We start from the raw sequence: 115343 nt of genomic DNA, 5'->3' as shown, positions 1-115343 counted from the left end.
CGCACATCCATCCTGGGAGCCCTGCTGCTTTTGCTCGTCGATGCCGGCGCTTTCGTCGCGCAGATCGCGGTCCTGCACATGGACTGGGTCCACACGATCGTCATCGGCGCAGTCATCGCCCTGCTGATCTACCTGCAGCGCCGGACCACTGCCTAAGCTCTACCCGCGCGGCAACTAGACGCCGCGCCGGTTTCCCCAGAGGGTGACGTGCAACTGCGGCAAGACGCGGGCGGCAAACCAGCCGTCCTCGGTCACCCGGTCGATAAGCCACAGCATCCTGTCGGTAATGCCGTCGAGATCGATGACGGCATTTTCCTCGGTTCCCTTCGGAGGCGTATGATTGCCGGGCTGAAGGTAGACCGGCAGATGCGGATGTTGCGCTGCCGCATCCCGGGCATAGGCATAGTCCGCGTCGTCGAAGACAACGAATTTCAGCACCGTCTCAGGCCGACCGCCGGCTGCATCCAGACAGTGCTGCAAGGCATCCCAATCCGTATCCATGCCGCTCGAGGGTGGCTTCGGGCTGAGCACCAGCACGTCGAGATCGCTGAACCAGGGCCTGGCGATCGATCCCTGGGTCTCCAGTGCGAAGCGATAGCCTTCGCCATGTCCACGAACGATCAGCGGCGCCAGCGGCTGGATGGCGGGATTGCCGCCCGACAGCGACACGGTGAGCGGGCGATGTCCGGACAGTCGCGTCACCTCCTGCCAGATTTCATCCACGGACATCGGCGCCCACGTGTCGCGAAAGGCGCTGTCCACCGCATGCAGGCTGTCGCACCACGTACAGCGATAATCGCAGCCGCCGGTGCGCACGAAGACGGTGGGCAGGCCGATCAGCACGCCCTCCCCTTGGATCGTCGGCCCGAAGATCTCGCTGATGCGGATGGGTGTCTCGGTTTCCGGTCTCATGGCCGGTATTCCGCCCAGGTCTTCGGCGTCTCACTCACCCTGACTGCCGATGTTTCCGGCAAGACCGCCCGGCACCAGTCAAAGAAGTGCTTCGCCAGATATTCAGATGTGACCGCGTCATGGCCCAGCACATCGTTGAGATGCCGATGGTCAAAGGTCTCGTCGATGTAGCGCTTGAGCGGGGCCAGTTCATGATAATCGCGCACGAAACCGTCTTCGTTGAGATCGGGCGACGAGAGCTCGACGACGACGATATAGTTGTGGCCATGCAGGCGCGCACATTGGTGATCGGCAGGCAGCCGCGTCAGTTGATGCGATGCCGAGAAATGAAATTCCTTGGTAATGCGAAACACGGCTACACCTCCGTCGCCCGGAAGGAGCCCGTGGCGGCAACCCAGAAGTCTGCATCCTCGTAATCGGTTGGATCGACGACGCCGGCGATGGAAAAGGCTTCGCGCCGCTCGACGCAGGTGCCGCAACGACCGCAATGGCGCTCGCCGCCCTTGTAGCACGACCATGTTTCGACGAACGGCGTGCCATGCTTCACGCCATCTATGACGATATCGGCCTTGGACACCGTGACGTAGGGCGCCAGCAGCGCCACGTCTGCATAGCCGTCGAGCGCCTCCGCCTGCATCCGCTGGAAACTGTCGATGAAGCCCGGCCGGCAATCCGGATAGATGAAGTGATCGCCGCCATGGACGGCGACCGCGACTGCATCGGCCTTGCGGGCTGCGGCGACGCCGAAGGCAATCGCCAGCATGATGGCATTGCGATTGGGAACGATGGTGGATTTCATCGTTTCCTCGGCATAATGGCCGTCCGGCACCGCGATATTGTCGGTGAGAGCCGAGCCAGTGAGGTGGCGGCCGATGCCGCTGATGTCGATGATTTCATGCCAGACGCCGAGGCGCTGGGCGCAGGCGGCGGCAAAATCGAGTTCCTTGCGGTGTCTTTGACCGTAGTCGAAGGATAGCAGTCCGAGGAGCGATCCCTCTGCGGCTGTTCTGTAGGCAAGCGAAACGGAATCCAGTCCGCCGGAGCAGACGACGATGGTTTTCATAACAGGTGTCCTTGTTTTTACCGGGTAGGCTGCGACCGGTTAGTTCAATGGGCGTTCTCTAGGGCAAACATCCGCAGCTGGAAACGGCTTTTTTGCGACCTGCGACAAATCGTTTGTCGCAACTTCGTCGGCAACGGGTGTGCTTCCACCATCGGCTGGGCTATGCTGCCGTGGAACAGGGATGGGAAAAATAATGCTGGGTGGATTTGATATCGTTGTAATTGCGATCGTGGTGCTTGTCGTGCTGGTTCTGTTTGCCGGCATCAAGACGGTGCCGCAGGGCTATCGCTACACCATCGAGCGGTTCGGCCGCTACACGCGCACGCTGGAGCCGGGGTTGAACCTGATCCTGCCGTTTATCGAGCGCATCGGCACCCGGATGAATGTCATGGAGCAGGTGCTGGCCGTACCGACGCAGGAGGTCATCACCAAGGACAATGCCAGCGTCTCAGCCGATGCCGTATGCTTCTACCAGGTGCTGAATGCCGCCCAGGCCGCCTACCAGGTGTCCAACCTCGAAAACGCCATTCTCAACCTGACGATGACCAACATCCGCTCTGTCATGGGCTCGATGGACCTCGACGAACTGCTGTCCAACCGCGAGATCATCAACGACAAGCTGCTGCGCGTCGTCGACGAGGCCGTCGGCCCCTGGGGCATCAAGGTAACCCGCGTCGAGATCAAGGATATCCAGCCACCCCGTGATCTCGTCGACGCCATGGGCCGGCAGATGAAGGCCGAGCGCGAAAAGCGTGCCCAGGTGCTGGAGGCCGAAGGCTCGCGAAACGCCCAGATCCTGCGCGCCGAAGGCGCCAAGCAGGCCGCCATCCTGCAAGCGGAGGGCCAGCGCGAGGCCGCCTATCGCAATGCCGAGGCCCGGGAACGCCTGGCCGAGGCCGAAGCCAAGGCGACGCTTGTCGTCTCGCAGGCGATCGCTGCCGGCGACGTGCAGGCGATCAACTACTTCGTCGCCCAGAAATACACCGAGGCCCTGACGGCAATCGGCTCTGCCTCGAATTCGAAGATCGTGCTGATGCCGATGGAGGCATCCTCCATTCTGGGCTCGCTCGGCGGTATCGGCGCTATCGCCCGCGAAGTGTTCGGCGGCGAAGCACCGAGCAGCCGACCCGCTGTCGAGCAAGCGCCTCGACCGCGCTCCACGCCGGCACGCACCACGCCGCTGGTCAATCCTCTGAACCCGCCGCGGGAGACCTGACGCATGCTGAGCGATCTGGTCGTCCAGCTCGGACCCTGGAGCTGGTGGGTGCTCGGGCTGGCGCTACTGGCGGCGGAGCTTCTCGTTCCCGGCGTGTTTCTCGTCTGGATCGGACTTGCCGCAATCGTTGTCGGCGCCCTGTCGCTTGGCCTGTGGGAGGAGCGCATCTGGAGCTGGCAGCTGCAGATGCTGCTGTTTGCTGCTCTCGCAGTCGGCGCAGCGCTACTCGGACGACGGTATGTCTATCGCAACAGGCATGAAACCGATGAGCCGTTTCTCAACCAGCGCAGCGCCGGTCTTGTCGGCCGCACCACGGTCCTCAACGAACCCATCGTCGAAGGGCGCGGACGCGTTAATCTCGACGATACCTACTGGAAGGTCATCGGCCCCGACCTGCCCGCAGGAACCCGCGTCAAGGTCATCGGCAGCGACGGCCGGCAGTTGACGGTGGAGCCTGCCTGATCAGGCAACCCCGATCCGCAACAGATCGTGGAAATGCACCAGCCCGATAGGCCGGCGGTCTTCGTCGACGACCAGCAATGCCGAGATATTGTTGTTGTTGAGAACTGCCATCGCGCCTGTCGCGAGCGTCGTTGCCCGCACCGTCTTCGGGTCGATGGTCATGATATCATCGACATTGAGCTCGGCGAGGCTCCGGCCCAGATTGCGCGCGATGTCGCCGTCTGTGACGATACCGCAGAGCCGTCCGTCAGCATCGAGAACGCCTACGCAACCGAAGCGCATCTTTGACAGCGTGCTGATCGCCTGGGGCAGCGGCGTACCTTGCGGCACGAGCGGCACACGCTCGCCGGTGTGCATGATATCGGCAACGTGGGTCAGGCTTGCACCCAGCTTGCCACCGGGATGGAAGACGTGAAAGTCGCTGGCGGTAAAGCCCCGCGCTTCCATCAGAGCCACAGCCAGGGCATCGCCTATGGCTAGTTGCAGCAACGTCGATGTCGTCGGCGCCAGGCCATGTGGGCAGGCCTCCTGCTCCTTCGGCAGCAGCAGCACCACATCGGCTTCACGGCCGAGCGAGGACGTGGCGCCGGAGGTGATGGCGATCAACGGCACCGAAAAGCGACGGCAATAGTTGAGGATGCCCTTGAGCTCGGCGGTCTCGCCGCCCCACGACATGGCAATGATCACATCGTCATGGGCAATCATGCCGAGATCGCCGTGATTGGCTTCGGCAGAATGCACAAAAAAGGCCGGTGTCCCCGTCGAGGCCAGCGTCGCCGCCAGCTTGACACCGACATGCCCGCTCTTGCCGACACCGGTAACGATGACACGGCCGGTGATATCGCCGATCAGCGCCACGGCGCGTGAGAACGGCTCCGCCAGTCCATCGGCCAAGGCACGCTCCAGCGCCTCGAGGCCCCGTCTTTCGGTTTCGATCGTCCGCATCGCCGATTGGATTGCGCCGTTCTCGACCGGATTGAAAGCTCGCTTGTTCATGGCTACGGGTTAGCGCTTTTTGCCAAATCTGTCCATGCGAGAAAGCTGGCTAAGACCCGGTGCCGACACCGATGCCGGCCTTTCGCAACGAAGCGTTAACCACATGCCTTTACGGTGGGTTAACGACTTCGAGCTTCCGGGCACGGGATAGCATGGCAATTGGCAAAGACAAGGCGGCTGACCACTCGCGCAGCGTGACGGCATATGCCGTCACGGCGGTGCTCGGTTGCGGCCTGTTGATGGCGCCGATGCAGTCAGCCGCGCAGGCCGTGAACCAGCCTGCCACCGCCACGACGCCGGTTGCTGTCGATCCGAATGCGCCCGTTACCCCAACGACGGATACGGCCGGCACCGCAACAGCAACCGCAACGGCTACGACACCGGACGCCAGGACGACCGACGCCGATGCCCGGCCCAATCCCAGGCTGGTCTTCGACGCTCCCGACATACTCAGGACGGGGTCGATCCTCGACGACGACATCGGCCGCGTGAACATGCGCGGCAGCGACCTGAATAGCCTGCGCTCCAAGGCAAGACCAACCGACGACCAGCAACTCGGCATAAAGCTCGGCACCTTCACGCTCCGACCGTCGGTGAACCAGTCCTACAATGTTGAGACCAACAAGGGCGGCGGCACCAACGATCACCGAACCTACCTGCAGTCGGACTTCGAGAACACGCTGACATCGGACTGGGATCGCCACCAGCTGACGATCACCGGCAACGGCATCTGGCAGCGCAATGTCAGCGGCACCGGCGAGGAGCAGCCAAGCATCAATCTCGGCGCCGACCTGCGCCTCGATCTTGCCGAGCAGACCACGGCCCACCTGACAGGCGGATACAAGTTCTTCCGGGAAGACACTGACGATCCGAACGCACTCAGCGGCGCGACAAAGCAATCCAACGTCAACGAGTACGATCTCGGCGCGTCGATAGAGCGTGATTTCGGCCTGCTGCGCGGCACGACCGCAGTGACCCTCGCCCGCACCGTCTATTCGGATGCTACTCTGGCGGATGGCACGCTGGTGTCGCTCAGCGATCGCAACCAGACGGCTGGCACATGGCGCGGTCGGATCGGCTATGAGCTGTCTCCGGCCCTCATCCCGTTTCTCGAGGTCCAGGTTGGCAAGGCGCTCTATGACGACGAGCGCGACAGCGCCGGCTATGAACGCTCGAACAGCAGCTATGGCGCAAAGGCTGGCGTACAGCTCGATCTTGGCGAAAAGCTGAGGGGCGAACTCGGGATAGGCTACCAGCATACCGGCTTCGACGACGCGCGGCTTGCGTCAATCGATTCGCCGACCGTGGATGGCAACATCGCCTGGTCGCCGCAACGAGGCACGGATGTCAGCCTTGGCTTTGCGACAACGGTGCAGCCTTCGACCACCGCCGGCGAGAGCGGCTATGTCGCCTATCAGCTAACCAGCACGGTAGCCCATCAGATCCGCGACACTGTCACCGGCAAGATTACCGGCGGAACTACGTGGCGCAATTATACGGATGGCAGCACCACCAGGGACCAGCAGGTCTACGATGCCGCCCTGGGCTTGACGTGGGGAATAAATCGCTACCTCGATATGACCAGCAATATCGGCTACGAACTGACGACCCAGAACTCTGGCGACGATACGCGTCAATTCCGCGCGGGCCTGGGTCTGACGGTAAAGCGTTAGAAACGCTCGGAAAAGGGAGCCGCCCGCCCCGAAAGGCGAGCAGCGCTTGGTCGTTACTTCAGGGCTGCGAGCAGCGCCTTGAAACCGTCTTCCACAGTCGGACGGATATCGGCACGCGACAGGGCGAAGGCGACGTTGGCGAGGATGAAGCCATCCTTGGCGCCGCAGTCGTAGGTTTCACCCTTGAAGTGGTAGCCAGCGAAATCCTGCTGCTTGGCAAGCTTCAGCATACCGTCGGTCAGCTGGATCTCGTTGCCGGAGCCGCGCTCCTGATGCTCGAGGATGTGGAAAATCTCAGGCTGGAGGATGTATCGGCCGTTGATGAAGAAGTTCGACGGGGCAGAACCCTGCGGCGGCTTCTCGACCATTTCGGTCACCCGGAAGCCGTTGCCGATGCTTTCGCCGACGCCGACGATGCCGTATTTATGGGTCTGGTCCGGCGCGCATTCCTCGACGCCGATGACGTTGCCGCCGCTCTGCTCGTAGAGTTCGATCATGCTTTTCATGCAGCCGACATCGGATTGCATGACCATGTCAGGCAGCAACAGCGCAAACGGCTCGTCGCCGACGATTTCACGCGCACACCAGACCGCGTGACCGAGGCCGAGCGGCTCCTGCTGGCGGGTAAAGCTGGCCGTGCCGGCAATCGGCAGAAGGTTGTTGAGCAGCGTCAACTCGGCCTTCTTGTTACGCTGGCGCAGCGTCTGCTCGAGTTCGAACTGGATGTCGAAATAGTCTTCAATGACGTGCTTGCTGCGTCCGGTGACGAAGACAAAATGCTCGATGCCGGCTTCCATCGCCTCGTCTACGACGTACTGGATGACCGGCTTGTCGACGACCGTCAGCATTTCCTTCGGTACTGCCTTTGTTGCCGGCAGAAACCGCGTTCCAAGGCCAGCGACCGGAAACACAGCCTTACGTACTTTCTTATGCAGTCCCACACGTACCTCCTGGGCGATCCGCCCGTAGTTGATCAGGCAAACGAAGCCATCGCTAATTTAAAATTGCTACGATTTGGCGAAAGATGACCGCGGCCTCGTTGCATGGTAAAGATTTTGTTGACTTTGTTTGTCTAAACTTAAGCTTGGCCTATGCGGCGCAGTGCCGTTACGAGCCATCATGATGACGGACACGGCTTCTATGACCCAAGCTCGCAAACACTCCTTTTCTAGTCTCTCCCTCGCGGTTGCGCTTGGCGTTTTTGCGGGGCTAGCGCCCCATAACGCCTTTGCAGACACAGGGTTCCGGAAGTGGATTACCGGCTTTTACGACACAGCCGAGAAAAGCGGCATCAGCAAGGCGACCTATCAGAGGGCCTTCGCCGGTGTGAACGACCCGGATCCGACCGTGCTGGAAAAAGCCGGCTCTCAAGCCGAGTTCACGACGCAAATTTGGGACTATATGGACTCCCGCGTCAACCCCTATACCGTTGAGGTCGGTCGAAAAATGGCGTCCAAATACGGGACGACGTTGCGCACGATCGAAAAGCAATATGGCGTAGACCGAAACATTCTCCTCGCCATCTGGTCGATGGAATCCAATTACGGCGCAGTTCTGGAGAAGGATGAGCGGCTGCATTACGTGCCCCGCGCCCTGGCGACCCTTGCCTACGCCGACCGCAAGCGGGCCAAATATGCCCGCACGCAGCTGATTGCCGCGCTGAAGATCCTGCAGAGGGGCGAAGTATCGCCGGATAACCTGACGGGCTCCTGGGCCGGTGCCATGGGTCACACGCAGTTCATTCCGACGAGCTACCTTCTCTACGCCGTCGACGAAGACGGCAACGGCCGCCGAGACATCTGGCATTCCGTCCCCGACGCCCTCGCGACATCGGCAAACCTGCTGATGAAGAATGGCTGGCAGACGGGCAAGACATGGGGCTACGAGGTCGTCGTTCCCAAGGGCGGCAGCGCCCAGGCCGGCAAGACCCATACGCTGAAGGAATGGGCGGCGCTCGGTTTCACAAGGCCGGACGGCAAGGCGTTTCGCCTCGCGACCGATCGTGCCCAGCTGAAAATGCCGGGCGGCGCCAACGGTCCGGGCTTCCTGATGACCAACAACTTCTTCACCATCAAGCGCTACAACGCCGCCGACAGCTACGCCATCGCCGTTGGCATGCTGGCTGACGAGATCGCCGGCTATGGCGGCATGCGCCAATCCTGGCCCCGGCCATCCGGCGCCCTCGACGTCAAGGAGAAGTTCGAACTCCAGACGCGGCTGAAATCGCTCGGTTATTACGATGGTATCGTCGACGGCAATTTCGGTTCCGGTTCGAAGGCAGCCATCGCGGCAGTCCAAGGCCGGCTGGGGCTCGGCGCCGATGGCGAACCGTCGATGGAATTGTTGAAGGCATTGCGCCGATAGCACCCGCCGTGCCGTTCGGCCAATGTCGGCCAATATCCCGGAGACGAGCAGGATGCGATCCCGGATGATTCAATCGCTGAAGACGGCCGGAAAAGCCGCGAGGCTGCTTGTTGCGGCGTTCGCGGCGGGCTGCCTTGTGCTTGTCACGGTTATTCCGGCAGGCGCCCAGCAACGCTATGAGCGCCGTACGCTCATGGATTTGCTCTTTGGCCGGCAAGCTCCGCCAGAACGCCAGCCCCGGTATGACGAGTATCCCTCACCACCCCGCCGCCAGCCTCGGCCGCCGAAAAGGACCGCAGCGCCAGTCACGAAAGCAACGACCGCAAAGCCCGACACACCGCAGCCGACCGCCAAGCTCGACTCCGCAAAGACCGTGCTCGTGGTCGGCGACTTTCTTGCCACGGGCCTCGGCGACGGCCTACGGGACGCATTTTCCGCCTCCCCTGGCGTGGCCATCCAGACACGCGGCAATATCGCCTCCGGCCTGGTGCGTACCGATTACTACGATTGGCAGGCGCAACTGCCCAAGATGCTGGATGCCTTGAAGCCGGCCGTCGTCGTCGTCACCATCGGCGCAAACGATCGCCAGCAGATGATTGCCCCTGGCCTCAACGAGAAATTCGGCAGCGATACCTGGTTGCTGGCCTATGAGGAACGGGTGCAGGCCTTTGCAAAGCTCGTTGCCACGCGGCATATCCCGCTCATCTGGGTTGGCCTGCCACCTTTTGGTTCCGACGACATGACCGCCGATGTCGTCAGGCTTAACCAGATCTACCAGAGCCAGGTGGAAAGCACAGGCGGCGAGTTCGTCGATCTCTGGGGTGGTTTTACCGATGAAGACGGCAAGTTCATCGTCACCGGCTCCGACATCAACGGCCAGCAGGTGCGCCTGCGCACTGCCGATGGCGTCAATATGACCGATGCCGGCCGGCGCAAGATGGCCTTCTACGCCGAAAAGCCGATCCGCAGGCTGCTCGGAGATCAGGCAAGCCCCGATATCGTGCGCCTCGACACCGATACGACGATCAATCCGGCTACGATGCCCGAGAAGGAAACGGCTGCGCCGGAAACCCGCACCCCTCCCATCAGCCTTTCCGATCCCGAGCTCGATGGCGGATCGGTGCTTCTCGGAAATGCGGGCCCGTCCACATCTGGCCCGCCATCGCCCCGCGACCTGCTCGTCGAGAAAGGCGAAATCGCCCCCGCGCCTGCAGGCCGCGTCGACGATTACAGGTTGCCGGACGCGACAAAGCCCTGACTCCGTCGAAGTTTACGTTTTGGAGCGTCCGGCCAGCGCCACGAGACACGCCTCGAAGGCTGTGAGGTCCGAGTAGAGCCGGCCAGCATCGGCTGCATGCACGGCAATGTGTCCCCCGCGACGCTCGATGCCACCATGCAGCATCAGGTTTTCGATCATCTCGAAATCCTCCAGAGACATCCCGTCCGGGCCGCGCTTGCGTCCATCGGCCCCTTCGCTGACGGCACCGCCATAGTAATCGCTGGTTCTGGCAAAGTGGTTGGCGGTCATATTTGTATAGGCGGCAACCAGCTTTCCCTGCGCACACATGTAGCCGAGTTCGAAGGCCGTGCCGACATCGGCGGCAATGCCGCGAAACGGCGTCAGGTTGGCAATCACACCATCCGCACGGTTCATCATGTCCTCGTCGACAGCGCTGATCTTCAGGCCGAATTCATGGCGGGTCGGCGCCGGCTCGATCGAGATATCGCCGGGGCAGATCGGTTCGAAACCGTACGTGCGGGTCATCTCCGCCTTGGCATCGAGGATTTCGCGGGCGTTGGGAAGGAAAACCTCCGGCCCCGCAAGGTAGAGTTTCAAAGCCATGGCCGGGTTTCCGCTAAAGGGCTGACAAAAGAAAAACAGCCCGGCGAACCGGGCTGCCAGGGAGGCGATGTATCAGGCCGGAAGCACCGTGCTTCCCATCAGCGCCTCGTCGATGGCGCGTGCCGCCTGGCGGCCTTCGCGGATGGCCCAGACGACCAGCGACTGGCCGCGGCGCACGTCGCCGGCCGTCCAGAGCTTGTCGACCGAGGTCCGGTAGTCCTTATCGTTGGCAACGACGTTGGTCGATCCGCGACGGTCGGTGTTGACCGTCATCTTGCCTTCCATCTCCTTCAGCACTCCGTCCGCGAACGGACCCCGGAAACCGATGGCGATAAAGGCGAGATCGGCGCGGATCACGAATTCAGTTCCGGCGATCGGCTTACGCTTGTCATCGACTTCGCAGCACTTGACGCCGGTGAGAACACCGTCCTCGCCGATGAATTCCAGTGTCGCCACCTGGAACTCGCGAACCGCACCCTCTGCCTGCGAAGATGACGTACGCATTTTGGTAGCCCAGAACGGCCAGACGGCGAGCTTGTCTTCCTTTTCCGGCGGCTGCGGGCGGATGTCGAGTTGGGTAACGCGGACCGCGCCCTGGCGAAAGGCCGTGCCGACGCAATCCGATGCTGTATCGCCGCCACCGACGACGACGACATGCTTGCCGCCGGCAAGGATCGGATCGGATGGCCAGCCGACGCTGTCGATGTTTTCGCGGCCGATGCGGCGGTTCTGCTGCACCAGATACGGCATGGCATCGTGGACGCCGAACAATTCCGTGCCGGGCACGCCGCTTTCGCGCGGCGTTTCAGAGCCACCACAATAGAGCACGGCATCATGCTCGGCGAGCAACTGCTCGACCGGCAGGTCGACGCCGACATTGGCCCCGTAGTGGAAGGTCACACCTTCGCCGGTCATCTGCTCGACGCGGCGGTCGATGAAGTTCTTCTCCATCTTGAAGTCCGGAATGCCGTAGCGCAGCAGGCCGCCGGCCTTGGATTCCCGCTCATAGACATGGACGTCATGGCCAGCACGACCCAGCTGCTGGGCGGCAGCAAGGCCAGCCGGGCCCGATCCGATGATCGCGACCTTCTTGCCGGTATGGACCGTGGCCGGCTGCGGCCGGATGAAGCCGAGCTCATAGGCTTTGTCGGCAATCGCCTGTTCGACCGTCTTGATGGCGACCGGCGCATCTTCCAGATTGAGCGTGCAGGCTTCCTCGCAAGGCGCGGGGCAGACGCGGCCGGTGAACTCCGGGAAGTTGTTGGTCGAATGCAGGTTGCGGATCGCCTCTTCCCAGTTGTTGTTATAGACGAGGTCGTTCCAGTCGGGGATCTGGTTGTGCACCGGGCAACCGGTCGGGCCGTGGCAATAGGGGATGCCACAGTCCATGCACCGGGCGGCCTGTTTCTGGACCTCGGGATCCGACATCGGGATTGTGAATTCGCGGAAATGACGAATACGATCGGACGCCGGCTGGTACTTGCCAACCTGCCGGTCAATTTCCATAAATCCTGTAACCTTACCCATACCCTAGTCTTCCCTTGCCCTCATGACTGCGTTCAGAGCAGCCAGTTTTCAACCTTTAATCCCGGAACGCGGGAAAATTCTCTTTCGTTGTTCGTCACCAGCACCGCATCTAGCGCCAGGGCGTGGGCCGCGATCCAAAGATCGTTATGCCCGATGTTTTTTCCTTGTCGCAAGGCCAGTCTCACCTCAGCATAGCGCTTGTCGCACGGCATGCTCAGTGACGCGACATAGAGCCGCCGCGTGATCGCAAAGACCGTTTTTGACAGCAGTTCAGAACCGCTTTTTTGTACGCCGTAACAGATCTCACCGTAGCTGATGATACTGATGAGCACGTTCTCCTCGCCCACCTCGATCATCTTTTCCAGCACCTTCCCCCGGGGATCACGTACCATCGCCGAAACGATGTTCGTATCGAGCATGAAGCTTGTCAAAGATCCACCTCTCGCAGCGGTCCCTCATCGTCGTGGCCGATGAGGAAGTCCTCGCCATCCCATGCCTCAGCTTGCTGCAGATAGTTGATCAGCCCAGCCGTAACCGCCGTCCTCATCAGGATGGAACCGTCCGGCTGGCGGACTAATATCGCTCGATCTCCCTCGAACTCAAATTCCTTCGGTATGCGCACAGCGCGACTGCGGCCGTTCTTGAAGATGCTGACCGTGACGCCAACGCCCTCGTCTGGCTCATTTACACGTTCGTTCATGTCAACCTCCATCGCCGCCATATGCCAACAGCATATCACGGCGATGAAGTTCGGTAAATCACTCCGCCGCGACGCCCATCCGGCTGCGCTCCATCTCCTCCAGCGCCCGGCGATATTCGACCGGCATCACCTTGCGGAACTTCGGACGATATTCCGTCCAGTTGTCGAGGATCAGCTTGGCGCGGGTGGAGCCGGTGTAGTGCAGGTGGTTGGAGATCAGCTGATAGAGCCGCTCCTCGTCGTGGCGGGTCATATCGCCGGAGACGTCGACGCGGCCCTTATGCATGAGGTCGCCACCGTGATGGTGCAGCTTCTCCAGCATGTCGTCTTCTTCCGGCACCGGCTCGAGCTCGACCATCGCCATGTTGCAGCGCTTGGCGAAATCGCCGGTCTGGTCGAGCACGTAGGCGACACCGCCCGACATGCCGGCAGCAAAGTTGCGGCCGGTTTCGCCAAGCACGACGACGACGCCGCCGGTCATGTACTCGCAGCCGTGGTCGCCGACGCCTTCGACGACGGCAATCGCGCCTGAGTTACGCACGGCAAAGCGTTCGCCGGCGATGCCGCGGAAGTAGCACTCGCCTTCGGTGGCGCCGTAAAGCACCGTGTTGCCGACGATGATCGATTCCTCGGCGATGATCTGCGAGTTTTCCGGCGGACGGATGATGATGCGACCGCCCGACAGCCCCTTGCCGACATAGTCGTTGCCGTCACCGATGAGGTTGAAGGTCACGCCATGCGCGAGGAACGCGCCGAAGGACTGGCCGGCCGTGCCGCGCAGCGTGACGCTGATCGTGTCGTCCTTGAGCCCCTTGTGGCGATAGCGCTTGGCAACTTCACCGGACAGCATCGCGCCGGCCGAGCGGTCGACGTTCTTGATGCCGACTTCGAAGGCGACAGGCGTCTTCGACGTCAGCGCCGGCATGGCCTGCTCGATCAGCTTGCGGTCGAGGATATCGTCGATCGGGTGCTTCTGCCGGGCTGTCCAGTAGGTGTCCTCCTTCGGCGCGTCGACCTTGTGGAAGATGCGCGAGAAATCGAGACCCTCGGCCTTCCAGTGCGCCAGCATCTGGTTCTTCTCGAGCAACTCCGAAGCGCCGATGATCTCGTCGAGCTTGGAGACGCCAAGCGAGGCGAGGATTTCACGCACTTCTTCGGCCACGAAGAAGAAGTAGTTGATGACATGCTCCGGCGCACCCTTGAAGCGCTTGCGCAGAACCGGGTCCTGCGTGGCGACGCCCACCGGACAGGTGTTGAGATGGCACTTGCGCATCATGATGCAGCCGGCGGCAATCAACGGCGCGGTGGCAAAGCCGAACTCGTCGGCCCCGAGCAACGCACCGACGATGACATCGCGGCCGGTCTTCAGCCCGCCATCGACCTGCAGGGCGATGCGCGAACGCAGGCCGTTCAGCACCAGCGTCTGCTGGGTTTCGGCAAGGCCGATTTCCCATGGCGAACCCGCATGCTTCAGCGAGGTCAGCGGCGACGCACCGGTGCCGCCGTCGAAGCCGGAGATGGTGATGTGGTCGGCGCGCGCCTTGGCAACACCGGCGGCAACCGTGCCGACGCCGACTTCCGAGACCAGCTTGACCGAAACATCGGCTTCCGGGTTGACGTTCTTCAGGTCGTAGATCAACTGCGCCAGATCTTCGATCGAATAGATATCATGGTGCGGCGGCGGCGAGATCAGGCCGACGCCGGGGGTGGAGTGCCGGGTCTTGGCAACCGTTGCATCAACCTTGTGGCCGGGCAACTGGCCGCCCTCGCCGGGCTTGGCGCCCTGCGCTACCTTGATCTGCAGCATGTCGGCATTGACCAGATACTCCGCCGTGACGCCGAAGCGGCCGGAGGCGATCTGCTTGATGGCCGAGCGTTCCGGGTTCGGTGAACCGTCACGCAGCGGGAAGTAGCGATCGGACTCTTCGCCGCCTTCGCCGGTGTTCGACTTTCCGCCGATCCGGTTCATGGCGATGGCAAGCGTCGTATGCGCCTCGCGCGAAATCGAGCCGAACGACATGGCACCGGTCGAGAAACGCTTGACGATATCGATGGCCGGCTCGACCTCGTCGATAGAGATCGGCTCGCGGCCGAGCGCTTCGGCACCCTTGATGGTGAACAGGCCACGGATGGTGTTCATCCTAAGGTCGGACTGGTTGACCATTTCCGCAAACTCGCGGTAGCGATCCTGCGCATTGCCGCGCACAGCGTGCTGCAGCGAGGCAATCGCATCCGGCGACCAGGCATGCGCTTCGCCGCGCATCCGGTAAGCATACTCGCCGCCGATATCCAGCGTCGTGGCGAGGATCGGATCCTTGCCGAAGGCTGCGCGGTGGCGGGAAACGGTTTCCTCGGCGATGGCATCGAGGCCGACGCCCTCGATCATAGTGGCGGTGCCGAAGAAGTACTTATCCACCAGTTCCTGCTGCAGGCCGATGGCATCGAAGATCTGCCCGCCGCAATAGGACTGGTAGGTTGAGATACCCATCTTCGACATGACCTTTAGGATGCCCTTGCCGACAGCCTTGATGAAGCGGGTGACGATTTCGCTGGCGTCGACTTCCTTCGGGAACTCGCCCTTGGCATGCATGTCGAGCAGTGTGTCGAAAGCGAGATAGGGGTTGATCGCCTCGGCGCCGTAGCCGGCGAGCAGGCAGAAGTGATGGATCTCGCGCGGCTCGCCGGTTTCGACGACGAGACCAACCGAGGTGCGCAGACCCTTGCGGATCAGATGATGGTGGACGGCCGCCGTTGCCAGCAGCGCCGGGATAGCGATGCGGTCCGGGCCCATCTGCCGGTCGGAGAGCACGATGATGTTGTAGCCGCCCTTGACCGCAGCTTCGGCCCGTTCGCATAGACGCTCGAGCATCTCCTCCATACCGCCGGCGCCGCGCTCGACGTCATAGGTGAAGTCGAGAGTCTTGGTGTCGAAACGGTCTTCCGTATGCCCGATAGAGCGGATCTTCTCGAGATCGCCATTGGTGAGGATCGGCTGGCGAACTTCCAGCCGCTTCGCCTTGGCAGCACCCTCGTGATCCAGCAAATTCGGACGCGGCCCGATGAAGGAGACGAGGCTCATCACCAGCTCTTCGCGGATCGGATCGATCGGCGGGTTGGTGACCTGGGCGAAGTTCTGCTTGAAATAGGTGTAAAGCAGCTTCGACTTCGACGACATCGCCGAGATAGGCGTGTCCGTGCCCATCGAGCCGATTGCTTCCTGGCCCGTTGTTGCCATCGGCGACATCAGGATCTTGGTGTCTTCCAGCGTGTAGCCGAACGCCTGCTGGCGATCGAGCAGCGAAACGTCGCGGCGCAGCGCACGGGGTTCTACCGTGTTCAACTCCTCGAGGATCAGCTGGGTGCGATCCAGCCACTTGCGATAGGGGTGCTTGGTCGCAAGCTCCGACTTCACTTCGTCGTCGGAGACGATGCGACCCTTGTCCATGTCGATCAGCAGCATCTTGCCCGGCTGCAGGCGCCACTTCTGGATGATGTTTTCTTCCGGCACCGGCAGCACGCCGGCCTCCGACGCCATGATGACACGGTCGTCGTTGGTGACGAGATAGCGTGCCGGACGAAGGCCGTTGCGGTCGAGCGTCGCGCCGATCTGCGTGCCATCGGTGAAGGCAACCGCAGCGGGGCCGTCCCATGGCTCCATCAGGGCGGCATGATATTCGTAGAATGCCTTGCGATCCGGCGCCATCGACTGGTTGCCGGCCCAGGCCTCCGGGATCAGCATCATCACGGCATGGGCCATGGAATAGCCGCCGCGAACGAGGAACTCGAGCGCGTTGTCGAAGCAGGCCGTATCGGACTGGCCCTCATAGGAGATCGGCCACAGCTTGGAGATGTCCTCGCCGAACAGCGGCGACGACACGGACGCCTGGCGGGCGGCCATCCAGTTGACGTTGGAGCGCAGAGTGTTGATCTCGCCGTTATGGGCGACCATGCGATAGGGATGGGCGAGCTTCCACGACGGAAACGTGTTGGTCGAGAAACGCTGGTGTACGAGGGCAACAGCCGATTCGAAACGCGGATCTGTCAGGTCCTTGTAATAGGCACCGACCTGATAGGCGAGGAACATGCCCTTGTAGACGATAGTCTTCGACGACAGCGACACAGGATAGAAGCCGCTCTCCTCGCCGTCATATTCGGCATAGATACGGTTGGAGATGACCTTGCGGAGCGTGAACAGCCGGCGCTCGAACTCGTCATGGCTGGCTGCATCGCGGCCGATGCCGATGAACACCTGCACATGGTGCGGTTCCGTGGCGGCAATATGCTCGGCCTTCGACAGCGAAGAGTTGTCGACCGGCACATCGCGGAAACCGAGCAGCACCTGGCCTTCCTCGGCGATGACATCCTCGACGGTCTTCTTGAAATGGGCGATCAGCATCTCGTCCTGCGGCAGGAAGAAGTGACCGACGCCATAATCGCCGATGGCAGGCAGAGTGACGCCCTGCAGTGCCATTTCCTCGCGGAAGAAGCGATCGGGTATCTGCACGAGAATGCCCGCACCGTCGCCCATCAGCGGATCGGCGCCGACGGCACCGCGATGAGTCAAGTTCTCGAGGATGAACAGGCCGTCCTGGACGATCTGGTGCGACTTCTGCCCCTTCATATGGGCGACGAAGCCGACACCGCAGGCATCGTGTTCGTTACGGGGATCGTAGAGGCCCTGTTTGCGCGGAAGAGCGGACATGGAATGGCGCGCCTTGACCGATGCATCCGTCTCGACGGCTGCGGCCAGGCTCAATGTCGTGGATGGCGTTACGTTCGTCATCGTCTTTCCTCCTGCAAACCCCGCGCCGCGGGCGTCCCTTCGTCCCGCGCGCCCAGTATAGGGGCGACACGCGACAGCGCTGTTGCATGTTTAAAGATCCGGCCGCAGACATCGCGTTGGGGGCGATAGATCGGCTTTCCCACCAGTCACAGTTTCGGATGCGCCATCTGGAAGGACGGGCATCGCAAAAACTATAACGTGAAATCCCAGCTCCGCTAGGATTTTTGGCGGGGTGCGGCGTCAAAGACCAAAATAGGACAGCAGCACTGTCCTAATTCATCAGTTCTATGCCAGAAAGCGGAAAGGTTAGCAAGAGCTGAAAACGAAAATATCGACGTAAGATTGCCGCAGCTTCGAATTTCGCGAAAGATAATTTCCTTTAAAGGTAAGAATTATTGCCTTGATTGCGTAGTGCGCCAGATCCACCGTGCGATGTGGCGCCGCAATTGATCCCCTCAGCCAATCCCCTACTCTGCGACGACACCCTTGCATCCCCTCCCTTCAATACGCGGTAGATCTCACATGTTCTTTGCTTCCGATAACTGGGCCGGCGCCCACCCCTCCATCAACGAACGCCTCTCGAAGGAATCGACCCGTTTTGCCGCTGCCTATGGCACCAGTAAACTCGACAAGGCGATCGAAACCCGTTTCAACGAGGTATTCGAGCGCGAGGTCGCGGTCTTCTTCGTTGCCACGGGCACGGCCGCAAACTCGCTGTCGCTGGCCAGCATCGCCCGTCCCGGCGGCCTGACGTTCTGCCACACGGAAGCCCATGTGATCGAAGACGAATGCGGCGCCCCCGATTTTTTCTCGGGCATGCGCATGGTCGGCGTCGATGGCCCCGAGGGCAAGATGCTGCCGGATAACCTGGTGGAGCGCATTGGCCGGTACCCGCAGGACGCCATCCACCACGGCCGCGCCGCTGCCGTGACCATGACCCAGGCGACCGAGGTCGGCACCATCTACAGCCTCGACGAGATCGATACCATTTCGAAGATCGCCAAGAAAAATGGCCTGCCACTGCACATGGACGGCGCCCGTTTTGCCAATGCCCTGGTATCGCTCGGCTGCTCACCGGCCGAAATGACCTGGAAGCGCGGCGTCGACGTACTCTCCTTCGGCGGCACCAAGAACGGATGCTGGTGCGCCGAGGCGATCGTCTTCTTCGACCCCGATCTCGCCAAGGACTTTGCCTTCCTGCGCAAGCGCACCGCCCAGCTGTTCTCAAAATCCCGCTTCATCGCCGCACAGTTCGAGGCCTACCTGCAGGACGACCTCTGGCTCGACCTTGCCCGCCACGCCAATGCCATGGCGGACAGGATGCGAGCCGGCATCGAGCATACCGACAGCGCAAAGCTCGCCTGGTCGACCACTTCGAACGAGATCTTCGCCGTCGTCAAGAAAACCGCCATCGACAACGCGCGGGACAAGGGCGCCCAGTTCTACGACTGGCCGATCTCCGACAGTGCCAAACACCTCGTCGGCCCCGACGAAGGCCTGATCCGCCTCGTCACCAGCTTCGCCACCAGCGACGCCGACGTCGCCGATTTCCTCGCATGCCTCGGCTGATTGGAAACTACAGGGGAAGGCACCATGCGTGATGAGAAGATCCGGATCGGGCTGGTGCTCTTCCCAAATCTCACTCAGTTGGACCTGACCGGACCCGCCGAGGTGTTTGGCTTCATGCCAGGCGCCGAGGTCGTCTACCTCTGGAAGACGCTTGATCCTGTTTCCGCCGCACGCGGCATGAAGATCATGCCGTCGGAGACGTTCGACGACTGCCAACAGCTCGATGTCATCTGTGTTCCCGGCGGTCCCGGGCAGATCGAATTGATGGACGATGAGGCAACCCTGCAGTTCCTGCGTCGAATTGCACCCGCATGTCGGTTGGTAACCTCGGTCTGCACCGGCTCGCTGGTGCTTGCGGCGGCGGGACTGCTTGAAGGTTACCGCGCAACGTCTCACTGGTCGTCGCTGGACCAACTTGCTCTGCTTGGCGCCGAGCCAGTCGCCGCCCGCGTCGTCCGCGATCGCAACCGCATCACGGGCGCAGGCGTGACGTCGGGCATAGACTTTGCACTCGAGGTCGTGGCCGAGCTCTTTGGCCCTGTCGTCGCGCAGGAAATCCAGTTGCAGATGGAGTACGATCCTGAGCCGCCCTTTCAGTCCGGCTCTCCGCGCTCCGCGCCGCCAGAGGTAGTATCTGCTGTGAAGGCCAGGAACGCGGAGTTCATCGAACGAAGACGACAGGCAACAATGCAGGCCGCTGGCGCGCTGGCAAAATCAAAACTCGCCTCCTGAACATGGCTACCGCCCTCTACCCACCCCGCAAATTCCGAACCTTGGAGAGGATGTCGTCGGATAGTGCCTTGACCAGCATCTGGTCGGCGCCCTTGCGGGGGACGAGCACGAATTCGACATCCTCCAGCACGGGCAACCAGCCCGGCGTGATTTCCGTGAGGCCGGATGGTGCCATGCTGCGCGGCTGGACGAGGACGCCCATGCCGGCCCGGGCCGCCGCCGTCAGGCCGCTGAGGCTGCCGCAGGTGCAGACGATTCGCCACGGTATCTGCTGGCGACGCAGCGCCTCCAGCGCCACGGCCCGGGTGACGCTCGGGGCCGGAAAGGCGATCAGCGGCAGCGGCGCGCTGGACGCCCTGATGCGTTCAGGGTCGCGTGCCAGCCAGATTAGCGGCTCGCGGTAGACCAGCGTCCCGCGCGTGTCGCCAAGGCGGCGCTTGGCAAGCACCAGATCCAGCGCCCCGTTGTCCTGCATTTCGTAGAGCGCGCCGCTGAGCGCCACCGTCAGTTCCAGATCGACGGACGGGTGCAGTCGGACGAACTCCTCCAGCACATCAGGCAACTGGCTTGTGACAAAATCTTCAGACACGCCGAGCCGCAGGCTGCCCCGCAGGCTGTTATCGGCAAACAGCGAGCGCATCTCGCCCTCTATCGACAGCAAGGTGCGGGCATGGCCGATCAGCGCTTCCCCATCCCCGGTCAGCACGACGCGGTGGGTATCGCGGGCAAGGAGCTTTCGCCCGACCGACATCTCGAGCCGCTGGATGTGCTGGCTGACCGTCGATTGCCCGAGCCCCAGCCGCTCGGCGGCAAGCGTAAAGCTGCCCATCTGCCCGACGGTAACGAAACTCTGCAACTGCACCAGATCCAGCATTGCGATCATCCCGATTTACGATAACTGTTATTCCTTGCATCGCATATCGCAATAAGGCAATGCTTGCCCGACATATAATTGCTAGGAAGGGCCCGATGCGCCGCTTTTTGCCAGACACCTTTACCATGCTGCTCGTGTTGACCGTGCTGACGGCATCCGTGTTTCCCGTCCATGGCGCAGCTGCCGGCTATTTCAGCATTGCCACCGATATCGCCATCGCCCTGCTGTTCTTCCTGCACGGAGCCCGCCTGTCGCGCGACGTGGTGATTGCCGGCGCCCTGCACTGGCGGCTGCACTTGGCCATCCTGCTCACCAGCTTCGTCATCTTCCCGGTTCTGGGCCTGCTGATGGGCTTTCTGGTACCGACCATCCTGCCGCAGACGCTTTACATAGGCATCCTCTTCCTCACCGTGCTGCCATCGACAGTGCAGTCGTCGATCGCCTTCACCTCGATTGCCGGCGGTAATGTGCCGGCCGCCATCTGCGCCGCCTCCGCTTCCAATATCTTCGGAATGTTCCTGACACCGCTGCTGGTCGGACTGCTGTTTACAGTCGGTGGCCACGGCGGCGGCGGCTTCTCCTGGACCGTGCTGGAGCAGATCGCCCTACAACTGCTGGCGCCCTTCGTCGTCGGTCAGATCCTGCAGCCATGGATCGGCAACTGGATCCGCGCCAAGAAGAAAATCCTCATGCCGGTCGACCGTGGCTCGATCCTGATGGTCGTCTACTCCGCCTTCAGCGCCGCTGTCATCGAAGGCCTGTGGCACACGTTTTCACTCGGCGACATCATCACCGTCATCATTGCGGACATGCTGCTCCTCGCGGTGGTTATCTGCATCACCATGTTCGGCAGCCGGGCACTCGGCTTCTCGCGCGCCGACGAGATCACCATCACCTTCTGCGGCTCGAAGAAGAGTTTGGCCAGCGGCGTGCCGATGGCCAGCGTCATCTTCGCTGGCTCGCCGATCGGCGCCATCGTCCTGCCACTGATGCTATTCCACCAGATCCAGCTCATGGCCTGCGCCGTGATCGCCCAGAAATATGCCGATGCCGCTAGCCGCGCTACCGCACGCAAGGAAGAAGAGGCGCGGCGCCTGCAGGACACTGCCGACGCAACGACACCAGCCTGATCCGATCAAGCGGCGACAAAACACAGAAAAGGCGGCGCCCACCCGGACGCCGCCTTTGTTGTGTGGATGTGAACTCGTTTAGTTGACGTGTGCCTCGATCGACTTCGGTGCATCGACGGGTTCTGCGGCGATGGCGATCTTACGCGGCTTCATCGCTTCCGGGATGTTGCGCAGAAGATCGATATGCAGCAGGCCGTTCTTCAGCGAAGCCGCCTGGACCTCGACATGGTCGGCAAGCTGGAAGCGGCGCTCGAAGGCGCGCTTGGCGATACCGCGGTAGAGATATTCGCTACCCTCGGCAGCATCATCGCTCTTCTCGCCCTTGACGGTCAGCACATGGGCATGCGCCTCAAGGCTGAGCTCGGTTTCGTCGAAGCCGGCCACCGCCATGGTGATGCGGTAAGTTGCCTCGCCGGTGCGCTCGATGTTGTAGGGCGGGTAGGTTTGTGCCTGATCGGGCTGCGACAAGGTGTCGAGCATGGTGAACAGGCGGTCGAAACCGACGGTAGAGCGATAGAGTGGGGAAAAATCAACGTGACGCATTGGTGTCCTCCTGTGAGCGACGATTGCGGTTCATATGCCCCGGGGGCCCCGTTCTGGCAGCCTTGGGACGGTTTTACAGACCCTCTCGGCGTCCGTGAAAAGGAGATGGGAATGGCCTTTGGCGACTTCAAGAGCCCGCAACGCCCCGCGATAATTTTCCGTGAACCGCCGATGAACAGCCGGTTCGGCTGGGGTTCAGCGCCGCGCTGATACAACTCACACATCGGATGACTGTCCGTGACTGGAGTGTATCGTCCCTTCGTCTTCAGTCAGCTCGGCCGGCCTGCGGCCATCTCGATTCCCGTCAGGCCGGCCTTTTTTCCGCTCGCAGTTATACTTATGCGACAATCCATGCGTTATGTTTGGCGGCTTGAGCGAGGCCCTTTCAGCTGTGACGGAATCAATTCTCTTTTCGACCCCCGACAACCCTGTTCCAGACAACAGGACCGAGGGCTATTTCACCACCCATGACGGCCACAAGCTGCGCTATGCCATTTTCCGCAGCAGTCATGCCGTGGCCAAGGGTACGGTCATCCTGCTGCATGGCCGCAACGAGTTTATCGAGAAATATTTCGAAACCATCCGCGAGCTGACGGATCGCGGCCTTTGGGTCGCAACTTTCGACCTGCGCGGCCAGGGTGGCTCCGGTCGGCTGATAAAGCATCCAAGCCGCGGCCATGTGCGGCGCTTCTCGGATTATGAGCACGACCTTGAGGACTTCATGGAGCACGTGGTGCTTCCGGACACGCGCCTGCCGTTCTATCTCGTCGCCCACTCGACCGGCGCACTGATCGCACTTTCCGCAGCACCGCGACTGACGGGCCGCATCGAGCGCATGGTGCTAAGCGCACCTTTTGTCGGCCTCACCGGCCAGAGCGCATCGCCGCGCGTGATCCGGTTCATGGCGAGCGCCGCCTGCGCGGTCGGCCTCGGCAGCATCCCGCTCAATCGAAAATCCAAGGAAAGGCCCTTTGCCACAAACCTGCTGACATCGGACGAGCAACGTTACGACCGCAACAGCGCCATTGCAGCGGCCCGCCCCGACCTCGTGCTCGGTCCACCCTCCGCACGCTGGCTACAGCAGGCCTTTCAAACGATAGACCGTGTCTCGCAGCCCGAGCACCTGTTCTCTATAGCCATCCCGACTTTGCTGCTGGCACCCACCCGCGACGGCATCATCCCCTATGCCGAACAGGAACGGCTCTCGCGCTCCTTCCGCGCAGCCCAGCTAGTGCCGATCGCAGGCGCAAGGCACGAGGTATTCCAAGAAAAAGATGTCTACCGCGCCGCCGCAATGGCAGCGATCCACGCCTTCATCCCAGGAAGCGACGCCGAAGCTAACACCGACCCGGTTGGCTCGGGGCTTTGAAGTTTGATCAGGGCGCCAGTATCCTCAACGCCTCTTCGTGGACCGCTCGGCTGCCGGCTGCGATGATCGAGCCGCCCTGTTCGGGGCGACCGCCTTCCCAGGTGGTGATGATGCCGCCTGCCTGCTCGATGACGGGAATGATGCCGCCGACGTCGTAGGGCTTGAGGACATTCTCGACCACCAGGTCGACATGGCCGGCCGCCAGCAGCGCATAGGCGTAGCAGTCGGTGCCGTAGCGGAACAGTCGCACCTGCTGCTCGATCTCGCGGTATTTTTCCATCTCGATACCGGCGAAAAGGTGCGGCGAGGTCGTGAACAGGATCGCTTTCGACAGACTGCCGCAATCACGGACCTGCAATTGCCTGTCGCCGCCCGGGCCGGTGTAGCTCGACCGGCTGCCGTCTGCAAAATAACGCTCGCCGGTAAAGGGCTGGTCGACAAGCCCCATGATAGCGCGGCCATTGCGGTAAAGTCCGATCAGCGTTCCCCATACGGGCACACCGGAGATGAAGGCGCGGGTCCCGTCGATGGGATCGATGACCCACACATGCTCGCGGTCGAGGCCGACATTGCCGTATTCCTCGCCGAGAATCCCATGGTCGGGAAACCTGTCCGTGATCAGCGCACGGATCGCCAGTTCGGCTGCTCGGTCGCCTTCGGTTACCGGATCGAATCCGACGGCTTCCTTGTTGACGACATCGATGCCGGCGCGAAAGCGGGGAAGTGTCTCTGCCTTGGCAGCGTCGGCGAGCTCGAAAAAGAAGGCGCGGTCAGGGAGCATGGCAAATATCCGATCGATGCGAGAGGCTTTTCATAGACATTAAATTTGACGATGCAAACGCGTCCCGTCCAACTATCGCCTCGCCTTTAAAATAGGCACTTCAAAATATGCTTGACAATTGTGCATCGCAATATTAGACAGGATCTACAGTCTTCTGACTGTAAATACCCTCCTTGGGTGTTTCCTCCCTAGACTTAGCCGCCTTCGGGCGGTTTTTTTTGACCTGATTGTTAACGAGCGGGACTACTCGGCCGCCAGCGCGCGGTCGTTGCCATATCGTGCAACGTGCTCCGCCATCTGCCTGATGAAGGCCGTGATAGCACCCGTCATCAGGCCGAAATCGCTGCGCTTTTCCAGGGTCATCTCATCGACGTACAGCGCCCGGTTGACCTCGACCTGGAGCGCATGCAGACCACGCGAAGGCCGGCCGTAGTGCTCGGTGATAAACCCGCCGGCGTACGGCTTGTTGCGCACCGCATGAAACCCGAGGCCATCGAGAATATCCATCGCCGCATGGGAGAGATCGGCAGACGCACTCGTTCCGTAGCGATCGCCGATGATGAAATCTGGACGCGCGTGGCTGCCGGCGACACGAATATTGCCGGGCATCGAGTGGCAGTCGACCAGCACACCGAAGCCGAATTCCAGGTGGGTGCGGGCCATCAGGCGGCGCAGGGCCGCGTGGTAAGGCTTGTAGATCGTCTCGATCCGGTGGAGCGCATCGGCCACCGGCACCCGGCTCGCATAGATTTCCATGTTTTCGGCAACGATTCGCGGAATGGTTCCGAGCCCGCCGGCAACCCGAACCGAATTGATATTGGCATAGGACGGCAGCGCACCCTCGAACATGCGCGGGTCGAGCTCGTAAGGTTCGCGATTGACGTCGATATAGGCGCGGGGAAAATTGGCTATCAACAGCGGCGCACCGAGTGCGCTTGCGGCCGAGAAAAGCTCGTCGACATAGTGGTCCTCCGAGCGCCGGATGGCAACACCCTGTAGTCGTGATTGCGCAATGAACTCAGGAGGATAGATGCGACCACTATGGGGCGACGAGTAGACAAAGGGGATGGTCTGCGACACCGGTTCGAGTATCTCGAAAATCTCGAAACTTCCTACGTCTGCGGGCATCCACGTCTTTACCATGTCAAGAACTTTTCGCAGGTGTATGTTGCCAGTTGCGCACCACCAAGTCCATAGTATGTATGAACTTCAATGTGACCGTCGGCGCCGCATTCATCGCTTGTTTACGGACCGCGACTAACGTGAACGGCTTATTAGCCGCGAGAGAAGATAGTGATTGACGGTCCAATAATGACTCAGAAGATTTTGCTTGCCGAAGACGACAACGACATGCGTCGTTTCCTGGTGAAGGCCCTTGAAAAGGCCGGCTACAAGGTATCGTCCTTTGACAATGGCGCCAGCGCCTACGATCGGCTGCGCGAGGAACCATTTTCGTTGCTGCTGACCGATATTGTCATGCCGGAAATGGACGGAATCGAACTGGCGCGCCGCGCCACCGAACTCGATCCGGACCTCAAGGTGATGTTCATCACCGGCTTTGCCGCAGTCGCCCTCAACCCCGATTCGAAAGCGCCAAAGGATGCCAAGGTGCTTTCCAAGCCTTTCCACCTGCGCGAACTGGTGGATGAGGTCAACAAACTGCTTGCCGCATAGGCAATCTCGGCGGCTGGATCAGAAAACTTAAAAAAGGCCATTGACGGCCCCCAGGTTTTTTGATCTATGCGCCGCCATCGGATGGGCGTATAGCTCAGCGGGAGAGCACTACGTTGACATCGTAGGGGTCACAGGTTCAATCCCTGTTACGCCCACCATCCTTTTTCAAGGGCTTAGCGAGAGATCGCTGAGCCCTTTGTCGTTGGGCCATAGGCTGCATGGCCCCTGCCTCCCCGGCCCCCTTCGCCTCGCATCTCCCCGGTTCAGTTTCGCGCGTGGCCTTCTCAAAGCCTGATGCCGCTCGTCATTTATTGAAAAGAGATATGCTTAACAAAACAGCTACTCAGGGATGTATTGCAGATCAGGATCGGAAAAATCATCGCACACTAACCATCTCCAAGTATAAGAATAAACTCTATGCTTTCTCCGAGTTAAGATTGTAATTGACTAATTTCAATTATAGAGATCTAGAGCGAATCAATAGCGCATTTGAAAGTGCTAAAGCCGGGTTATTCCGGCCGTTAAATGAAAATTTACAAGTTCTCCAATACATAGTTGTATATCGCGGCACTGCTAATGAAGAATCAGTGCCTTCGATTGTGTGAAAACAGATTCCGGATTGGCACTGCTGCTATTGCGTAGTGTTTTATTCCGTGGCGTGGGGATCAGAGCTGTAACGGCTTTTGACGCATGATGCTCTCCTAACGTGTTGGCTTATACGAGCCATGTTCTGCGTAACATCTATTTCTCCTGACGAATCCCGATGGCTGATGCTCATGACGGCAATCACGCCTGTTAGACGGTGGGAGAACGATGTCTTGCATTCCGTTAACCCGAGGGGCACGTTTCCATGACTTCCATCATTTCTTCCTTATCAGCCACGCAGATCCAGAATCTTTCCACAGCCACGATAGCGAGCCTGAAAACCGCCGACATCGCAGCGCTGAACTCGACCCAGATCAAGGCCTTGAGCTCCACCCAGCTCGGCGCCATCACCACAGACGACATGCAGGCCTTCAGCTCGACGCAGCTGGGCAGCATTTCGGCAGCTGCCGTCGTCGGCCTTAGCGCCGCCCAGCTCGGCATTCTCTCCTCCGTGCAGGAAGCCGGACTGAGCTCGACCGCGATCGCCGCGCTGACAACCCAGCAGGTCGCCGATCTAACCACCAGCAACGCCGTCGCGCTGACCTACGGGCAGATTGCGGCACTCGGCACGAAGATCTCGGCTCTGACCACCGATGACGTCGCTCTGCTCTCGACCGGCCAGATCAGCGCAATGACGACCGCCCAGGTCGGCGCCCTCACCTCCGACCAGCTTGGTGCCCTGACGACGACCGAAGTCGCCGCGCTGAGCACAAAGCAGATCGCAGCCCTCGAATCGAATGACATCGCAGCACTCTCGTCGGATAACATCCTGGCCCTCTCCAGCGGCGCACTTGCTGCCATCACCACCAAGGCTCTCGCCGGCCTGTCCAGCGCCAATCTCGCCCTGCTCAGCTCCGACAAGATCGGTGCCCTGACGAGCGGCCAGATGGCAGCCCTAAGCACCGACCAGATCGCTGCCCTGACCACCGACCAGACCCCTGGCCTGAAGAGCTCGCAAATCGCCGCTCTCTCCACCAAGCAGATCGTCGCACTCTCCACCGGTGATATCGCTCTCCTCACCACCAGCCAGATCGGCGCGCTCACCACAGCCCAGGTTGGCGCTCTGACCTCCGACCAGCTCGCCGCCCTGACGACAACGGAAGTTTCCGCCCTCAGCAGCAAGCAGATCGCCGCCCTGGACTCCAGCGACATCGCGGCCCTCTCTTCCGACGATATCCTCGCCCTCTCGACTGGCTCTCTCGCTGCTATCACCACCAAGGCCATTGCCGGTCTTGCCAGCGCCAACCTCGCTCTCCTGAGCTCCGACAAGATCGGTGCCCTGACGAGCGGTCAGATGGCGGCCCTCAGCACCGACCAGATCGCAGCGCTGACCACCGACCAGACGCCGGGCCTGAAGAGCTCGCAGATCGCAGCCCTCTCGACCAAGCAGATCGTCGCACTCTCCACCGGTGACATCGCTCTCCTGACAACCAGCCAGATCGGTGCCCTGACATCGGCTCAGGTCGGCGCCCTCACCTCCGACCAGCTTGGTGCCCTGACGACGACAGAAGTCGCCGCCCTAAGCAGCAAACAGGTCGCAGCGCTGGAATCGAACGACGTCGCAGCCCTCTCCTCTGACAACATCCTTGCCCTTTCCAGTGGCGCACTTGCTGCCATCACTACCAAGGCCATTTCCGGTCTTGCCAGCGCCAACCTCGCCCTGCTCAGCTCCGACAAAATCGGTGCCCTGACGAGCGGCCAGATGGCAGCCCTAAGCACCGACCAGATCGCTGCCCTGACCACCGACCAGACCCCTGGCCTGAAGAGCTCGCAAATCGCCGCTCTCTCCACCAAGCAGATCGTCGCACTCTCCACCGGTGATATCGCTCTCCTCACCACCAGCCAGATCGGCGCGCTCACCACAGCCCAGGTTGGCGCCCTGACCTCCGACCAGCTCGCCGCCCTCACGACGACGGAAGTTTCCGCCCTCAGCAGCAAGCAGATCGCCGCCCTGGACTCCAGCGACATCGCGGCCCTCTCCTCGGACGATATCCTCTCCCTGTCGACCGGTGCCCTGGCTTCGATCACCACCAAGGCCATTGCCGGTCTTGCCAGCGCCAACCTCGCCCTGCTCAGCTCCGACAAGATCGGTGCCCTGACGAGCGGTCAGATGGCAGCCCTCAGCACAGACCAGATCGCTGCCCTGACCACCGACCAGACCCCTGGCCTGAAGAGCTCGCAGATCGCAGCCCTCTCGACCAAGCAGATCGTCGCACTTTCCACCGGTGATATCGCTCTCCTCACCACCAGCCAGATCGGTGCCCTGACCTCGGCTCAGGTCGGCGCCCTCACCTCCGACCAGCTTGGTGCCCTGACGACGACAGAAGTCGCCGCCCTCAGCAGCAAACAGGTCGCAGCTCTGGAATCGAACGACGTCGCAGCCCTCTCCTCGGATAACATCCTTGCCCTCTCCAGCGGCGCACTTGCTGCCATCACCACCAAGGCCATTGCCGGTCTTGCCAGCGGCAACCTCGCCCTGCTCAGCTCCGACAAGATCGGTGCCCTGACGAGCGGCCAGATGGCAGCCCTCAGCACCGACCAGATCGCAGCGCTCACCACCGACCAGACCCCTGGCCTGAAGAGCTCGCAGATCGCAGCCCTCTCGACCAAGCAGATCGTCGCACTTTCCACCGGTGATATCGCCCTGCTGACGACCAGCCAGATCGGCGCGCTCACCACAGCCCAGGTTGGCGCTCTGACCTCCGACCAGCTCGCCGCCCTGACAACGACGGAAGTTTCCGCCCTCAGCAGCAAGCAGATCGCCGCCCTGGAATCGAACGACATCGCAGCCCTCTCCTCGGACGATATCCTCTCCCTGTCGACCGGTGCCCTGGCTTCGATCACAACCAAGGCCATTGCTGGCCTTTCCAGCGAGAACCTTGCCCTGCTCAGCTCCGACAAAATCGGTGCCCTGACGAGCGGTCAGATGGCAGCCCTCAGCACCGACCAGATCGCAGCGCTGACCACCGACCAGACGCCGGGCCTGAAGAGCTCGCAGATCGCAGCCCTTTCGACCAAGCAGATCGTTGCCCTTTCCACCGGTGACATCGCTCTCCTCACCACCAGCCAGATCGGTGCCCTGACCTCGGCTCAGGTCGGCGCCCTCACCTCCGACCAGCTTGGTGCCCTGACGACGACAGAAGTCGCCGCCCTCAGCAGCAAACAGGTCGCAGCGCTGGAATCGAACGACGTCGCCGCCCTCTCCTCGGATAACATCCTGGCTCTGACCAGCGGCGCCCTGGCTGCTATCAGCACCAAGGCTATCGCCGGTCTCTCCAGCGGCAATCTCGCCCTCCTCAGCTCCGACAAGATCGGTTCGCTGACGAGCAGCCAGGTCGCTGCCCTCAGCACAGACCAGATCGCAGCGCTGACCACCGACCAAACCCCTGGCCTGAAGAGCACGCAGATCGCCGCTCTCTCGACCAAGCAGATCGTCGCACTTTCTACCGGTGATATCGCTCTTCTGACGACCAGCCAGATCGGCGCGCTCACCACAGCCCAGGTTGGCGCCCTGACCTCCGACCAGCTCGCTGCCCTCACGACGACAGAAGTCGCCGCCCTCAGCAGCAAGCAGATCGCAGCGCTGGAATCGAACGATATCGCAGCCCTCTCCTCGGACGATATCCTCGCCCTCTCGACCGGTTCGCTGGCCGCCATCACCGCTAAGGCGATCACCGGTCTTGCCAGCGAAAATCTTGCCCTCCTCAGCTCCGACAAGATCGGTGCCCTGACGAGTGGCCAGATTGCAGCCCTCGGCACCGACCAGATCGCTGCCTTGACGACAGATCAGACGCTTGGCCTGAAGAGCACGCAGATCGCGGCTTTGACGACCAAGCAGATCGCGGCCCTCTCAACCGCAGACATCGCTCTGCTCAACAGCACTCAGCTCGGCGCCCTGAGCTCCACTCAGATCGCCGCCCTGACAACCGAACAAGTCGAAGCACTGACCTCAACGGAAGTCTCGCAGCTCAGCAGCAAGCAGATCGCGGCCTTCGGCTCTGAAGACATCGCAGTGATGTCGACGGACGACATCGCAGCCCTGACAAGCTCTGGACTGGCGGCCATCAGCACCAAGGCGCTGGCCGGCCTGTCGACGGACGACATCGCGGCGCTGAGCTCCGCCAAGCTGTCCGCCCTCACCACGGCTCAGGTCCAGTCGCTGACCACCACGCAGGTTGACGCGGTCATCGCCGCCTACAACGCAGTGTAATCCAAACGGCGCGGCGCAGGCCGCCCCGACAAGACCAGGACGCCGCGCAAGAAATTGCGCGGCGTCTTCTTTTGTAATGTCGGCTGCAAATTCCCTTCAAGGCTCCGGCAAAGGCGAGCGCCAGCCCGACGCAAGCTAGTCTAGGTAGCAAGACGAAAGCGCCTTGTGCGCCGGCTCAAACGATGGCCGCCAGGCCGCATCTTCGTAGGATCGTCATGACCATCAATGTCGCATCGGCCACGGCTCAGCTCCCCCTGCTCACTAATGCGCTCGAGAAGGCGCGGCAACGACAGCTTGCTCTCGGCGATCTGTTCAACATCGCAACTATCCTTAGCAACGGCGGGCACCAGTCCCAGGCCGTCGAACTCTACAAGGGCTGGATCGCCTATAACGACGGCAATCCGCTGCTGCATCTCGCCTATTTCAACTATGCGGTCGCGGCGAACGTGATGGGCGATCGGGCGGGCGCAATCAATGCCTTTCGCGCCTGCCTCAAGCTCGATCCGCAGTTCGGCCCGGCGCATATCAACCTTGGCCGCGTCCTCGAGGACAGCGGACTGATAAACCCTGCCGTCGAGCAGTGGCGTTCCTACGCCGAGATCACTTCCGATATCACGGCCGACCGTCTCGGCCATCGGCTGATGACCCTCAAGCACATCGGCCGCGTGCTGGAAGGTGCCGGCAGGATGGAGGAAGCGGAAAAGGTTCTGTGGCAGGCCATGGAGCTTCAGCCCGAAAAGACCGACGCAGGCCAGCATTGGACATCGCTACGTCAGCGCCAATGCAAGTGGCCGGTGCTGGTCCCTTCGGAGCATGTCTCGCTTCGCCAGTTGCTGGATGCCGTCTCCCCCCTGACGCTCGGCTGCTACGCCGACGACCCGCTGTTCCAGCTTGCCAAGGCGCATCGCTACAACAAGTCGCTGATCGGGCAGCCCGATCTCGACGAGGCCACTGCCAACACCGTTCCGCGCCACAAAACAGGAACCGGCCAGCGTCTGCGCGTCGGCTATGTCTCGTCGGACCTGCGCGACCACGCAGTCGGCTTTGCCCTCAGAGAAGTGCTGGAGTTGCATGACAAGAGCAGCGTCGAGGTCTTCGCCTACTATTGCGGCGACCGGCGCACCAACGATGCAACGCAGGAGCGCATCAGGAACGCTGTCGATTGCTGGCGCGATATCGCCGAAATGAGCGACGCAGATGCCGCAAAGCTCATCGCCAAGGACAAGATCGACATCTTGATCGACGTCAACGGCTACACCAAGCTCGCACGCACCAAGATTTTCGCCTATCGCCCGGCCCCGGTCGTCGTCAATTTCTGCGGCTATCCCGGCTCGCTGGCCAGCCCGTTCCACCAGTATATCATCGCCGACGAGCACATCATTCCGCCCGCGAACGAGATCTACTATACGGAAAAAGTGCTGCGTATCGCCTGCAACCAGCCTATCGACCGAAAGCGCCAGATCGACGCGCGCCCGACCCGCGCAGAGGCCGGCCTGCCCGAGGATGCCTTCGTCTATGCCTGCTTCAACGGCATGCAGAAGATCACCGCCAACTGTTTCGACCGCTGGATGACGATACTGTCGGAAACGCCCGGCAGCGTGCTTTGGCTGCTTGCCGACGACGACACGGTCAACCAGCGGCTTCGCGAAATAGCCGCGAAAAGAGGCGTCGATGCCGACCGCATCATCTTCGCAGCAAAAGCGCCCAATCCCAAGCACCTCGCGCGTATCGGACTGGCGGACCTGTTCCTCGATACCTTCCCTTACGGTGCCCATTCTACAGCAGCCGATGCCATTACCGTCGGACTGCCGATCCTCACCGTCTCAGGCAAGACATTTGCCTCGCGCTTCTGCGGCAGCATCGTCGCCGCAGCCGGGTTGCCCGAACTGATCTGCGGCGGCCCGGACGAGTATGTCCGCCAGGCGATAGCCTTCGCGCATGATCGGAAAAGCCTGCAGGATGTCAGGGACAGGCTGCAGAGCCAGCGCGAAACGAGCGTGCTGCGCGACATCCCCGGCCTTGCACGCCGTCTCGAGCAATTGTTCTGGGAGATGCAGGACGAAGCCGAACGCGGCGAAACTCCCGTGCCGGATATGCGCAACCTCGAAATCTACTACGAGATCGGCGCCGACATTGTCCTGACCGACGTCGAGTTCGAGGACGAGATCGCCTACCGCAACCGATACCTCGAAAAGCTCGGCCAGTTGAACGCGAACACACCCATTCCGTTCGATCGCCGTTTGTGGACCGAGCCCGCCGAGTAGCAACTATCAGGAGAGGCGCACCGCCGGCCCCCCTCCCTCGACACCTGGCGCCCCGTCATTGAACTACACTCTCGTCCAGAGCGCGTGATCGAGAGGCTTAGAGGAGGCATCGCTCGTGAATTCCGTGATTTTGGCACGATACAACGAATCCCTCGACTGGATTCATCAAATCCCGGATGATTTCGACATCATCATCTACAACAAGGGCGAGAAGATCGTCGCGCCCGAGGTGCTCGATCGCGCCTTCCGCATCATCGATCGACCGAATGTCGGTCGCGAATCGGAGACCTACCTTCATCACATGATGACGCAGGTGGGCAACGACCAGGACTTCACCGTCTATGCGCAGGCGGACCCGCACGCCCATAGCCCCGACTTCATCGAGCTTCTAAAGAACTGGCGCGACTGGGATGATGTGCAGCCCTTGTCGTGGTGCTGGATCGCCGAGAACAATATTCCGCCGATAGCCCTGCTGGACGACTATCAGGCCCAGCTTGGTGGACGGTTGCGCGTACGGCCGGAGCGTTTTTCACTAACGGCCTGGGGCGCTCCCGAATTCGTCGATGCGGGCGCCAATGGCATGGGCATGGTCTATCGCATCCTCCACGGCCTTCCGGACGGCGGCAATATCGCAGCCCACTTCCTCAGGCATTGCAAACTCGATCACATCGCCGAAAAAGCCGACCGCCACTCGCTCGGCGTCTTTTCCTATGGCGCCATCTTCGCTGCCCGGAATGCGCGCGTGGCGGCTATTCCGCCGATCTCGCTGAGACTGGCAATCGATTTCTCAACTGCGGGCGTCGTTGCCCACGGCTACATTCTCGAGCGGATGTGGCTGCATATGCTGGGCGTAGATTTCATCCTGCCGAAAAACCAGCCGTCGAAAATATAATAATCTGGACTGCAAAGTCGGCGCAAAACGCGCCGCCGCCGGCTCTGGCTGGCGACGCGTTTGGAGGTCCGGTTACTCGACAAATGTAACGCATGCGCTTGACGATCGTCACCAGGTCGCCAAATAGCTGTTACATCAGATCGAGGAATAATATGACAGCTGACCTGGACCAGGCCATGACCGAATTCGTCCGCACGGCCGCAATGCACGTGCTTGAGATCGATGCGGAAGATCGGGACGACTATATCAACGGTCTACACGAAAGCTGGGTCAGCATCGGTCTGCAGTCGGGCATGGACGACGCTGCAGCCCATGAAAACGCCGATCTCCTGGCCGACAGCACCCGTGAAATGGTATCCGCGATCGAAAAGAGCGGAGGCGCAGGCGGTGGCACCGCCTGAACCAGGTTGACGTTGTAGCCACTCTCATCGCTTTATCGAGCGGCGCACAGCTTATCTATCGATGAAGTGGTCCAGCCCGAGCGTGATCGGCAGTGCGGAATAGACACCGCGGTCGATGAAATTGTAACGGGCAAGGCAATTCCGCATGGCGACCGTATGGATGTAGCTGTGCACATCGCTGGAGCCGCGGTCGGGCCGGCTGGCTTCAACTGCGCAATAGTCCGACGCCCTGTCGAATTTTGCCGCAAGGGTTGGGGTCTGGTCGACGGGACCGCCAAAATAGTACTGATATTCGCCCGGGCTTGCAGCGGCCGAAACGCAAGCAAGACTTAAGGCAAGTCCCAATCCAAGCATAATCTTCATGATGGCTCTCTCTGTCACGACCGAACGGCACGATTGCCCGGTTCGGAATGCTGACCGCGCTCTTTTGTTCCATTGCAGGCGGCCGGCGCCTGATGTTACTAAGCCGGGGTTAAGGAGTTGTCCATGTCACGCGCCATCGTCTTTTCCGTCATCATCATCATGGCTCTGCTGTCGATCGCCGGCAGCCTCATAGGGTCCGCGCGTCTAATGGGCTGGTTTTAAAACGCCAACCGAGCACCGTTTTCGACGAAATATTTGAAGCCTGTGTGACAACGGAACATCCGCCCGTACCGACGCGTTGCCCTTGCAGTGACTGCCGCTGTCATAATCGAGCCGCGTACGCGAGGAAAGCCAATGCCGGGATTTCGCAAGATGATCGTCGTGACAGCCTTTGACCGCGATGCGGATGGCAGGCTCGAACCAGCCTTCGGCCCGCGACAGATGGAAACGGAAGAATCAGCTGTCTACGCTGCACAGACGCTCATCAACGATCACGCAGGCGTGGTGGCATGGAGCCGCGAGGCAAACCCTGCCGTTGGCGAGGAAGGCCCGACGATCATCCTCTACCAGCATGGCCAGATCCCGGAATTCGATTGAGAGACGCCGCGATGACCACTTTGCCCAAAGATATCGACGAGGCCCTTGCGCGGTATATGGCAGACCATGGGCTAGGTCGTGATGCAGCCGTCTCGAAAATACTCGCTGAATGGCTCGGCGCCCATGATTACATTGGCGACGACGGGACGGCACAACCCGAAGACACGCAGCAAACTGTGCAGTACCCGGAATTTATGGATGACGCGTCAGGCGGCGCAGGCGGCTAGAACCGCAGTCGTGCCAAAACGGCATGCGCGCCTTGGAGCGCACATGCCGGAAAAACATCAATCGAGGCTTGGGCACCCGCGCACGTTGCCGAAAACCATCTCGTCCGGCCCGCGACGGGTGAAGCCATCTACCGTTATCCGACGCGGAGAGACGTCAACGACGTGGGCGTGCCGAAGCCCGTTGCGACTGGCCATGGCGACGGCCTGACGAGGATCGCATCCGCGCCTTCCATAGTCGCGCGGCGGAGGACGATCATAGTCAGGGCGCGGACGATGGTAGCCATATTCCGGCTGCGGAGCATCCTCGTCGTCCTGCTGGTAATCCGGCGGTGGGGGACGGTGGCGTCCGATTTCAAACTGGACGTCCTGCGCTGCGGCCACCGGCGGCAAGGAAACAACTGTGCCCCCCATCAGCATTGCGGCCAAAATGGCCGTCGAAATTCTCGTTTTCATGGTCCCCTCCTCATTGATCCCGACCCGCGGCGAACCGCGTCGAGCGATGATACCCTTTAATCTGAGCGGAATGAACGGGTCTGGAGCAACGCCTTCATTTTCCATTCATGTGCCTGCCTTTAAAGAAACTGCCCTTGCACCATATGGCTGGGCGTATGCATCGTGGTCGGCCTGATGCCGGACGACGCTACAAGTTGAAAATCGGAGACTTTTGAATGCGGACGACAAGCCTGGCACTGGTAACGACCCTGATCGCTCTTACGGCAGGCGCTGCCTCGGCGCAGACCTTTCCCGGCGGGCCCGGCGCCATCGTGCTTAAAGGCAAATGTGCCAAGCTGGTGGTCGGCAAGCTCGACGCTACGAAGAAGTGCAAGAACGAGCTTGCAAGCGTCACCGCCCCTAACGGCACCGTGACCTTCATCTTCACATCCGAGGGCAAGATGCTGGGCTTCGCCGGCGATGGCAAGACGATCAAGGCCGCATCGAACGGCAACGTCCGCCTGGCGCTGAACATGGTCGTTTCCGGCGCCGGCACGACCATGACCGGCCAGGTCAAGGCCGCGGGAACCTGCACCTTCGGAAATCCTTACAGCGGTAAGGAAGTGGCGATCGAATGCTCGGCGGAATCGAAGGACTCGAAGTTCACTGGCAGCTTCCGCACCGGTGGCGACACACCTGCAAAGAAGTAGCTTTCGCGGCGCCAGTTAGCCGGCGCCAGTGGGCCAGTTATCGAGAAACGCTGCTTTAGCCTTGCCGGTCGATCCGCTTCGACATCACGGCACCGCTTATCGTTGCCGGCACGCGGAGATCGTCGCGCGGCGCCGACGACAGGGTGAGGTCCACTTGGTGTGGCGGCAGGACCTGAGCCTTCCGCAAGGCGTTGGGTCGGCCGAATTTTCGTGGCTGCACCGCGTCGAATTTCGTTCCTGTCTGTTGAGTGATATGCTCCATGACTGCCTCCTCCGCAATCCGGTTGCGGGATGCAACCTGAGGTTCAACGTCGACCTGTTGATTTGGTTCCCGCTCCGCTCTTGACCACGACGGCAATCTCCTTACCTATGAGGCTCTGCGGATCAAGGACATCTGCCGCGGATAACACTGGTGCCGGGCCCCTCTGGCGAGAGTTTTTACGGCGCTCTCGTGATGTCGGTACCGCCTGCAGACAAGCCGGCGGATTTATCCCCATGAACAAGCTGACCATGCTTTTCTCGCATGCCGTCGAAGGCACGCGACGTCTACCCGCATTTCGCCTTCCCGCGTCCCCTGCCCCACAGGTGCGCCCATGACGCGCCCAACATCAGGCTCAGGGACTGGCCAGGGATCGGGCATGCCGGTCCTGTCCTATTTCAGATGGGCCATTATCGTTACCGTCGTCGGGTTGATCGGCGGCGGATTTCTCGGCTGGAAAATGACGGGAACGCTGGGTGGCATGGCCACCGTGTTTTTCATCTGCGTCGTGCTTGCCGTCCTGGAAATCTCGCTCTCCTTCGACAATGCCATCGTCAATGCCAACAAGCTGAAACAGATGACGCCTGTCTGGCAGCAGCGGTTCCTGACATGGGGCATCCTGATTGCCGTCTTCGGCATGCGGATCGTCTTCCCGCTGGCGATCGTTGCCGTCGCCGGCGAGATCGGCCCATGGGAAGCGCTGCGCATGGCGGCGGTCGAACCCGAACAATATGCCAGCATCATGAAGACAGCCCATCTGCCGATCGCAGCCTTCGGCGGCAGCTTCCTGATGATGGTCGGACTGACCTATTTCTTCAACAACGAGAAAGACGTCCACTGGATCGCTTTTCTTGAAAAGGCCATGGCGCGGTTTGCCACCATCAAGGGCGTCGAGATCTCGATCGTGCTGATCACGATGCTGGGTTTTGCCGCGCTTCTCGATGGCGACGATGCCACTCGCTTCCTCTACGCAGCCATCTACGGCCTGCTGACATTCCTGCTCGTCGAAGTGCTCGGCGGCCTGCTCGATGCATCGCAGCGGACCATGAGCGAGGCTGCCCGAGGCGGCGTCGGCGCCTTCATCTACCTCGAGGTGCTCGATGCCAGCTTCTCCTTCGACGGCGTCATCGGCGCATTCGCACTGACCCAGAACCTGTTCGTCATCGCCATCGGCCTCGGCATCGGCGCGATGTACGTCCGCTCCATGACCATCATGCTGGTCGAGAAAGGCACACTTGCCGAATACCGGTACCTCGAACACGGTGCCTTCTATGCCATCCTCATCCTGGCGGTCATTATGTTCGTCCAGACGTTGGTTCACATCCCTGAGGTAGTGACCGGCCTCGGCGGCGCGGCCCTGATCGGCCTCTCTTTCTGGTCTTCGGTGCGCTATAACAAGCGTCACGAGAATAGCGCACACTCGACGAGCCTGCGTCCAGACGAAACGCCCTGAGACGGATCGAAGCAAGGTTTTGCGCAGGTCGGACTATGCCGAGATCGCAAACTGCCTTAACCTTGCCTTTGATTTAATGACATATTTCAAAACGAACGGTTGGAGAAACAGAAATACCCGGTAGAATCACGCTGCTTTTGGCGGCTAAAAAGGGCCGCAGAGATTTGCGTTAGACGACCTTGCAGGAGTTTTGCAGGGCGGCCAGGGCGGCCTCGCCTGCAGAAATTCATCGACGACAAGTTTTAAAGAGGATCGAATTCATGGCAGCAAAAATCGTCCCGGTCATCATGGCCGGTGGCAAGGGAACTCGATTGTGGCCGCTGTCGCGCGCCACGGCGCCAAAGCAGTTTATCCAGTTCGTGGGAGACCAGACACTGTTTCAGAACACCCTGTCGCGCGTTTCCGACAGGGACCTTTACGAAGCGGCCATCGTCGTCACCAATGAGGAGTTCCGTTTCCTCGTGGCCGAGCAGGCCCGCGAACTCGGCATCGAACTTGCAGCCGTGTTGCTCGAACCGGTTGCCCGCAACACAGCCCCCGCCGTCGCCGCCGCCGCAACGCTCGCCAACGATCTTTTCGGCAACGACACCATCATCCAGGTTCTGGCCTCCGACCACGAGATCACGGCAGACGCCACCTATTTCGATTGCATCCGCATCGCCCGTGCCACGGCGGCGGAAGGCAAGCTGGTCACCTTCGGCATCACCCCGACCGAGCCTGCCACCGGCTACGGTTATATCGAAGTCGGAAAGTCGCTGGCCTCTGGCGCCCATGCGGTCAAACGCTTCATCGAGAAGCCACCCGCCGACAAGGCCGAAGCGATGCTCGCTGCCGGCGGCTTTTACTGGAATTCCGGCATCTTCGTTTTTCCGGTGACGCCGCTGCTGGCGGAGCTGACCGAATTTGCACCGGCCGTGGTCAAGGCGGCCAAGGAAGCCCTTGCCAAGGGCGTTCGCGATCTCGACTTTACCCGTCTGGACAGCGAGGCCTTTTCCAAGAGCCCCGACATATCCATCGACTATGCCGTCATGGAAAAGACGTCGAACGCCGCCGTTGTCCCCTCGTCCTTCCTGTGGTCGGACCTCGGCAGCTGGGATTCGGTTTGGAAGGTCGGCAAGCAGGACGAGAACGGCAACGTGTCGGCCGGCAACACGACGCTGGTCAACACCAAAAACTCTCTCGTCATGACCCACGGTACTCATCTTGCCGTGCAGGGTCTCGAGAACGTCGCCGTCATCGCATCCGAAGATGCCGTCTATGTCGGACATCTGAAGGACAGCCAGGACGTCGGCAAGCTGGTCAAGCTGCTGGCCGGCCACAAGAAGACCGCGACACTCACCGAAACCCATCCCACGTCCTATCGCCCCTGGGGCGGCTACACGTCGCTGATCAAGAGCGACCGCTTCCAGGTGAAGCGCATCTTCGTGACGCCCGGCAAGAAGCTGTCGCTGCAGAAACACCATCACCGCTCCGAGCACTGGATCGTCGTCAAGGGAACGGCCGAAGTCACCATCGGCGACAAGGTGCAGGTCGTGCGCGAGAACGAGTCCGTCTACATCCCGCTCGGCGAAGTCCACCGCATGGCCAATCCGGGCAAGATCCTGCTGGAGCTCATCGAGGTGCAGACCGGCTCCTATTTCGGCGAGGACGACATCATCCGCCTCAACGACGAATTCGGCCGCACCTGAGGCATACGTCTGCAACGGACCAGCGGCGGGCGACAGCCCGCCGTCAGACTACTGCAAATTCCCGAGTGACCTGTAACCGGTTGCCAAACTCTCCTCCCATCCTCCTCGCCCTCACTCCCCCTCTTCCTCGCCCTTGTGGCGGGGATCCAGTCAGCTCAAGTCCTTGAGCTGAAGGAGTCTTTGACCCGACAGACGTCGTATCTCTGGCCACCCGCCACAAGGGCGAGGATCACGGCGAGTGGGGTATCGCCCTCGTCAAACAAAGCTTCTTGAAGTTTGGCAGCCGTCTGACGGCGGGCAAAGGCCCGCTATTGGCGCTTTAGCGCCAGGATGTGGACACGGTCGGTAAAGCGCCTTGCTTTCTGTCGTTGCATTGCACACTATCCCCTCGGGAATAGCTGGCAAAAGAAAAAAATATGTCCATCAAAGCAAGTATCTACCACCTGACGCACTACAAGTATGACACGCCGGTCCGGCTCGGGCCGCAGATCATAAGGCTGAAACCGGCCTCGCATTCGAAGACCCGCGTCATCAGCCATTCGCTGAAGATTTCGCCGGAAAATCACTTCGTCAACCTGCAGCAGGACCCTTACGGCAACTACCTGGCGCGCTACGTCTTTCCCGATCCTGTTACCGAATTCAAGATCGAGGTCGATCTCGTCGCCGACATGACGGTCTATAATCCGTTCGATTTCTTCGTCGAGGAATCGGCGCAGATGTGGCCCTTCGACTATCCGGAGGATCTGCGCGACGACTTGAAGATCTACATGCAGCCGGAACCCTTGAGCGACGCGTTGGCGGCCTTCATGGCGACCATCGACCGCTCCCCGACCGGCACCACGAATTTCGTCGTCGACCTGAATGCCCGCCTGCAGCGCGACATCAACTACGTGATCCGCATGGAGCCCGGCGTCCAGACGCCGGAGGAAACGCTGCTGGCAGCGCTTGGCTCCTGCCGCGACACCAGCTGGCTGTTGGTCGAAGTGCTGCGCAACCTCGGCTTTGCCGCCCGTTTCGTTTCCGGCTACCTGATCCAGCTGGCTCCTGACCTGAAGGCGCTCGACGGCCCCTCCGGCACGGAAGTCGATTTCACCGACCTGCACGCTTGGTGCGAAGTCTACCTGCCCGGTGCAGGCTGGATCGGCCTCGACCCGACCTCCGGCCTCCTGACCGGCGAAAGCCACATCCCGCTGGCCGCCACCCCGCACTATCGCAATGCCGCGCCGATCTCCGGCGCCATCTTCGGCCAGGCCAACACCGAATTCGATTTCGCCATGAACGTGACCCGCGTCGCCGAGCATCCGCGGATCACCAAGCCGTTTTCAGAGGAGTCCTGGCAAGCGCTGAACGCCCTCGGCGAGGCCGTCGACAAGGTTCTGGTCGACCAAGATGTCCGCCTGACCATGGGCGGCGAACCGACCTTTGTGTCGATAGACGACCTGCAGGGCGAGGAATGGAACACTGCTGCCGTCGGCCCGACGAAGCGCGATCTCGCCGACAAGCTTATCCGCAAGCTGCGCGAACGCTTTGCACCCGGCGGCTTCCTGCATTACGGCCAGGGCAAATGGTATCCGGGCGAAAGCCTGCCGCGCTGGACCTTCTCACTTTATTGGCGCAAGGACGGCAAGCCGATCTGGCAGAACCCCGCCCTCATTGCCGCCGAAGGCGCCGACACCGGCGTCAAGGCCGAGGATGCCGGTAAACTCCTCACCGCCATCGCCAGGGAGCTGGCCATCGAGCCCGACATGGTGCTGCCGGCCTATGAAGATCCGGCCGAATGGATCATCAAGGAAGGCAGCCTGCCCGAAAATGTCGATCCGTCGAATTCGAAGCTCAAGGACCCCGAGGAGCGCAACCGCATCGCTCGCGTTTTCGAGCGCGGCCTGACGGTTGCGACCGGCTACATCCTGCCGGTGCAGGCGTGGAACGCCAAGGCCAGCGGCCAGCGCTGGATCAGCGAAAAATGGAAGACCCGCCGCGGCAAGATCTTCCTCGTGCCCGGCGACAGCCCCGTCGGCTATCGCCTGCCGCTCGGCACCCTGCCCTACGTGCCGCCTTCGAGCTATCCCTACATCCACGAGGCAGATCCCTCGATCCCCCGCGTACCGCTGCCTGATGTCGTGGTGCCGGCCGGCCGCGCCATGCCGGAAGCCTCCTTCCAGACCGACGACAGCGGCCAATCGCGGGTCGAGCAGACCATCGGTGAAATCGGTGGCGCGGTGCGCACGGCCATGTCTGTGGAGCCGCGCGATGGCCGCCTCTGCGTGTTCATGCCGCCGGTCGAGCGCATCGAGGACTACCTCGAGCTGATCGCTGCCGCTGAAAACGCAGCCGCCGAGCTCAACCTTCCGATCCATATCGAAGGCTATCCGCCGCCCCACGACGAGCGCATCAACGTCATCCGCGTCGCGCCCGACCCCGGCGTCATCGAGGTCAACATCCACCCGGCCGCCAGCTGGCAGGAATGTGTCGCCATCACCACGACCGTCTATGAAGAGGCGCGCCAGACCCGTCTCGGCACCGACAAGTTCCTGATCGACGGTCGGCACACCGGCACCGGCGGCGGTAACCACGTCGTCGTCGGCGGCAAAAACCCCGCCGACAGCCCGTTCCTGCGCCGCCCGGATCTACTGAAGAGCCTGGTTCTGCACTGGCAGCGCCATCCCTCGATGTCCTATCTGTTCTCCGGCCTGTTCATCGGCCCGACCAGCCAGGCGCCGCGCTTCGACGAAGCCCGTCACGACAGCCTCTACGAGCTGGAAATAGCCATGGCGCAGGTCCCCGCGCCGGGAATGGGCGAGCCGCCGCTTCCGTGGCTAGTGGACCGGCTGTTCCGCAACGTGCTGATCGACGTCACCGGCAACACCCACCGCTCGGAAATCTGCATCGACAAGCTGTTTTCCCCGGATGGCCCGACGGGCCGCCTCGGCCTCGTCGAATTCCGTGGCTTCGAAATGCCGCCGAATGCCCGCATGAGTCTTGCCCAGCAATTGCTGGTCCGCGCGCTCATCGCACGCTTCTGGAAGGAGCCGATCGACGGCCGTCTTGTCCGCTGGGGAACGTCGCTGCACGACCGCTTCATGCTACCGCACTATATCTGGCAGGATTTCCTCGACGTGCTGGCCGATCTCAAGGCCCACGGCTTTGACCTCAGGCCGGAGTGGTTCCAGGCACAGCTCGAATTCCGTTTCCCGTTCTCGGGCGAAGTCGAATACGAAGGCAACAAGCTGGAACTTCGCCAGGCACTCGAACCATGGCATGTCATGGGCGAGGAAGGGGCAATCGGCGGAACTGTTCGCTTCGTCGATTCATCGGTCGAGAGGCTGCAGGTCCGGCTGGAGAGCAATAACCCGTCTCGCTACACGGTCGCCTGCAACGGTCGCGCCGTGCCGTTGACACCGACCGGCGTCGCCGGCGTCTCGGTGGCCGGCGTGCGTTTCAAGGCCTGGCATCCGGCCTCCGGGCTGCACCCGGTACTGCCCGTCAACACGCCGCTGACCTTCGATATCTACGATACGTGGTCGCAGCGGTCGATCGGCGGCTGCATCTACCATGTTGCGCATCCCGGCGGTCGCAACTATGAGACTTTCCCGGTGAACAACAACGAGGCGGAAGCTCGCCGCCTTGCCCGCTTCGAACCGTGGGGCCACACTGCTGGCGCCTATCCCCTGCGGCCAGAACTGACATCCCCGGAATTTCCGCTGACCCTGGATCTCAGGCGTCCGACCGGAATTTGAACTGAGAACGCGATGTCCAAGAAACCGGCAACTGTAGGCACGGAAAAGGCAACGGCTGACATCGGCATCGATCCGGCCTTTGCCTATGCCGCCATGCCCGGCGTCGCCGACGAGATGGTCGACAAATCCGGCGCCGTGCGTCCCGTCTGGCAGAAGTTTCTGGCGGGCCTCAGCCGCATGCCGGAAAAGGAGCTGCACGAGCGCTTTGCCCGCGCCGACCGTTATCTCCGCGATGCCGGCGTCTTCTACCGCGACTACGGCACCAAGGGTGTCACTGAACGCAACTGGCCGATATCGCATATTCCAGTGCTTATCGACGAGCGTGAATGGCAGACCCTGTCGGAAGGCCTGGTGCAGCGCGCGAACCTGCTGGAAAAGGTCATCGCCGACATCTACGGCGACAACACCCTGGTCAAGGAAGGCTATCTCCCACCGGCTTTAGTGGGCTCCAACCCGGAATTCCTGAGACCGCTGGTCGGCGTGAAACCGGCGGGCGGCCACTATCTGCATTTCCTGGCTTTCGAGATCGGCCGTGGGCCAGATGGCAACTGGTGGGTGCTGGCCGACAGGACGCAGGCCCCGTCAGGAGCGGGCTTCGCGCTTGAAACCCGCGTTGCCACGACCCGTGCCTTTTCCGATCTCTATGCCGATGCCAGCGTGCATCGGCTCGCCTCGTTCTTCGGCGCCTTCCGCGATACGTTGCAGGCCATGAAGCAGGGCGGTGACGGCAGGATCGCGGTTCTCTCGCCCGGCCCCGCAAACGAAACCTATTACGAGCACGCGTACATCGCTCGCTACCTCGGCTTCATGCTGCTCGAGGGCGAAGACCTGACCGTCGTCAATAACCAGGTGATGGTACGCACCGTCGCCGGACTGAAGCCGATCAGCGTCCTCTGGCGTCGCCTGGACTCAAACTATGCCGACCCCCTGGAACTCGCGCAGCACTCCCATATCGGCACGCCCGGCCTTGTCGAGGCGTTGCGCTCGCAATCGGTGACCATCGTCAATGCGCTCGGCTCCGGTGTGCTCGAGACGCGGGCGCTGCTGGCCTTCATGCCAACGATATCGCGCCACCTGCTGGGCGAAGAGCTGAAACTGCCCTCGATCGCCACCTGGTGGTGCGGCCAGAAGGCCGAGCGCGCCCAGGTCGCCCGCAACATCGAGAAGATGGTGATCGGGCCGGCCTATTCCCGACTTCCCTTCTTCGACGACAACGGACAATCCGTGCTCGGCTCGACCCTGCGCGCCACGGCAAAGGAATCGATTGCCGACTGGCTGAAGAGCGACGGTCGCAAGCTGGTCGGACAGGAGGTCGTCACCCTGTCGACCACTCCGGCCTGGATAAACGGCAAGCTGCAGCCGCGGCCGATGAGCCTGCGTGTCTTTGCCGCCCGCACCGAGAACGGCTGGAAGATCATGCCCGGCGGCTTTGCCCGCATCGGCAGCGGCGACGATGTGGCAGCCATCGCCATGCAGTCGGGCGGATCGGCTGCCGACGTCTGGATCGTCAGCGACAAGCCCGTCGAGCGCCGCACGCTGTTGCCGACGGAGGAAACTTTCACGCGCAACATGCCGGGAAGCCTGCCGAGCCGCGCTGCCGACAACCTGTTCTGGCTGGGCCGCTACATCGAGCGGGCCGAAGGCGCGCTGCGCATCCTTCGCGCCTGGCATGGCCGTTTCGCAGAATCCGCCGATCCCAACCAGCCGCTGCTGGCAGACGTCAGCGACTATCTCGGCATCGTCGACATCGACACCAAGGAGGCTGTGCCGGAAACCCTGCTGCGCAATATCGAGAGCGCCGTCTATTCCGCCAGCAACATTCGCGACCGCTTTTCCCCCGACGGCTGGCTGGCCCTAAACGATCTCGCCAAGACCGCCCGACGTTTCAAGGACCACGTGAAAGCCGGCGACGACGCCAGCCATGCGATGACGATCCTTTTGCGCAAGCTTGCAGGCTTTGCCGGTCTGGTGCACGAAAACATGTACCGCTTCACCGGTTGGCGCTTCCTGTCTCTCGGTCGCTACATCGAGCGTGGCCTGTTCATGACCCGTGTACTCGGCCATATGTCAGGCCCGGATGCGCCGGACGGATCGCTCGACATGCTGCTCGAAATCGGCGACAGCGTCATGACCCACCGTCGGCGCTACAACGTCAATACCGCGCGGCTGACGGTCACCGACCTCCTGGCCCTTGACCCGCTCAATCCGCGCTCGATCCTGTTCCAGCTGAACGAGATCCACCGCGAGGTGGCGCAACTTCCCGGCGCCACAGTCAATGGCCAGATGTCGCCCTTCTGTCGCGAGGCACTCAGGCTACAATCGGGCCTGGCAGTGTTGACGCCTGAAACCATGACGGCCGACGCCTACCAACGGCTTGAGCGCGAACTCGAACATCTGTCGGACCTTCTGGCTCACACCTATCTGGGATAGATCATGCAATACGACCTGTCCCTGAAAATGGGCTATACCTACCAGATCCCGGCCTCCAACGCCCGTCACATGCTGCGGTTGCTGCCCCTGTCGCTGCCGGGCCGCCAGCGGCTGGTAGCGGGTTCCCTGACGATCTCGCCTGTCCCGGAAGAGCAGAGGCTGTTTACCGACTTCTTCCTGCATCCGACGACCTCGCTCCTGGTGCGCAAGCCCCATGAAAAGCTCGAGATCCGGATGAAGGCCCGTGTACACGTAGAAAGCCTCGCAACCACGGCAGATTTCTCGCCGCTTCTGCCGGACCTAGCAGACGAGATCGCCGATTGCTGGTCTGTCGATGCCTTGTCTCCGCACCATTTCCTGAGCGCCAGTCCGCGCCTCTCTGAAAGCACCGAGATCGCCGACTACGCCCGCCAGTGGGCATCGAGCCCGCTCACCGTGATGCAGATCGCCCGCGCCATGTGCTCGAAGATCTACGAGGACTTCACCTATGACGGCAAGGCGACGAATGTCGACACCACGCCGGACCAGGCTTTCAAGCTGAAACGCGGCGTCTGCCAGGACTTCTCCCACATCATGATTATCGCGCTGCGCAGCCTCGGCATCCCCGCCGGCTACGTCAGCGGCTTCCTCCGCACCATCCCGCCACCCGGCAAGACGCGGCTCGAAGGCGCCGATGCAATGCACGCCTGGGTGCGCGCATGGTGCGGTGAAACCGTCGGCTGGATAGAGCTAGATCCGACTAACGATATACCGGCGAGCACAGACCACATCGTCGTCGCCTACGGCCGTGACTATTCCGATGTCGCACCGGTCATTGGCGTGCTGAAGAGCTACGGCAGCCAGAAGATCGACCAGGCAGTCGACGTCATTCCTCTCGGCTAGATTCCCAAAACTGGAATATGCAGCCGGATCGCTCAATTCGTACCTAAGTTGTCAATGCAATGAAAAGGATTACCCGACTAGGGTACCCAGAGTTGTGGGGCAATACCTTAGGTGAACATGATGAGCACCAGTTTCAGATCCGGTTTCGGCTTGCGCCGTTTTTTCAGCGACCGGAGCGGCAATTTCGGCATTCTGACGGCGCTAGCGGTGCCCGTCGTATTTGCCGGCGCCGGAGTGGCAGTAGACGTCTCCAACATGGTGTTGTCGAAGAACCAGCTGCAGAATGCGACCGATGCCGCAGCACTGGCGACGGCCAGCGCATTGGCCGACGGAACGACCACCACGACGAATGCACAAGCCTTCGGCAAGGACTTCGTCTCCGGCCAGATGGCAAATTATCTCGGGTCCGACGCGACCACTCTTGCGGCCCTGAAATCGGGCACCAAGGTCAATGTCACACCCACGACCGATGCTACCACCGGCAGCAAAAGCTATGCCGTGTCGATAAACGGCAGCTTTCCGCAGCAAGTCAACGGCATGACCAAACTGTTGGGATGGAATCAGGTCACGATTGCAACGTCCAGTTCGACTTCCAGCAACAGCGCGACCGCGGCCACCTCGACCGGTCAGGCGCTTTCCATGTTTCTCGCTCTCGACAAGTCCGGTTCAATGGCCTGGGTCACTAGTACGAAGGACACAAGCCAATTGGCTTGCTGGAACTACACGGAATCGTCTTGGCCATACGCCTATTACACAGCGCCTTGCTACGTAAGCAAGATAGCTGCACTCAAACAGGCCGCTGGCGTGCTGTTTGACCAGTTGGACAAGAGCGACCCGACGAAAGTTCTCGTTCGCCTCGGGGGGCTAACCTACACAGACACCACTGACACGGGCAAGCCCGAGCCGCAAACCTGGGGAAGTTCCTCGATGCGCAGCTACGTCAACAGGATTGATGACGTGCCAACAGGAGGCACAGATGCGAGCGGCCCCATGGCCCAAGCATATAGCGCGCTGACGGCAAACGCCGAAGCATCAGCGCAACTGCTGAAGGGTAACAAGACGTTTGCAAAATACATAGTGCTGATGACGGACGGTGAAAACACAGGCCACAGCAGCGTCTGGAACCCGTCGCTGGACACAGCGACCTTGAACAGCTGCAAAAGCGCCCGCGATGCCGGCATAACAATTTACACCGTGGCGTTTATGGCGCCCACTAACGGCCAGAACATGCTCAAATCCTGCGCTGGCAACATCTCCAACTATTACCAGGCAAATGACATGATCAGCTTGGTCGCAGCGTTCAAGTCAATCGGCCAGAAGGCTGCCGACCAAACGGTCCGGATGACCCAGTAAGCCCAGATGGGTCCGATACATCTCACCCAACCACCCCACCCGCTCCACCCCTCGGAGCGGGTTTTCTTTCGCGTTCAGGGTGTCGCTTGCTGCCGAAATCAGCCCTTTGGCGCGCGCAATTGACGTGCCGCACCAACCTCTCCGGCTATTTTCCGCTTTCGCGATATTCCTTTGTTGCAACTGCTCTATATCGGTGCATAAACTGGAGGCAGAGACGCGTTCGGAAAACGATTTATTCAGATTTAACACTCTGATTACAAATCATAAATGGCGAGACCAACCATGAATACGATTTCAAGGGCCTCACTCCCCGCGCCCGCGCCCCGCAGTTCCCGTCCTGAGATTCTGGCCGAAGAAATCATCGAGCGCCTGACCTACCGTATCGGCAAGGATGCCAAGGTCGCCAAGCCGCACGACTGGCTCACCGCAACCATCCTCGTCATCCGGGACCGGATCATCGACCGCTGGATGGAATCCACCCGCAAGACCTACGCATCCGGCGCCAAACGCGTCTATTACCTGTCTCTGGAATTCCTCATCGGTCGCCTCATGCGCGATGCAATTTCCAATCTTGAACTTATGGAAGAGATCACCGAGGCCCTCACCTCGCTCGGTGTCGACGTAAACGTCATCGCCAGCCTCGAGCCTGATGCAGCGCTTGGCAACGGCGGCCTCGGCCGCCTCGCCGCCTGCTTCATGGAGTCGATGGCCACGGTCGACGTGCCGGCTTATGGCTACGGCATCCGCTACGTGCACGGCCTGTTCCGCCAGCAGATGGCAGATGGCTGGCAGGTCGAACTGCCGGAGACCTGGCTGGCGCACGGCAACCCTTGGGAATTCGAGCGCCGCGAGAGTGCATACGAGGTTGGCTACGGCGGTGCCGTGGAAATCGTCGCCGGCAACGAGGATACGCCGCGCTATGTCTGGAAGCCCGCAGAGCGAGTGATTGCCGCGGCCTTCGATACACCCGTCGTCGGCTGGCGCGGCAAGCGCGTCAACACACTGCGCCTGTGGGCAGCCCAGCCGATCGATCCGATCCTGCTCGACGCCTTCAATGCGGGCGATCATATCGGCGCGCTGCGCGAGAGCAACAAGGCTGAGAGCCTGACCCGCGTCCTCTACCCGGCAGACGGCACGCCGGCCGGCCAGGAACTGCGCCTTCGTCAGGAGTTCTTCTTCTGCTCTGCCTCGCTGCAGGACATTATCCGCCGCCACCTGCAGCAGTATGACGACCTGACATCGCTGCCGGACAAGGTCGCTATCCAGCTGAACGACACCCATCCGGCCGTCTCCGTTCCGGAACTGATGCGCCTGCTGGTCGACGTCCACGGCTTCGAATTCGACGCCGCCTGGGACATCACCCGCAAGACGTTTTCCTACACAAACCACACGCTGCTGCCGGAAGCGCTGGAAAGCTGGCCGATCCCCTTGTTCGAACGGCTGCTGCCGCGCCACATGCAGATCGTCTACGCGATCAACACCACAGTGCTGCTCGAAGCGCGCAAGGTGCATAACTTCACCGACGCCGAAATCCGCAGCGTTTCCATGATCGACGAGAGCGGCGAACGTCGCCTGCGGATGGGCAACCTCGCCTTCATCGGCTCGCATTCCATCAACGGCGTGTCTGCTTTGCACACCGAGTTGATGAAGGACACGGTCTTTGCCGACCTGAACAAGCTTTATCCCGACCGCATCAACAACAAGACCAACGGCATCACGCCGCGCCGCTGGCTGATGCAGTGCAATCCGGGGCTGACAAGCCTGATCCGCGAAACCATCGGCGACGCCTTCATGGACGATGCCGAGAAGCTGAAGCCGCTCGACGCCTTCGCCGGCGATGCCGCCTTCCAGGAAAAATTCGCCAAGATCAAGCGCGACAACAAGGCTCGCCTTTCCAATCTGGTCGCCGGCCGCATGGGCATCAAGCTGGATCCGAATGCCATGTTCGACATCCAGATCAAGCGCATCCACGAATACAAGCGCCAGCTCCTCAATATCGTCGAGACCGTGGCCCTCTACGACCAGATCCGATCGCATCCCGAACTCGACTGGCAGCCGCGCGTCAAACTGTTCGCCGGCAAGGCGGCGCCGAGCTATCACAACGCAAAGCTGATCATCAAGCTGATCAACGATGTCGCCAAGGTCATCAACAACGACCCGTCGGTGCGCGGTCTCCTGAAGGTCGTATTCATTCCGAACTATAACGTCTCGCTTGCCGAAGTGATGGTGCCCGCTGCCGACCTGTCGGAGCAGATCTCGACCGCCGGCATGGAAGCGTCCGGCACCGGCAACATGAAATTCGGCCTCAACGGCGCGCTCACCATCGGCACGCTGGACGGCGCGAATGTCGAGATGCGCGACAATGTCGGCGCCGACAACATCGTCATCTTCGGTCTTACCGCCGAGCAGGTTGCCAAGGTCAGGACCGACGGGCACAACCCGCGCCAGGTGATCGAGCAGTCTCGCGAACTGGCACAGGCGCTGGCCGCCATCTCCTCGGGCGTCTTTTCGCCGGACGACCGCAATCGCTACACCGACCTGATCGAAGGTATCTATGCCCATGACTGGTTCATGGTTGCTGCCGATTTCGACAGCTACGCCGCCGCCCAGCGCGACGTCGACCTTCTCTGGGCTGATAAGGCGACCTGGTACAACAAGACCATCTGCAATACGGCGCGCATGGGCTGGTTCTCATCCGACCGGACCATCCGCCAGTATGCGGATGAGATCTGGAGAGCTTGATGAAGAAACGAAAAGCCGGCGCTGAAGGCACGGCCGCAAAGAACGTCTCCGCCGAGACGATCGCAGCGATACTGAACGCAGAGCATACCGACCCGTTTTCGGTCCTCGGGGTGCAGAAGACGGACGAAGGCTTTGTCGTCCGATGCTTCGTTCCCGGTGCCGAGGCAGTCAGCGCGACCACCATCGACGGTACGTTGATCGGCGAACTCGAGATGCTCGATCCAGCCGGATTTTTCGCAGGTCCGGTAACTCTTTCGAAGCTGCAACCGGTGCGCTACCGCGCCCGCCGCGACGATGCGGAATGGGCCGTCACGGATCCCTATTCCTTCGGCCCCGTGCTCGGCCCGATGGACGATTATTACGCTCGCGAAGGCTCCGATCTTCGCCTGTTCGACAAGATGGGCGCCCACCCGCTAAAGCATGAAGGCGTCCACGGCTTCCATTTCGCTGTCTGGGCCCCCAATGCGCGCCGGGTTTCCGTCGTCGGCGAATTCAACGGCTGGGACGGCCGCCGCCACGTCATGCGGCTGCGCAGCGACAGCGGCATCTGGGAAATCTTTGCCCCGGACGTCCGGACCGGCGTCACCTACAAGTACGAGATCATCGGCAAGGACGGCGATCTGCAGCCCCTCAAGGCCGATCCCTATGCACGACGCGGCGAGATGCGTCCAAAGAACGCATCGGTGACGACACCGGAACTGGTGCAGGACTGGGAAGACGACGCCCACAGAAAGCATTGGTCGGATGTCGACCACCGTCGCCAGCCGATTTCCATCTACGAAGTGCATGCCGGTTCCTGGCAGCGCAACGACGATGGCACGATGCTGTCCTGGGACGAGATGGCCTCACGGCTGATCCCCTACGTCGTCGACATGGGCTTTACCCATATCGAATTCCTGCCGATCACCGAGCACCCCTATGATCCCTCCTGGGGCTACCAGACCACCGGTCTCTACGCCCCAACGGCCCGTTTCGGAGAGCCCGAAGGCTTTGCCCGCTTCGTCAACGGCGCCCATAAAGTTGGCGTAAGCGTCATCCTGGACTGGGTGCCGGCGCACTTTCCGACCGACGCCCACGGCCTCAGGCATTTCGACGGCACAGCCCTTTACGAGCATGCCGACCCACGCCAGGGCTTTCATCCTGACTGGAATACCGCGATCTACAATTTCGGTCGCACCGAGGTCGTCTCCTACCTGCTCAACAACGCCGTATATTGGGCCGAGAAATTCCATCTGGACGGCTTGCGCGTCGATGCCGTCGCCTCGATGCTCTACCTCGACTATTCGCGCAAGCACGGCGAATGGGTGCCCAACGAGTATGGTGGCAACGAAAACCTCGAGGCCGTTCGTTTCCTCCAGGAGATGAACAAGCGGCTCTACGGCAGCCACCCCGGCGTCATGTCGATCGCCGAGGAGTCCACCTCGTGGCCCAAGGTTTCGGCGCCCGTGCACGAAGGCGGACTGGGATTCGGCTTCAAGTGGAACATGGGCTTCATGCACGACACGCTGAGCTATCTTGCCCGTGAGCCCGTGCATCGCAAGCACCACCACAGCGAACTGACCTTCGGCCTGATCTACGCCTATTCCGAAAATTTCGTTCTGCCGATTTCCCACGACGAAGTGGTGCACGGCAAGGGCTCGATGATCGCCAAGATGGCCGGCGACGACTGGCAGAAATTCGCCAACCTGCGCGCTTTCTATGGCTTCATGTGGGGTTATCCCGGCAAGAAGCTGTTGTTCATGGGCCAGGAGTTTGCCCAGTGGAGTGAATGGAGCGAGGAGCGAGCGCTCGACTGGAACTTGCTGCAATACCGCATGCACGAGGGCATGCGCAGGCTGGTACGCGACCTCAACTTCACCTACCGCAGCAAGCCGTCGCTGCATGCGCGCGACTGCGAGGGCGAAGGCTTCGAGTGGCTCGTCGTGGATGACGACACCAACTCGGTCTATGCCTGGCTGCGCAAGGCACCGGGTGAAAAGCCGATTGCCGTGATCACCAATTTCACGCCTGTCTATCGGGAGAACTATGCGCTTCCACTGCCAGCGGAGGGGCGCTGGCGGGAGATCCTGAATACCGATGCCGACATCTATGGCGGCAGCGGCAAAGGGAACGGAGGACGGGTGCAGGCCGTTAATGCCGGGGGAAGCATCATGGCCAACATCACCCTGCCGCCGCTGGCGACCATTCTGCTGGAACCGGAATTTTAAGAATCGATTGGGAGGATAAAATGGTAGAGAAACGTATTCAGCCCCTGGCGCGCGACGCTATGGCCTATGTCCTCGCAGGTGGCCGAGGAAGCCGCCTGAAGGAACTGACCGACCGCCGCGCAAAGCCTGCGGTGTACTTCGGCGGCAAGGCACGCATTATCGATTTCGCGCTGTCTAACGCGCTGAACTCCGGTATCCGTCGCATCGGCGTTGCGACGCAGTACAAGGCGCACTCGCTGATCCGCCACATGCAGCGCGGCTGGAACTTTTTCCGTCCCGAGCGTAACGAAAGCTTCGACATCCTCCCGGCCAGCCAGCGCGTTTCCGAAACGCAGTGGTACGAGGGCACCGCCGACGCCGTCTTCCAGAACATCGACATCATCCAGGACTACGGCGTCGAATACATGGTCATCCTGGCCGGCGACCACGTCTACAAGATGGACTACGAATACATGCTGCAGCAGCATGTCGACTCAGGCGCTGACGTCACCATCGGCTGCCTGGAAGTGCCACGCATGGAGGCTGTCGGCTTCGGCGTGGTGCACGTCGACGAGCATGACCGCATCATCGATTTCGTCGAGAAGCCCGCCGATCCACCCGCAATCCCGGGCAAGCCGGAAAGCTCCTTCGCGTCGATGGGCATCTATGTCTTCCGCACCAAGTTCCTGATCGAGGAGCTGCGCCGCGATGCGGCCGATCCAAATTCCAGCCGCGACTTCGGCAAGGATATCATTCCCTACATCGTCAAGAACGGCAAAGCCGTCGCCCACCGCTTCGCCCAGTCCTGCGTTCGCTCCGACTTCGAGAACGAGCCCTACTGGCGCGACGTCGGCACCATCGACGCCTACTGGCAGGCCAATGTCGATCTGACGGCCATCGTCCCCGAACTCGATATCTACGACAAGAGCTGGCCGATCTGGACCTATGCCGAAATCAACCCGCCGGCGAAATTCGTCCATGACGACGAAGACCGCCGCGGCTCGGCCGTATCCTCGCTGGTCGCGGGCGACTGCATCATATCGGGCGCGACACTGTCGAACAGCCTGCTGTTCACCGGCGTCAGGGCGAACTCATATTCGCGCCTCGAAGGTGCCGTCGTGCTGCCGAGCGTCAAGATCGGGCGCCGGGCGCAGCTGAAGAACGTCGTTATCGACCACGGCGTCACCATTCCGGAGGGTCTGGTTGTCGGTGAGGACATCGAGCTCGACGCCAAGCGCTTCCGCCGAAGCGAAGGCGGTATCTGCCTGATCACCCAATCGATGATCGATAAACTGGATATTTGATAATATGAAAGTCCTGTCGGTCGCGTCCGAAGTCTTCCCATTGATCAAGACAGGGGGCCTGGCCGACGTTGTCGGAGCCCTGCCCGGAGCGCTTAAGAGCCACGGCATCGACACCAAAACCCTGCTGCCCGGCTACCGGGCAGTGATGAGCGTCATAAGATCACCCGTCGTCGTACATGTCTTCAGCGACTTGCTCGGCGCCCCCGCCACCCTGCTCGAGGTCGACCATCACGGCATGTCGGTGCTGGTTCTCGACGCCCCCGCCTATTTCGACCGGGCCGGCGGCCCCTATGTCGATGAACGCGGCAGGGACCACCCCGACAACTGGCATCGCTTTGCCGCGCTGTCGCTCGCCGGAGCCGAGATTGCGGCGGGAGTGATTCCGGACTGGAAGCCGGACATCGTCCATGTCCACGACTGGCAGGCCGCCATGGTGCCGGTCTACATGCGCTATAGCGAGACACCGGAAATCCCGAGTGTCGTCACCATCCACAACATCGCCTTCCAGGGCCAGTTCGGCAACGATATCTTCCCGAAGCTGAAGCTGCCGCGCCATGCCCTCTCCATGGAAGGCGTCGAATACTACGGCGACGTCTGCTACTTGAAGGGTGGCCTGCAGGCAGCCCATGCGATCACCACCGTCAGCCCCTCCTACGCCGAAGAAATCCTCACCCCCGAGTTCGGCATGGGGCTGGAAGGCGTCATTGCCAGCCGCCAGAGAGACCTCCACGGCATCGTCAACGGCATCGATTCAGACGTCTGGAACCCGGACACCGATGCGATGATCAGCCAGAACTTCAGCCTCTCGAAGCTCACAAAGAGGGACGAGAACCGGCTGGCGATCATCGACCATTTTCATCTCGACAACGACGATGCGCCGATCTTCTGCATCATCAGCCGCCTGACCTGGCAGAAGGGTATGGACCTCGTCGCCACCACGATCGACGAGATTGTCGGCATGGGTGCCAAGCTCGCTATCCTCGGCGCCGGCGACGCAGCACTCGAGGGTGCATTGCTCGCAGCAACCGCTGCCCATCCCGGCCGCGTCGGCATGGCCGTCGGCTATAACGAACCGATGTCGCACCTGATGCAGGCAGGCTGCGACGGCATCATCATTCCCTCCCGTTTCGAGCCTTGCGGGCTGACCCAGCTCTACGGCCTACGCTACGGCTGCGTGCCGATCGTGGCACGCACCGGTGGGCTGAACGACACCGTCATCGACGCCAATCACGCTGCTCTACAGGCAAAAGTAGCCACCGGTGTGCAGTTTGCACCGGTCACGGTAGACGGTCTTTTGCAGGCAGTACGCCGCGCCATCCGGCTGTTTCAGGATCGAAAACTCTGGACGCAGATGCAAAAGCAGGGCATGAAATCCGACGTATCCTGGGGAAAGAGCGCAGAGCGCTACGCCGCCCTTTATTCCAGCCTCGTCTCGAAAGGCAACTAACCCGATGATCAAAGCGGTTCCGACAACACCCTATCTTGACCAGAAACCCGGCACTTCCGGCCTGCGCAAGAAAGTCCCGGAATTTCAGCAGCCGAACTATGCCGAGAACTTTATCCAGTCGATATTCGATTCGCTGGAAGGCTTTCAGGGCAAGATATTGGTCATCGGCGGCGACGGTCGCTACTACAATCGCGATGTCATCCAGAAGGCCATCAAAATGGCCGCAGCCAATGGCTTCGGCAAGGTAATGGTCGGCAAGGCCGGCATCCTGTCGACCCCGGCCGCCTCCCATGTCATCCGCAAATACAAGGCCTTCGGCGGCATCATCCTCTCGGCAAGCCACAATCCCGGCGGCCCGACCGAAGACTTCGGCATCAAATACAACACCGGAAACGGCGGCCCTGCTCCTGAAAAGATCACCGACGCGATCTTTGAACGCACCAAGGTCATCGACAGCTACAAGATCGCCGACTTCCCTGACGTCAATCTCGACCGCATCGGCAAGGAAGAAATGCCGGGCGGCATGATCGTCTCGGTCATCGATTCTGTCGAGGACTACGCAGCGCTTATGGAAGAGCTGTTCGACTTCGGCGCCATCCGCAACCTGATCAGCCTCGGCTTTCGCATCTGTTTCGATGCGATGAGCGCAGTCACCGGCCCCTATGCCAAGGAAATCCTCGAAAATCGCCTCGGCGCGCCTTCGGGATCTGTCCGCAACTTCAAGCCGCTTCCCGACTTCGGTGGCCACCATCCGGACCCGAACCTCGCCAATTGCCATGAACTCTACGAGGAGATGATGAGCGACGATGCCCCCGATTTCGGTGCGGCATCAGATGGCGACGGCGACCGTAACCTGATCATCGGCAAGGGCGCCTACGTGACCCCGTCCGACAGCCTCGCCATTCTTGCCGCCAATGCGAACCTGGCACCCGGCTATTCGCACGGCATCGTCGGCATCGCCCGCTCCATGCCGACTTCGGGCGCCGCCGACCGTGTCGCCGAGAAGCGCGGCATCGGCATGTATGAAACCCCGACCGGCTGGAAATTCTTCGGCAACCTGCTCGATGCCGGCATGGCGACGATCTGCGGCGAGGAAAGCTCCGGCACCGGCTCGAACCACGTTCGCGAAAAGGACGGCCTCTGGGCGGTGCTGCTCTGGCTCAACATCCTGGCGGTGCGCGGCGAAAGCGTTGCCGACATCATGGGCCAGCATTGGGCGACCTACGGCCGCAACTACTATTCGCGCCACGACTATGAAGGCGTCGACACGGAAGCCGCCAACGGCCTTATCGACGCGCTGCGCGAAAAGCTGCCGACCCTGCCGGGCACCAAGATCGGCAACCTGACGGTGACGTCCGCCGACGACTTCTCTTACCACGACCCGGTCGACAAGTCGGTCAGCAACAACCAGGGGATCCGCATCCTGTTCGAAGGCGGTTCGCGCATCGTCTTCCGGCTTTCCGGCACCGGCACATCCGGCGCCACGCTGCGCCTCTACATCGAGCGTTACGAGCCCGACTCGACCCGCCACAACATCGAAACGCAGGCAGCACTTGCAGATCTGATCGCAGCGGCCCAGTCGGTTGCAGACATCAGCGGCCGAACCGGTCGCCCTGCACCGACCGTCATCACCTGATCCGGCAGATGGCAAAAAAGCTGCAGCAGGGCGGCGTCGTCCTCACAACCGACGGCGCCGAATTTGCGGTATGGTCAAGCCACGCCACCCTGCTCGAGCTCTGCATCTTTGATAAAGCAGGCACCGAAACCGCACGCCTGCCGATGACGCGGGATGGCGATGTTCACCGTGTCATCGTGCCGGGATTGAAAGAGGGTGCGCGCTACGGCTACCGGGCGCACGGTCCCTACGATCCCGACAACGGCCTATGGTTCGATCCGGCAAAACTCCTCGCCGACCCCTATGCCAGGATCTTCGACCGTCCCTTCGTCTACCACAGCCGGCTCGGAATTTTCGGCGAGGATACGGCAGCGCTGATGCCGAAGGCGGTCGTGACAGCCGACATCGCCGCGAGGCGCGAGGCGCCCCGCTTCGCGCCCGGCGGTCTGATCTACGAAGTCGCCGTCAAGCCTTTCACAATCCTCAATACCGATGTCCCCGAGGCCCGGCGCGGCACGGTCGGCGCCCTCGCCCATCCCGCAGTTATCCGCCATTTGAAGCGGATCGGCGTCGATGCCATCGAGCTGATGCCGATCACCGCCTGGATCGACGAGCGGCATCTGCCACCGCTCGGGCTGACCAACGGTTGGGGATACAATCCGGTGTCGTTCATGGCGCTCGACCCCCGGCTGGTCCCAGGTGGCATGACGGAGCTTCGCGACACTGTCGCAGCACTGCATGCAGAAGGCATTGCCGTCATTCTCGATCTGGTCTTCAACCACACCGGCGAGAGCGACCGAGAGGGCAGCACCCTGTCTCTGCGCGGCCTCGACAACCTGTCTTTCTACCGTCATGTCGAAGGTAGCCCCGGCGAACTCGTCAACGACACGGGCACCGGTAACACGGTGGCCTGCGACCATCCCTATATCCGCCAGCTGATCATAGACAGTCTGCGTCATTTCGTGCTGCAGGCAGGCATAGACGGTTTCCGCTTCGATCTGGCGCCGATCATCGGCCGTACCGCCGAAGGTTTCCAGCCCCACGGCGAAACCCTCAGCGCCATGCTGGCCGATGACGTACTGGCCGACAGGGTCATGATCGCCGAACCCTGGGATATCGGTCCCGGCGGCTACCAGCTCGGCAATTTCCCGGCGCCGTTTCTCGAGTGGAACGACCGCGCCCGCGACGACACGCGCCGCTACTGGCGCGGCGACCAAGGCATGACCGGCGATCTTGCGACACTGCTCGCCGGCTCGGCACCATCGTTCGAGCGCGACGGCCGCAAGCAGACCCGCAGCGTCAGCTTCCTTGCCGCCCATGACGGGTTCACGCTGATGGACCTCGTCTCCAACACCCAGAAGCACAATGAGGCCAACGGCGAAAACAACCGCGACGGCCATAGCGACAATCTCTCCTGGAACAACGGTGTCGAGGGTGAAACCGACGACAGCGAGATCATCACGAGACGTCGCACTGATGTCATGGCGATGCTGTCGACCTTGTTTGCCACGCGCGGCTCGATCATGCTGACAGCCGGCGACGAGGCTGGACGTTCGCAGCGCGGAAACAACAATGCCTATTGCCAGGACAACGCCATCACCTGGGTGGACTGGGCGGCGTTCGACGACGAACTGGTCAGCCATACCTCGTTTCTTGCAGACGTCCGCAAGCGCTTCGCCATTTTTTCGCAGACCGGCTTCCTGACTGACGAGGACGTCGCCTGGCTCTCGCCCTCGGCAGCGCCGATGACGGTCGAGCAATGGCAGACACCCGATCTATCCACGCTGACGATGGTGTTGAACACGGTCGACCGTCTCGATCGGAAACCGGCGCGTCTCGCCGTCGTGATCAACCGGACGCATGCGGAGCAAGCGTTCGCGCTTCCGGGGTCGGGCTCCAACCCCTGGCGTCTTCTCTCCGCCAGCAGTGAGGCGGAGGTTGCCGGGCATATTTCGGTCCCCTCACGCACCGTCCGTTTCTTGGTCCAGAGGCGATAAACCTAAAGAATTCATATCGCTTTCATCGCCTGAGCGATGTACGTCTTGGTCATCGATACCGATCGAAGGAGAGACAATGCCACGCGAGATTTCACTATCGGACGTCCAGCATATCGTCGGCACGGAAGTCGGACTGTCTGCCTGGATGCTCGTCGACCAGACGATGATCGACGCATTTGCCGATGCCACCCACGACCATCAGTTCATTCATGTCGATCCGGAACGTGCCCGCGCCGAGACCCCGTTCGGCGGCACGATTGCCCACGGTTTCCTGACATTGTCGCTGCTGTCGGCCATGAACTACGATTGCCTGCCGAAAATCCGCGAGCAGACGATGGGTATTAATTACGGCTTTGAAAAAGTCCGCTTCATGTCTCCGGTGAAGCCCGGCAATCGCATCCGTGGCCATTTCATCCTCACCGAAGCCCGCTTCCGCGGCGCCGGCATGATCATGCTCACCTACGAGGTGACGGTCGAGATCGAGGACGAACGCAAGCCCGCCCTCACCGCCACCTGGATCACCATCACCCAGTTCGATCCGAAGGACAGGCCGGAGGACCATGAGTAAATTCATGGACACGGCGCTGTCGCCTCGGCGTAGGCGAAATCACCGAGCCGGGGGCTGAAGGCGATTTTCCAGGAAGGTGCGGATCAACGCGGCGATCTCCGATGCATGCGTCTCAAGCGCGAAGTGGCCGGTGTCCAGCAAGTGCACCTCCGCATCCGGAAGATCACGCTTGTAGGCCTCGGCGCCGGGCGGAATGAAGGCCGGGTCATGCCTGCCCCAGACGGCAAGCAATGGCGGCTGATGCTTTCGGAAGTAGGCCTGAAACTCAGGATATCTCGCAACGTTGGAGCGATAGTCCAGAATGAGATCGAGCTGGATCTCATCGGCACCGTGGCGCGCCATGTAAGCGATGTCGAGCGTGTAGCCATCGGGCGACACCCGCTGCGGCGGGGTTCCTGTGAGATATTGCCAGTCGCGGATGGCTTCGGGGGTCAGCGACGCCCTACAGGCTTCCCGGTTCTCCGGCGTCGGTTCACGCCAATAGGACTGCCAAGGGCCCCACTGGTCGCTAAATCCATCCATGTAGGCATTGCCGTTCTGGCTGATAATGGCCGTGACCCGCTCGGGATGAGCGACGGCGATCCGGTAGCCGGTGGGCGCGCCGTAGTCGAAGACATAGAGCGCATATGATGTCAGGCCGAGAGCTTCGGTAAAGCCGTCGATCGTCTTTGCCAGGTTGTCGAATGTATAGTCGAACGTTCCACGCGGCGGGGCTTTTGTTTGCCCGAACCCCGGCAGGTCGGGAGCGACGAGGCGATAGCGGTCGGAAAGCAGCGGAATAAGATCGCGGAACATATGGCTTGATGTCGGGAACCCATGCAGCAGCAGAATCACGGGCGCATCGGTCGGCCCGGCTTCCCGGTACGCCACTTCGACGTCACCCACCTGTATCGTTCGATAGTTGATGTTCATTCTCGACCTCATGGGTGCTTAAGGAAATTGCGTCACACGCGCTTATCGTTGGCCGGGATCGGCCGGGGCCACACGCAAAAGCCCTTCCACGTCAAATACTACCGAACGGTCGGTTTTATCAAGTGGCTATTTCGTTTATTTCGTGCGAGGAAGATCCGTCGACAATCGGGACCGGAAACCAAAAATGAAAGTGCTGCGAAAAGACATCGTCGCTGCCGCCCGCGAGCTGTTTCGCGACAAGGGATATGCCGGCGCCTCGATGCAGGACCTTGCTGACGTGGTCGGATTGCGCAAGGCGTCGCTCTACGTCCGGTTTCCGAACAAGGAAGCGCTCGTTGCCGACGTCATCGCCATGACACTCGATGAGACGTTTGCCGCCATCGGCGATGATCAAAAGAATGGCAAAGCAGCCTATGAAGCCGTGCTTCGTGCGATTGCCACGACGTTCGCCGACAGAAAGCGATGCGTTGCGCTGCATCTGGCTTACGGCACGGGAGAGGAAACACCGCTGGCAAAGGCATCCGTGCGATCCTTTTTCGCGGGATCCCGGGATCGCCTGGCAGAAACTATCGCCGGCAAGGTAGGCCTGCAGCGAGCCCGCGATCTGGCGACCGACGCACTGGCCCGCCTGGAGGGGGCAACGATTTGGCTGGTGACGGAAGACGATCCCGCACCGCTCGAGCGGGCGCTGACCGCCTCAATCAAAGAACTTGATGCGGCACTCGAGCCGTGAACCGGGGAATGCTGGCGGGGTATCGCCGCAACCGTTGAGCAAAGCCCAACGAAAAATCCCCGCACGAGGCGGGGACAATGGCTTCAGCGAAATGTTTCCTCAGTGCGCGGCGTCTTCCGAGGCTTCGGCCAGAAGCCCGAAAACATACTCCGAAAACGACCGCCAGCACTCGACCTTGAAAGTCTCCGCATCCAGCCGCACCAGCACGATCTCTACCTTTCCGAACAGCGTGCGCGAGCAGGCGCCGACCGGAAAGACGGCGAGCGACAGGTCCTGCGGGCAGCCGGCCGAAAGGCAGGCTTCGGCATCGGGCCCCGACACGACAATGCCGGCGTTGCGGTGGGACACATCGGCTGCCGAATGCAGCACGCCCGAGCCGCCCGCAATGGCAACCAGATCGACTTCGCCGTCGTCAATGACCAGCCATTCGTCCGGCCCAAGCCACAGCGCCATCCGGTTTCCCGTCTGGGCCGACGTCTTCGGGCTTGTCGGCAGGGCCAGGCCGAGCGCGGATGACAGGGCTGCAACGGAGGCATCGGGGGCGCGCAGCGATATTCGGCTGGCGGGCTTGGCCGGTGTCAGGCGAACGCCGGCGGAGCCGCCGTGGCGCCCGGCGAGCGGCGATGTGCGAATTGCCTGATCAACCATGGATCCGGCCTCCTTCCTTGTCAAAGAACACCATGTCGGTCACCTCGACGGCGATTGTCTTGTCGGGCATCGGCACATAGAGCGTTTTGCCGATGCGCTCGCGGCCACCGGCCACCAGCGCGAAAGCGATGGACCGACCGCAATTTTCCGACCAGTAGGCCGACGTCACGTGGCCAAGCATAGTCATCGGCTTAGGCTCGTTCGGATCGGCAACGATCTGGGCGCCCTCCTCCAGAACGACGTTCGGATCCTTGGTAATCAGCCCGACCAGCTGCTTGCGGCCCGGCTTGACGAGATCCGGCCGCTTCAGGCCACGGATTCCGACGAAATCCGTCTTCTTCTTTGAAACCGCCCAGTTGAGGCCGGCATCATCTGGGGTAACGGTGCCGTCGGTATCCTGGCCAACGATGATGTAACCCTTCTCGGCGCGCAGCACGTGCATGGTCTCGGTGCCATAGGCGCAGGCACCGAGTTTCTCCGCACGGGCCCAGACAGCTTCGAGCACCGACTGTCCATAATCCGCCGGCACGTTGATCTCGTAGCCGACATCGCCGGTAAACGAGACGCGGAACAGCCGTGTCGGGACGCCACAGAACTTGCCTTCTGCAACACTCATGTGCGGAAATGCCTCGTTGGACAGGTCGATGCCCTCGACGAATGGCTCGATGATCTCGCGGGCCTTCGGCCCCTGGACAGCGATGACCGCCCATTGCTCGGTCGTCGATGTCAGCCACACCTTCAGATGCGGAAATTCCGTCTGAAGGTAGTCTTCCATATGGTGCATCACGCGCGGCGCACCGCCTGTCGTCGTCGTCACGTGGAAGCGGTCCTCGGCCAGCCGCCCGACGACGCCGTCGTCATAGACGAAGCCGTCTTCACGCAGCATGATGCCGTATCGGCAGCGGCCGGGCTTCAGCGTATCCCAGGCATTGGTATAGATGAGGTTGAGGAATTCCGCCGCATCGGGGCCGACCACCTCGATCTTGCCGAGCGTCGAGGCATCGAAGATGCCCGCAACTGCACGCACGGTGCGGCACTCGCGGTTGACCGACTGGTGCATCGTCTCGCCGGCGCGCGGATAGAACCAGGCGCGCTTCCAGTTGCCGACATCCTCGAAGATCGCTCCGTGCGCCTCTTCCCAGGCGTGCAGCGGCGTCTTGCGAGCGGGATCGAAGTGATCGCCACGCGAATGGCCGACCAGCGTGCCGTAGGTGACCGGCGTATAGGGGGAGCGGAAGGTCGTCAGGCCCACCTGGGGAATGGGGCGGTCCAGCACTTCTGCGGCAATCGCCAGCCCGTGCATGTTCGACAGCTTGCCCTGGTCGGATGCCATGCCGTTGGTCGTGAAGCGCTTGATATGCTCGATGGAGTGCATGCCCTCGCGCACTGCGAGCCGTATATCCTTGGCGCAGACATCGTGCTGGAAATCGACGAAGGCCTTGGCAGAGGTATCCGGGCCGGCACCTTCGGCAGCGCCGACCATGCCGCCGGTCCACTCGAAGGCCTGTTCGCCGGTCAGCAGGATGTTGCCGTCACCGGTAGCACCTGTTGCCCGCGCCATCAGTTCGCCTGCAGCCAGCGATTCTTCGATGGTCTGCTGCAGGCCGTCGGTACCGTTGCAGGCGCCGATGGACAGGCAATCCTGCGCATAGGTGCCGGGCAGGAAGCGCTGCCCCTCTGCATCGAACCTCAGTTTTCCCCGAGACTGCGAGAACATATGAACCGACGGCGTCCAGCCAGCCGACATAAGCAACGCATCGACGGCAATCTTGCGCTTGGCGCCGCCGCCGTTGCGTGCAACTGTCATCGACGATACCCGAAGCCGGCCCGAGGTATCGATGACCGAATGGCCTGCGAGAACTTCGATGCCGAGACGGCGGGCTTCCGCCAGCACCGCCTCGCCGGGCCGGGTCCGGCAATCGACGATGGCAGACACAGACACGCCGGCCTTTTTGAGGTCGAAGGCGGCTTCATAGGCCGAATCATGGGCCGTGTAGACGCCGATCCTGGCGCCGACAGCGACGCCGTAATGGTTGAGATACTCGCGCGCGGCCGATGCCAGCATAATGCCCGGGCGGTCGTTGTTGGCAAACACCATGTGCCGCTCGATGGCGCCGGTGGCGAGGATGACACGCCGGGCGCGAACCTGGATCAGCCGTTCGCGCGGCAGCTTGCGGTCAGGGCGGGCCATATGGTCGGTGACGCGTTCGGCCAACGCCGCGAAATTGTGGTTGTAGTAGCCAAAAGCCGTGGTGCGTGTCAGCACTTCGACATTCGGCATGGCCTTCAACCGTGCCGCGACGGACTGCGCCCAGTCATAGCCATCGACGCCGTCAATCCGAACGCTGGCATCGAAATGCAGCGCGCCACCGACAGTCGCCTGCTCGTCGCAGAGCATGACCTTGGCACCGGCTTCGGCAGCAGCGAGCGCTGCCGACAGGCCGGCAATGCCGCCGCCGACCACCAGCACGTCGCAATGGGCAAATCGGCTGGCATAGTGGTCCGGATCGGCCTCGGTAGGCGCCACGCCGAGACCCGCAGCACGGCGGATGATCGGCTCATAGAGGTTCTTCCAGGCAGCCTTCGGCCACATAAAGGTCTTGTAGTAAAAACCGGCGGCAAAGAACGGTGACAGGAAATTGTTGATGCCGCCGATGTCGAAGCCGAGCGACGGAAAGCGGTTCTGCGAAAGCACCTTCATGCCATCGAACACTTCCTGCACGCTGGCCCGCACATTCGGCTGGCGTCGTGCCGAATCTCGCGAAATGTCGAGCAGCGCGTTCGGCTCCTCGGCACCCGACGACAGGATGCCGCGCGGCCGGTGATATTTGAACGAGCGGCCGACCAGGTGGACGCCGTTTGCGAGCAGCGCCGACGCGGCAGTATCGCCCTCGAGCGCGGTGTAGGTCTTGCCGTCAAAGGTGAAGCGGGCGGTCTTGGCGGGCGTCAGGCGGCCGGCACCGGGGATACGATTGGCGCCGCTCATCGGGCGTCTCCTTCCGTCGCTTCATAGGTTTCGACGGGCGCGTTTGTGACTGCGGTGGCGTCGATATCGGGCTTCGGTTCGCCGGCCTTGTAGGTCTGCAAGAACTTGTCGCTGACAGTATCGCGGGCCGCGTTGAAGAACCGGCCGCAGCCGTGCATATGCCGCCAGCGCTCGAAAATCAGGCCCTTTGGATTATCGCGCAGGAAGAAGAACTCCTCGAATTCTTCGTCCGAGATCGCGGCAATATCGGCCGGGCGCACGATATGGGCATCGCCGCAGTTGCGGAACTCGAGTTCCGAACGTTCTTCCCGACAGTAGGGGCAGTAGATCAGCAGCATGGGGAACTCCCGGCCCGGTGGGTATGACTTATGTGATATTCGGCGGCAGGATGGAGAGTGGCCCGCATGTGGCGGCCTACCCCCCTCTGTCCCTTCGGGACATCTCGCCCACAAGGGGGGAGATCATTCATTTCCCTTCTGAAAACCAGCGTCGATGGTGATCTCCCCCCTTGTGGGGGAGATGTCACCGACGGTGACAGAGGGGAGTGGCTCCGAACTCGAGACATCAATGCGCCACCGCCGCAGCTGCCGCTTCGTCGATCAACCGGCCGGACCGGAAGCGGTCCAGCGCCAGGCCGGCGGAAAACTTGTGCGGTTCGTCGCGGGCGATCAGGTGGGCAAACAGATGGGCCGAGCCCGGCGTTGCCTTGAAGCCGCCCGTGCCCCAGCCGCAATTGACGTAAAGCCCCGGCACCGGCGTCCTCGACTGGATGGCCGAGCGATCCGGCGTATTGTCGACGATACCGCCCCAGGAGCGCATCATCTTGACGCGCCGGAACATCGGGAAAAGTTCGCAGATCGCATCGAGCGTATGGGTGATGATCTGCAGGCCGCCGGTCTGGGAGTAGGAATTGTACTGGTCGGTACCGGCCCCAATTACCAGCTCGCCCTTGTCGGACTGCGAAATATAGGCATGCACGGTGTTCGACATGACGACGCAGGGGAAAATCGGCTTCAGCGGCTCGGACACCAGCGCCTGCAGCGGCGTCGACTGCAGTGGCACGCGGACATCGGCCATCTTCATCACGGTCGTCGTGTGGCCGGCAGCGGAAACGCCGATCTTCTTCGTGCCGATCAGGCCGCGCGTCGTATCGACGCCGGTGACCTCGCCGTTCGGCCCGCGCCGGATGCCGGTGACTTCGCAATTCTGGATGATGTGCACGCCACGGTCGGCCGCAGCGCGGGCATAGCCCCAGGCGACGGCATCGTGACGCGCAGTACCGCCACGGCGCTGCAGGGCTGCACCGTTGATCGGATAGCGGGCGCTGGCCGAGATATCGAGCGGCGGACAGAAAGCCTTTGCTTGCTCTGGCGTCATCCACTCGTTGTCTATGCCGTAGAGCCGGTTGGCATGGATATGGCGCTTGAACGACTGCTGGTCGTGGACGTTGTGCGACAGCATCATCACGCCGCGCGGCGAATACATGACGTTGTAGTTAAGCTCCTGGCTCAGCCCTTCCCAAAGCTTCAGCGAGTGCTCGTAGATGTGCATGCTCTCTTCGTAGAGATAGTTCGAGCGGATGATGGTGGTGTTGCGGCCGGTATTGCCGCCGCCGAGCCAGCCCTTCTCGATGACAGCGACATTGGTTATGCCGTGCTCCTTGGCCAGATAATAGGCCGCCCCAAGCCCGTGGCCCCCGGCGCCGATGATGACGACATCGTATTCCTTGCGCGGCTCGGGCGAGGTCCACTGGGCGTCCCAGCCTTTGTGTCCACGTAACGCCTCGCGAGCCACGGCAAAAACCGAGTATTTCCGCATTTGCACTTACTCCTTGGGGAAGAGCTCTTCCAATGGGCCATACAAATCGCAAATCGAAAACCGACACAACGGTTCTTTTGCGACGCATTTGACGCAGGTGTCGACACGGCGGAAAATGGGGAAGAATTGCGGGGATTTTTGGGGAGCAGGATGTGCGGCTGGCGGCAGTCTGGCTGAAGAGGAAGGAAATGCAGCCTTCGGTATGCGTGGACAGGTGAGCATACCGGCTTCCCGAACCGCGTGACGCCTATACCCGCAGCGCGCCGGGGGTCAGGCCATCTTCCCGGCGCATGATGGCCGTGAGATGGCTTTGGCTGGAGAAGCCGCAGTTGAGCGCGATCTCGGCCAGCGGCAGCCGTCCATTGACGATCAGTGCGCGGGCCTGATCGAGGCGCAGGCGGGTGAAATACTGGTGCGGGCTCGTCCCCGTCCGGCGCCGGAAGGAGCGCAGCATCTGGCTTGACGAGAGCTCGACCAGCGCGGCCAGGGCATCGAGCCGGACGCCCTCTGTAAGATGCGCCTGCATGTGGTCGCGCACCTGGCGGAACTGCCGGTCCGACAGGCCGCCCAGATCCTTCTGAGGCCGAGCCACGCCATATTGCCGGATAAGGTGGATGCCGAGCAGGTTGAGGAGCGAATCAAGCTCGAGGCTCGCCATTGTCCCGTGCGTGCCCGAACGCAGCTCGTCTCGCAGCATGCCGCCGAGCAGCCCGACACGGCGGTCGACGACCGGCAAGGCGTCCGCGACGACGGTGGCGGCCGGCAGATCGAGGTCGGACTGCGCCAGATCATCGAGCCATGGCTGCGACAGAGAGAACGCCGCCACCTCCTTCGGCTCATGCCAGCGTGCCCAGTAGTCCGCGCCTGCCGGCACGATCTCGCAGCACCCGCTGGCAGCCGAAGCGGTGCGGATCCGCGTGCCGCCGAGGCGCGACTCGCGGTTGCTGAAGGGCTTGAAGGACAAAAGCACGAGATGATGGGGGATCGACTGGCTGATCTCGCCGGCGTTCCGCCGGTTCCACGCAGCCGTCCCGAAATCCGAACGGACGAGCCGGCCCCAGTTCGGCACCGGCGTATCGGCAGTGGCGACATGGGGTGCTTCGGGCGAAATGGCATCTGACATGTCTGTTCTCCGTCCGGCGTGCGGATTTACTAACAACGATGCGCGTATCCTGAAAGCCGCACCACTCCATGTCGCCTACTTCTTGGTCATCAACAAGGAGAAAGACAATGACGACCAACGACACGATCAAAAACATCGATGGCAAGGTTGCAGTGGTTATGGGTGCAACGCGCAACCAGGGCCGGGCCTATGCCGTCATGCTTGCGCGCAACGGCTGCCGCGGCGTGGCGGTCCACTATCACGGCGAAGCATCCCGGGGCGAAGCGGAAGAGACCGCCGCGGAGATCAAGCATTACGGTGCCGAGGCGCTTCTGTTCAGCGCCGACCTGACAAAGGTCGCCGACGTCGTGAAGTTGTTCGACGCGGTCGACGAGACGTTCGGCCAACTCGACATCGTGGTGAACACAGTCGGCAAGGTGGTCAAGAAGCCCTTCGTGGAAATCACCGAGGCCGAGTTCGACCAGAGCTTCGCCATCAACAGCAAGGCGGCGTTCTTCTGCATGCAGGAGGCAGCCAAGCGTATCGCCGACAACGGCCGGATCATCAACATCGGCACGACTCTGCAGGCGGCAACGACCGGGCTCTACGCAATCTACGCCGGCTCAAAAGCACCGCTCGAACACTTCACACGCGCCCTTGCCAAGGAAATTGGCCACCGGGGCGTCACGGTCAATACCGTAGCACCTGGCCCGCTCAACACCTCGTTCTTCTATCCAGTGGAGACGGACGATTCGAAAGCGTTTCTCTCCGGCATGAGCCCCCAGAACCGCCTCGGCGAGATCGACGAAATCACGCCACTGATCGAGTTCCTGGTCGGCCCGGGCGGCGGCTGGGTGACAGCCCAGACCCTCTTCATCAATGGCGGCTTCATCGCCCGCTAAGCCAATGACCAACCGGCGTTCGCCGCAAGCGGGCGCCGACCCCACCTCGAAAAGCGCCGATGAACCATTCGACCGGGCCATAGGCTGCCTCGATTTCGAGCAGCACCGGACAGAGGCAGCACCTCGGCCTTGTCGCTCTTCGGCAACCACGAACCGGCCGCGCGCAGCGCCTCCGACCAGTTCGTCCGGGCGCCCATGTGGCCCCTCACCCTATGACCATATGCGTCCCGCCGATAGAGAGCCGCTTTCGCATTCCGTCGTGCGATCTCCATTGCCTTGACCAGGCCCTGTCCCGGCGCCGAAGCGTACGACATAAAACGGGCATGTCCGTCGCGAGCTATGGCGCCCCGCACTTCCCTTTTTCCCGGCCTGCCCCGTCCCCTCATCTAGACTTCCACCCCCCAATCTGCTATCGCCCACGACCAATCGCCCGGTCTCTGGCTGGGCTAGCGACACAATTTTGCCTTCAGGGTCGGCGACTCGGACCGGCTGGTTGGCGGGGTGCAATCGAACCGGGGAACGGTGTTCTCGTGCAGGTACTTGTCCGCGACAACAAGGTCGACCAAGCGCTCCGCGCGCTCAAGAAGAAGATGCAGCGCGAAGGAAAGATCGGATAGTCGTTATTTCGACGTTTTCGAATGTATCTGTGGCGGGGCGAATCATTCGCCGCCGCCATCTTAGTTTATGAACAAATCTCTCGGCACAGCCCGATCTGACCGCATGGAAAGCGAAATCCGGAATGGCATTTATGACGCATGAACAGTCCCGAACCCCGATCCGGTCCGCTTCTGTTTGCAGGGCCGGCAAGTCAGCATTGCCGCTTCTGGCGCTCGTCGCCGCGATTGGCCTTGCCGGATGCCAGACGAACTCCACGGACGCGGTCATCCGCATCGACAAGGCGCAGGGATCGCAGGAAAACATCTCTTCGCTGAGCTCCGTCATCGCCGCCAATCCATCCGATCCGGAGGGTTACAACGTGCGTGGATCGGCCTATGGCCGCGCCGGCGAATTCTCCAAGTCGCTCGCCGACTTCAACCAGGCGATCCAGCTCAATCCGAAATTCTACCAGGCCTACGCCAACCGCGCGCTGGTCTACCGCAACATGGGCAAGCAGGCGGAAGCCGCCGCCGATTATTCCTCGGCGCTGCAGATCAACCCGAACTACGATGTCGCCTATATCGGTCGCGGTAATATCTACCGCCTCGCCGGACAGGACGACCAGGCCTTCAACGATTTCTCCAAGGCGATCCAGCTCGGCACGACGGACGGCCGCGCATATCACGGGCGCGGCTTGATCTTCCAGAAGCGCGGCCAGCAGGAGAAGGCAATCGACGATTTCTCCAAGGCGATCTCGCTATCTCCGAATTCACCGGAGCCCTACAACGGTCGCGGCATCTCCTACATTGCCAACAAGGATCTCGACAACGCCTTTGCCGACTTCAACCACGCCATCGACCTCGACAACAAGGTGGCGGAATCCTGGTCGAACCAGGCGCTGGTCTACGAACAGCGCGGTGACAAGGCGAAGGCACAGAAGTCCTACCAGCACGCCCTCAATCTCGACCCGCGCTTCCAGCCGGCCAAGGATGGCCTCGCCCGTCTTCGCGGCTGATCGAACGATACCCCCGGCGCAACCAGCGCCGGGCATCCCGAGATCTTGCGATAGGCGTCGCTTCGCAATGCCTGCCTGAGTGACGCACTTTTTATAAAGACGAGACGCCACTGACATGCGAGGCACCGCTTGGCCCAGTCTATATCCGCGTCCCCCAAAATCATTGTCATCGGCGCCGGCATCGTCGGCGCATCCATCGCCTGGCATCTGGCAATGCGCGGCGCCTCCGTTACCGTCGTCGCCACGAAGACCGGTGGCGACGCGACGCCGAATTCCTTTGCCTGGATAAATGCCAGCTGGGGCAACCCGGAATTCTATTTTCGGCTACGGCTGCGCGCGATGCAGGAATGGAAGCGAATGGCCGAAGACCTGCCAACGCTGCCGCTGCAGTGGACCGGCGGCCTGTGCTTCGACTTGTCCGTTGGCCAGCTGGAAGCTTATGCCGTCGAGCATGGTGGCGGGGGCTACGATCTGCGCTCCGTCACCCGCGATGAAATCCGCGCCATCGAACCGCACCTGACTAACCCGCCGGAATTTGCTCTTTTTGCGGCCGAGGAAGGCTCCGTCGAGCCCGAAATCGCTGCTCGCTGCATGCTCGGCGATGCCTTTCGCCTGGGAACGACATTCCTGCCAAATCTCGTCGTTGAAGCGCTCATCGAGAAAGACGGTCGCATCGTTGGCGTCAGAACGGCCGATGGCCCGCTCATGGCCGATCATGTCGTGCTGGCTGCCGGCACGGGATCGGCCGCAATTGCTGCTTCCATCGGCATCCACCTGCCGGTTACATCGCCGCCCGGCCTCATCGTTCATTCGAAGCCATACGCAAAACGCTTGAACGGCCTCGTCATCGCCCCGCATCTGCATATGCGCCAGACAACAGAGGGCCGCATCATCGCCGGCGGCGATTTTGGCGGCAGCGATCCCGGCAGCGATCCTCAGGGCGTCGCCGACCGCCTGTTTGCCGAGGTACGGACGATGCTGGACAATGCTGCGGATCTGGAGCTCGAACAATACACCGTCGGCTATCGCCCGACGCCCGTCGATGGCTTCCCGATCATCGGCGATACCGGGCAAGCGCCCGGCCTATACCTTGCGGTGATGCATTCCGGCGTTACCCTGGCGCCACTGGTCGGCCTGCTGGCTGCCAACGAAATCATCGGCGGCACGCCAGACGCCTCCCTGGCGCCGTTGCGTTTCGGGCGCTTCACGTCCGGTACGCCTCTGAACAAGCACGGCCGCTGACGCGCGCCGGCGAATCGGCACTCAGCGCGTCATGATATATCCGACGACGGCGACAACCACGAAGATGAGCACGCCACCCACCAGTCCCGCGTGGCCGAAAAACCCGCCGGCCATGGCAATCAGCAGTGCCGCCACGAACACGCTCAGCAGCTTGGCGCCGTTCAAGAACAGGGAATAGGTCTTCTCGTGCTCGTTATAGTCCATCGGAGCGCCGGTTTCGGATGGACCGGTCGGATGTTCTGCCATGGTGATTTCCTCCTCTTGCGCGCCAATCGACCTACGCCCTTGCACCAAGGCACGGTCGATGGCTCTCCCGCATCGATGCTCTCATAAAGCGAGACAAGAGGCAATGCGTGACGCCTGCGCGGCAGGAGATGAGGCTCAGGCCTGCCGCAACGCTCCGGCACGGTTGGCGGCAGCAAAGCGGGCCGTCGGCAGAATGGTCAGCGGCGTCGAGCCCATGGCTTCCGAACGCTGGAACATCATGCGACGCTCGTAGGGCTCGGAGATGAAAAAGGGGAAGCGTTCGTAGAGAGCGGTTCGCACCTCCCGCGTCCGCGTCGCCATCAGGGTCAGCGGTATATTGTATTTTCCAACGCCCGTTTGCGCCGGAACCACCGTATCGGCGGAAAATACCCGTTTGTAGAACGGCGCATGTTGCGGACTGACCAGTTGCAGCACCCTGTCGGCATCGAAGTAATCGGCTGCCATCGAAGCGATCCGCAGGGTAAGATACGGCAAGGCCGGCATTTCACCGATGATCTCGGGGGCGGCGGCGAAACGGACGGGATCGATCAGCGTCATGCCGCTGTCGAGAAAAGCATCGATTTCCTTCGGGTACATATCGCGGGTGATGCTGATGCGGTGGTCCGGCGTGACGTGGTGAATACGCACCGTACTGATCAGCCGTTCGTCGAAATAGACGCCGAAGACATAGGCATGATCGTCGAAATCGACGGCATCTATAAGCTTGGCGCCATCGAGTGTCAGGATGTTGGCGAGCTTGTAGGCGCGGTATCGCATCCTTGCCACCTCTTCCATGTCTTCCTGTGTCTCGACGCGGCGGTATTCGATGTGATCCAGAACTTCGAGAAGCTTGTTTGAAAAACTGCTTTGAACAACTTCGTTACGCATGACGCCAACGCCCTGAATTCCTAATAGGAGATTAATGCGTGAGCGCGATCCATCTCGCAATGAGCGATTAAAAATTAATTAAGATACATTTTATTAGGGTTAACGTCTTCCAATAACGCAAATAAAATCAATGACATAGAAACTTCAGTGTATGAAAATGTGATTTTTTAGCGAAATTCGATATCTTTTTACGCGACATATTCTACGACCGTGGTGGCACGTTTTGCATCGAGAACGGCCACCATCGACAGCAGCGTAGCGTTCGAAACTGGCTTCGAAAACACGTAGCCCTGCACAAAATCTGCACAGTAATACTGGTTGATGAGGTGGAGCTGGTCCTGCGTTTCGACGCCCTCGACGACGATCTGAAGGCCCAGTTCGCGGCAGAGATTGACAGTACCGCGCAGCAGCTTGAGCCGCCTTTCGTCCTCGGTGATGTTGCGCACGAACGAGCGGTCGATTTTGACCACATCGATCGGCAGCGAGTCGAGATAGGACAGGCTGGAAAAACCGGTGCCAAAGTCATCGATGGCAATGGTTATACCCATGCTGCGCAGCTCGGTCAGGATGGCCCCCACCGTCGCAAGCTCATCCATAAGGCAGCTTTCCGTCACCTCGAGATGCAGGCGCGCTGGTGGCAGGCCCGATGCCGCCAGCGCCTTGCGCACCACGGAGACGATAGCATTGCTGCGCAGGTCCTGGACGGAAAGGTTGACGGACACAGAAATCGTTTCGGGCCAGGCCATGCAATCGTGGCAGGCAAGGTTGAGGATATGGTGGGTTATGCCGGAAACGATACCCATGTCTTCAGCAATCTGCACGAACGTGTCAGGCGGCACCATGCCCCGTTCGGGATGGTGCCAGCGGGACAACGCTTCGCAACAATCGATGCGGCTGCCGTCGGGCAGGAACATAGGTTGGTAGGCGACCTGCAATTGGCCCTGCTCTATGGCCTCGCGCAGCTCTTCCTTGAGCTTCTGACGCTCTATGTAGCGCTCGTCCATCTCCTCCTCGAACTCCGAGCAGCTTCCCTTGGCGCGGGATTTCGCCTCGAATAGCGCAAGGTCGGCCTTGATCTGCCATTCTTCCGGGCGGAATTCCTGGCTGCCGATGATCACGTAGCCCGCACTGACAGAGATCCGGAAGGTGGTGTCGTCGACCTCGTAGTTGCCGCCGATGGCCGCATGCAGGATGCGTATGCGATGGCCGAGATCTGCGACATCGTCCTCGTTGGGAAAGAAAACCACGAATTGGTCGCCCATCAGCCGCGCTACCAGCGCGACATCTTTCGCCTCCCGTTTCAGACGGGCTGCGATCTCGGCCAGCAGGTGGTCGCCGACGATATGTCCCTTGATATCGTTGACATGCTTGAACTCGTCGATGTCGAGAACGGCAAAGCCAATCGTTCCAGGTTTCGCACGCGCGACAAGGCTTTCCTTGACGCGATCGATGAAATATTCGCGGTTGGGCAGGCCCGTCAGTGCGTCGTAGCGCACCATATGCAGGATCTTGCGCTCAGCGCGGATGCGGGAGGTCACATCCTCGAAGATCAGGATGACGACGCCATCGCCACGACGGCTGGCAGAAAATTCGAGGAACAGGTTTTCGCTGAACTGGATCAGCGTCCGCGACAGCGAACCGTCGACAAGCTGCGCCAGCTGCCGCTGGATCAAGCTAGGTAGCGAGCCGTCGATGAAGGAATTGCGCACGCCGTAGCGCAGCACCACGTCGAGTTCGCAATCCTTCAGCTGCTCCTGGTTTGTTAGATGCAGCAGTTCGCAGGCTTTGCGGTTGACGACCAGAATGCGATTGTTCGCATCCAGCATGAACAGGCCGTGCGTCATGTTATTGAGCGCCGTGTCGAAGCGATCGTTGATCAGCGAGATCTCGCGCGCCGCGAGCACGTTCTTGTAGAGAAACTCCCGCACCCCTGTGGCCATCGACCGCGTCGTCAGCACGAAGGGGATGAGGGTCACCGACAACAGCTGCATATAGGGATCGCGCAAAAGCAGGAAGCCGAGGCTGATCGGCAGCGATGCGGAGATCGTCTGGAGGTTGACCGCCTTCGAAGATCCGTAATTGCGTCCGACAACCGCCACCATCGAGGCAAGCGTGACCGCCACACAGGCAATCTCGGCGAACATGTCCTGCAGGACAAACACGGCAAAGCCGCTGCCGATACCAAGGAGCGTGGTGGTGGAGACGCCCCCGTACAGATAGCGGCGCTCCCACAGCGCAATATCCTCACGGCTCATCGCCGACTTGTCGGCCGTATCGAAGCGATGAAACCAATAGATGCGATAGGCGCAGACGGCGATGAAAACAGCTGTGAGGTAGAGATAGAAGTGCGACCCGGATTTTGAAAAGACGGCAGCATAGGTCATGATCTGCACGATCATGCCCGTGAAAAGCGTGCTGCGATTTCCAAACAGTGAACTTACGAATGACAGGTAGACATCTGTCGGAACGCCGTTCGGGTCTTGAGGCTTCATCCACAGTCCCCCTGATACGCGGCGGACAATAGGTCAAACCCCTTAAAAAATAATTGCCCATTCGCCTGACATTGGACAGGCATTAACGATTGCAACGTCTATCGAACACCGGCGACAGTATTAAAACTTCGCTTTTACCGCGACTTTTTAATGTGCGATCTCGACCTGCCTATAGGCCAGGAACATGGCTCAAAGCTTGCCCGCACGTTGCTGGATCATCATGAATGTGTCGAATGTGTACTCGGAAAGCTGCATCCAGAGATAGGCATCCTTTTTAAAAGCAACCTGATCGTCATAGATCTTCTTGAAATATGGATTTGCCTTTGAAAGATCAGCGTAGATCGCCGCGGCTGCCTGAAAGCAGGCTTCCATAATTTCCTGGCTGAACGGCCGCAGCGTTACGCCTTGGCTGACGACCGCCTTCAGAGCCTGAGGGTTTTTCACATCGTATTTTGCCAGCATGTTGGAGTTGGCAAAGGCGCAGGCGTCGGCAAGGACGGTCTGGTATGACTTCGGAAGCGCATTCCATTTTTCGAGGTTGAAGAGCGCGTGGATGACCGCGCCACCCTCCCACCAGCCTGGATAATAATAGAACTTCGCAACCTTCTGGAATCCAAGCTTCAGGTCGTCATAGGGACCGACCCACTCGCACGCGTCGATCGTGCCCTTTTCCAGCGCCGAATAGATATCGCCAACAGCAAGCTCCTGCTGCGGGACGACGCCCACCTTCGAAATCACCTTGCCGGCCAGCCCCGAGATGCGCATCTTGAGCCCGCGCAGGTCGTCGAGCGTATTGATCTCCTTGCGGAACCAGCCGCCCATCTGCACGCCGGTATTGCCGGCCGGAAGACCGTAGAGCCCCTGCGTCGCATAAAACTCGTTCATCAGCGCATTGCCGTTTCCCTGGTAGTACCAGGCGTTCGTCAGTCGCGCATTGAGACCGAACGGCAGCGTCGTACCGATGGCGTAAGTGGGATCCTTGTTCCAGAAATAATAGGAGCAGGTGTGGGCGGCGTCGACAGTGCCCGCGCTCACCGCATCAGCAGCCTGCAGGCCCGGAACGATCTCGCCGGCTTCGAACGTCTGGATGGTGAAATTGCCGTCAGTGGCATCCGAAACCCGGCTGGCAATGTCATCGATGCCGCCATAGATCGTGTCGAGGCTTTTCGGAAAGGACGAGGTCATACGCCAAGTGACCTTCGGCGTCTGCTGTGCAAGCGCGGGCGCGGCCAGCGCCGTCGAAGCGGTGGCAGAAGCCCCCATCAAACCCGCTTTCCTGATGAAGGAACGACGATCCATCACAATTCTCCCCCGTGGACAAACCGGCAGGGCGTCCACCCGTGCCGGTCTCGGTACGGCCGGTTCGAACTAAACATTTCAACCCCCGCGTTTCAACCCTCAGTATCCCCGCAGACAGCGCGGAATCTTGACTTCGATAGCATTCTACGTTCCTAACGATCTTATAAATCGGGCATTTTTACCGGAGCCTTGCATGTCCAAGCCAATCATCGCCATTCCTGCCGACTTCCGGACGATGGAGGGCGGCGGATGGCACGCGGTCCAGCATCAGTATATCCGCGCCGCTCTCAATGCCGCAGGCCTGATGGCGCTGATCGTGCCCGCCATGGAAGAGGGCTACGACACCGACGCCATACTCGACCGCGTCGACGGCGTGCTGGTGTCCGGCGCCGCGAGCAATGTCCACCCGTCGCTCTATGGCACGGAGCCGACCGAGGAACACGGGCCCTTCGACCCGGCCCGTGACGCGACCTCGCTGCCTATGATCCGCCATGCCATCGATCGCGGCATGCCGCTGCTCGCCATCTGTCGCGGCATCCAGGAACTGAACGTCGCACTCGGGGGCACGCTCGACAGCGAAATCCAGGAGAAGCCCGGCCGCGACGATCATCGTAAACCGCCGGTACCCGAGCGCGACGCCATGTATGCCATCCGCCAGACCGTGCGGATCAGCGAAGGCTCCTGCATCGCCCGCTATCTCGGCAGCGACGATATTCTCGTCAATTCGCTGCATCGCCAGGCCATCGCCACCCCGGCTCCCCGCCTGCAGGTGGAGGCGACGGCACCGGACGGAACGGTCGAGGCCGTCTCGGTGATCGATGCCAATGGCTTCGCCGTCGGTGTCCAGTGGCATCCGGAATACTGGGCCGAAACCGATACGCCGTCGCGGCAGTTGTTCGAAGCCTATGGGGACGCGGTACGCGCCTATGTGGTGGCCCGCACTCCCCGATAGGACAAGCCCCGGATCAGCGCTTGAGTGGTGTTTCCGGGACGGGCGTTACCGCATGACCGTTTTCCAGCCATGAGATGATATTGCCGGCAACGAGGTCCGCCATCGCATTGCGGGTCTGCACCGTCGCGGAACCGAGATGCGGAAGCAAGGTCGCATTCGGCAGGGCCAGCAGCGCTTCGGGAACATGAGGCTCGTTGTAAAAGACGTCCAGGCCGGCTGCACCGAGCGTTCCGTTGCCAAGTGCGGCAGCCAGCGCATCCTCATCCACTGACCAGCCTCGGCCGACATTGATCAGCACGCCCTTCGGCCCAAGCGCCGACATGATTTCGGCATCGATAACCTTGTGGGTCGCGGCCGTCTTGGGAACGATGGCAATCAGCGTGTCGACCGCCTCGGCCATCTCCTTCAACGTCGGATAATAATCGTATTCGACGTCAGGATAGCGGGTGCGCGTATGGTAGCCGATCTTCACCTTGAATGGCGCCAGCCGATGGGCGATCTCCTTGCCGATGCGTCCAAGCCCGAAAATACCGACATGGCGTCCTGTCAGCGAGAACGGGGCCAGCGGATAGGCGCCGTTTTTCCAGTTCCCCTGGCGAAGCCACTGTTCGGCCGTGGGGAATTGCCGAAGCGTGTTCAGCAGCAGGCCGATCGTGGTATCGGCAACCTCGTCGTTCAGCACATCCGGCGTATTGGTGACGACGACGCGCCGCGCCACGGCATGCGCAACGTCGACGCCGTCATAACCGACCCCGAAACTCGCAATCAGTTGCAGGTTTGGCAGCTGGTCCATCCAGGCGGACTCGAACGTGCCTGACGAGGCGACGGTGTGGATCCGCTCGGCAACCGCCGGCTCGATCGCCAGTCGCTGGCTGCGCCCGACGACCAGGACATCGAAACGCTCCTTGAGTTTTTCAGCAACACGAGGATGAACGTCGGAAAGAACGAGGACGGTGGGACGCGTATCTGGCATGGACTTCTCTCGGTGATGGTTCAGGAGCGCGGGCGATAGGGCTCCGTGGATTGGCGGATGCGCATCTCGGGCTTTATGAGATGGATGCCGTCCGGTTCGTGGCTGCCGGCCAGCCTATCCAAAAGCGCGCGCGCTGCAAGCCTGCCGACCTCTGCCTGGCCGTTCCAGACCGTCGTCAGAGCAGGCGTGGCGATGGCCGCTTCCTCCAGATCGTCGTATCCTGTAACGGAAATGTCCTTGCCGGGGACCAGTCCGGCACGGGCGATACCGTTCATCAACCCGATTGCCACCAGATCGTTCCAGCATACGGCGGCGGTCGGCTTTTGCGGCAGGGAGAGAAAGTGGACGGCGGCCTCGAAGCCGCCCTGCTTGGAGCGGGGCCCCGGAATGCGCAGGTCCGGATCGACCTCGATGCCGGCCTTTCGCAGCGCGTTGACATAGCCATGATAGCGATCGCGGCCGGTCGAGGTCTGGTCGGTGCCGCCGATCATGGCGATGGAGCGATGGCCGAGGCTGATCAGGTGATTGGTCGCCAGCGAAATACCGTAGCTGTCGTCGCCCCGGAACGTCGGCAGACCGAGCGCCTCCATCGAACGAGCCACGAGGATGGCCGGCATGCCGTTTTCCTCGGCCAGCGCCAGATCTTCCGGCGGTGTGCCGATGGCAGGCGACATGATGACGCCGTCGCCGCCGAGCTGCAGCAGCGTCTCGATGAAGGTCCGCTGCTTCTCGACCGAATCGTAGTGGTTGGACAGGATGAAGGTATGGCGGCTGCGGTCGAGTTCGGTCTCGATAGCCTTCAGGATCTCGCCGTAGAATGGGTTCATGATGTCGTGCACGACGACACCGATGATGCCTGAGCGCGAGGTTCGCAGGCTGGCGGCGCGGCGATTGTAGATGTAGCCGAGCGCCCGCGCCTGGTCCTTGATGCGCTCCCGCGTGGTAGCCGCGACAAGTGGGCTGTCGCGCAATGCTAGGGATACGGTCGCCGTTGAAATTCCCAGCGTTCCGGCAATCGTCGATAGTTTTATTTTTTGTACCACATCATCTCCCCGGCACGCCGTCATTCGCGCCACCGGGATTTAAAATATTTAGTTCACGATTAAAATCAACGTTATTTTGACGATATATTTGAAATCAGTCCTCGGCTTCGATCTGCTCCTCGCCCTCCCCGGCCAGCAGATTATTGTCTATCGCTTTCAGCAGGCGCACCGCGGTCCTGATTTCCTTTTCGGAAAACCCGCGCGTTGCCAGCGCGTCGCAGGCTTGCGCCGAGGCATTGATCTGCGCCACGGTGTTGCGGCCGCTGTCGGTGAGATAGACCTTCGTCAACCGCGCATCGTCAGCATCGGCGCGGCGTTCGACGAAACCCTGCGCCTCCATCCGGCCGATGGTCCGGGTGATCGTCGGCGCCTTGACACCGAGCTTGTGGGCGAGGCTGCCCGCCGGCAGGCCGTCTTCCTCGGCAAGCGCCAGGATGACACCGTCCTGCCCGGCATAGAGACCGCTATCGCCGAGATTGCGGGTGATGGCCGTGCGCATCGACCGGGCCGCCTGGGTCAGCGCCGGCGACAGATCGGCCAGCGTGTACTCAGCCTGGTCCTTTTTCTTGGCCGACTTGGTTTTCTTGCTGTCCTTGTTCTTCTTCGCCATTGTGTGTCCGCCGTCTTTCCGCTCTTGCCTCACCGGGATATGACATCGCAAACGACGTTGACATAAACAAGGGGCACGTTCGCACATGACGCGACCGTCATTTCGCTTCGCAGACAATAATACCGACCTGCAGCCGCGGGAACGCGCCGGCTGGATCGCCATCCTGCCACTCGGCGCCCACGAACAACACGGCCCGCACCTGCCGTTCGAGACCGATACGCTGATCGCCGCAGGCATCGTCGATCGCCTCGAGCAACGCTTGCCTAGTGACCTGCCCGTCACGGTGCTGCCGGTGGAACCGGTCGGCTACTCCCCGGAGCATCTGCATGTCGCCGGCACCCGGTCCCTCGCCTATCAGGATGCCATCGAACGCTGGCTCGTCATCGCCGCCGACCTGCATCGCCTGGGCATCCGCAAACTCGTCCTGCTCAACGCCCACGGCGGCAACGCGCCGCTGATGACCATCGTCGCCACCGAGGCTCGCATCCGCTTCGACATGCTGGTCGTCGCCACAAGCTGGACGCGCTTTGGCGTGCCCGATGGCGCGATCTCTCCGGAGAACAAGGCGATCGATATCCACGCCGGCGATATCGAGACGTCGGTCATGCTGGCGCTTCATCCAGACGCCGTAGACATGACCCAGACCGCGGATTTCCCCTCCCGCCAGTCGGGTTTTGCAGGGCGCTTCCGCCACCTTCGCGCCTACGGCCCGCACGCATTCGGCTGGAAAATGTCCGACCTCAACGAACAAGGAGCCGCCGGCAACGCGGCGGCAGCCACAGCGGAAAAAGGCGAGGCGCTGATCGCGCATGCAATTGGCGGACTGATAGAACTGCTGCAGGATGTAGATGCTTTCGAGGTCGCTGAGCTGCGCTAGCCAAAACTTGCGCTGCTGCCATAGATCGCCCATATTGCCTTAGGCTGTATCGCCGAACAGGAGGCGGATATGCGCATTTCCATCGCCGAGGCAGAAGGGCAACTCACCGAGCTGGTGCGTCTTGCGGCACAGGGCGAAGAGGTCGTCCTGACCCAGGCCGGAGGCCCTGCCGTGAAGCTTGAGTTGGTGCCGGAGGTGAGGGTATCGATTACGCCCGAGAAAAAATCGGAATTGATTGCTCGTCTCCAGGCAGAAGTTCGCCGCAAAAATCTTCCGCCGGGACCGGATGCGGCCCGCAGCCAAGACTTTCTCTATGATGAATTCGGTCTGCCGATATGATCGTTATCGACACTTCGGCTCCTGTCGCAATGCTGCTGCTTGAGCCGAAGGCATCGGTATGCAGTGAGGTCTTCAATCGCGAAACCGAAATCTTGATATCTGCAGGAACAGTATTAGAGGCATTGATTGTCGCCAGACGTCGCAACATCTCTAAACAGATGACAGAATTATTAGCATCGCCTTTCATCACGATCGTGGATGTCGATAGGGATCGCGCGCGACTGGCCGGCGAAGCATTTAACCGCTGGGGGAAGAGTATCAACGGCGCCGCCCTCAACTTCGGCGATTGCTTCTCCTACGCCACGGCCCGGGAATTCGGCTGCCCCCTGCTCTTCATCGGCGATGATTTTGCCCGCACCGATATCGTCCCCGCCATCGCGCCGTGACGGGAATGTGATTCTATTACAATAAAAGCCTTTGAACTGCCGGAACCGTATCCTTATATGGTGACCGACCCCATTTCCGCCCTTGCGGCCCCCTCCAGTTCTCGAGGCTCCCATGACCGAACCAGTCGCTCTTAAGCCAATCCCCGTCACCGTGTTGACCGGCTATCTCGGCGCCGGCAAGACGACGCTGCTGAACCGCATCCTGTCGGAAAGCCATGGCAAGAAATACGCCGTCATCGTCAACGAGTTCGGTGAAATCGGGATCGACAACGATCTGATCGTCGAATCCGACGAAGAAATTTATGAAATGAATAACGGCTGCGTCTGCTGCACTGTGCGCGGCGACCTCATCCGCGTCGTTGAGGGCCTGATGCGCCGCCCCGGCCGCTTCGATGGCATTATCGTCGAGACCACCGGCCTTGCAGATCCCGTACCGGTTGCCCAGACCTTCTTCATGGACGACGACGTCCGCACCAAGACCGAACTCGATGCCGTCGTCACATTGGTCGATGCCAAGCACCTTCCGCTGCGCCTCAAGGACAGCCGCGAGGCAGAGGACCAGATCGCCTTCGCCGATGTCGTCATCATTAACAAGACCGATCTTGTCTCGCCGGCCGAGCTTGCCCAGATCGAGGATGTGGTGTGCGCCATCAACCCGGCCGCCCGCGTCTACAAGACCAGCCGCTCCGGAGTCGATCTCGCCCACGTGCTCAACCAGGGTGCCTTCAACCTGGAGCGGGCGCTGGAAAACGACCCGCATTTCCTGACTGCCGGTGACGAGCACGTCTGCGGCCCGGATTGCGACCACGACCACAGTCACGATCATCACGATCACGACCACCATGATCACGGGCACGATCACCATGGACATGATCATCACGGCCACGACCATCATAACCACGGCCCCTCGCCGATCCACGACGTCACTGTCCAGTCTGTGTCCCTGCGCGGCGGCGAGATGATTGCCGACCGCTTCTTCCCGTGGATCCAGAAGATTACCCAGACCGAGGGCCCGAACATTCTGCGCCTGAAGGGCATCATCGCTTTCAAGGGCGATGCCGAGCGCTATGTCATACAGGGTGTTCACATGATCATCGAGGGTGACCACCAGCGCCCTTGGAAGGACGACGAAATCCACGAAAGCCGCCTCGTCTTCATCGGTCGCGAACTTGACCGCGAGAAGCTGGAAGCCAGCTTCAAGGCCTGCCAGGCGGCCGCCTGATGCCGACAGTTGCGCCGATTGATATCGACGGCCATGTCCTGGCCGTCGAGTTCCTGAACGATGTTCCCTATTTCATTGCGGCCGACGGCACGGTTCGCAGGTTCGAGGGTGGCGAAAAAGTGACCGAAGCCCATCAGGGCCTTCTCACCTGCGTCCGCGACACCCATAGCGAAAGCCTGATCGTCGGTGGAGAAAGCGGCAAGGTGCAGCGTATCTCCTCCGATGGCGGCATAACGCAGATTGCCGAAGCACCACGAAAGTGGATCACCCAAGTGGCGGCGGGTCCCCAGGGCGCCATCGCCTATGCACACGGCAAGACGACCTATGTCGTGCTTGCCGACGGGAGCACACGCGAATTTGCCGAGGAGCGCACCGTCGAAGGCATCGCCTTTGCACCGAAAGGCCTGCGGATCGCCGTGGCGCGCTACAACGGCGTGACGCTGCACTGGGTCGGCACGTCGGGTGCCTCAGTCGATCTCGAATGGAAAGGCGCCCATAACGGCGTTACCTTTTCGCCGGACGGCCAGTTTGTCGTCACGACCATGCAGGAAAATGCGCTGCATGGCTGGAAGCTCGACCCCAAGGCAGGCTCGGATGCCCGCCACATGCGCATGACAGGCTATCCCGCCAAGGTAAAGTCGCTGTCCTGGTCCGCGAAGGGAAAGTGGCTCGCTTCATCAGGCGCTCCCGCCGCCATTGTCTGGCCGTTCCAGGGCAAGGACGGGCCGATGGGCAAGGCTCCGCTGGAGCTTGGTACCCGCGCCAACATCATGGCGACCTGCGTGCGCTTCCATCCGGCCGAGGACATCGTCGCCATCGGTTTCATCGACGGCATGATTCTGGCCGTGCGGGTAGCCGACGGCAAGGAGGCGCTTTTGCGCCGCCCGGGTAACGGAGCGATTACCTCGATGAGCTGGAGCAAATCCGGCAAGACGATGGCCTTTGCATCGGCTGCCGGCGATTGCGGTGTCGTCGACATAGCGGCATAGCTGCCAAACGTATCAGTTGGACGCTCTGTCGAGCGTCCAGACTATGGCACGGAAGCCTTATGGTCTTCCTGCGGCAATTCGAAGGTCGTCCCCTTCTTCTCATAGCCGAAGCCGGCGAGTAGAGCCACGGCCGCAGCCACGATGACGGCCACAAGCAGCAGCGCATAGGCGTAATTGCCGTTCCAGTGGCTGGCGAGGCCCGCCTGCAGCGTGGCGTTGCCGGAGGCGAGCAGGTTGCCAAGCTGATAGGCGAAGCCCGGAAAGGTGCCGCGTACCTCTGACGGCGATAGCTCGTTCAGGTGTGCCGGCACGACACCCCATGCGCCCTGTACGAAAAACTGCATGAGGAAGGCGCCCGCCGCCAGCATCACCGGTGTCTGCGCCAGCGTCCATAGCGGCGCGATCGGAATAGCAATCAATGCAGCGATGACGATTGCCTTGCGACGGCCGATCCGCTGCGAAAGGCTGCCGAAGAACAACCCGCCAAGGATCGCGCCTATATTGTAGACGATGGCGATTGCGCCGACTGTGTGGGTGGAATAGCCGCGCTGGGTTTCGAGGAAAGTCGGGTAGAGATCCTGCGTCCCGTGACTGAAGAAATTGAACGCGGTCATCAGCACGACAGACCATATGAACAGGGGAATGTTTTCGCGCAGAACAGTGAGGAAAGGTCGCCGCGCCCGATCCTTGTTCTTAAGGAATGACGGCGATTCCTCGACATTACGGCGGATATAGAGAACCAGCAGCGCCGGAAATGCGCCGATGATGAACATCCCACGCCAGCCGATCACCGGGAACAGGAAGAAGAACACAAGCGACGCAATGAGATAGCCGCATGGGTAACCCGCCTGCAGCACGCCCGAGACGACGCCGCGCGCCTTCTCCGGGATCGTTTCCATGACGAGCGATGCACCGACGCCCCACTCGCCACCCATGGCGATGCCGTAGAAGACGCGAAAGACGATGAGCATCGTGAGGCTGGTCGAAAAGCCCGACGCCAGCTCGAACACAGAATAAAGCAGCACGTCGACCATGAGCGTCGCCCGCCGGCCGAACTTGTCGGCAGCAAAGCCAAAAATCAGGGCGCCGACCGGCCGCATTGCCAAAGTCAGAAAGAGGGCGACGGAGACCGCCGAAATATCCGTCTTGAACTCCTCGGCAATCGACTTCAGGACGAAGACGAGAATGAAGAAGTCAAAGGCATCGAGCGTCCAGCCGAGAAAGCTGGCGATGACAGTGTTGCGCTGTTGTGGGGTAAGCGAGCGGATATCATCTATGGCGGACATGGGGCCTCCGGTCCGAAGATGGCGGCAAGGCGGGCACTGTCCGGAAGCCGTCTGGTGAGTGAACGGGCCCGTATGACATCCACTGTCGGCGGCTGTCTTGCGCGATCCCCGCAGAAGCCAACGGCACGTCGATACCAAACGCGCTACCGCAGCTCAAACATCGAGGATGGAAGAAAGGTTCCGCCGAACGCGAGATTGACGCGATTGTGTAGCCGCGAACGAGGCGGGTAGTACACGCGCAATAACATGCGGGAGCTGGGACGACGCTGTCCATGCAGCGTCGTCAGTCCGAGATCAGGCCGCGCGGCGCGATTTGGCCTGCGTGAGCCTGCGGCCGCTGGCAACCAGCATGCCTGCAGCACCTTCCAGCCATGCGTCCTTCAGTTCCAGCGCCAGGAAACGATGACGCTCGAATGGGCCGGGCATGACGAGATGGCACGCTTTTTCGGCAAAGAAGCCGAAGCGTTCGTAATAGGCGGGATCGCCGACCAGCAGGATGGCACCATGGCCGCGCTGCTTCGCCTCGAGAATGGCAGCCCGCATCAGGGCCGCACCGATGCCCTTGCCCTCGTGGTCCGAATCGACGGCGAGAGGCCCGAGCAACAGGGCATCGACGGCCTGTGTTTCGCGGTTCACACCGGCCTCGATGTTCCAGAGGCGCACGGTCCCGATAACATGGCCGCTGCGGTCGCGGGCAACAAGTGCCAGGCCTTCGGCCGGAATGCAGCCGCGACGCAGCTTTTCCGAGGATTTCCGTGTGCGACCGGCACCCATGGCGCGGTTCAGCAGGTTCTCGCGGGCAACGACGTCGCCTGCGTTTTCGTGATCGATTGCGAAAGTGGACGGCGCAAAGAGTGCGCGTACAGAATCAAGAACAGCGGCCATGTCGGCCTCCCGTACCCAATACCGTTATGAGCGGCTGTGAATGAAAATTGTGAAGGTGCCGCCCCGGTCTTTCCCGGGGCCGGCGAAGTCGACCTAGATGACGTAGGACTTCAGCGGGTCGAACCCGTTGAACGCCACAGCCGAATAGGTCGTCGTATAGGCGCCGGTGCCTTCGATGAACACCTCGTCGCCGATCGTCAGAGACAATGGCAGCGGATAGAGGTTCTTCTCGTAGAGCACGTCGGCCGAATCGCAGGTCGGGCCGGCAATGATGCAAGGCTCCATTTCGTCGCCGTCGCGCTCGGTGCGGATCGGGTAGCGAATGGCTTCGTCCATCGTCTCGGCGAGACCGCCGAACTTGCCGATGTCGAGGAAAACCCAGCGGGCTTCGTCATTGTCCGACTTCTTCGAGATCAGCACGACTTCCGCCTTGATGACGCCGGCGTTGCCGACCATGCCGCGACCTGGCTCGATGATCGTCTTCGGGATCTGATTGCCGAAGTGATCGCGCAGGCTCTGGTTGATGGCCTTGCCATAGGCTTCGGCAGCAGGAACGTCGCGCAGGTACTTGGTCGGAAATCCACCGCCCATGTTGACCATCTGCAGGTGGATGCCCTGCTTGCCCAGCGAAACGAACACGCGCTTGGCATCGGCAAGAGCCGAGTCCCAGGCATCGACCTTGGTCATCTGCGAGCCGACGTGGAACGACACGCCATAGGATTCAAGGCCGAGCTGATGTGCATAGACGAGGACGTCGACAGCCATCTGCGGAACGCAGCCGAACTTACGCGACAGAGGCCATTCGGCACCTTCGCCATCCGTCAGCACACGGCAGAATACGCGGGCGCCAGGAGCGGCACGGGCCATCTTCTCGACTTCTTCATGGCTGTCCACGGCAAAAAGGCTTACACCGAGTGCATGCGCACGAGCGATGTCGCGCTCCTTCTTGATTGTGTTGCCGAAAGAGATGCGAGCAGGCGTTGCGCCAGCGTCGAGCGCCATTTCGACTTCGGCGACAGACGCGCAATCGAAGTTGGAGCCCATGCCGGCCAGAAGCTTCAACACTTCAGGAGCCGGGTTTGCCTTGACGGCATAATAGATCGAGCTGTCCGGCATGGCGTGGCGGAAAGCGTGAAAATTGTCGCGGACCACGTCGAGATCCAGCACGAGGCAAGGGCCGTCGGGACGTCGGGTTGCGAGAAAGTCGCGGATGCGCTGAGTGGTCATGTTAGTCCCTTCAATACAGGCTCCGGCGGTCAGACCGGAGGACAAAGGGCATACGCGAATCCACGCTAGGACCCAGCCGGTGGAGACCCCGGATCCTTGGCGAACGCACGATGCTCGATCAGTGAACCAACGCCACAGGATGGCATAGGTTCGGCTTTGTCTGCCTTGGATTGGAGGTTTCCCTACCGCACTTCCGGCAATGATGGTGTGCCTCTTCAGTAACCCCGGCTGATGGAAAGCCGGAAGAGAACAAAAAGGCCCGCACCGTCGTTGCTTCAGATGTCCTCGCATTTCTCGGAAGGCCGAGATAGCGACTGGAGGGGTTAATTCCAGGTACCTTACCGTATCCTCACCAATTAGAGGACCAGCGGACACCCATGGGCACGTGCGACTTTGGGCTGACCGGGAGATAAGAACATTCGTTGTAACAATCAAGAATTTTCTTGGCTGAAGTCAAAAAAAATTGCGCGGCGTCAACTGGATGCCGAAAATCGTTAGCGACGAAGGCGAAAAGCCACCCGAATGATGTAGCAGGACACTGGCTCGAAGACCGTCATGCTGGCCTGATGGCATATGGTAAAACTTGACACGATCCCGGGATTCGTCATGGGTCTATCCCGTTGAAGAACAGGATTACCGCGAAAAATGGATACCCTCACCCGCATACGCGCCTTCATCGATGTCGTCGAAGCCGAGGGTTTTTCGGCCGCCGCTCGCAAGACCGGGCGCTCGAAGGCGCTGCTGTCGAAATATGTGCGGGAACTCGAAGACGAGCTCGGCGCGCTGCTGCTCAACCGGACCACCCGGCAATTCTCCATGACGGAAGCTGGCCACACCTATTTTCGCACCGCCTCCGATATCCTGAAAGAGATCGACAATCTCGCCGACCTCGTGCGTGAAAACAATGTCCAGCTCAAAGGCCGGCTGAAAGTTTCGGTGCCGCGCACCTTCATGGATGCGGATGTCGGCCAGTCGCTGATCGACTTTGCCAAGGAAAACCCGGATCTTTCCCTGGAGATCGCTGCAGAGGACCGCTTCGTCGACCTGATCGAGGAAGGCTTCGATGTCGCCGTGCGCGTTACCAAACTCGAGGATTCCGGCATGATCGCCCGGAAAATCTCGGATTTTCGCGTGCATATCTGCGCCACGCAGGAGTTTCTCGACCGCCATCAGCCCCTCGATCATCCGAGCGACCTTTCCCGCATCCCCTTCATCATCGACACCAACAATCGTGCGCAGGGCAGCATCCGATTCTGCAACCCCGACAGCACCTGGTTCAATGTCCCCATCACTGGCCCGATGGAGGTCAACAGCCCGCATGCGACATTACGCGCCGCGCTGGCCGGCATCGGTTTTGCCATCGTACCGGACTTTATCGCCCGCAAGAGCATCGAGAGCGGCGCACTGGTGACATTGTTCAACGACTACATACCGACAGATCGCGGCATCTACGCCGTCTACCCGCATCGGCGCTACCTGCCGGCAAAGGTGCGCATCTTCGTCGACTACCTGCACAACTGGTTTCGCAAGAACGGCTAGGCTCCCTGCCCCACTTGGACCGGTCCCAATTCCGTCTCATTTTTTCACGAAGTTGCACCATGAACGATGACCTGCGATGCGCCGAGGGCTCATGAAGAAAACAACCCTCCTGCTCGCCGCAATGCTGTTGCTGGCGCCCGCCGCAGCATTTGCCCACCCGCATATTTTCGTGCAGGCGCGGCTTGAGGTGGTGGCCGGCGATGATGGCAACGTCAAGGAGCTTCAGAATGTCTGGCGGTTCGACGAGGTATTCTCGTCTTCGGTGCTGATGGATTTCGACAAGAACGCCAACCTGAAGCTCGACCCGGACGAACTGACCGCAGTCGGCGCCACCGTGCGCGATTCGCTTGCCGACTACGATTACTACGTGAACATGTCGTTGAACGGAAAGGCGATTAAGGTGAACAAGCCTGATGTCATTCACGTCGACTACAAGGACGGACAGCTGTTGATGTTCTTCAAGGTCTCGCCGGCGGAGCCGATGCCGATGAAGGGTAACCGACTTTCCTTCGGCATCTACGACCCGACGCTCTACACCTCGATCGACTTCCCGACAGACGGCGACCTCGTGACCATCGGAAGCACCTTCAAATCCTGCACCACGAAGGTCGTGCGCCCCGACCCGGACGAGGTCATCGCCGAGAACAAGTCATCGCTGACCGACGCTTTCTTCAACGACCCGACCGGGACGACCATGTCGAAACTGTTTGCAACACGGATCGATGCTCAATGCTGAACCGCCGCCTTGCCTTTGCGTCGCTTGCAGTTACGCTCCTCCTCGCCGCGACCGGCCTCGCGCACGCCACCGGGTCGCCTCTCGGCATCGGTACCGCCGAACCGAGCTTCCAACCAATCGGCGGCCCTCTTGCGCCGATCTTCCTTTACGTCAACGACCAGCAACAGGCGTTTTATCGCGCCCTGACCCAATCGATCGGCGCCATGCGCAAGGATCCTTGGCAGCTCTCGACATTGATCGGATTATCCTTCGCCTACGGAATTTTCCACGCGGCCGGTCCCGGCCACGGCAAGGCGGTGATCTCGTCCTACATGGTTGCCAACGAGATTCAGTTGAAACGCGGCATCGCGATTTCCTTCGTGTCCGCCTTCGTCCAGGGCGTGGTTGCCGTTGCCGTAGTTGGTGCCGCCTATTTCGTGCTGCGTGGCAGCGGCATCACCATGACCGAAGCGACCAACGCCATGGAGATCTCCTCCTTCGTGATGGTCATATTGTTCGGCTGCTGGCTGCTGTTTCGCAAATTGCGCTCGATGATGCGCGCTATGCCCGAGCGCCGCATGGAAATGGCGACCCTTGCCGGCCCTGTCAGCGTCGCGCTGTTCGACAGCGGTGCCTTCGCCCGCAACGACGCCACCGTGGCGTCTGCCGGCCAGTTCAACTGCGATGCCCCGACCCTTGGAACGGCCGGGGTGGTCTGCGAGGATTGCGGACGTGCGCACCTGCCCGATCCCTTGCTTCTGAAAGCGGAGCATTTCAGCGCGCGTGAAGCCTGGTCGGCCATTGTCGCCGTCGGCCTTCGCCCCTGCTCCGGCGCCCTGCTGGTCATGACCTTCGCAATGCTCAATGGCCTGCTGCTCGGCGGCGTGCTGTCGGTGTTCGCCATGTCGCTCGGCACCGCCATCACTGTGTCGATGCTGGCGATCATGGCAGTCACTGCAAAGGGGCTCGCGATGCGCCTCGCCGGGCCGGGATCGGCAAAGTCCACCTGGGTGGGCAACGGCATAGAGCTTCTCGGCGCCGTCTTCGTGATTGTAACCGGTATCGTCCTGCTGGGCGCGTCGTTGCAGACCTAGAGATCAGGACCGGTTGCGTCGCTGATATCTAGCCCGCAGCCAGAAGATCAGAAAAAAGCAGAGAATGACGGCAGCGCCGAAACCCGTCGCCAGCCAGGGTGAAAATTGACCGATCCACAACACGGCATCCGGCATCAGGTACAGCACCGTACCAGCGCCGAGCAGGATGATCGCTGCAGCGATTGCTGACGATCGGTTTTCCGACTTTTTATCGGTCAAGCAGCTTACCCCTTGAAGCGCCGATGGCGCCACTGCGCTTCGGGAGCGGATCGATGACGAACTGCCGGTCCGATACGGGCCGGCAGTCTCGAACGCGTATCAGCCGCGCAGTGCCGCAGCTTCCGCCGCAAGCTTGGTGATTCCCGCCCAGTCGCCCGAAGCGATAAGCTCCTTTGGCGCCACCCAGGACCCGCCAACGCAGATGACGTTCGGCAACGACAGATAATCGCGGGCATTCTTCAGAGATACGCCGCCCGTCGGGCAGAACATCGTTCCGGCCAGCGGCGACGAAAGCGCCTTGAGATAGCCTGCACCGCCGGCCTGCTCGGCGGGGAAGAACTTCAGCACCTGATAGCCCTCTTCGCGCAGCGCCATGACTTCGCTCGCGGTCGCCGCACCCGGTAGCAAGGGAACGCTCGACTGTCGCGCGACATCGAGCAACTCCTGCGTCGTGCCAGGGCTGACGATGAATTTCGAACCGGCTTCGACGGCCGCTTCCCAATGGGCAACGTTGAGGATCGTACCGGCGCCAACCTCGGCGCCTTCGACTTCGTCGGCCACGGCACGCACCGCATCCAGCGCTGCCGCCGTACGCATGGTGATCTCGATCGCCTTCAGTCCACCGGCGACCAGGGCCCGGGCAAGCAGGACTGCCGACTTCACGTCGTCGACGATCAGCACCGGCACGACCGGTGCATATTGCAGGATGGCTAGCAGCTTTTCGGTTTTTTCACCCATCGCCGACACTCCAGAAAACGATTGAATTTCAGACTTCGATAACCCTCCTGAACATCCTTGTCGAGACAAAAGCGGGCAACTGCCCGCCCGGGTAGGAAATGCCGCAGACATCGGTTAGCCTGCCTGAAACAGGACGAGGCCGGGGGAGGCTGACACCATTGGCAAAAGAGATTGAACGCAAATTCCTGGTCCGGCACGACGGATGGCGGGATCTGGTGGCCGAAACGATCGGACTGCAACAGGCCTACATCGCCTCGATGGAGGATCGATCCGTCCGTATCAGGCTTGCCAACGGGACGCAGGCGACGCTGACAGTCAAGATCGGCAAGCGCATGACCCGCGACGAATTCGAGTATCCCATTCCCCTGGCCGATGCGGAGGAGTTGATGACGAAGGCCGTTGGCGTACCGATTATCAAGACCCGCCACAAGGTGCCGTACAAAGGGTTTACCTGGGAAATCGACGTGTTCGACGGTGTGCATGCGGGCTTGCAGATCGCCGAGGTCGAGATGGGGCACGAGGATGATAATCCCGAGCTGCCGGATTGGCTTGGCGAAGAAGTCACCGGCCAGCACCGCTATTCCAACCAGGCACTGGCGATGCGCTCCGAAGTCTAGGATGCCTGCCCTCGACCACTGTCGAGCCAGCTTTGCCACAGGGGTCGCAAATCGACATTGCGTCAAAGGCCTCAAGGCTGTATTTCGACCACATGACCGACATCACCTCGTCCACGCCCTCAGGCGTCAGCCCCTTTCTGGTGGCAGCGCTCTATCATTTCGCCGATTTCTCGCGGTTTGCCTCCATGCGCGACCCGCTGCAGAGGCTTTGCGAGGAACAGCGCGTCAAGGGCACGCTGCTGCTCGCCCATGAGGGGATCAACGGCACCATCGCCGGCACGGACGCTGGTGTATCGACGGTCCTTGCTTTCCTGCGCGCCCTGCCGGAATTTTCCGCGCTGGAGCACAAGGAGAGCCGGGCGTCGAAGATGCCTTTCGTGCGCATGAAGGTGAAGCTCAAGAAGGAAATCGTCACCATGGGCGTCGAGGACATCGACCCCAACAGCATCGTCGGCACCTACGTCGCGCCGAAAGACTGGAACAGCCTGATTTCCGACCCCGATACCATCCTGATCGACACCCGCAACGACTACGAGACGGCCATCGGCGTCTTCAAGGGCGCCCTCGATCCGAAGACCAAGACTTTTCGGGAGTTTCCGGAGTGGGTTCGGCAGAACACCGGGCTGCACAACAAGCCCAAAATCGCCATGTACTGCACCGGCGGCATCCGTTGCGAAAAGGCGACGGCCTTCATGAAGCAGCAAGGCTTTGACGAGGTCTATCACCTCAAAGGCGGCATTCTCAAATATCTCGAGGAAGTGCCCGAAGAAGAGTCTCTCTGGGAGGGCGCCTGCTTCGTCTTCGACGAACGCGTCTCTGTCGAACACGGGCTGAAGGAAGGCGAGCACAAGCTTTGCCATGCCTGCCGCACGCCGATCACCGCCGAAGAGGTCACCTCGCCCTACTACGAGGCCGGAGTTTCCTGCAGCCAGTGCTACGATGTCAGAAGCGAAAGCGACCGGGAAAGGTTCCGCGAACGCCAGCGCCAGATCGAGCTTGCCCGCAAGACCGGCCGCGCCCACAGAGGCTAGAGTTTCCAGCAAAAGTGCGCAAATGCGCCAGGCCGGATATCAGCCCGAAATGGCGACCCGTTGCCCGTTTTCCTCGGCATCGCGAAGCTCGGCCTGATAGCGCTTGGTAATGTCGGCGGCCGTCATCGGCTTGCCGTGGAAATATCCCTGCAACTCGTCGCAGCCGAATAGCCGCACCGCGATCCCCTGCTCCTCGGTCTCGATCCCCTCGGCGGTCACCGGGATATCCAGCGATCGGGCAAGCGCCACCGTTGCCTGCAGCATGTCGCGGGCGCTCTTGCCTTCCAGCACGCCCATGGTCAGCGATTTGTCGATCTTGATGCGGTCGAAGCCGAACTGGCGGAGATAGCCGATCGACGAGAAGCCCGATCCGAAATCGTCGAGCGCCACCTTGACGCCGAGCGCCTTCAGACGCTCGATGGCCACGCGTATCCGCTTTGGGTTCTGGATGATGTAGCCTTCGGTGATCTCCAGCGTCACGCGCTCGGGATCGATCTCCGTCTGCTTTAGTACATAGCGCACATAGTCGGCGAAGGCCGGATTGCGGAACTGGCTCGGCGAAACGTTGACCGCGATACGCATGCCTGGCCAGGCGACGGCCGCCTCGCAGGCCCGCCGAAGAACCAGCAGCCCCAGCCCCTCGATCAGGCCGCTGGTTTCGGCCACCGGGATAAAAACTTCAGGGGATATCGGCCCGTAGCCGGGGCGATCCCAGCGCACCAGCGCTTCGACCCCGATCATCGCATGCGTCGCCGCATCGACCAGCGGCTGGTAGACCACACCGAGGGTTTCCCCTTCGATCGCAGCACGCAGATCGAGCTCCATGGCATTGCGACCTTCTCGATCGGTGTCCATGTCACTGTCGTAGCACATCATGCGGGAGCGGCCTGCTTCCTTGGCCTTGTACATCGCGAGATCGGCGCGGCGCACCATTTCTTCACGACCGACGCGGCCTTCGGGAGACATGGCGATGCCGATGCTGGCGCCGACCACGATGACGCGGCGACCAATTTCGAGCGGTTCCGAGAGAAAATCGAGCACCTGTTCGGCAAGGCCGAGGGCTGGGCCGTCATTCAGGTCTTCGCCGGGGAAGGCAACGGCAAATTCATCGCCGCCCAGCCGCGCAAGAATGGCGTTTTCCGGCACCAGGACCTTAAGCCCGGCAGCGATGGCGCGGATAAGCTGGTCGCCGGTACCATGGCCGTAGGAATCGTTGATCTCCTTGAAGCCGTCGAGATCGAGATAGAGGAGCAGCACGTTGCTGCGATCAAGCGATGCCTGCTCGATCATCTGGTCGACATGAACCCGCATGCCTTCCCGGTTGAGCAGCCCGGACAGCCGGTCCTGCAGGGCCGCCTCGCGCGCCGCCGCTTCCTCTGCCCGCAAACGTTTGTTGGCAAGCGATCCAAGCATCAGAAGCACGACGAAGAACATGCCGACCAACCCGAGAGCGCCGGCCACCAGAGGACGAGCCTGCTGGTAGCTCATGTCGCCGGGAATGCTCGACTGCCAGACCATCTTTCCGAGCGTCTTGCCGAGCGGATCGACGACCGGCACCGCAATCGCCGATGCCGTGTCCGCTGAAACCAGATGCAGGCCGTTGATGACATAGTTATCTGCCATCGCCTTGATTTGATCGGCGTCGAGGTGGCGAATGAAAACGAGATAGCGCCGCTGGCCTACGGGCACCGGGACGGTCCCCGATTTCTGCCGGACCAGCGCCACGCCGGCAACCGCCACGCCGTTGCTGGTGTGGATAAAGCCGGCCGCTTCCGGCATTGCTCCCGCGGGCGCTGAACGGGCCGTGTCGAGCAAAGACCAGATCGCAGGGTCGAGCATGCTCTTCATAGGTTCGGTGCTGGGCTTGCCGTTCTGGTACGTGAGGACAGGCTTTCCGCCCTCATCGACAACGATCACACCGTCGAAAAGCGGGTTGTTCGCAGACATCCCCCCGAAGTTGCTTGCCACCCAATCCATTCCATCGGGCGCATAGACGAATTTCGCCGCATCGTCCCACGCCGCATAGTCGTTGAGCGTTGCTTTCAGCTGGGTCTGGAATGTCTTCAGCGCGCCAGTCGTTGTCTGGAAGGAGCGCTTCTCATCGAGCCTGTTGGAGTAATCTGCCACCCGGGCGACGGCCGTCAGAACCATCAGGGTCACGACAGCGACCACGAGCGCAAACGAAAACAGCACGGCCATCACGATCGAATGACGATCGCGTCCAATATCCCGCTGAAACAACTTCGAAAACGCGCCCATACGGCACTCCTTGAGCGCGGAATATGCAGAACAGGTCTTCAAGAACCGTTAAGGAAATTGAGAACGCGCGTAAAGACACAGGAATAATACAACCTTTTGCTGCATTTCCCCGCGCCTCTACCCTAGGACCAAGGGGTTAGCACCCCTTGGCGTCGGTGATCATGTCGCGGTATGGTTGCCTTTTGGAAACAGTGCCGCCAGTTCGGAATACCATTTTCCGCTGTTCTTGACGGTGCGCACCTGCGTCTCATAATCGACATGGACCAGGCCGAAGCGCATGCGATAGCCCTCCGCCCATTCGAAGTTATCCATCAGGCTCCAGGCGAAGTAGCCACGCATCGGATATCCGTCCTTGATGAGATCAGCGACGATATTGAGATGGTCGATGTAATAGTCGAGCCGCGGCTGATCGTCGATCACACCGTCCACGACGCCCATGTTATAGGCGGCCCCGTTCTCGGTGATGTAGCATTCCGGCATCTCGTAGCGCCGATAGAGATCCTCGATCAGCAGCTTCAGGCCGGGCGCATAGACTTCCCAGCCGATATCGGTCTTGACGTCGCTGACCGGCGGCGCCTCCTTCGTCCATGGAAAGTCGCCCGATTTTTCCGCATCGTCGAAGACACGATCCGGCTTGTAGTAGTTGATGCCGACCCAATCGAGCTTCTGGTTGATCAGCGCCATGTCGCCATCGGCGACCTCGGGCATGCGATCGCCCAGCGCTGCCAGGAAGGACTCCGGATACTGGCCCTTGAAGACCGGATCGAAGAAAGCGCCATTGTGAAACTCGTGCGCCCGCTCTACAGCCGCATGATCGATCGCGGTGTCCGAGCCTGAAATGATCGACGCAGCGTTGAGCACCAACCCGACCGGCACCTTCGGCGCCTCAGAGCGGATCGCCTCGACACCGAGCCCATGGGCGAGATTGATATGGTGCATGGCCGCAAGCGCCGCTTCCATGTTTCGTTCGCCCGGCGCATGGATACCCCAGAGATGGCTGAGCCAGACGATGCACCAGGGCTCGTTGAATGTAGCGACCGAATCAAGCCGGTCTCCCAGTCGTGCCATGACCGTCTTCGCATAGCGCTGGTATGCATAGGCCGTCGAGCGCGCCGTCCAGCCGCCGTCACCCATCAGCGAAAGCGGCAGATCCCAGTGATATAGCGTCGCGAAGGTCTTGATGCCGCGTGCCTTGCAGCCATCGACAAGCCGGTCGTAGAAATCCAGCCCCTTCTCGTTGATCGGCCCGGTGCCTTCCGGCACGATGCGCGGCCAGGCGATCGAGAAGCGATAGGCCTCAACGCCCATCTCCTTGATAAGATCGAGATCCTCGTCCAGCCGGTTGTAGTGATCGCAGGCGACATCGCCGTTGTCGCGCTGGAAAACTCTGCCCGGCATGTTGCAGAACGCGTCCCAGATCGACGCCTTGCGTCCATCGGTCCTGGTGGCACCCTCGATCTGGAAGGCGGCCGTTGCCACGCCGAAGGTAAAGTCACCGGGAAACCTCGCGGCCATCGTTTTTGGATCGATCATGGAATTTCTCGTTTCTTGAACTTCTGGTGGACGATTTAGACCGGCAACTGCCCGGTTGTACAGATGATGAATGTCAAAACTGCAACGTTGCAGACAAGCCCACCCCGGCCACCTGAAATCGGGCCCTCCATGACCGCATCGATTCGCGACTGGTATCGCACCCCTCACTTGATGTCGGTCAATCCGAACCCGGCAACGGTGGGTTACCTTGACGCCTCTTGAGCTGACCGGGCCTGGAGGGATCGAGGCCTGAAACTGCGGTTCTGAGCCTCCACGGGAGCGAGAGATGTCCATGACCGCTGAGAGAACAGACCGTTTGAAGACCACGCTTCTCCTCGTGGCCATGTTCACACTTGCACTCGGGCTGCTTCTTTACGTCTTGGATCAACCGGATGCTGCAAGGCTTGCATGGCAGGTCGGCGTCGTCCCGGTTCTGGCGGCATTGATCTTCGAAATCGCGCGCAGCGTCTGGCGTGGCGAAGTGGGCCTCGACATCGTGGCCGCATTGTCCATGACCGCAGCGCTTCTCTTCGGCGAGACGCTCGCCGCAGCGGTGGTTGCCGTGATGTATTCCGGCGGCACATTTCTGGAAAGCTTCGCGGAAGGCCGTGCCCGGCGTGAAATGAGCGCGTTGCTAGCCCGTGTCCCCAGAACCGCGACGCGTTATGCCAAGGGTGGTCTGGAAGACGTTGCGCTGGAGATCATCGAACCCGGCGACCTGCTTTTGATCCACCAGGGCGGGATCGTGCCTGCGGATGGCGATATCGAAAGCCCACAGGCGATCCTCGACAAATCGGCCCTGACAGGAGAGTCGATGCCGGCGCGTCTGGACAAGGGTCAGGAGGCGATGAGCGGATCGACCAATGCCGGTGAAGCCTTCGACCTGCGCGTGCGGCATCGCGCCGCCGACAGTACCTATGCCGGCATCGTGCGCCTCGTGGAGGCCGCGCAGGCATCCAAGGCACCGATGGCGAGGCTGGCCGACCGCTATTCGCTATGGTTCCTGTTGGTTACGATCGCGATGTCGGCAGCCGCATGGTGGTTCACCGGCGATCCCATTCGTGCAGTGGCTGTCCTTGTCGTGGCGACACCCTGTCCGCTTATCCTTGCCGTTCCGGTGGCTCTGGTGGCCGGTCTTTCCCGTGCGGCGCATTTCGGCGTTCTCATCAAGGGCGCAAAGCCGCTGGAAGCCCTGGCGCGGATCAGCACCTTGATTCTCGACAAGACCGGAACCCTGACGGACGGGCGCCCGCAGATCGTTTCGATCGAAGCGCACAACGGGATGTCGGACGGTGAGATCCTGTATTTCGCGGCCGCACTCGAGCAGGCCTCGAAACACCCCATGGCACAGGCCATCGTGGCAGCGGCGCGTCGCCAGGGTGTGGTGCTGCCATTGCCGGAAAACGTCATCGAGCGCCCCGGTGAAGGCGTCATCGGAGTGATCTCCGGCCGCCAGGTATCCGTGGGAGGCATCGCGTTCGTCAGCAAACAGGTCGGCGTCCTGTCCGCAGCCAGCCCGATCATGGATGTCGGGACGGTCGTTGTCGCTCTTTCCGTCGACAACAGGATCGCGGGCTACATCACCATGGCGGATGCATTGCGCACGGGAACCGTCGAACTCGTTGCCAACCTGCGCCTGCTTGGCATCAAGCGGATTTTGCTGGCCACCGGAGATCGGCGTGCGGTGGCGGAAACAGTGACCAGGGGCCTAGCCCTCGATGCCGTCAGATCAGACCTGACGCCCGACCAGAAAGTCCTTCTGGTGCTGACCGAGCGCAAGAATGGTTCGGTGATGATGGTGGGTGATGGGGTCAACGATGCCCCGGCATTGGCCGCCGCCGACATCGGCGTTGCCATGGGCGCCCGCGGAGCCGCTGCCTCGGCTGAAGCCGCCGATATCGTGCTTCTTGTCGATCACCTGGATCGCCTGCTGCCCGGCATCGAAATTGCCAAAAGCTCCCGGCGTATCGCCATGGAAAGCGTCATCGCGGGCATCGCCATGTCGATTATCGGAATGATTGCTGCGGCACTGGGTTACTTGACACCGGTGCAGGGAGCCGTACTCCAGGAACTCATCGATGTCGCCGTGATCCTGAACTCTCTCAGAGCCCTGCGGATCACCCCCAGGATCGCGCCCGTCACGGCAGAGGATTGATTACAGGCTGCGCCGCCGGACTATCCTTTTCGGGCACGGACGGACGGCCTGCGAGCTTCTCATGCTTGTCAAACCTGACCTACTTACCCAATCCGAGGATCGGGTATAGCGAGGCTACGAGCAAGAGAGCCATGACTATGTTGAATGCCCTCAGGCGCGCGGAGTTCGACAACCATTGCCTGATCACCGTTCCGAGCCATGCCCATACCGATATCGCCGGAAAGCAGACGAAGGCGAAGGCGATTGCCACGACAAAAACCGAAACCAGGGAGCGTTCCGGAGCGTACAGCGTGATCGCCGAGAGCCCCATGGCCCATGCCTTCGGGTTTACCCACTGAAAGCCAGCGGCTTGAAGAAATGTCATCGGGCGGCCCTTGGAAGCACGCTGTTCGACGGATGCAGAAGTCGCTATCTTGTATGCCAGCCACAACAAATAGGCGATCGACACGACCTTGAGCGCGCCGTACATCATCGGTACGATGTCGAAAAGCGCCATCAGGCCGATGCCCAGCAGAAGCGTCATGATCGAGACGCCTGCCACAATTCCGAGCATGTGAGGCAGCGTTCGGCGAAATCCAAAATTTGCCCCCGACGCCATCAGCATGAGGTTGTTTGGGCCCGGCGTTACCGTTGTGACGAAGGCAAAGCCCAGCAAGGCGACGATCACCGTGAAATTCATCCAATTGCCTCCTCTGATTTTCCTTCGCAATAATAAGGGGAGACGACCGCAATTAATCGTCTAATATGCGTCTAGTATCAACTTCAACGCAATGAATGATGACGATGGATCAGATAGACGACAGTATATTGCGAGAACTGCGACGGGATGGACGCATCACAAACGTCCAGCTTGCGGAACGCGTTAACCTCTCCCCTTCGGCCTGCCTGCGTCGCGTCCAAGAGCTTGAGCGGACGGGCGTCATCCGGGGCTACCGCGCGGTCACGGATCCTGTGCGTCTGGGTCGCGGCTTCACGGTCTATGTCATGGTGGGCTTGTCATCGCACACCAAGGCGGCACTTGAAGGCTTTGAGCGCGCCATGTCGATCGCACCCGAGGTCGTTGAATGCCACAATATAGCTGGCGCATTCGAATATCTGCTGCGCGTGGAAACCGGGGATCTTGCCGACTTCAAACGATTTCACACGGATGTCCTGGGGACGAGATCGTACCTCAGCTCCATCACTTCCCTGATTGTCATGGACTCACCGAAGGACGAGCGCGCAGTCTGACATCGTGACGCGTGACTGAGCCTTCGGATCGCTCGCGGAAAGCGCTCGGTTTTCGCTCCGGGGGAACAGCTGCCGCAAGTCCGGCACTAGGGGGAAGCTACCCGTCTAGACGGCCTGCGCCAGAACGGTTTTGGAAAGGGCACGCTGCAGGGCTTCGATGCAAATCGGATCGTGCGATTGCCCTGCGCCTTCCCAGAGGATCGACATCGCCTTTGTAACGGACATCGCGGGCCTGTATGGCCGATCTGCGGTCAGCGCATCGAACACGTCAGCCGTCGAGACGATCCGGACTTCCATGGGGATATCCTCTGCGTGCAAGCCACGGGGATAGCCCTTTCCGTCCAGTCTTTCATGATGCGCGCCACCGACGACCGCCGCCGCCGAAAAGGCACCGATGTTCGAGAGGATTTTCTCGGACAGCTCGGCGTGGCGCTTCATCTGCTTCCATTCCTTTTCATCCAGCTTGCCGGGCTTGTCGAGGACGCTGTTGCTGACGCCGAGCTTGCCGATATCGTGAAGCAAGGCGGCTCGTTTCAGCAACCGGCGTCCGACGAGATCGAGGCCCATCTCTTCGGCAATCAGATCTGTAAACAACGCGACGCGATCGCTATGGCCCGACGTGAAGGGGCTCTTGGCGTCGATCACCCTGGCGAAGCCGGCTGCGATATCATCCAGATAGTCCTCGTCTGCCATGATCATCTGCTGGCCGGGTTCCAACGCCAGAACGAATTCCTCGACGTCGTCGGCGTTCAGGGCCTCCCAGAAGCCTTCTGTCTGGGCGACGCGGGAGAATGCGTCGATCAACGATGGATCGAACCAGCGGCCTTTGCGCAGGCGAATTTCCTTCAACGCATTCTGTGGTCCACCGCTGCGCTGGAAGACATCGATCACTTGGGCCAGCAAGGCGATGCGAGAGAAGAGCGGGATGTCCTCGCCGGCCAGGCCCTCCGGTTTGCCGCCACCGTTCCAGTGCTCGTCGAGCCCCATGATGCCGTGTGCAACGCTCTCCGAGAAGCGCATCTGCCGGGCAATTTCGGCCCCACGCTGGCAGCGGGTTTGGATGAGTTCGGTGGAAAAGTCCCCGCCGTTCTGAAGGACATGGACAATACTGCGAAAGCGTTCCGCAAGACCCGCCTGCATGCCGGTGTGACCGATGACGAAACGCAGCATCTGGCCGAGACTGCTGTCCACCAGTTTGAAGTCGCGCTTGAAGCTCAGGTCATCGGCGAGATAAAGCTCGCATATCCGGGCCGCATTGCTGCTGCAGCCGAGATCTTTCAGGAGCAGCGTATAGTAGAGATCCTGGAGCTCGCTGTCGCCCAGACCAATTTCGCGGCCTATCAGAGTGCCTATGTAGCAGCAGCGGATGCAGTGCCCCGGAGGCTGTCCTTCCGTCATATCGAGCGCCTGGCTGAGAGCCTCTATAATTTCTGCCAAACGAATGTTGATGCCGACCATCGGATCAGTCTCCTCCGGGCCACAGATTAGCAAAGGAAAATTGACAAAAATTGAACCCGGCGCCAGCGCCATGTGTTGCGGCACTCTCCCGCTCCTACCTGCACGTCACGGGGCAAGGGTGATCTTCGTTTCGTTCGCTGGTTTCAGTTTGCGATCCGCGTCGGGTTGCAGCATGTCGGTAATACGGTCGGCCGCCAATGCTCCGCTGACGAAGAACCCCTGGCCGCTATCGCATTGGATCGAGCGCAGGAATTCCAGCTGATCTTCTGTTTCGATGCCCTCTGCCACCACTTTCATTCCGAGAGTGTGTCCAAGCTCGACGATGGCGTTGACGATTGCGGTGTTCTGCAGCTTCTTGCCTAGCCCCGCGACAAACGATTGGTCGATTTTCAAAGTGTCGATGGGAAAATCGCGGAGATGGGTCAGCGAAGCATAACCAGTGCCGAAGTCATCGAGCGACACGTGCACTCCTGCTTCGCGCAACTCGGTCAGCAGGCGCCCTACCAGCTTCGGGTCGTCCCCCCAGAAGACCGTCTCCGTCACCTCCACCTCGAAGCTTGACCGGGGAATTTTCATTCCGTCGATTTTTCTGATCAGGGAGCTCGCAAAATCGGGATCCTGAAAACTGTATTCACAGGCGTTGAAGCTGATCGTGCCGGGATCGATCCCCATGGCCCGCCATCGGAGGATGTCGCTGACGATGCCATCCAGTATGTGCCTGGTGATCGTCTTGGAACTGGTCGGATCCGCAAAGGCCGGCCAGAAATCCGAGGGACCGCTGATCGTTCCATCCTCATTCTCGATACGAGCCAGCGCTTCGAAGCCATAGACGGACAGATCGTCGAGCCGGAATTTTGGCTGGTAGTAGGGCACAATGCGGTTCGCAGCAGCCGCGCTGCGCACCTTCTCCAATGCCATGCGACGTGTGTCGAAGATCGTCGCGATTTCCGGGCCGAAGAAGCCGATGCTGCCACGGCCGGAGCGCTTGATCTTGTAGAGCGCCATATCCGCACATCTCAGCAATTGGTCCGGTGTGTTCGCGTCGTCCGGAAAGCAGGCAATACCGATCGACGCGGAGACGTGGATCGCTTCGCTCTGAAACCGGATCGGCGATTTCACCTGGGACATGACCTCTTCTGCCAGCGTACGCAGGTCGTCCGTCGCGATCGGTCGTTCCAGGACCAGCGCGAATTCGTCACCGCCGAGCCGGGCAACGAAAGAGCTCTCGCCCGCCACCAACTGCAGCCGCTTTGCGATCCTGGCAATGACCTCGTCTCCCGCCTGGTGGCCGAGCGTGTCGTTGACTTCCTTGAAGCTATCGAGATCGATCAGCAGAAGCCCGACTTTCTGGCTTTCATGCCGGGCCTTCGTCAGCCGCTCGGCCAGGTCTTTTTGAAACCAGTGCCGGTTTGCAAGGCCGCTCAGGTGATCGACGTGGGCACTATGCCAAAGCGTCCGCTCTGCATCGTGCCGTTCGGTGATATCCTGAAAGATGCCGATGATATGGGCCGGCACCCCGTTTTCCATCTCGACATCGCCGCTGCAGCGAATGCGGCGCTTGCGACCGCGCGCAGTTATGAAATTTGCCTCGACCGCAAAGGCACTGCCCAGCTTTACCGCCTCTTCGACTGCGTGCCTGACACGTGTGCGGTCCGGCTCGGGATAAAACTTGAGCCCGTCTTCGAGCGTCACCGTCTCGCCGTCCTCGAGTTCATGGAGAATACGGATCTGATCGGACCAGATGACGGCGTTCGTCGCTATATCGATGCGCCATGCGCCGATGGCAGCCATTCTCTCGACCTGCGTCAGCAGCGCTTCGCGGCGACTTGCCTCCCTGGATTGACGATGGGCTTCGGCGGTCGCCGCCTGGGACGTAACAAGATGACGGTGCGCCAGTAAGAGGCCTTCGACAGCACGCCCCAGACGCACAAGCTGCTGGATTTGCTGTTCGCTCGGCTCCCTGGGGTCCTTGTCGATAACGCAGAGCGCCCCGAGACAAAGTTCGCCATCGAGCGAGAGAGGCACACCGGCGTAGAACCGGATATGATTGTCGCCCGTGACCAGCGGGTTGTCTTTGAAACGAAGGTCCTTCGACGCGTCGTGAACGACAAGCGGCGCATTCTCTTTGATCGTGTAGTCGCAGAACGCGATGCTGCGGGACGTGCCATCGAAGTCGATGCCACATTTCGCCTTGAACCATTGGCGGTCCTCCGCCATCAGCGATATCACCGAAGTCGCACAGCCGAAGATAGTCGCTGCGACTTCGACAATCGCGTCGAACGCTGCGGTTGGTGCCGTCCCGATGATCTGCAGATCCTGAAGGGCCGCTATGCGCCTGGTTTCTTCCACTATGCTTCGCTGAACCATCGCGACGCTCCTCATTCGATAGTCCTTCGGATCAATATTGGGGGTCTGGATGTATTTGCAGGCGCAGTAACGGCATCCCTGCCATCATATGCAGTATCTCTAAAAAATTCATTTCGAAGGCCCCTAAGTCAAAATAGGCATTTTCGATGTATTTTGACAGGGATTTTGAAGACGAATGCGACCTTCGTCCCTACAGATATTTCCTGCGTGGCTAATGACCGGTTTCTTTTGGAGCTTAGTTGATGATTGTCGCGACACTGAATTGGTAGGAGCACTCTAGAAACTGTCTTCGGAAAATCCAAAATTTAATAATTAAAACAACATTCGCTTGCTTGAAATTGAGTTGTATATCGGGGTTGGACATTCATTGGAATTTGGGCTGCTTAAAGCGGCACTGAAATAAAATACCGCAGTCTGGCAACCCAAGAATCTCCACCGTATTTCCCGCAGACTTGCATAAGAAGAATTTAACCTTCTTTCGCGGCGGGTCAAAAACCTGGCATCCGGCGTTACTGGCAAACCACCGCTGTTTCTGTCCAAAAGGTCACAAGCCGAGGCCCTGCCGGCGTGGGCCGACACACCGATCACGCCTGATCCGATTGCCATTTCCCGGCGTACCGCAACCTAGGAAATTGAGTAAGGAAATCTGTCTTGGCCGCCGCTGGAGCATCAATGAATGAGCTGCCGTTTCCGCTGACGCGCACTGCCGCGTTGCAGCGCCTGCGCGAATTTGTACCCGATGCCGGTGCAAGCTACGCCCGCCTGAGAAATTTCGACCACGGGCCAGGTGGCCACGTGAATGTCTCGCGCCTTTCAGCCGCGCTTCGGCGACGCCTGATCGGCGAGGACGAGGTCGTCCGCGCCGTCTTGGCAATGCATGGACCCACAACATCAGAGAAGTTTATCAGCGAAGTCTTCTGGCGAACCTACTGGAAGGGATGGCTGGAGCAGCGGCCGACCGTCTGGACCGGTTACCTGCAATCGCTGGACCGGGCGCGCGAGCACCTCGATGCCGATACGGCCAGGTCGCGGCGCTACGCCGATGCCTGCGCCGGCCACACCGGAATAGACTGTTTCGACGCCTGGGCAGCAGAGCTGGATGCCACCGGCTATCTCCACAACTGGGCGCGGATGCAGTTCGCATCGATCTGGATCTTTACCCTCGGCCTGCCATGGGAACTCGGAGCAGCCTTCATGCTGGACCGCCTGATCGATGCAGATCCGGCATCGAATACCCTGTCGTGGCGTTGGGTGGCGGGACTTCATACCGCAGGAAAAGCCTATCTGGCCGATGCCGAAAGAATCCGCACAATGACCAGCGGCCGGTTCGCGCCCCGCGGGCTCGCCCAACACGCCAGGATAACTGCCGACACCGTCTCGGTTCCGCCCGCCTCGCAGCCCAGAACTTCGCAAACGCCCGACGACACCTCACCCGCCCTGCTGCTGGTCACCATCGAGGATCTGTCGCTCGAAACCTTGCCAGCCTTCGACACCCTCAACGTCAAGGCCATCGCCTTTCTGTCGGAGGACAAGGCTGCCGATCGCACGTCGCTGGAAGATGCCTTCGCGCGCCTCAGGTCGCGCTGGCCCGACGCGGTCGTGCTGGGAGCACTCGGTCCCACTGCGTTTCACGACGCGAAAGCATCGGGATGCCGTCAGGTTGCGACCGGGTTTGCGCCCGTCGGCCCGACAGCCGATCGGTTGCAACGTCTTCGCAGGCAAGCCTTAGACGACGGGCTTCCGTTTGCCGAAAATCTCCGCCCCTGGGATCGTCGCGCCTGGCCGCATTGTCGCCAGGGCTTCTTCGGGTTGAAAGAAAAGATCCCCGAACTCCTCAAAGCCGCAGGCCACCAAGCATGACACGACAGCGTAGCGTCACAGTGCTCAGTTTACGGAGACATTTCCGATGAAAGACCGTTTTCGCCCCGTACCACAGAGCCGTCTTGGCCGTCTGGCGGCCCTTGGCCAGATCGCCGGCGGCGTCGCCACGGGGATGCTGGGCGAAGGCTTGCGCCGTCTGGCAGACGGCGAGCGACCGCATCTGAGCGACCTGCTTTTGACCCCCTCAAACGCCTTGAAGGTTACTGAGCAGCTGTCGCGCATGCGCGGTGCAGCGATGAAGCTCGGCCAGATGTTGTCGCTCGATGCGGGAGACATGCTTCCCCCGGAATTGACCGCGATCCTCGCCCAATTGCGCAACGACGCACACTTCATGCCAACATACCAATTGGAACGCGCACTCTCGGCAGCCTGGGGACCGGGCTGGCGACGTCACTTCGCGGAGTTCGACACGAAGCCCGTCGCCGCCGCCTCCATCGGCCAGGTCCATCGCGCCCGTCTGGTCTCGGGGCGCGAACTCGCGGTCAAGGTCCAGTATCCCGGCATCGCCAGAAGCATCGACGGTGACATCGACAATGTCGCCACCCTTTTGAGGATTTCTGGCCTCGTGCCGGTCGGTCTCGACATCGCACCTCTGCTTGCCGAAGCCAGGCGGCAATTGCACGAGGAGGCCGATTACCTGCGCGAAGCGGCACAGATGCGCCGCTATGGCGAACATCTCAAGGGAGACGGTAGATTTGCGCTGCCCGAGCCGTTCGAAGAGCTTCTGAGACCCAACGTCCTGCCAATGGATTTTGTGGCAGGCATCCCGATTGAAAGCTTGGCAAATGCCTCCCAGATGCAGCGCAACGCCGCCAGCGAAGCGCTGCTCGATCTTCTTCTGAAGGAACTGTTCTCGTTCGGGCTCATGCAGACCGACCCGAACTTCGCCAACTATCGCTGGCAGCCCGATAGCGATCGGATCGTCCTCCTCGACTTTGGCGCCACGCGCATCGTCGAGCCGGAAACCGCCGGGGCCTACCGCGATATACTGCGCGCAGGCATAGCAGGCGACGTGGACCATGTCCGCAATGCGCTGGTCGCGATTGGATTCGTGTCGGAGGCGCAGATAGCCCGTCACCGCGTAGCGATCAATGCGATGATCGCTATCGGCTTGGAGCACGCGCATACGAGTAGGGACGGCCTTTTCGATTTCGCCGATCGGCAGTTTGTCGCAGTGATAAGGGATCTGGCTGCACCCGTGATTGACGATAGCGCCAGCTGGCGCCTGCCACCGCCGGACAAGCTCTTCCTGCAACGAAAGATCAGCGGCATGGTTCTGCTGTTCACTCGGCTGCAGGCGCGCCTGCCGCTGCTGGAAAAACTCGGCGCCTACACCTGATCGGAAGCCTAGTCACGCACTACCGCGGATCTAAACGTGCTCCATCCCATTGCTTCGCCCATCAATATACATTATAATTAAATGTATATTGATGGGCGAAGGATGCCGTGATGGCAATGACAAGGGTTACCGAGAAGCTTTCAGTGATGCCGCAACCTGACCTGGGGGACTTCAAGCTCTTCGCAGATCAGGGATTTACGACGCTGGTCAATGCCCGGCCGGATGGGGAGGAGCCATCGCAACCGGGAACGGCGGCCGAAGAAGATGCCGCTCAGCGAGCGTATCTGAAATACGCATTCGTACCCGTTACCGTTTCGACGATCACGGAAGCTGATGTTCGGGCATTTCAGCGGGTCATGGATCAATCGCCTGGCCCCGTCGTCGCCCATTGCAAATCGGGCACCCGCGCATTGCTGCTTTACGTTATCGGTGAGGCCCTGGACGGCCGGATGGCAGTTGCAGATGTCACCGCGTTCGGACAGACGCATGGCATCGACACGTCGGCGGCAGCCAGATGGCTGACCACGCACATCGCGCGGCGTCCCGTGGTCACGGGCTTCTTCGACGAGCGCACCTCCAGCATACAGTATGTGCTGTCGGACCCTGAGACGGGCAAGTGCGCCATTATCGATCCGGTGCGCGATTTCGACGAAAAGGCCGGTTCGACGGGAACCGCCAATGCCGACATCATTCTCGATTATGTCAGGCAGAACCGACTTGAGGTCGAGTGGATCCTCGACACCCATCCCCACGCCGATCACTTTTCCGCAGCTCAATACCTGAAGGAAAAAACCGGCGCTCCGACCGCCATCGGCGAAAAGGTCGTCGACGTCCAAAAGCTCTGGAAATCGATCTACAACTGGCCGGCTCTGGCGACCGACGGCTCCCAGTGGGACAGGCTTTTCGCGCACGGAGAAACATTCCGCGTCGGCTCGATTGACGCGAGGGTCATGTTCTCTCCCGGCCATACCCTTGCATCCGTTACCTACGTGATCGGCGACGCTGCCTTCGTGCACGACACATTGTTCATGCCCGACAGCGGCACGGCGCGGGCCGACTTTCCGGGCGGCGACCCGCATATGCTGTGGCGCTCGATCGGCGACATTCTGGCGCTTCCCGACGAGACGCGGATTTTCACAGGCCACGACTACCAGCCCAACGGCCGCGCCCCCCGTTGGGAAAGTACCGTGGGTGAGCAGAAGCGAGCCAACTTCCACATTGCCGGCGTATCGCAGGAGGCGTTCGTCAAACTGCGCAGGGAGCGCGATGCGACACTCCCCATGCCGAAGCTCATCCTGCACGCCCTGCAGGTCAACATTGTCGGCGGAAGGTTGCCGGAGCCGGAGGCGAACGGCATGCGCTACCTGAAATTTCCGCTGGACGCTCTCGAAAGGACGGTAGCCTGATGACCGCAGATCCAGATAAATCAGCAGCACCGGCACTGACGCCTCAGGATATGGCAGCCCGCGCAGCCACCGTTGCAGGCCTTATGAAGACCCTCGCGCACCCCGCCCGGCTAATGATCGTCTGCACCCTGGTGGAAGGCGAGCGCTCGGTCGGCGAACTCGAGGTGATGCTCGATCTCCATCAGCCGCATCTCTCCCAGCAGCTGACTGTGCTGCGTGAGGCGGAGATTGTGGCGACCCGCCGCGAGGGGAAGCAGATTTTCTACAGCCTGACCGAGGAAAAGGCCGCCCAGCTCGTGGGCGCTCTCTACGAGATATTCTGCAAGCCGGAGGCCGGGCAATGACAACCTACATTCCGTCGCTCATCGGTGGCATGCTCATAGGCCTTTCGGCCGTCATGCTGCTGCTGCTCAATGGCCGCATCGCCGGCATCAGTGGAATTGTCGGTCGCCTAGTGCAAGGAACGGGCATTGCCACGAACATCGCTTTCGTTGTCGGCCTATTCCTCGGCCCTGTCGCCTATTTCGCTTTCGCCGGGCATTGGCCCGCTGTCGAGATTTCAGCCGGCTGGCCGCTTCTGAGCCTCGCCGGCCTCCTCGTCGGCTTCGGATCGCGGATGGGGTCCGGCTGCACCAGTGGCCATGGCGTTCTCGGTCTCGCGCGTCTCTCGCCCCGCTCGATGATTGCCGTTACCACATTCCTGGTGGCCGGTGTCATCGCGACGACGGTGCTTCGAGGGCTCGGACAATGAACCGCACCCTCCTCCGTATCCTCGCGTCTCTGGCGTCAGGCATCGTTTTCGGTTCCGGCCTCGCCCTTTCAGGCATGCTGAACCCGGCGCGCGTGCAGGGGTTCCTTGATGTCTTCGGCGCCTGGGACCCCAGCCTTGCCTTCGTGCTCGGCGGCGCCGTCCTCGTCGCGTTTATCGGCGTGCGCATCATGAAGCGCATGAAACGTCCCGTACTCGACGACAGCTTCCGCCTGCCATCCAGCACAGCGATCGACTCGCCGCTGATTGCCGGTGCTGCGTTGTTCGGCATCGGCTGGGGGCTCGGCGGCTTTTGTCCCGGCCCGGCGATGGCCTCCCTGACGGTCGGCTTCTCCGGGTCTTTTGTCTTTGTGATCGCCATGCTCGTCGGCATGGCGTTGCACGACCGGGTGTGGAGCAAACCGGCGTGACCTATTCAATCGTGTCCGCGGTCGGTTCGGGCAGCCTCGTCGGCTTCATGCTCGGGCTGCTTGGAGGAGGAGGTTCGATCCTCGCCACGCCGCTGCTGCTTTATGTCGTCGGCGTTGCCGAGCCGCATGTTGCCATCGGGACCGGAGCACTGGCTGTTTCGGTCAATGCCTTCGCAAACTTCGGCATACATGCTGCCAGGCGCCATGTCTGGTGGCGCTGCGCCATCGTCTTCTCGGCGCTGGGCATGGTCGGCGCCCTCGCCGGATCGACGCTCGGCAAGTCCATCGACGGGGACAGACTGATGCTGCTTTTTGGCGGCGTTATGGTGGTGATCGGTGCACTGATGCTCAGGCCCAGGAAGCTGAACACGGAGACGCCGCGACCTGTCGATGCCAGGATGTGCCTGATGACGGCAGGCGTGGCCTTGGTCTCGGGGCTGGCATCCGGCTTCTTCGGGATCGGCGGTGGTTTCCTGATCGTTCCCGGGCTTATGCTCGCCACAGGCATGCCGATGATCAATGCGGTCGGATCATCGCTTCTGTCGGTAGGCGCCTTCGGACTGGCGACAGCCATCAACTACGCGGCATCCGGCCTGGTCGACTGGAGGCTTGCATCCGAATTTGTCGGCGGCGGAGTAATCGGCGGCGTCTTCGGCATGCTGCTATCGACGCGGCTCAGCGTTTACAAAAGCTTGCTCAACCGTATGTTCGCTCTGCTGATCTTCGTCGTCGCCGGCTGCGTGCTGTATCGGAGCACGCTGGGGCTGGCGAGCCGATAGCACCGGCCGGCGCCGACGTGGTATCCGATACGCTGATCCTCACGTCCAAAGAAGCGCCCATTGGCGAACACTTGCATCAGCCACCATTCCGCAGGAAAACCGTTTGCATGAGCGTTCCGACAACTTACCCCTTCGACTTCGACCCTACCTACGGCATGCTTGTCGACGACCTGCTGGCGATCAGGCCACCGCCATCGCCGCCAGGTTTCGACGCGTTCTGGAAAGCCCGCTATCGCCGCGCCATCGCTGCCGATCCAAAACCGATATTGCGGCGGAGCAAGGCAGCGCATCGGGACTGGCATGTCCTCGATATCAGCTACACCTCGACTGGTGGCTTTCCGATCGGCGGCTGGCTGCTGTTGCCTCGGACCGGGCCGGTTCGCCGTGGCCTTGTCGTCGGCCACGGATATGGCGGGCGCGACCAGCCGGACTACGACCTTCCGGTCGAGGACACCGCCCTGTTGTTTCCCTGCTTTCGCGGCCTTTCGCGGAGTTCCCGGGCTCCCATTCCAAGCGACGCTGCGGGCCATGTGCTCTACGATATCGACCACCCGGATCACTACATCATCGGCGGCTGCGTCGACGATCTGTGGCTGGGGGTCTCGGCCCTGCTGGCCCTCTACCCGTGGCTTGCGGGCCATATCGGCTATAGCGGCATCAGCTTCGGCGGCGGCATCGGCGCGCTCGCGATCCCTTTCGATACGCGCATCGCCCGTGGTCATCTGGTGGTGCCGACATTCGGCGACAGGCGGGCATGGCTGACACTTCCGACCGTCGGCAGCGCCCATTCTGTGCAGGCTTACGCAACCAGCCATCCGCATGTGCTGGAAACGCTGACCGTCTTCGATGCAGCCGTGGCAGCCTCCAGGATCACCGTGCCGATGCTGACAGCCGTCGCGCTTTTCGACCCGGCGGTGGCTCCGCCCTGCCAGTTTGCAATCGCCAATGCGCTGCCAAAATATAATGAAACTTTCATCCTCGATGCTGGCCATTTCGACTATGATGGCAGCGAGGCTCAGGAAGCCGTCCTGCGCGATAAGGTGAGACAGTTCTTCAAGGACCTATGAACCGCGAATATTTGCGCTGGTATAGCCCGCGCCTGCATCGAGACATGGAGTTGCTGGTGTTCGGGCACGCCGGCGCCAAGGTCCTGATGTTTCCAACGCGCGACGGACGGTTCTGGGAATACGAAGCGCTTGGGCTCGTTGCCAGCCTTGCGGACAAGCTCGAGGCCGGACAGTTGCAGCTTTACTGCATCGAGGGGCTCGCGAGCGAAAGCTTCTACAACGCCCACCGACGTCCAGCCGAGCGCATCGGCCGCCACGCCGCCTTCGAAGACTATATCCTGCATGAAGTGCTGCCACTGATGGCCGCGAAAAATCAGGATGGCTGCACCATCGTCCACGGCTGCAGCCTCGGCGCCTTCCAGGCAGCCAACCTCGTCTTCCGCCACCCGCACCTGTTCCGCAAGCTCGTCGCCTTCTCGGGCCGCTACGATCTCACCATGAAAGTCGATTACTTCGGCGATCTGCTGGACGGCTATTATGACGACCGGGTCTACTTCAACACGCCGCTGCACTTTCTTCCCGGGATGACCAACGACTGGCGGCTGGACAAGCTACGCCAGGTCGAGATCGTGCTGACGATCGGCAAGGATGATCCGTTCCTCGACAACAACCGTCTGCTCAGCCACGTTCTGGCAGACAAGCAGGTCGGCCACCAGCTTCACCTCTGGGATGGCCGCGCCCACCGGGGAAGCGCCTGGAGAAAGATGGCGGCGCTCTATATCTGAGCGACAATCGGCGCCTCTACAGCAATCAATCCGCGCGCGGAAGCGCATTTCTGCGCCACCGCACCGGTAACGACATCGCCGCCCTGTTCAACCTCTGAGCTAGCCTCAGAGCTTGACCCAGGCGCCGTTTCGCTTCGACGAGGCAACGCAGGCGTCGACGAAGGCAACGCCTTTTACACCGTCATCGACGTTTGGATAGACGACATCCTTGTCGACAGTCTTGCCGGCCTTCGCGGCATTGATGGCGTGGGCAGCCTCGGTGTAGATCGTCGCGAAGGCTTCGAGATAGCCCTCGGGATGGCCGGCCGGAATGCGCGAGACGCGGGCGGCGGCCGGACCGGAGCCGGCACCGTTGCGGGTGATCAGCCGCTTGGGCTCGCCGAACGGCGTGAACCAGAGATAGTTCGGATCGGCCTGCACCCATTCCAGCCCGCCCTTGGTGCCGTAGACCCGGATCTTCAGCCCATTCTCATGGCCCGGCGCCACCTGGCTGCACCACAGCATGCCCTTGGCCGGCTTTTCCGTGCCCTTGGCCTTGAAGCGCAGCATGACATGGGCGTTGTCGTCGAGCGGACGGCCGTCGACGAAGCTGTCGAGATCGGCAGCCAGGCTGTCGAGCTCCAGCCCCGAGACGAAGCAGGCGAGATTGTAGGCGTGTGTGCCGATATCGCCGGTCGAGCCACCGGCCCCGGACTGTGCCGGGTCGGTGCGCCAGACGGCCTGCTTTGCCCCGGTCTGCTCGACCGCCTCGGTCAGCCAGTCCTGCGGATATTCGGCCTGTACGACGCGGATATCGCCGAGCTCGCCATTCGCCACCATTTCCCGGGCCTGGCGGACCATCGGATAGCCGGTGTAGTTGTGGGTGAGCACGAACAACGCACCGCTCTCGTCGGCAATTTTCTTCAGCTTCTTTGCGTCGGCAAGATTGGAGGTCAGCGGCTTGTCGCAGATGACGTGAATGCCGCGCCGCAGGAATTCCTTGGCGGCGTCATAATGGACATGGTTGGGTGTCACGATCGACACCGCCTCGATGCCGTTCTTCAGCTTCGCCTCGCGGATCGCCATCTCGCGGTAGCTGCCATAAGTCCGGGATGGCTCAAGACCGAGATCGAGCCCGGAGGCCATCGCCTTTTCCGGCGTCGACGACAGGGCGCCGGCCACCAGTTCGAACTGGTCGTCGATGCGGGCCGCGATCCGGTGAACCGCGCCGATGAACGCCCCCGCCCCGCCGCCGACCATGCCGAGCCGGATGCGCGGTGCACGGGCCTGTTGCTTTGAACCTTCGATTGCCATGGGTTTCTCCTGGAAAATATCTGTTTTCTCTTCTCCCCAGCGGGGAGAAGATGTCCGAAGGACAGATGAGGGGGTGGGCGACGCGAACGCCTCGTGCGCCCTCATCCGGCTCTGCGGGCCACCTTCTCCCCGCTGGGGAGAAGGGGAAATGGACTAAAGCCCCAGCATCCGCCGGTTTGCCGCATCGTCGGTGCCCCCGGCGGCGAAATCGTCGAAGGCATGCTCGGTGACGCGGATGATATGCGCCTTGACGAACTCGGCACCTTCGCGCGCGCCGTCTTCGGGGTGCTTCAGCGCGCATTCCCATTCGACGACAGCCCAGCCGTCGAAATCATTGGCGGTCATCTTGGAAAACACCGCGCCGAAATCCACCTGCCCGTCGCCCGGCGAGCGGAAGCGGCCGGCCCGGTCCACCCAGCTCTGGTAGCCGCCATAGA

At 61.1% G+C, this 115343-nt stretch carries 99 protein-coding genes, 1 tRNA gene and 1 pseudogene (2 of these 101 cut by a window edge); 59 read left to right on the top strand and 42 right to left on the bottom strand.

The genetic code is table 11. The features are described from left to right. Nucleotides 1-156, top strand: partial view of a DoxX family protein gene (locus J5278_RS05330; RefSeq protein WP_209184875.1) — the 3' portion only. Its footprint begins 216 nt before the window's first position; the window shows 156 of its 372 coding nt (coding positions 217-372); the start codon falls outside the window, past its left edge; its stop codon occupies nt 154-156. An 18-nt stretch (nt 157-174) separates the two neighbouring features. On the opposite strand, the gene queE is transcribed toward J5278_RS05330, so the two are convergent. Genes queE through queC form a run of 3 tightly spaced genes read right to left on the bottom strand, consistent with a single transcriptional unit; the run spans nt 175 to nt 1975 of the window. Next, entirely contained in the window at nt 175-912 is a 738-nt protein-coding gene (gene queE, locus J5278_RS05325; protein ID WP_209184876.1) for a 7-carboxy-7-deazaguanine synthase QueE, read from the bottom strand. Then, complete coding sequence (gene queD / locus J5278_RS05320; protein WP_142830598.1) at nt 909-1265, bottom strand: 6-carboxytetrahydropterin synthase QueD; 357 nt, start codon at nt 1263-1265, stop codon at nt 909-911. Before queD ends, queE begins: the two co-directional genes overlap by 4 nt. 2 nt (nt 1266-1267) lie before the next feature. After that, nucleotides 1268-1975, bottom strand: coding sequence for a 7-cyano-7-deazaguanine synthase QueC (gene queC, locus J5278_RS05315; RefSeq protein WP_209184877.1), 708 nt, complete (start codon nt 1973-1975; stop codon nt 1268-1270). Nucleotides 1976-2165: 190 nt separating this feature from the next. On the opposite strand from queC, the gene J5278_RS05310 reads away from it, so the two are divergent. Both J5278_RS05310 and J5278_RS05305 read left to right on the top strand, forming a co-directional pair. Further along, a complete protein-coding gene (locus J5278_RS05310; protein WP_142830799.1) occupies nt 2166-3191 on the top strand; it encodes an SPFH domain-containing protein in 1026 nt (341 codons plus the stop codon). 3 nt (nt 3192-3194) lie between these two features. Next, nucleotides 3195-3653, top strand: coding sequence for an NfeD family protein (locus J5278_RS05305; RefSeq protein WP_209184878.1), 459 nt, complete (start codon nt 3195-3197; stop codon nt 3651-3653). Here the strand turns inward: J5278_RS05305 and J5278_RS05300 are convergent, their stop codons facing one another. Further along, on the bottom strand, nt 3654-4649 hold the full coding sequence (locus J5278_RS05300) for an SIS domain-containing protein (RefSeq protein ID WP_209184879.1): 996 nt from the start codon (nt 4647-4649) through the stop codon (nt 3654-3656). Nucleotides 4650-4801: 152 nt separating this feature from the next. Between J5278_RS05300 and J5278_RS05295 the strand changes: the two genes are divergently transcribed. Continuing rightward, nucleotides 4802-6322: an outer membrane beta-barrel protein gene (locus J5278_RS05295; protein ID WP_209184880.1), complete on the top strand. Its 1521-nt coding sequence runs from the start codon at nt 4802-4804 to the stop codon at nt 6320-6322. Nucleotides 6323-6375: 53 nt separating this feature from the next. On the opposite strand, the gene galU is transcribed toward J5278_RS05295, so the two are convergent. After that, nucleotides 6376-7263, bottom strand: coding sequence for a UTP--glucose-1-phosphate uridylyltransferase GalU (galU, locus tag J5278_RS05290; protein WP_142830588.1), 888 nt, complete (start codon nt 7261-7263; stop codon nt 6376-6378). Nucleotides 7264-7462: 199 nt separating this feature from the next. Between galU and J5278_RS05285 the strand changes: the two genes are divergently transcribed. Continuing rightward, nucleotides 7463-8686, top strand: coding sequence for a lytic murein transglycosylase (locus J5278_RS05285; protein ID WP_209184883.1), 1224 nt, complete (start codon nt 7463-7465; stop codon nt 8684-8686). A 64-nt stretch (nt 8687-8750) separates the two neighbouring features. After that, a complete protein-coding gene (locus J5278_RS05280; protein WP_247749176.1) occupies nt 8751-9944 on the top strand; it encodes a DUF459 domain-containing protein in 1194 nt (397 codons plus the stop codon). 12 nt (nt 9945-9956) lie between these two features. On the opposite strand, the gene J5278_RS05275 is transcribed toward J5278_RS05280, so the two are convergent. From J5278_RS05275 to gltB, 5 genes are all read right to left on the bottom strand, one after another. Further along, on the bottom strand, nt 9957-10529 hold the full coding sequence (locus tag J5278_RS05275) for a nucleoside 2-deoxyribosyltransferase (protein WP_209184885.1): 573 nt from the start codon (nt 10527-10529) through the stop codon (nt 9957-9959). A gap of 72 nt (nt 10530-10601) precedes the next feature. Then, complete coding sequence (locus J5278_RS05270; protein WP_142830580.1) at nt 10602-12056, bottom strand: glutamate synthase subunit beta; 1455 nt, start codon at nt 12054-12056, stop codon at nt 10602-10604. Between the two features lie 32 nt (nt 12057-12088). Then, on the bottom strand, nt 12089-12475 hold the full coding sequence (locus tag J5278_RS05265; protein WP_209184886.1) for a type II toxin-antitoxin system VapC family toxin: 387 nt from the start codon (nt 12473-12475) through the stop codon (nt 12089-12091). 8 nt (nt 12476-12483) lie between these two features. Continuing rightward, on the bottom strand, nt 12484-12756 hold the full coding sequence (locus tag J5278_RS05260) for an antitoxin (RefSeq protein WP_209184887.1): 273 nt from the start codon (nt 12754-12756) through the stop codon (nt 12484-12486). A 58-nt stretch (nt 12757-12814) separates the two neighbouring features. Continuing rightward, entirely contained in the window at nt 12815-17539 is a 4725-nt protein-coding gene (gene gltB / locus J5278_RS05255; RefSeq protein WP_374108260.1) for a glutamate synthase large subunit, read from the bottom strand. Between the two features lie 522 nt (nt 17540-18061). Here gltB and J5278_RS05250 point away from each other — a divergent pair. Both J5278_RS05250 and J5278_RS05245 read left to right on the top strand, forming a co-directional pair. Beyond that, nucleotides 18062-19108, top strand: coding sequence for a low specificity L-threonine aldolase (locus J5278_RS05250; RefSeq protein ID WP_209184888.1), 1047 nt, complete (start codon nt 18062-18064; stop codon nt 19106-19108). A 24-nt stretch (nt 19109-19132) separates the two neighbouring features. Continuing rightward, nucleotides 19133-19840 (top strand): DJ-1/PfpI family protein, encoded by a 708-nt coding sequence (locus J5278_RS05245; RefSeq protein WP_209184889.1) that lies wholly within the window; start codon nt 19133-19135, stop codon nt 19838-19840. Nucleotides 19841-19856: 16 nt separating this feature from the next. On the opposite strand, the gene J5278_RS05240 is transcribed toward J5278_RS05245, so the two are convergent. Next, the gene (locus J5278_RS05240) at nt 19857-20714 is read right to left on the bottom strand and encodes a LysR substrate-binding domain-containing protein (RefSeq protein WP_209184890.1); all 858 of its coding nucleotides are present in this window, start codon (nt 20712-20714) and stop codon (nt 19857-19859) included. A gap of 95 nt (nt 20715-20809) precedes the next feature. On the opposite strand from J5278_RS05240, the gene J5278_RS05235 reads away from it, so the two are divergent. Then, complete coding sequence (locus J5278_RS05235) at nt 20810-21844, top strand: bile acid:sodium symporter family protein (RefSeq protein ID WP_209184891.1); 1035 nt, start codon at nt 20810-20812, stop codon at nt 21842-21844. Between the two features lie 78 nt (nt 21845-21922). Here the strand turns inward: J5278_RS05235 and J5278_RS05230 are convergent, their stop codons facing one another. Next, nucleotides 21923-22387, bottom strand: coding sequence for an Hsp20 family protein (locus tag J5278_RS05230; RefSeq protein WP_142830570.1), 465 nt, complete (start codon nt 22385-22387; stop codon nt 21923-21925). Nucleotides 22388-22778: 391 nt separating this feature from the next. On the opposite strand from J5278_RS05230, the gene J5278_RS05225 reads away from it, so the two are divergent. After that, a complete protein-coding gene (locus J5278_RS05225) occupies nt 22779-23756 on the top strand; it encodes an alpha/beta fold hydrolase (protein ID WP_257623388.1) in 978 nt (325 codons plus the stop codon). Nucleotides 23757-23763: 7 nt separating this feature from the next. Here J5278_RS05225 and hisN read toward each other — a convergent pair whose 3' ends face one another. Next, on the bottom strand, nt 23764-24537 hold the full coding sequence (gene hisN, locus J5278_RS05220; protein WP_209184893.1) for a histidinol-phosphatase: 774 nt from the start codon (nt 24535-24537) through the stop codon (nt 23764-23766). A gap of 243 nt (nt 24538-24780) precedes the next feature. After that, entirely contained in the window at nt 24781-25665 is an 885-nt protein-coding gene (locus J5278_RS05215) for an N-formylglutamate amidohydrolase (RefSeq protein ID WP_209184894.1), read from the bottom strand. A 183-nt stretch (nt 25666-25848) separates the two neighbouring features. On the opposite strand from J5278_RS05215, the gene cpdR1 reads away from it, so the two are divergent. From cpdR1 to J5278_RS05185, 6 genes are all read left to right on the top strand, one after another. Further along, nucleotides 25849-26211: a response regulator CpdR1 gene (gene cpdR1 / locus J5278_RS05210; RefSeq protein ID WP_111162680.1), complete on the top strand. Its 363-nt coding sequence runs from the start codon at nt 25849-25851 to the stop codon at nt 26209-26211. Between the two features lie 83 nt (nt 26212-26294). Beyond that, a tRNA-Val gene (locus tag J5278_RS05205) sits at nt 26295-26369 on the top strand. A 692-nt stretch (nt 26370-27061) separates the two neighbouring features. Continuing rightward, on the top strand, nt 27062-31066 hold the full coding sequence (locus J5278_RS05200) for an S-layer family protein (RefSeq protein WP_209184895.1): 4005 nt from the start codon (nt 27062-27064) through the stop codon (nt 31064-31066). A 215-nt stretch (nt 31067-31281) separates the two neighbouring features. Next, nucleotides 31282-33330, top strand: a complete 2049-nt coding sequence (locus tag J5278_RS05195; protein WP_209184896.1) for a glycosyl transferase — start codon at nt 31282-31284, stop codon at nt 33328-33330. Between the two features lie 115 nt (nt 33331-33445). Then, nucleotides 33446-34222, top strand: a complete 777-nt coding sequence (locus tag J5278_RS05190) for a hypothetical protein (protein WP_142832550.1) — start codon at nt 33446-33448, stop codon at nt 34220-34222. 152 nt (nt 34223-34374) lie between these two features. Next, complete coding sequence (locus J5278_RS05185) at nt 34375-34623, top strand: hypothetical protein (protein WP_111222036.1); 249 nt, start codon at nt 34375-34377, stop codon at nt 34621-34623. Between the two features lie 51 nt (nt 34624-34674). Here the strand turns inward: J5278_RS05185 and J5278_RS05180 are convergent, their stop codons facing one another. After that, a complete protein-coding gene (locus J5278_RS05180) occupies nt 34675-34986 on the bottom strand; it encodes a hypothetical protein (protein WP_142832549.1) in 312 nt (103 codons plus the stop codon). A 354-nt stretch (nt 34987-35340) separates the two neighbouring features. Here J5278_RS05180 and J5278_RS05175 point away from each other — a divergent pair, with 354 nt between their 5' ends. Both J5278_RS05175 and J5278_RS05170 read left to right on the top strand, forming a co-directional pair. Continuing rightward, nucleotides 35341-35583 carry a hypothetical protein gene (locus tag J5278_RS05175; protein ID WP_142832548.1) on the top strand — a complete coding sequence of 81 codons (243 nt, stop codon included), beginning with the start codon at nt 35341-35343 and terminating at the stop codon, nt 35581-35583. A gap of 11 nt (nt 35584-35594) precedes the next feature. Then, entirely contained in the window at nt 35595-35810 is a 216-nt protein-coding gene (locus tag J5278_RS05170; RefSeq protein ID WP_209184897.1) for a hypothetical protein, read from the top strand. A gap of 57 nt (nt 35811-35867) precedes the next feature. On the opposite strand, the gene J5278_RS05165 is transcribed toward J5278_RS05170, so the two are convergent. Then, nucleotides 35868-36263 (bottom strand): hypothetical protein, encoded by a 396-nt coding sequence (locus tag J5278_RS05165; protein ID WP_209184898.1) that lies wholly within the window; start codon nt 36261-36263, stop codon nt 35868-35870. Between the two features lie 215 nt (nt 36264-36478). On the opposite strand from J5278_RS05165, the gene J5278_RS05160 reads away from it, so the two are divergent. After that, nucleotides 36479-36952, top strand: coding sequence for a hypothetical protein (locus tag J5278_RS05160; RefSeq protein WP_209184899.1), 474 nt, complete (start codon nt 36479-36481; stop codon nt 36950-36952). A 55-nt stretch (nt 36953-37007) separates the two neighbouring features. Here J5278_RS05160 and J5278_RS05155 read toward each other — a convergent pair whose 3' ends face one another. After that, entirely contained in the window at nt 37008-37214 is a 207-nt protein-coding gene (locus tag J5278_RS05155) for a hypothetical protein (protein WP_209184900.1), read from the bottom strand. A gap of 376 nt (nt 37215-37590) precedes the next feature. Between J5278_RS05155 and J5278_RS05150 the strand changes: the two genes are divergently transcribed. The 13 genes from J5278_RS05150 to J5278_RS05090 all read left to right on the top strand — a co-directional run bounded on the left by J5278_RS05150 (nt 37591) and on the right by J5278_RS05090 (nt 60613). Further along, the gene (locus tag J5278_RS05150; RefSeq protein ID WP_209184986.1) at nt 37591-38664 is read left to right on the top strand and encodes a DUF475 domain-containing protein; all 1074 of its coding nucleotides are present in this window, start codon (nt 37591-37593) and stop codon (nt 38662-38664) included. Nucleotides 38665-38924: 260 nt separating this feature from the next. Continuing rightward, nucleotides 38925-40352, top strand: coding sequence for a mannose-1-phosphate guanylyltransferase/mannose-6-phosphate isomerase (locus J5278_RS05145; RefSeq protein WP_209184901.1), 1428 nt, complete (start codon nt 38925-38927; stop codon nt 40350-40352). 416 nt (nt 40353-40768) lie between these two features. After that, on the top strand, nt 40769-44089 hold the full coding sequence (locus J5278_RS05140; RefSeq protein ID WP_219258321.1) for a DUF2126 domain-containing protein: 3321 nt from the start codon (nt 40769-40771) through the stop codon (nt 44087-44089). A 12-nt stretch (nt 44090-44101) separates the two neighbouring features. After that, nucleotides 44102-46519 carry a circularly permuted type 2 ATP-grasp protein gene (locus J5278_RS05135; RefSeq protein ID WP_209184903.1) on the top strand — a complete coding sequence of 806 codons (2418 nt, stop codon included), beginning with the start codon at nt 44102-44104 and terminating at the stop codon, nt 46517-46519. 3 nt (nt 46520-46522) lie between these two features. Beyond that, nucleotides 46523-47401, top strand: a complete 879-nt coding sequence (locus tag J5278_RS05130) for a transglutaminase family protein (RefSeq protein ID WP_209184904.1) — start codon at nt 46523-46525, stop codon at nt 47399-47401. Between the two features lie 120 nt (nt 47402-47521). After that, nucleotides 47522-48754 carry a TadE/TadG family type IV pilus assembly protein gene (locus J5278_RS05125; RefSeq protein ID WP_247749178.1) on the top strand — a complete coding sequence of 411 codons (1233 nt, stop codon included), beginning with the start codon at nt 47522-47524 and terminating at the stop codon, nt 48752-48754. Between the two features lie 282 nt (nt 48755-49036). After that, on the top strand, nt 49037-51496 hold the full coding sequence (locus tag J5278_RS05120; RefSeq protein ID WP_209184906.1) for a glycogen/starch/alpha-glucan phosphorylase: 2460 nt from the start codon (nt 49037-49039) through the stop codon (nt 51494-51496). Continuing rightward, nucleotides 51496-53703: a 1,4-alpha-glucan branching protein GlgB gene (gene glgB, locus J5278_RS05115; protein WP_209184907.1), complete on the top strand. Its 2208-nt coding sequence runs from the start codon at nt 51496-51498 to the stop codon at nt 53701-53703. Before J5278_RS05120 ends, glgB begins: the two co-directional genes overlap by 1 nt. Before the next feature lie 20 nt (nt 53704-53723). After that, entirely contained in the window at nt 53724-54986 is a 1263-nt protein-coding gene (gene glgC, locus J5278_RS05110) for a glucose-1-phosphate adenylyltransferase (protein ID WP_142830536.1), read from the top strand. Nucleotides 54987-54990: 4 nt separating this feature from the next. After that, nucleotides 54991-56433, top strand: coding sequence for a glycogen synthase GlgA (gene glgA / locus J5278_RS05105; protein WP_209184908.1), 1443 nt, complete (start codon nt 54991-54993; stop codon nt 56431-56433). Nucleotides 56434-56437: 4 nt separating this feature from the next. Further along, nucleotides 56438-58069: an alpha-D-glucose phosphate-specific phosphoglucomutase gene (locus J5278_RS05100; RefSeq protein WP_142830533.1), complete on the top strand. Its 1632-nt coding sequence runs from the start codon at nt 56438-56440 to the stop codon at nt 58067-58069. A gap of 8 nt (nt 58070-58077) precedes the next feature. Continuing rightward, nucleotides 58078-60045 (top strand): glycogen debranching protein GlgX, encoded by a 1968-nt coding sequence (gene glgX / locus J5278_RS05095; RefSeq protein WP_209184909.1) that lies wholly within the window; start codon nt 58078-58080, stop codon nt 60043-60045. Between the two features lie 76 nt (nt 60046-60121). Beyond that, on the top strand, nt 60122-60613 hold the full coding sequence (locus tag J5278_RS05090) for a MaoC family dehydratase (RefSeq protein WP_111218770.1): 492 nt from the start codon (nt 60122-60124) through the stop codon (nt 60611-60613). A 39-nt stretch (nt 60614-60652) separates the two neighbouring features. Here the strand turns inward: J5278_RS05090 and J5278_RS05085 are convergent, their stop codons facing one another. Beyond that, entirely contained in the window at nt 60653-61525 is an 873-nt protein-coding gene (locus J5278_RS05085) for an alpha/beta fold hydrolase (protein WP_209184910.1), read from the bottom strand. Nucleotides 61526-61709: 184 nt separating this feature from the next. Here J5278_RS05085 and J5278_RS05080 point away from each other — a divergent pair, with 184 nt between their 5' ends. Then, a complete protein-coding gene (locus J5278_RS05080) occupies nt 61710-62258 on the top strand; it encodes a TetR/AcrR family transcriptional regulator (protein WP_209184911.1) in 549 nt (182 codons plus the stop codon). A 99-nt stretch (nt 62259-62357) separates the two neighbouring features. Here J5278_RS05080 and J5278_RS05075 read toward each other — a convergent pair whose 3' ends face one another. The 5 genes from J5278_RS05075 to J5278_RS05055 all read right to left on the bottom strand — a co-directional run bounded on the left by J5278_RS05075 (nt 62358) and on the right by J5278_RS05055 (nt 68833). Next, nucleotides 62358-62906, bottom strand: coding sequence for a sarcosine oxidase subunit gamma (locus J5278_RS05075; protein ID WP_209184912.1), 549 nt, complete (start codon nt 62904-62906; stop codon nt 62358-62360). Then, nucleotides 62899-65892 (bottom strand): sarcosine oxidase subunit alpha, encoded by a 2994-nt coding sequence (locus tag J5278_RS05070; protein WP_219258320.1) that lies wholly within the window; start codon nt 65890-65892, stop codon nt 62899-62901. The genes J5278_RS05075 and J5278_RS05070 overlap by 8 nt, the downstream gene beginning before the upstream one ends. Next, complete coding sequence (locus J5278_RS05065) at nt 65889-66230, bottom strand: sarcosine oxidase subunit delta (protein WP_209184914.1); 342 nt, start codon at nt 66228-66230, stop codon at nt 65889-65891. Before J5278_RS05065 ends, J5278_RS05070 begins: the two co-directional genes overlap by 4 nt. Nucleotides 66231-66456: 226 nt before the next feature. Then, nucleotides 66457-67710: a sarcosine oxidase subunit beta family protein gene (locus J5278_RS05060; RefSeq protein ID WP_209184915.1), complete on the bottom strand. Its 1254-nt coding sequence runs from the start codon at nt 67708-67710 to the stop codon at nt 66457-66459. A gap of 247 nt (nt 67711-67957) precedes the next feature. Continuing rightward, nucleotides 67958-68833: a helix-turn-helix domain-containing protein gene (locus tag J5278_RS05055; protein WP_209184916.1), complete on the bottom strand. Its 876-nt coding sequence runs from the start codon at nt 68831-68833 to the stop codon at nt 67958-67960. 107 nt (nt 68834-68940) lie between these two features. Between J5278_RS05055 and J5278_RS05050 the strand changes: the two genes are divergently transcribed. The 4 genes and pseudogenes from J5278_RS05050 to J5278_RS05035 all read left to right on the top strand — a co-directional run bounded on the left by J5278_RS05050 (nt 68941) and on the right by J5278_RS05035 (nt 72568). Further along, nucleotides 68941-69714 (top strand): SDR family oxidoreductase, encoded by a 774-nt coding sequence (locus J5278_RS05050; RefSeq protein ID WP_209184917.1) that lies wholly within the window; start codon nt 68941-68943, stop codon nt 69712-69714. Between the two features lie 506 nt (nt 69715-70220). Next, nucleotides 70221-70319: pseudogene (locus J5278_RS31580) on the top strand (30S ribosomal protein S21); the annotation flags it as partial. Between the two features lie 143 nt (nt 70320-70462). After that, nucleotides 70463-71326, top strand: a complete 864-nt coding sequence (locus J5278_RS05040; protein WP_224127942.1) for a tetratricopeptide repeat protein — start codon at nt 70463-70465, stop codon at nt 71324-71326. 129 nt (nt 71327-71455) lie between these two features. Beyond that, nucleotides 71456-72568: an FAD-binding oxidoreductase gene (locus tag J5278_RS05035; RefSeq protein WP_247749179.1), complete on the top strand. Its 1113-nt coding sequence runs from the start codon at nt 71456-71458 to the stop codon at nt 72566-72568. A gap of 21 nt (nt 72569-72589) precedes the next feature. Here the strand turns inward: J5278_RS05035 and J5278_RS05030 are convergent, their stop codons facing one another. The 4 genes from J5278_RS05030 to J5278_RS05015 form a co-directional block, all read right to left on the bottom strand. Next, nucleotides 72590-72814 (bottom strand): aa3-type cytochrome c oxidase subunit IV, encoded by a 225-nt coding sequence (locus tag J5278_RS05030; protein ID WP_209184918.1) that lies wholly within the window; start codon nt 72812-72814, stop codon nt 72590-72592. 135 nt (nt 72815-72949) lie between these two features. Further along, nucleotides 72950-73702, bottom strand: coding sequence for a hypothetical protein (locus J5278_RS05025; RefSeq protein ID WP_209184919.1), 753 nt, complete (start codon nt 73700-73702; stop codon nt 72950-72952). Nucleotides 73703-73890: 188 nt separating this feature from the next. Further along, the gene (locus tag J5278_RS05020) at nt 73891-76194 is read right to left on the bottom strand and encodes a bifunctional diguanylate cyclase/phosphodiesterase (RefSeq protein ID WP_209184920.1); all 2304 of its coding nucleotides are present in this window, start codon (nt 76192-76194) and stop codon (nt 73891-73893) included. A 189-nt stretch (nt 76195-76383) separates the two neighbouring features. After that, a complete protein-coding gene (locus J5278_RS05015; RefSeq protein WP_209184921.1) occupies nt 76384-77493 on the bottom strand; it encodes a TRAP transporter substrate-binding protein in 1110 nt (369 codons plus the stop codon). A 193-nt stretch (nt 77494-77686) separates the two neighbouring features. On the opposite strand from J5278_RS05015, the gene J5278_RS05010 reads away from it, so the two are divergent. Then, a complete protein-coding gene (locus J5278_RS05010; RefSeq protein ID WP_209184922.1) occupies nt 77687-78445 on the top strand; it encodes a gamma-glutamyl-gamma-aminobutyrate hydrolase family protein in 759 nt (252 codons plus the stop codon). A gap of 13 nt (nt 78446-78458) precedes the next feature. On the opposite strand, the gene J5278_RS05005 is transcribed toward J5278_RS05010, so the two are convergent. From J5278_RS05005 to J5278_RS04995, 3 genes are all read right to left on the bottom strand, one after another. Beyond that, the gene (locus J5278_RS05005; RefSeq protein ID WP_209184923.1) at nt 78459-79418 is read right to left on the bottom strand and encodes a 2-hydroxyacid dehydrogenase; all 960 of its coding nucleotides are present in this window, start codon (nt 79416-79418) and stop codon (nt 78459-78461) included. A 20-nt stretch (nt 79419-79438) separates the two neighbouring features. Continuing rightward, nucleotides 79439-80461, bottom strand: a complete 1023-nt coding sequence (locus J5278_RS05000) for a LacI family DNA-binding transcriptional regulator (RefSeq protein ID WP_111218794.1) — start codon at nt 80459-80461, stop codon at nt 79439-79441. A gap of 94 nt (nt 80462-80555) precedes the next feature. Continuing rightward, nucleotides 80556-81071: a MarR family winged helix-turn-helix transcriptional regulator gene (locus J5278_RS04995; protein ID WP_142830496.1), complete on the bottom strand. Its 516-nt coding sequence runs from the start codon at nt 81069-81071 to the stop codon at nt 80556-80558. 85 nt (nt 81072-81156) lie between these two features. Between J5278_RS04995 and J5278_RS04990 the strand changes: the two genes are divergently transcribed. The 5 genes from J5278_RS04990 to J5278_RS04970 all read left to right on the top strand — a co-directional run bounded on the left by J5278_RS04990 (nt 81157) and on the right by J5278_RS04970 (nt 84884). Next, nucleotides 81157-81948 (top strand): creatininase family protein, encoded by a 792-nt coding sequence (locus J5278_RS04990; RefSeq protein ID WP_209184924.1) that lies wholly within the window; start codon nt 81157-81159, stop codon nt 81946-81948. Nucleotides 81949-82017: 69 nt separating this feature from the next. Further along, a complete protein-coding gene (locus tag J5278_RS04985; protein WP_209184925.1) occupies nt 82018-82287 on the top strand; it encodes a type II toxin-antitoxin system Phd/YefM family antitoxin in 270 nt (89 codons plus the stop codon). Next, on the top strand, nt 82284-82673 hold the full coding sequence (locus tag J5278_RS04980; RefSeq protein WP_209184926.1) for a type II toxin-antitoxin system VapC family toxin: 390 nt from the start codon (nt 82284-82286) through the stop codon (nt 82671-82673). The genes J5278_RS04985 and J5278_RS04980 overlap by 4 nt, the downstream gene beginning before the upstream one ends. A gap of 112 nt (nt 82674-82785) precedes the next feature. Further along, nucleotides 82786-83895, top strand: coding sequence for a GTP-binding protein (locus J5278_RS04975; RefSeq protein WP_209184927.1), 1110 nt, complete (start codon nt 82786-82788; stop codon nt 83893-83895). Continuing rightward, a complete protein-coding gene (locus J5278_RS04970) occupies nt 83895-84884 on the top strand; it encodes a WD40 repeat domain-containing protein (protein WP_209184928.1) in 990 nt (329 codons plus the stop codon). Before J5278_RS04975 ends, J5278_RS04970 begins: the two co-directional genes overlap by 1 nt. A gap of 41 nt (nt 84885-84925) precedes the next feature. Here J5278_RS04970 and J5278_RS04965 read toward each other — a convergent pair whose 3' ends face one another. From J5278_RS04965 to odc2, 3 genes are all read right to left on the bottom strand, one after another. Further along, nucleotides 84926-86170: an MFS transporter gene (locus J5278_RS04965; RefSeq protein ID WP_209184929.1), complete on the bottom strand. Its 1245-nt coding sequence runs from the start codon at nt 86168-86170 to the stop codon at nt 84926-84928. Nucleotides 86171-86464: 294 nt separating this feature from the next. Next, a complete protein-coding gene (locus J5278_RS04960) occupies nt 86465-87055 on the bottom strand; it encodes a GNAT family N-acetyltransferase (RefSeq protein WP_111218808.1) in 591 nt (196 codons plus the stop codon). Nucleotides 87056-87148: 93 nt separating this feature from the next. Next, nucleotides 87149-88282, bottom strand: a complete 1134-nt coding sequence (gene odc2 / locus J5278_RS04955; protein WP_142830484.1) for an ornithine/lysine decarboxylase — start codon at nt 88280-88282, stop codon at nt 87149-87151. A gap of 645 nt (nt 88283-88927) precedes the next feature. On the opposite strand from odc2, the gene J5278_RS04950 reads away from it, so the two are divergent. The 3 genes from J5278_RS04950 to J5278_RS04940 all read left to right on the top strand — a co-directional run bounded on the left by J5278_RS04950 (nt 88928) and on the right by J5278_RS04940 (nt 91630). Beyond that, nucleotides 88928-89821: a LysR family transcriptional regulator gene (locus tag J5278_RS04950; RefSeq protein ID WP_142830482.1), complete on the top strand. Its 894-nt coding sequence runs from the start codon at nt 88928-88930 to the stop codon at nt 89819-89821. Between the two features lie 91 nt (nt 89822-89912). Beyond that, nucleotides 89913-90557, top strand: coding sequence for a DUF1007 family protein (locus J5278_RS04945; protein ID WP_209184930.1), 645 nt, complete (start codon nt 89913-89915; stop codon nt 90555-90557). Further along, nucleotides 90551-91630, top strand: a complete 1080-nt coding sequence (locus tag J5278_RS04940) for a nickel/cobalt transporter (RefSeq protein WP_209184931.1) — start codon at nt 90551-90553, stop codon at nt 91628-91630. Before J5278_RS04945 ends, J5278_RS04940 begins: the two co-directional genes overlap by 7 nt. A 3-nt stretch (nt 91631-91633) precedes the next feature. On the opposite strand, the gene J5278_RS04935 is transcribed toward J5278_RS04940, so the two are convergent. Next, a complete protein-coding gene (locus J5278_RS04935; RefSeq protein ID WP_111218818.1) occupies nt 91634-91849 on the bottom strand; it encodes a hypothetical protein in 216 nt (71 codons plus the stop codon). A 99-nt stretch (nt 91850-91948) separates the two neighbouring features. Next, complete coding sequence (locus tag J5278_RS04930; protein ID WP_111218820.1) at nt 91949-92587, bottom strand: 2-dehydro-3-deoxy-phosphogluconate aldolase; 639 nt, start codon at nt 92585-92587, stop codon at nt 91949-91951. Between the two features lie 158 nt (nt 92588-92745). Between J5278_RS04930 and J5278_RS04925 the strand changes: the two genes are divergently transcribed. Then, nucleotides 92746-93204 carry a CYTH domain-containing protein gene (locus J5278_RS04925; RefSeq protein ID WP_209184932.1) on the top strand — a complete coding sequence of 153 codons (459 nt, stop codon included), beginning with the start codon at nt 92746-92748 and terminating at the stop codon, nt 93202-93204. Nucleotides 93205-93296: 92 nt separating this feature from the next. After that, nucleotides 93297-94235 (top strand): rhodanese-related sulfurtransferase, encoded by a 939-nt coding sequence (locus J5278_RS04920; RefSeq protein ID WP_209184933.1) that lies wholly within the window; start codon nt 93297-93299, stop codon nt 94233-94235. Between the two features lie 39 nt (nt 94236-94274). Here the strand turns inward: J5278_RS04920 and J5278_RS04915 are convergent, their stop codons facing one another. Together J5278_RS04915 and J5278_RS04910 are read right to left on the bottom strand one after the other, a co-directional pair. Continuing rightward, a complete protein-coding gene (locus J5278_RS04915; protein ID WP_209184934.1) occupies nt 94275-96494 on the bottom strand; it encodes an EAL domain-containing protein in 2220 nt (739 codons plus the stop codon). A gap of 159 nt (nt 96495-96653) precedes the next feature. Further along, on the bottom strand, nt 96654-98027 hold the full coding sequence (locus J5278_RS04910; protein WP_209184935.1) for a GH1 family beta-glucosidase: 1374 nt from the start codon (nt 98025-98027) through the stop codon (nt 96654-96656). A gap of 292 nt (nt 98028-98319) precedes the next feature. Between J5278_RS04910 and J5278_RS04905 the strand changes: the two genes are divergently transcribed. After that, a complete protein-coding gene (locus J5278_RS04905) occupies nt 98320-100182 on the top strand; it encodes a heavy metal translocating P-type ATPase (RefSeq protein WP_209184936.1) in 1863 nt (620 codons plus the stop codon). Between the two features lie 79 nt (nt 100183-100261). Here the strand turns inward: J5278_RS04905 and J5278_RS04900 are convergent, their stop codons facing one another. After that, complete coding sequence (locus tag J5278_RS04900) at nt 100262-100861, bottom strand: LysE family translocator (RefSeq protein WP_209184937.1); 600 nt, start codon at nt 100859-100861, stop codon at nt 100262-100264. Between the two features lie 104 nt (nt 100862-100965). On the opposite strand from J5278_RS04900, the gene J5278_RS04895 reads away from it, so the two are divergent. Then, on the top strand, nt 100966-101412 hold the full coding sequence (locus tag J5278_RS04895; RefSeq protein ID WP_142830462.1) for an Lrp/AsnC family transcriptional regulator: 447 nt from the start codon (nt 100966-100968) through the stop codon (nt 101410-101412). A gap of 105 nt (nt 101413-101517) precedes the next feature. Here the strand turns inward: J5278_RS04895 and J5278_RS04890 are convergent, their stop codons facing one another. Further along, the gene (locus J5278_RS04890; protein WP_209184938.1) at nt 101518-102870 is read right to left on the bottom strand and encodes an HD-GYP domain-containing protein; all 1353 of its coding nucleotides are present in this window, start codon (nt 102868-102870) and stop codon (nt 101518-101520) included. A 105-nt stretch (nt 102871-102975) separates the two neighbouring features. Next, nucleotides 102976-105237 carry an EAL domain-containing protein gene (locus J5278_RS04885; RefSeq protein ID WP_209184939.1) on the bottom strand — a complete coding sequence of 754 codons (2262 nt, stop codon included), beginning with the start codon at nt 105235-105237 and terminating at the stop codon, nt 102976-102978. 672 nt (nt 105238-105909) lie between these two features. On the opposite strand from J5278_RS04885, the gene J5278_RS04880 reads away from it, so the two are divergent. The 9 genes from J5278_RS04880 (at nt 105910) to J5278_RS04840 (ending at nt 113613) form a co-directional block, all read left to right on the top strand. Next, nucleotides 105910-107097, top strand: coding sequence for an FAD-binding domain-containing protein (locus tag J5278_RS04880; protein ID WP_209184940.1), 1188 nt, complete (start codon nt 105910-105912; stop codon nt 107095-107097). 46 nt (nt 107098-107143) lie between these two features. Next, nucleotides 107144-108457 carry an AarF/ABC1/UbiB kinase family protein gene (locus J5278_RS04875; RefSeq protein WP_209184941.1) on the top strand — a complete coding sequence of 438 codons (1314 nt, stop codon included), beginning with the start codon at nt 107144-107146 and terminating at the stop codon, nt 108455-108457. A 110-nt stretch (nt 108458-108567) separates the two neighbouring features. Further along, nucleotides 108568-109863 (top strand): bifunctional sulfur transferase/dioxygenase Blh, encoded by a 1296-nt coding sequence (blh, locus tag J5278_RS04870; protein ID WP_209184942.1) that lies wholly within the window; start codon nt 108568-108570, stop codon nt 109861-109863. Next, nucleotides 109863-110207 (top strand): sulfite-sensing transcriptional repressor BigR, encoded by a 345-nt coding sequence (gene bigR / locus J5278_RS04865; protein WP_209184943.1) that lies wholly within the window; start codon nt 109863-109865, stop codon nt 110205-110207. The genes blh and bigR overlap by 1 nt, the downstream gene beginning before the upstream one ends. Further along, complete coding sequence (locus J5278_RS04860; RefSeq protein ID WP_209184944.1) at nt 110204-110614, top strand: YeeE/YedE family protein; 411 nt, start codon at nt 110204-110206, stop codon at nt 110612-110614. The genes bigR and J5278_RS04860 overlap by 4 nt, the downstream gene beginning before the upstream one ends. Next, nucleotides 110611-111042 carry a YeeE/YedE family protein gene (locus J5278_RS04855; protein WP_209184945.1) on the top strand — a complete coding sequence of 144 codons (432 nt, stop codon included), beginning with the start codon at nt 110611-110613 and terminating at the stop codon, nt 111040-111042. The genes J5278_RS04860 and J5278_RS04855 overlap by 4 nt, the downstream gene beginning before the upstream one ends. Further along, nucleotides 111024-111821, top strand: coding sequence for a sulfite exporter TauE/SafE family protein (locus J5278_RS04850; protein WP_209184946.1), 798 nt, complete (start codon nt 111024-111026; stop codon nt 111819-111821). The genes J5278_RS04855 and J5278_RS04850 overlap by 19 nt, the downstream gene beginning before the upstream one ends. A gap of 107 nt (nt 111822-111928) precedes the next feature. Continuing rightward, on the top strand, nt 111929-112888 hold the full coding sequence (locus J5278_RS04845) for an acetylxylan esterase (protein ID WP_209184947.1): 960 nt from the start codon (nt 111929-111931) through the stop codon (nt 112886-112888). Then, on the top strand, nt 112885-113613 hold the full coding sequence (locus J5278_RS04840; protein WP_209184948.1) for an esterase family protein: 729 nt from the start codon (nt 112885-112887) through the stop codon (nt 113611-113613). The genes J5278_RS04845 and J5278_RS04840 overlap by 4 nt, the downstream gene beginning before the upstream one ends. A gap of 105 nt (nt 113614-113718) precedes the next feature. Here J5278_RS04840 and J5278_RS04835 read toward each other — a convergent pair whose 3' ends face one another. After that, entirely contained in the window at nt 113719-114906 is a 1188-nt protein-coding gene (locus J5278_RS04835; RefSeq protein ID WP_209184949.1) for a Gfo/Idh/MocA family protein, read from the bottom strand. Nucleotides 114907-115059: 153 nt separating this feature from the next. Next, a protein-coding gene (locus J5278_RS04830; protein WP_209184950.1) for a sugar phosphate isomerase/epimerase crosses the window boundary here: on the bottom strand, nt 115060-115343 show its 3' end. It continues 769 nt past the right edge of the window; the window shows 284 of its 1053 coding nt (coding positions 770-1053); its start codon lies off the right edge, out of view; the stop codon is at nt 115060-115062.

It is taken from the genome of Rhizobium sp. B21/90, assembly GCF_019355815.1.
In the GTDB taxonomy this organism is placed as follows: domain Bacteria; phylum Pseudomonadota; class Alphaproteobacteria; order Rhizobiales; family Rhizobiaceae; genus Rhizobium; species Rhizobium rhododendri.
The sequence above is the reverse complement of the archived record's forward strand: the minus strand, read 5'-3'. Positions and strand labels throughout refer to the sequence as shown.

Excerpts from the sequence above, each read along its gene's own strand:
- queE (WP_209184876.1), bottom strand. The coding sequence starts at position 912 with ATGAGACCGGAAACCGAGACACCCATCCGCATCAGCGAGATCTTCGGG.
- queC (WP_209184877.1), bottom strand. The coding sequence starts at position 1,975 with ATGAAAACCATCGTCGTCTGCTCCGGCGGACTGGATTCCGTTTCGCTT.
- J5278_RS05305 (WP_209184878.1), top strand. The coding sequence starts at position 3,195 with ATGCTGAGCGATCTGGTCGTCCAGCTCGGACCCTGGAGCTGGTGGGTG.
- J5278_RS05300 (WP_209184879.1), bottom strand. The coding sequence starts at position 4,649 with ATGAACAAGCGAGCTTTCAATCCGGTCGAGAACGGCGCAATCCAATCG.
- J5278_RS05295 (WP_209184880.1), top strand. The coding sequence starts at position 4,802 with ATGGCAATTGGCAAAGACAAGGCGGCTGACCACTCGCGCAGCGTGACG.
- J5278_RS05285 (WP_209184883.1), top strand. The coding sequence starts at position 7,463 with ATGACCCAAGCTCGCAAACACTCCTTTTCTAGTCTCTCCCTCGCGGTT.
- J5278_RS05280 (WP_247749176.1), top strand. The coding sequence starts at position 8,751 with ATGATTCAATCGCTGAAGACGGCCGGAAAAGCCGCGAGGCTGCTTGTT.
- J5278_RS05275 (WP_209184885.1), bottom strand. The coding sequence starts at position 10,529 with ATGGCTTTGAAACTCTACCTTGCGGGGCCGGAGGTTTTCCTTCCCAAC.
- J5278_RS05270 (WP_142830580.1), bottom strand. The coding sequence starts at position 12,056 with ATGGGTAAGGTTACAGGATTTATGGAAATTGACCGGCAGGTTGGCAAG.
- J5278_RS05265 (WP_209184886.1), bottom strand. The coding sequence starts at position 12,475 with ATGCTCGATACGAACATCGTTTCGGCGATGGTACGTGATCCCCGGGGG.
- J5278_RS05260 (WP_209184887.1), bottom strand. The coding sequence starts at position 12,756 with ATGAACGAACGTGTAAATGAGCCAGACGAGGGCGTTGGCGTCACGGTC.
- gltB (WP_374108260.1), bottom strand. The coding sequence starts at position 17,539 with ATGACGAACGTAACGCCATCCACGACATTGAGCCTGGCCGCAGCCGTC.
- J5278_RS05250 (WP_209184888.1), top strand. The coding sequence starts at position 18,062 with ATGTTCTTTGCTTCCGATAACTGGGCCGGCGCCCACCCCTCCATCAAC.
- J5278_RS05245 (WP_209184889.1), top strand. The coding sequence starts at position 19,133 with ATGCGTGATGAGAAGATCCGGATCGGGCTGGTGCTCTTCCCAAATCTC.
- J5278_RS05240 (WP_209184890.1), bottom strand. The coding sequence starts at position 20,714 with ATGCTGGATCTGGTGCAGTTGCAGAGTTTCGTTACCGTCGGGCAGATG.
- J5278_RS05235 (WP_209184891.1), top strand. The coding sequence starts at position 20,810 with ATGCGCCGCTTTTTGCCAGACACCTTTACCATGCTGCTCGTGTTGACC.
- J5278_RS05230 (WP_142830570.1), bottom strand. The coding sequence starts at position 22,387 with ATGCGTCACGTTGATTTTTCCCCACTCTATCGCTCTACCGTCGGTTTC.
- hisN (WP_209184893.1), bottom strand. The coding sequence starts at position 24,537 with ATGCTCCCTGACCGCGCCTTCTTTTTCGAGCTCGCCGACGCTGCCAAG.
- J5278_RS05215 (WP_209184894.1), bottom strand. The coding sequence starts at position 25,665 with ATGCCCGCAGACGTAGGAAGTTTCGAGATTTTCGAGATACTCGAACCG.
- cpdR1 (WP_111162680.1), top strand. The coding sequence starts at position 25,849 with ATGACTCAGAAGATTTTGCTTGCCGAAGACGACAACGACATGCGTCGT.
- J5278_RS05200 (WP_209184895.1), top strand. The coding sequence starts at position 27,062 with ATGACTTCCATCATTTCTTCCTTATCAGCCACGCAGATCCAGAATCTT.
- J5278_RS05195 (WP_209184896.1), top strand. The coding sequence starts at position 31,282 with ATGACCATCAATGTCGCATCGGCCACGGCTCAGCTCCCCCTGCTCACT.
- J5278_RS05185 (WP_111222036.1), top strand. The coding sequence starts at position 34,375 with ATGACAGCTGACCTGGACCAGGCCATGACCGAATTCGTCCGCACGGCC.
- J5278_RS05180 (WP_142832549.1), bottom strand. The coding sequence starts at position 34,986 with ATGAAGATTATGCTTGGATTGGGACTTGCCTTAAGTCTTGCTTGCGTT.
- J5278_RS05175 (WP_142832548.1), top strand. The coding sequence starts at position 35,341 with ATGCCGGGATTTCGCAAGATGATCGTCGTGACAGCCTTTGACCGCGAT.
- J5278_RS05170 (WP_209184897.1), top strand. The coding sequence starts at position 35,595 with ATGACCACTTTGCCCAAAGATATCGACGAGGCCCTTGCGCGGTATATG.
- J5278_RS05165 (WP_209184898.1), bottom strand. The coding sequence starts at position 36,263 with ATGAAAACGAGAATTTCGACGGCCATTTTGGCCGCAATGCTGATGGGG.
- J5278_RS05160 (WP_209184899.1), top strand. The coding sequence starts at position 36,479 with ATGCGGACGACAAGCCTGGCACTGGTAACGACCCTGATCGCTCTTACG.
- J5278_RS05155 (WP_209184900.1), bottom strand. The coding sequence starts at position 37,214 with ATGGAGCATATCACTCAACAGACAGGAACGAAATTCGACGCGGTGCAG.
- J5278_RS05150 (WP_209184986.1), top strand. The coding sequence starts at position 37,591 with ATGCCGGTCCTGTCCTATTTCAGATGGGCCATTATCGTTACCGTCGTC.
- J5278_RS05145 (WP_209184901.1), top strand. The coding sequence starts at position 38,925 with ATGGCAGCAAAAATCGTCCCGGTCATCATGGCCGGTGGCAAGGGAACT.
- J5278_RS05140 (WP_219258321.1), top strand. The coding sequence starts at position 40,769 with ATGTCCATCAAAGCAAGTATCTACCACCTGACGCACTACAAGTATGAC.
- J5278_RS05135 (WP_209184903.1), top strand. The coding sequence starts at position 44,102 with ATGTCCAAGAAACCGGCAACTGTAGGCACGGAAAAGGCAACGGCTGAC.
- J5278_RS05130 (WP_209184904.1), top strand. The coding sequence starts at position 46,523 with ATGCAATACGACCTGTCCCTGAAAATGGGCTATACCTACCAGATCCCG.
- J5278_RS05125 (WP_247749178.1), top strand. The coding sequence starts at position 47,522 with ATGAGCACCAGTTTCAGATCCGGTTTCGGCTTGCGCCGTTTTTTCAGC.
- J5278_RS05120 (WP_209184906.1), top strand. The coding sequence starts at position 49,037 with ATGAATACGATTTCAAGGGCCTCACTCCCCGCGCCCGCGCCCCGCAGT.
- glgB (WP_209184907.1), top strand. The coding sequence starts at position 51,496 with ATGAAGAAACGAAAAGCCGGCGCTGAAGGCACGGCCGCAAAGAACGTC.
- glgC (WP_142830536.1), top strand. The coding sequence starts at position 53,724 with ATGGTAGAGAAACGTATTCAGCCCCTGGCGCGCGACGCTATGGCCTAT.
- glgA (WP_209184908.1), top strand. The coding sequence starts at position 54,991 with ATGAAAGTCCTGTCGGTCGCGTCCGAAGTCTTCCCATTGATCAAGACA.
- J5278_RS05100 (WP_142830533.1), top strand. The coding sequence starts at position 56,438 with ATGATCAAAGCGGTTCCGACAACACCCTATCTTGACCAGAAACCCGGC.
- glgX (WP_209184909.1), top strand. The coding sequence starts at position 58,078 with ATGGCAAAAAAGCTGCAGCAGGGCGGCGTCGTCCTCACAACCGACGGC.
- J5278_RS05090 (WP_111218770.1), top strand. The coding sequence starts at position 60,122 with ATGCCACGCGAGATTTCACTATCGGACGTCCAGCATATCGTCGGCACG.
- J5278_RS05085 (WP_209184910.1), bottom strand. The coding sequence starts at position 61,525 with ATGAACATCAACTATCGAACGATACAGGTGGGTGACGTCGAAGTGGCG.
- J5278_RS05080 (WP_209184911.1), top strand. The coding sequence starts at position 61,710 with ATGAAAGTGCTGCGAAAAGACATCGTCGCTGCCGCCCGCGAGCTGTTT.
- J5278_RS05075 (WP_209184912.1), bottom strand. The coding sequence starts at position 62,906 with ATGGTTGATCAGGCAATTCGCACATCGCCGCTCGCCGGGCGCCACGGC.
- J5278_RS05070 (WP_219258320.1), bottom strand. The coding sequence starts at position 65,892 with ATGAGCGGCGCCAATCGTATCCCCGGTGCCGGCCGCCTGACGCCCGCC.
- J5278_RS05065 (WP_209184914.1), bottom strand. The coding sequence starts at position 66,230 with ATGCTGCTGATCTACTGCCCCTACTGTCGGGAAGAACGTTCGGAACTC.
- J5278_RS05060 (WP_209184915.1), bottom strand. The coding sequence starts at position 67,710 with ATGCGGAAATACTCGGTTTTTGCCGTGGCTCGCGAGGCGTTACGTGGA.
- J5278_RS05055 (WP_209184916.1), bottom strand. The coding sequence starts at position 68,833 with ATGTCAGATGCCATTTCGCCCGAAGCACCCCATGTCGCCACTGCCGAT.
- J5278_RS05050 (WP_209184917.1), top strand. The coding sequence starts at position 68,941 with ATGACGACCAACGACACGATCAAAAACATCGATGGCAAGGTTGCAGTG.
- J5278_RS05040 (WP_224127942.1), top strand. The coding sequence starts at position 70,463 with ATGACGCATGAACAGTCCCGAACCCCGATCCGGTCCGCTTCTGTTTGC.
- J5278_RS05030 (WP_209184918.1), bottom strand. The coding sequence starts at position 72,814 with ATGGCAGAACATCCGACCGGTCCATCCGAAACCGGCGCTCCGATGGAC.
- J5278_RS05025 (WP_209184919.1), bottom strand. The coding sequence starts at position 73,702 with ATGCGTAACGAAGTTGTTCAAAGCAGTTTTTCAAACAAGCTTCTCGAA.
- J5278_RS05020 (WP_209184920.1), bottom strand. The coding sequence starts at position 76,194 with ATGAAGCCTCAAGACCCGAACGGCGTTCCGACAGATGTCTACCTGTCA.
- J5278_RS05015 (WP_209184921.1), bottom strand. The coding sequence starts at position 77,493 with ATGGATCGTCGTTCCTTCATCAGGAAAGCGGGTTTGATGGGGGCTTCT.
- J5278_RS05010 (WP_209184922.1), top strand. The coding sequence starts at position 77,687 with ATGTCCAAGCCAATCATCGCCATTCCTGCCGACTTCCGGACGATGGAG.
- J5278_RS05005 (WP_209184923.1), bottom strand. The coding sequence starts at position 79,418 with ATGCCAGATACGCGTCCCACCGTCCTCGTTCTTTCCGACGTTCATCCT.
- J5278_RS04995 (WP_142830496.1), bottom strand. The coding sequence starts at position 81,071 with ATGGCGAAGAAGAACAAGGACAGCAAGAAAACCAAGTCGGCCAAGAAA.
- J5278_RS04990 (WP_209184924.1), top strand. The coding sequence starts at position 81,157 with ATGACGCGACCGTCATTTCGCTTCGCAGACAATAATACCGACCTGCAG.
- J5278_RS04985 (WP_209184925.1), top strand. The coding sequence starts at position 82,018 with ATGCGCATTTCCATCGCCGAGGCAGAAGGGCAACTCACCGAGCTGGTG.
- J5278_RS04980 (WP_209184926.1), top strand. The coding sequence starts at position 82,284 with ATGATCGTTATCGACACTTCGGCTCCTGTCGCAATGCTGCTGCTTGAG.
- J5278_RS04975 (WP_209184927.1), top strand. The coding sequence starts at position 82,786 with ATGACCGAACCAGTCGCTCTTAAGCCAATCCCCGTCACCGTGTTGACC.
- J5278_RS04970 (WP_209184928.1), top strand. The coding sequence starts at position 83,895 with ATGCCGACAGTTGCGCCGATTGATATCGACGGCCATGTCCTGGCCGTC.
- J5278_RS04965 (WP_209184929.1), bottom strand. The coding sequence starts at position 86,170 with ATGTCCGCCATAGATGATATCCGCTCGCTTACCCCACAACAGCGCAAC.
- J5278_RS04960 (WP_111218808.1), bottom strand. The coding sequence starts at position 87,055 with ATGGCCGCTGTTCTTGATTCTGTACGCGCACTCTTTGCGCCGTCCACT.
- odc2 (WP_142830484.1), bottom strand. The coding sequence starts at position 88,282 with ATGACCACTCAGCGCATCCGCGACTTTCTCGCAACCCGACGTCCCGAC.
- J5278_RS04950 (WP_142830482.1), top strand. The coding sequence starts at position 88,928 with ATGGATACCCTCACCCGCATACGCGCCTTCATCGATGTCGTCGAAGCC.
- J5278_RS04945 (WP_209184930.1), top strand. The coding sequence starts at position 89,913 with ATGAAGAAAACAACCCTCCTGCTCGCCGCAATGCTGTTGCTGGCGCCC.
- J5278_RS04940 (WP_209184931.1), top strand. The coding sequence starts at position 90,551 with ATGCTGAACCGCCGCCTTGCCTTTGCGTCGCTTGCAGTTACGCTCCTC.
- J5278_RS04930 (WP_111218820.1), bottom strand. The coding sequence starts at position 92,587 with ATGGGTGAAAAAACCGAAAAGCTGCTAGCCATCCTGCAATATGCACCG.
- J5278_RS04920 (WP_209184933.1), top strand. The coding sequence starts at position 93,297 with ATGACCGACATCACCTCGTCCACGCCCTCAGGCGTCAGCCCCTTTCTG.
- J5278_RS04915 (WP_209184934.1), bottom strand. The coding sequence starts at position 96,494 with ATGGGCGCGTTTTCGAAGTTGTTTCAGCGGGATATTGGACGCGATCGT.
- J5278_RS04910 (WP_209184935.1), bottom strand. The coding sequence starts at position 98,027 with ATGATCGATCCAAAAACGATGGCCGCGAGGTTTCCCGGTGACTTTACC.
- J5278_RS04905 (WP_209184936.1), top strand. The coding sequence starts at position 98,320 with ATGACCGCTGAGAGAACAGACCGTTTGAAGACCACGCTTCTCCTCGTG.
- J5278_RS04900 (WP_209184937.1), bottom strand. The coding sequence starts at position 100,861 with ATGAATTTCACGGTGATCGTCGCCTTGCTGGGCTTTGCCTTCGTCACA.
- J5278_RS04895 (WP_142830462.1), top strand. The coding sequence starts at position 100,966 with ATGGATCAGATAGACGACAGTATATTGCGAGAACTGCGACGGGATGGA.
- J5278_RS04890 (WP_209184938.1), bottom strand. The coding sequence starts at position 102,870 with ATGGTCGGCATCAACATTCGTTTGGCAGAAATTATAGAGGCTCTCAGC.
- J5278_RS04885 (WP_209184939.1), bottom strand. The coding sequence starts at position 105,237 with ATGGTTCAGCGAAGCATAGTGGAAGAAACCAGGCGCATAGCGGCCCTT.
- J5278_RS04880 (WP_209184940.1), top strand. The coding sequence starts at position 105,910 with ATGAATGAGCTGCCGTTTCCGCTGACGCGCACTGCCGCGTTGCAGCGC.
- J5278_RS04875 (WP_209184941.1), top strand. The coding sequence starts at position 107,144 with ATGAAAGACCGTTTTCGCCCCGTACCACAGAGCCGTCTTGGCCGTCTG.
- blh (WP_209184942.1), top strand. The coding sequence starts at position 108,568 with ATGGCAATGACAAGGGTTACCGAGAAGCTTTCAGTGATGCCGCAACCT.
- bigR (WP_209184943.1), top strand. The coding sequence starts at position 109,863 with ATGACCGCAGATCCAGATAAATCAGCAGCACCGGCACTGACGCCTCAG.
- J5278_RS04860 (WP_209184944.1), top strand. The coding sequence starts at position 110,204 with ATGACAACCTACATTCCGTCGCTCATCGGTGGCATGCTCATAGGCCTT.
- J5278_RS04855 (WP_209184945.1), top strand. The coding sequence starts at position 110,611 with ATGAACCGCACCCTCCTCCGTATCCTCGCGTCTCTGGCGTCAGGCATC.
- J5278_RS04845 (WP_209184947.1), top strand. The coding sequence starts at position 111,929 with ATGAGCGTTCCGACAACTTACCCCTTCGACTTCGACCCTACCTACGGC.
- J5278_RS04840 (WP_209184948.1), top strand. The coding sequence starts at position 112,885 with ATGAACCGCGAATATTTGCGCTGGTATAGCCCGCGCCTGCATCGAGAC.
- J5278_RS04835 (WP_209184949.1), bottom strand. The coding sequence starts at position 114,906 with ATGGCAATCGAAGGTTCAAAGCAACAGGCCCGTGCACCGCGCATCCGG.